This window comes from Peribacillus sp. NPDC056705, from assembly GCF_043656335.1.
Map to the genome: position 1 here is coordinate 57,107 of NZ_JBHTYI010000002.1, position 115,343 is coordinate 172,449.

The 115,343-nt window shown below is 42.1% G+C and carries 111 protein-coding genes, 2 pseudogenes and 4 riboswitches (2 of these 117 running past the window's edge); of the genes and pseudogenes, 82 read left to right on the top strand and 31 right to left on the bottom strand.

Translation table 11 applies throughout. From position 1 onward, the window contains the following. Nucleotides 1-319, top strand: partial view of a MerR family transcriptional regulator gene (locus ACFRAK_RS02695; RefSeq protein ID WP_260286727.1) — the 3' end only. 419 nt of this gene lie to the left of the window's left edge; 319 of the gene's 738 nt are visible here — the last part of the coding sequence; the start codon falls outside the window, past its left edge; it ends in the stop codon at nucleotides 317-319. Nucleotides 320-515: 196 nt separating this feature from the next. Continuing rightward, nucleotides 516-1,310, top strand: a complete 795-nt coding sequence (locus ACFRAK_RS02700; protein ID WP_394571365.1) for a putative protein N(5)-glutamine methyltransferase — start codon at nucleotides 516-518, stop codon at nucleotides 1,308-1,310. Nucleotides 1,311-1,506: 196 nt separating this feature from the next. On the opposite strand, the gene ACFRAK_RS02705 is transcribed toward ACFRAK_RS02700, so the two are convergent. Continuing rightward, entirely contained in the window at nucleotides 1,507-2,187 is a 681-nt protein-coding gene (locus ACFRAK_RS02705) for a copper homeostasis protein CutC (RefSeq protein WP_387600749.1), read from the bottom strand. Between the two features lie 322 nt (nucleotides 2,188-2,509). Here ACFRAK_RS02705 and ACFRAK_RS02710 point away from each other — a divergent pair, with 322 nt between their 5' ends. The 4 genes from ACFRAK_RS02710 to ACFRAK_RS02725 all read left to right on the top strand — a co-directional run bounded on the left by ACFRAK_RS02710 (nucleotide 2,510) and on the right by ACFRAK_RS02725 (nucleotide 4,561). Further along, nucleotides 2,510-2,725: a transporter suffix domain-containing protein gene (locus ACFRAK_RS02710; protein ID WP_387601032.1), complete on the top strand. Its 216-nt coding sequence runs from the start codon at nucleotides 2,510-2,512 to the stop codon at nucleotides 2,723-2,725. A gap of 20 nt (nucleotides 2,726-2,745) precedes the next feature. Further along, entirely contained in the window at nucleotides 2,746-2,913 is a 168-nt protein-coding gene (locus ACFRAK_RS02715) for a hypothetical protein (RefSeq protein ID WP_387600752.1), read from the top strand. Between the two features lie 658 nt (nucleotides 2,914-3,571). Next, entirely contained in the window at nucleotides 3,572-4,033 is a 462-nt protein-coding gene (locus tag ACFRAK_RS02720) for a DUF2690 domain-containing protein (protein WP_387600755.1), read from the top strand. Nucleotides 4,034-4,123: 90 nt separating this feature from the next. Continuing rightward, nucleotides 4,124-4,561: a DUF2690 domain-containing protein gene (locus tag ACFRAK_RS02725; RefSeq protein WP_387601034.1), complete on the top strand. Its 438-nt coding sequence runs from the start codon at nucleotides 4,124-4,126 to the stop codon at nucleotides 4,559-4,561. 58 nt (nucleotides 4,562-4,619) lie between these two features. Here ACFRAK_RS02725 and ACFRAK_RS02730 read toward each other — a convergent pair whose 3' ends face one another. After that, the gene (locus ACFRAK_RS02730; RefSeq protein WP_387600758.1) at nucleotides 4,620-5,144 is read right to left on the bottom strand and encodes a methylated-DNA--[protein]-cysteine S-methyltransferase; all 525 of its coding nucleotides are present in this window, start codon (nucleotides 5,142-5,144) and stop codon (nucleotides 4,620-4,622) included. Beyond that, nucleotides 5,131-5,730, bottom strand: a complete 600-nt coding sequence (locus ACFRAK_RS02735; RefSeq protein WP_387600761.1) for a bifunctional transcriptional activator/DNA repair enzyme AdaA — start codon at nucleotides 5,728-5,730, stop codon at nucleotides 5,131-5,133. Before ACFRAK_RS02735 ends, ACFRAK_RS02730 begins: the two co-directional genes overlap by 14 nt. Nucleotides 5,731-5,898: 168 nt before the next feature. Here ACFRAK_RS02735 and ACFRAK_RS02740 point away from each other — a divergent pair, with 168 nt between their 5' ends. The 19 genes and pseudogenes from ACFRAK_RS02740 (at nucleotide 5,899) to ACFRAK_RS02830 (ending at nucleotide 27,534) form a co-directional block, all read left to right on the top strand. After that, nucleotides 5,899-6,807 carry a DNA-3-methyladenine glycosylase family protein gene (locus ACFRAK_RS02740; RefSeq protein WP_394571262.1) on the top strand — a complete coding sequence of 303 codons (909 nt, stop codon included), beginning with the start codon at nucleotides 5,899-5,901 and terminating at the stop codon, nucleotides 6,805-6,807. A gap of 229 nt (nucleotides 6,808-7,036) precedes the next feature. Then, nucleotides 7,037-7,465: a collagen-like protein gene (locus tag ACFRAK_RS02745; RefSeq protein ID WP_394571263.1), complete on the top strand. Its 429-nt coding sequence runs from the start codon at nucleotides 7,037-7,039 to the stop codon at nucleotides 7,463-7,465. Nucleotides 7,466-7,829: 364 nt separating this feature from the next. Continuing rightward, entirely contained in the window at nucleotides 7,830-9,407 is a 1,578-nt protein-coding gene (locus tag ACFRAK_RS02750; protein WP_387600770.1) for an ATP-binding protein, read from the top strand. 11 nt (nucleotides 9,408-9,418) lie between these two features. After that, nucleotides 9,419-10,105: a response regulator gene (locus tag ACFRAK_RS02755; RefSeq protein WP_387600773.1), complete on the top strand. Its 687-nt coding sequence runs from the start codon at nucleotides 9,419-9,421 to the stop codon at nucleotides 10,103-10,105. 122 nt (nucleotides 10,106-10,227) lie between these two features. Then, nucleotides 10,228-10,573: pseudogene (locus ACFRAK_RS02760) on the top strand (AraC family transcriptional regulator); the annotation flags it as partial. A 241-nt stretch (nucleotides 10,574-10,814) separates the two neighbouring features. After that, entirely contained in the window at nucleotides 10,815-12,107 is a 1,293-nt protein-coding gene (locus ACFRAK_RS02765; RefSeq protein WP_260285588.1) for a CitMHS family transporter, read from the top strand. Between the two features lie 203 nt (nucleotides 12,108-12,310). After that, nucleotides 12,311-14,254, top strand: a complete 1,944-nt coding sequence (locus ACFRAK_RS02770) for a PTS mannitol transporter subunit IICBA (RefSeq protein WP_387600778.1) — start codon at nucleotides 12,311-12,313, stop codon at nucleotides 14,252-14,254. A gap of 86 nt (nucleotides 14,255-14,340) precedes the next feature. Then, on the top strand, nucleotides 14,341-16,431 hold the full coding sequence (locus ACFRAK_RS02775; RefSeq protein WP_387706238.1) for a BglG family transcription antiterminator: 2,091 nt from the start codon (nucleotides 14,341-14,343) through the stop codon (nucleotides 16,429-16,431). Between the two features lie 5 nt (nucleotides 16,432-16,436). Continuing rightward, on the top strand, nucleotides 16,437-17,579 hold the full coding sequence (locus ACFRAK_RS02780; protein ID WP_394571264.1) for a mannitol-1-phosphate 5-dehydrogenase: 1,143 nt from the start codon (nucleotides 16,437-16,439) through the stop codon (nucleotides 17,577-17,579). A gap of 765 nt (nucleotides 17,580-18,344) precedes the next feature. Continuing rightward, nucleotides 18,345-19,874, top strand: coding sequence for a nickel ABC transporter substrate-binding protein (gene nikA / locus ACFRAK_RS02785; RefSeq protein WP_394571265.1), 1,530 nt, complete (start codon nucleotides 18,345-18,347; stop codon nucleotides 19,872-19,874). After that, nucleotides 19,875-20,828, top strand: a complete 954-nt coding sequence (nikB, locus tag ACFRAK_RS02790; RefSeq protein ID WP_394571266.1) for a nickel ABC transporter permease — start codon at nucleotides 19,875-19,877, stop codon at nucleotides 20,826-20,828. After that, nucleotides 20,819-21,658 carry a nickel transporter permease gene (gene nikC, locus ACFRAK_RS02795; RefSeq protein WP_387600793.1) on the top strand — a complete coding sequence of 280 codons (840 nt, stop codon included), beginning with the start codon at nucleotides 20,819-20,821 and terminating at the stop codon, nucleotides 21,656-21,658. Before nikB ends, nikC begins: the two co-directional genes overlap by 10 nt. Next, a complete protein-coding gene (locus ACFRAK_RS02800) occupies nucleotides 21,655-22,452 on the top strand; it encodes an ABC transporter ATP-binding protein (RefSeq protein WP_387600797.1) in 798 nt (265 codons plus the stop codon). The genes nikC and ACFRAK_RS02800 overlap by 4 nt, the downstream gene beginning before the upstream one ends. Next, entirely contained in the window at nucleotides 22,449-23,213 is a 765-nt protein-coding gene (locus ACFRAK_RS02805; RefSeq protein ID WP_394571267.1) for an ABC transporter ATP-binding protein, read from the top strand. Before ACFRAK_RS02800 ends, ACFRAK_RS02805 begins: the two co-directional genes overlap by 4 nt. A 77-nt stretch (nucleotides 23,214-23,290) precedes the next feature. Beyond that, nucleotides 23,291-24,628, top strand: coding sequence for an MATE family efflux transporter (locus tag ACFRAK_RS02810; RefSeq protein ID WP_394571269.1), 1,338 nt, complete (start codon nucleotides 23,291-23,293; stop codon nucleotides 24,626-24,628). Beyond that, a complete protein-coding gene (locus ACFRAK_RS02815; protein ID WP_387600806.1) occupies nucleotides 24,606-25,424 on the top strand; it encodes a nicotianamine synthase family protein in 819 nt (272 codons plus the stop codon). The genes ACFRAK_RS02810 and ACFRAK_RS02815 overlap by 23 nt, the downstream gene beginning before the upstream one ends. Nucleotides 25,425-25,560: 136 nt before the next feature. Further along, a complete protein-coding gene (locus tag ACFRAK_RS02820) occupies nucleotides 25,561-25,965 on the top strand; it encodes a DoxX family protein (protein WP_387600810.1) in 405 nt (134 codons plus the stop codon). A 4-nt stretch (nucleotides 25,966-25,969) separates the two neighbouring features. Next, nucleotides 25,970-26,818 (top strand): VOC family protein, encoded by an 849-nt coding sequence (locus ACFRAK_RS02825; protein WP_387600813.1) that lies wholly within the window; start codon nucleotides 25,970-25,972, stop codon nucleotides 26,816-26,818. Nucleotides 26,819-26,847: 29 nt separating this feature from the next. Further along, nucleotides 26,848-27,534 (top strand): FMN-dependent NADH-azoreductase, encoded by a 687-nt coding sequence (locus ACFRAK_RS02830; protein WP_387706256.1) that lies wholly within the window; start codon nucleotides 26,848-26,850, stop codon nucleotides 27,532-27,534. Between the two features lie 76 nt (nucleotides 27,535-27,610). Here ACFRAK_RS02830 and ACFRAK_RS02835 read toward each other — a convergent pair whose 3' ends face one another. Next, nucleotides 27,611-29,023: a sigma-54 interaction domain-containing protein gene (locus ACFRAK_RS02835; protein ID WP_387600819.1), complete on the bottom strand. Its 1,413-nt coding sequence runs from the start codon at nucleotides 29,021-29,023 to the stop codon at nucleotides 27,611-27,613. Nucleotides 29,024-29,405: 382 nt separating this feature from the next. On the opposite strand from ACFRAK_RS02835, the gene pruA reads away from it, so the two are divergent. The 9 genes from pruA (at nucleotide 29,406) to ACFRAK_RS02880 (ending at nucleotide 41,216) form a co-directional block, all read left to right on the top strand. Continuing rightward, nucleotides 29,406-30,953, top strand: a complete 1,548-nt coding sequence (pruA, locus tag ACFRAK_RS02840; RefSeq protein ID WP_387600822.1) for an L-glutamate gamma-semialdehyde dehydrogenase — start codon at nucleotides 29,406-29,408, stop codon at nucleotides 30,951-30,953. An 18-nt stretch (nucleotides 30,954-30,971) separates the two neighbouring features. Continuing rightward, nucleotides 30,972-32,165, top strand: a complete 1,194-nt coding sequence (locus tag ACFRAK_RS02845; RefSeq protein ID WP_192206213.1) for an ornithine--oxo-acid transaminase — start codon at nucleotides 30,972-30,974, stop codon at nucleotides 32,163-32,165. A 22-nt stretch (nucleotides 32,166-32,187) separates the two neighbouring features. Next, a complete protein-coding gene (locus ACFRAK_RS02850; protein ID WP_387600826.1) occupies nucleotides 32,188-33,453 on the top strand; it encodes a Glu/Leu/Phe/Val family dehydrogenase in 1,266 nt (421 codons plus the stop codon). 37 nt (nucleotides 33,454-33,490) lie between these two features. Then, on the top strand, nucleotides 33,491-33,745 hold the full coding sequence (locus ACFRAK_RS02855) for a biotin/lipoyl attachment domain-containing protein (protein ID WP_076364404.1): 255 nt from the start codon (nucleotides 33,491-33,493) through the stop codon (nucleotides 33,743-33,745). A gap of 251 nt (nucleotides 33,746-33,996) precedes the next feature. Then, nucleotides 33,997-35,361 (top strand): sigma-54 interaction domain-containing protein, encoded by a 1,365-nt coding sequence (locus ACFRAK_RS02860; protein ID WP_387601037.1) that lies wholly within the window; start codon nucleotides 33,997-33,999, stop codon nucleotides 35,359-35,361. A 240-nt stretch (nucleotides 35,362-35,601) separates the two neighbouring features. Further along, entirely contained in the window at nucleotides 35,602-36,933 is a 1,332-nt protein-coding gene (gene brnQ / locus ACFRAK_RS02865; RefSeq protein ID WP_394571270.1) for a branched-chain amino acid transport system II carrier protein, read from the top strand. Nucleotides 36,934-37,023: 90 nt separating this feature from the next. Next, nucleotides 37,024-38,628, top strand: coding sequence for an amidohydrolase (locus tag ACFRAK_RS02870; RefSeq protein WP_394571271.1), 1,605 nt, complete (start codon nucleotides 37,024-37,026; stop codon nucleotides 38,626-38,628). Between the two features lie 296 nt (nucleotides 38,629-38,924). Further along, a complete protein-coding gene (locus ACFRAK_RS02875; protein WP_387600835.1) occupies nucleotides 38,925-40,100 on the top strand; it encodes a M20 family metallopeptidase in 1,176 nt (391 codons plus the stop codon). 435 nt (nucleotides 40,101-40,535) lie between these two features. Continuing rightward, nucleotides 40,536-41,216: a DUF975 family protein gene (locus tag ACFRAK_RS02880; protein ID WP_387706244.1), complete on the top strand. Its 681-nt coding sequence runs from the start codon at nucleotides 40,536-40,538 to the stop codon at nucleotides 41,214-41,216. Between the two features lie 168 nt (nucleotides 41,217-41,384). Here ACFRAK_RS02880 and ACFRAK_RS02885 read toward each other — a convergent pair whose 3' ends face one another. Further along, nucleotides 41,385-42,944, bottom strand: a complete 1,560-nt coding sequence (locus ACFRAK_RS02885; RefSeq protein WP_387600841.1) for a PucR family transcriptional regulator — start codon at nucleotides 42,942-42,944, stop codon at nucleotides 41,385-41,387. A 159-nt stretch (nucleotides 42,945-43,103) separates the two neighbouring features. Between ACFRAK_RS02885 and ACFRAK_RS02890 the strand changes: the two genes are divergently transcribed. The 18 genes from ACFRAK_RS02890 (at nucleotide 43,104) to ACFRAK_RS02975 (ending at nucleotide 63,797) form a co-directional block, all read left to right on the top strand. Further along, complete coding sequence (locus ACFRAK_RS02890) at nucleotides 43,104-44,471, top strand: aspartate aminotransferase family protein (protein WP_394571272.1); 1,368 nt, start codon at nucleotides 43,104-43,106, stop codon at nucleotides 44,469-44,471. Continuing rightward, on the top strand, nucleotides 44,452-45,150 hold the full coding sequence (locus ACFRAK_RS02895) for a CoA transferase subunit A (protein WP_387600847.1): 699 nt from the start codon (nucleotides 44,452-44,454) through the stop codon (nucleotides 45,148-45,150). The genes ACFRAK_RS02890 and ACFRAK_RS02895 overlap by 20 nt, the downstream gene beginning before the upstream one ends. Further along, nucleotides 45,135-45,794: a 3-oxoacid CoA-transferase subunit B gene (locus ACFRAK_RS02900; RefSeq protein WP_260285568.1), complete on the top strand. Its 660-nt coding sequence runs from the start codon at nucleotides 45,135-45,137 to the stop codon at nucleotides 45,792-45,794. The genes ACFRAK_RS02895 and ACFRAK_RS02900 overlap by 16 nt, the downstream gene beginning before the upstream one ends. Before the next feature lie 11 nt (nucleotides 45,795-45,805). Then, nucleotides 45,806-46,987: a thiolase family protein gene (locus ACFRAK_RS02905; protein ID WP_387600851.1), complete on the top strand. Its 1,182-nt coding sequence runs from the start codon at nucleotides 45,806-45,808 to the stop codon at nucleotides 46,985-46,987. A gap of 25 nt (nucleotides 46,988-47,012) precedes the next feature. Then, nucleotides 47,013-48,287, top strand: a complete 1,275-nt coding sequence (locus ACFRAK_RS02910) for a peptidase (RefSeq protein ID WP_394571273.1) — start codon at nucleotides 47,013-47,015, stop codon at nucleotides 48,285-48,287. 62 nt (nucleotides 48,288-48,349) lie between these two features. Next, a complete protein-coding gene (locus ACFRAK_RS02915) occupies nucleotides 48,350-49,789 on the top strand; it encodes an amino acid permease (protein ID WP_394571274.1) in 1,440 nt (479 codons plus the stop codon). A 291-nt stretch (nucleotides 49,790-50,080) separates the two neighbouring features. Then, the gene (locus ACFRAK_RS02920; protein WP_387600860.1) at nucleotides 50,081-50,263 is read left to right on the top strand and encodes a DUF4083 family protein; all 183 of its coding nucleotides are present in this window, start codon (nucleotides 50,081-50,083) and stop codon (nucleotides 50,261-50,263) included. Between the two features lie 804 nt (nucleotides 50,264-51,067). Further along, a complete protein-coding gene (locus ACFRAK_RS02925; protein ID WP_387601040.1) occupies nucleotides 51,068-52,306 on the top strand; it encodes a cytochrome P450 in 1,239 nt (412 codons plus the stop codon). A gap of 523 nt (nucleotides 52,307-52,829) precedes the next feature. Then, entirely contained in the window at nucleotides 52,830-53,480 is a 651-nt protein-coding gene (locus ACFRAK_RS02930) for a phosphatase PAP2 family protein (RefSeq protein WP_387600863.1), read from the top strand. A 79-nt stretch (nucleotides 53,481-53,559) separates the two neighbouring features. After that, the gene (locus tag ACFRAK_RS02935; RefSeq protein ID WP_260285562.1) at nucleotides 53,560-54,171 is read left to right on the top strand and encodes a DedA family protein; all 612 of its coding nucleotides are present in this window, start codon (nucleotides 53,560-53,562) and stop codon (nucleotides 54,169-54,171) included. 178 nt (nucleotides 54,172-54,349) lie between these two features. After that, entirely contained in the window at nucleotides 54,350-55,987 is a 1,638-nt protein-coding gene (locus ACFRAK_RS02940; protein ID WP_387600868.1) for a spore germination protein, read from the top strand. Further along, nucleotides 55,977-57,200, top strand: coding sequence for a Ger(x)C family spore germination protein (locus ACFRAK_RS02945; RefSeq protein WP_387600871.1), 1,224 nt, complete (start codon nucleotides 55,977-55,979; stop codon nucleotides 57,198-57,200). The genes ACFRAK_RS02940 and ACFRAK_RS02945 overlap by 11 nt, the downstream gene beginning before the upstream one ends. A gap of 21 nt (nucleotides 57,201-57,221) precedes the next feature. Continuing rightward, complete coding sequence (locus ACFRAK_RS02950) at nucleotides 57,222-58,340, top strand: GerAB/ArcD/ProY family transporter (RefSeq protein ID WP_387600874.1); 1,119 nt, start codon at nucleotides 57,222-57,224, stop codon at nucleotides 58,338-58,340. Between the two features lie 18 nt (nucleotides 58,341-58,358). After that, nucleotides 58,359-58,592 carry a YczF family membrane protein gene (locus ACFRAK_RS02955; RefSeq protein ID WP_387600877.1) on the top strand — a complete coding sequence of 78 codons (234 nt, stop codon included), beginning with the start codon at nucleotides 58,359-58,361 and terminating at the stop codon, nucleotides 58,590-58,592. A 189-nt stretch (nucleotides 58,593-58,781) separates the two neighbouring features. Next, nucleotides 58,782-61,991 carry a DEAD/DEAH box helicase gene (locus ACFRAK_RS02960; protein ID WP_394571275.1) on the top strand — a complete coding sequence of 1,070 codons (3,210 nt, stop codon included), beginning with the start codon at nucleotides 58,782-58,784 and terminating at the stop codon, nucleotides 61,989-61,991. 226 nt (nucleotides 61,992-62,217) lie between these two features. Continuing rightward, complete coding sequence (locus tag ACFRAK_RS02965; protein ID WP_342614346.1) at nucleotides 62,218-62,700, top strand: DUF2975 domain-containing protein; 483 nt, start codon at nucleotides 62,218-62,220, stop codon at nucleotides 62,698-62,700. Between the two features lie 10 nt (nucleotides 62,701-62,710). Continuing rightward, complete coding sequence (locus ACFRAK_RS02970; protein ID WP_387600886.1) at nucleotides 62,711-62,932, top strand: helix-turn-helix domain-containing protein; 222 nt, start codon at nucleotides 62,711-62,713, stop codon at nucleotides 62,930-62,932. Nucleotides 62,933-63,005: 73 nt separating this feature from the next. Next, complete coding sequence (locus ACFRAK_RS02975; protein ID WP_387600889.1) at nucleotides 63,006-63,797, top strand: DUF817 domain-containing protein; 792 nt, start codon at nucleotides 63,006-63,008, stop codon at nucleotides 63,795-63,797. Nucleotides 63,798-64,185: 388 nt separating this feature from the next. Here the strand turns inward: ACFRAK_RS02975 and ACFRAK_RS02980 are convergent, their stop codons facing one another. From ACFRAK_RS02980 to ACFRAK_RS02990, 3 genes are all read right to left on the bottom strand, one after another. Continuing rightward, nucleotides 64,186-64,500, bottom strand: coding sequence for a DMT family transporter (locus ACFRAK_RS02980; RefSeq protein ID WP_192206196.1), 315 nt, complete (start codon nucleotides 64,498-64,500; stop codon nucleotides 64,186-64,188). Continuing rightward, nucleotides 64,500-64,841, bottom strand: coding sequence for a DMT family transporter (locus ACFRAK_RS02985; RefSeq protein WP_063232562.1), 342 nt, complete (start codon nucleotides 64,839-64,841; stop codon nucleotides 64,500-64,502). The genes ACFRAK_RS02980 and ACFRAK_RS02985 overlap by 1 nt, the downstream gene beginning before the upstream one ends. Before the next feature lie 72 nt (nucleotides 64,842-64,913). Continuing rightward, nucleotides 64,914-65,013, bottom strand: a riboswitch (guanidine-I (ykkC/yxkD leader). Between the two features lie 143 nt (nucleotides 65,014-65,156). Then, entirely contained in the window at nucleotides 65,157-66,128 is a 972-nt protein-coding gene (locus ACFRAK_RS02990) for a DMT family transporter (RefSeq protein ID WP_387600892.1), read from the bottom strand. A 503-nt stretch (nucleotides 66,129-66,631) separates the two neighbouring features. Here ACFRAK_RS02990 and ACFRAK_RS02995 point away from each other — a divergent pair. Then, entirely contained in the window at nucleotides 66,632-66,916 is a 285-nt protein-coding gene (locus ACFRAK_RS02995) for a transition state genes transcriptional regulator AbrB (RefSeq protein WP_053536026.1), read from the top strand. A gap of 60 nt (nucleotides 66,917-66,976) precedes the next feature. Here the strand turns inward: ACFRAK_RS02995 and ACFRAK_RS03000 are convergent, their stop codons facing one another. Further along, complete coding sequence (locus ACFRAK_RS03000; RefSeq protein ID WP_387707601.1) at nucleotides 66,977-67,414, bottom strand: GNAT family N-acetyltransferase; 438 nt, start codon at nucleotides 67,412-67,414, stop codon at nucleotides 66,977-66,979. A gap of 171 nt (nucleotides 67,415-67,585) precedes the next feature. On the opposite strand from ACFRAK_RS03000, the gene ACFRAK_RS03005 reads away from it, so the two are divergent. Then, nucleotides 67,586-67,720: a hypothetical protein gene (locus ACFRAK_RS03005; RefSeq protein ID WP_387707603.1), complete on the top strand. Its 135-nt coding sequence runs from the start codon at nucleotides 67,586-67,588 to the stop codon at nucleotides 67,718-67,720. A 77-nt stretch (nucleotides 67,721-67,797) separates the two neighbouring features. Here the strand turns inward: ACFRAK_RS03005 and ACFRAK_RS03010 are convergent, their stop codons facing one another. Further along, the gene (locus ACFRAK_RS03010; protein ID WP_394571276.1) at nucleotides 67,798-68,943 is read right to left on the bottom strand and encodes a GerAB/ArcD/ProY family transporter; all 1,146 of its coding nucleotides are present in this window, start codon (nucleotides 68,941-68,943) and stop codon (nucleotides 67,798-67,800) included. Between the two features lie 184 nt (nucleotides 68,944-69,127). Here ACFRAK_RS03010 and ACFRAK_RS03015 point away from each other — a divergent pair, with 184 nt between their 5' ends. Genes ACFRAK_RS03015 through ACFRAK_RS03025 form a run of 3 tightly spaced genes read left to right on the top strand, consistent with a single transcriptional unit; the run spans nucleotide 69,128 to nucleotide 70,696 of the window. Then, complete coding sequence (locus ACFRAK_RS03015; RefSeq protein WP_387600905.1) at nucleotides 69,128-69,646, top strand: YfiT family bacillithiol transferase; 519 nt, start codon at nucleotides 69,128-69,130, stop codon at nucleotides 69,644-69,646. A gap of 40 nt (nucleotides 69,647-69,686) precedes the next feature. Beyond that, nucleotides 69,687-70,196 (top strand): GNAT family N-acetyltransferase, encoded by a 510-nt coding sequence (locus ACFRAK_RS03020; RefSeq protein WP_394571277.1) that lies wholly within the window; start codon nucleotides 69,687-69,689, stop codon nucleotides 70,194-70,196. A 14-nt stretch (nucleotides 70,197-70,210) separates the two neighbouring features. Beyond that, nucleotides 70,211-70,696, top strand: a complete 486-nt coding sequence (locus ACFRAK_RS03025) for an SRPBCC family protein (RefSeq protein ID WP_387600911.1) — start codon at nucleotides 70,211-70,213, stop codon at nucleotides 70,694-70,696. A 712-nt stretch (nucleotides 70,697-71,408) separates the two neighbouring features. On the opposite strand, the gene ACFRAK_RS03030 is transcribed toward ACFRAK_RS03025, so the two are convergent. After that, a complete protein-coding gene (locus tag ACFRAK_RS03030; RefSeq protein ID WP_387600914.1) occupies nucleotides 71,409-71,804 on the bottom strand; it encodes a winged helix-turn-helix transcriptional regulator in 396 nt (131 codons plus the stop codon). 136 nt (nucleotides 71,805-71,940) lie between these two features. Here ACFRAK_RS03030 and ACFRAK_RS03035 point away from each other — a divergent pair, with 136 nt between their 5' ends. Both ACFRAK_RS03035 and ACFRAK_RS03040 read left to right on the top strand, forming a co-directional pair. Continuing rightward, on the top strand, nucleotides 71,941-72,459 hold the full coding sequence (locus ACFRAK_RS03035; RefSeq protein ID WP_387600917.1) for a DJ-1/PfpI family protein: 519 nt from the start codon (nucleotides 71,941-71,943) through the stop codon (nucleotides 72,457-72,459). A gap of 330 nt (nucleotides 72,460-72,789) precedes the next feature. Beyond that, nucleotides 72,790-74,871, top strand: a complete 2,082-nt coding sequence (locus ACFRAK_RS03040; RefSeq protein ID WP_394571278.1) for a methyl-accepting chemotaxis protein — start codon at nucleotides 72,790-72,792, stop codon at nucleotides 74,869-74,871. Between the two features lie 430 nt (nucleotides 74,872-75,301). Here the strand turns inward: ACFRAK_RS03040 and ACFRAK_RS03045 are convergent, their stop codons facing one another. Beyond that, nucleotides 75,302-75,652, bottom strand: coding sequence for a HesB/IscA family protein (locus tag ACFRAK_RS03045; RefSeq protein ID WP_387600922.1), 351 nt, complete (start codon nucleotides 75,650-75,652; stop codon nucleotides 75,302-75,304). Nucleotides 75,653-75,974: 322 nt separating this feature from the next. Between ACFRAK_RS03045 and ACFRAK_RS03050 the strand changes: the two genes are divergently transcribed. Beyond that, nucleotides 75,975-77,177: a C40 family peptidase gene (locus ACFRAK_RS03050; RefSeq protein ID WP_394571279.1), complete on the top strand. Its 1,203-nt coding sequence runs from the start codon at nucleotides 75,975-75,977 to the stop codon at nucleotides 77,175-77,177. Nucleotides 77,178-77,182: 5 nt separating this feature from the next. On the opposite strand, the gene ACFRAK_RS03055 is transcribed toward ACFRAK_RS03050, so the two are convergent. From ACFRAK_RS03055 to ACFRAK_RS03090, 8 genes are all read right to left on the bottom strand, one after another. After that, nucleotides 77,183-77,812: a poly-gamma-glutamate hydrolase family protein gene (locus tag ACFRAK_RS03055; protein WP_394571280.1), complete on the bottom strand. Its 630-nt coding sequence runs from the start codon at nucleotides 77,810-77,812 to the stop codon at nucleotides 77,183-77,185. A gap of 86 nt (nucleotides 77,813-77,898) precedes the next feature. Further along, complete coding sequence (locus ACFRAK_RS03060) at nucleotides 77,899-78,048, bottom strand: CapE family protein (RefSeq protein ID WP_311202534.1); 150 nt, start codon at nucleotides 78,046-78,048, stop codon at nucleotides 77,899-77,901. A gap of 69 nt (nucleotides 78,049-78,117) precedes the next feature. Continuing rightward, nucleotides 78,118-79,701 carry a gamma-glutamyltransferase family protein gene (locus ACFRAK_RS03065; protein ID WP_394571281.1) on the bottom strand — a complete coding sequence of 528 codons (1,584 nt, stop codon included), beginning with the start codon at nucleotides 79,699-79,701 and terminating at the stop codon, nucleotides 78,118-78,120. 69 nt (nucleotides 79,702-79,770) lie between these two features. After that, nucleotides 79,771-81,063 (bottom strand): CapA family protein, encoded by a 1,293-nt coding sequence (locus ACFRAK_RS03070; protein WP_387600936.1) that lies wholly within the window; start codon nucleotides 81,061-81,063, stop codon nucleotides 79,771-79,773. Nucleotides 81,064-81,073: 10 nt separating this feature from the next. Beyond that, the gene (gene pgsC, locus ACFRAK_RS03075) at nucleotides 81,074-81,523 is read right to left on the bottom strand and encodes a poly-gamma-glutamate biosynthesis protein PgsC (protein WP_192206182.1); all 450 of its coding nucleotides are present in this window, start codon (nucleotides 81,521-81,523) and stop codon (nucleotides 81,074-81,076) included. 15 nt (nucleotides 81,524-81,538) lie between these two features. Further along, nucleotides 81,539-82,720, bottom strand: a complete 1,182-nt coding sequence (pgsB, locus tag ACFRAK_RS03080; RefSeq protein WP_349727760.1) for a poly-gamma-glutamate synthase PgsB — start codon at nucleotides 82,718-82,720, stop codon at nucleotides 81,539-81,541. 790 nt (nucleotides 82,721-83,510) lie between these two features. Continuing rightward, nucleotides 83,511-83,726 carry a hypothetical protein gene (locus tag ACFRAK_RS03085; protein WP_192206180.1) on the bottom strand — a complete coding sequence of 72 codons (216 nt, stop codon included), beginning with the start codon at nucleotides 83,724-83,726 and terminating at the stop codon, nucleotides 83,511-83,513. 451 nt (nucleotides 83,727-84,177) lie between these two features. Next, nucleotides 84,178-85,857: a methyl-accepting chemotaxis protein gene (locus ACFRAK_RS03090; RefSeq protein ID WP_394571282.1), complete on the bottom strand. Its 1,680-nt coding sequence runs from the start codon at nucleotides 85,855-85,857 to the stop codon at nucleotides 84,178-84,180. Nucleotides 85,858-86,042: 185 nt separating this feature from the next. After that, a riboswitch (PreQ1 riboswitch) is annotated at nucleotides 86,043-86,085 on the top strand. A gap of 55 nt (nucleotides 86,086-86,140) precedes the next feature. On the opposite strand from ACFRAK_RS03090, the gene queC reads away from it, so the two are divergent. Genes queC through queE form a run of 3 tightly spaced genes read left to right on the top strand, consistent with a single transcriptional unit; the run spans nucleotide 86,141 to nucleotide 87,997 of the window. Further along, nucleotides 86,141-86,806: a 7-cyano-7-deazaguanine synthase QueC gene (queC, locus tag ACFRAK_RS03095; protein WP_387600944.1), complete on the top strand. Its 666-nt coding sequence runs from the start codon at nucleotides 86,141-86,143 to the stop codon at nucleotides 86,804-86,806. Then, entirely contained in the window at nucleotides 86,806-87,276 is a 471-nt protein-coding gene (gene queD / locus ACFRAK_RS03100; RefSeq protein ID WP_192206177.1) for a 6-carboxytetrahydropterin synthase QueD, read from the top strand. The genes queC and queD overlap by 1 nt, the downstream gene beginning before the upstream one ends. Beyond that, nucleotides 87,269-87,997 (top strand): 7-carboxy-7-deazaguanine synthase QueE, encoded by a 729-nt coding sequence (queE, locus tag ACFRAK_RS03105; protein ID WP_387600947.1) that lies wholly within the window; start codon nucleotides 87,269-87,271, stop codon nucleotides 87,995-87,997. Before queD ends, queE begins: the two co-directional genes overlap by 8 nt. A 55-nt stretch (nucleotides 87,998-88,052) precedes the next feature. Here queE and ACFRAK_RS03110 read toward each other — a convergent pair whose 3' ends face one another. Further along, nucleotides 88,053-88,400: a DUF4260 domain-containing protein gene (locus tag ACFRAK_RS03110; protein WP_394571283.1), complete on the bottom strand. Its 348-nt coding sequence runs from the start codon at nucleotides 88,398-88,400 to the stop codon at nucleotides 88,053-88,055. Nucleotides 88,401-88,451: 51 nt separating this feature from the next. After that, a complete protein-coding gene (locus tag ACFRAK_RS03115) occupies nucleotides 88,452-89,021 on the bottom strand; it encodes a TetR/AcrR family transcriptional regulator (RefSeq protein ID WP_394571284.1) in 570 nt (189 codons plus the stop codon). A 301-nt stretch (nucleotides 89,022-89,322) separates the two neighbouring features. Here ACFRAK_RS03115 and ACFRAK_RS03120 point away from each other — a divergent pair, with 301 nt between their 5' ends. Both ACFRAK_RS03120 and ACFRAK_RS03125 read left to right on the top strand, forming a co-directional pair. Next, nucleotides 89,323-89,613 carry a hypothetical protein gene (locus tag ACFRAK_RS03120; RefSeq protein ID WP_387600955.1) on the top strand — a complete coding sequence of 97 codons (291 nt, stop codon included), beginning with the start codon at nucleotides 89,323-89,325 and terminating at the stop codon, nucleotides 89,611-89,613. Next, nucleotides 89,610-90,576 (top strand): annotated as a pseudogene (locus ACFRAK_RS03125) (HD domain-containing protein). Before ACFRAK_RS03120 ends, ACFRAK_RS03125 begins: the two are co-directional and overlap by 4 nt. A 220-nt stretch (nucleotides 90,577-90,796) precedes the next feature. On the opposite strand, the gene ACFRAK_RS03130 reads toward ACFRAK_RS03125, so the two are convergent. Both ACFRAK_RS03130 and ACFRAK_RS03135 read right to left on the bottom strand, forming a co-directional pair. Next, nucleotides 90,797-91,237, bottom strand: coding sequence for an SRPBCC family protein (locus ACFRAK_RS03130; RefSeq protein WP_387600961.1), 441 nt, complete (start codon nucleotides 91,235-91,237; stop codon nucleotides 90,797-90,799). Nucleotides 91,238-91,281: 44 nt separating this feature from the next. Then, complete coding sequence (locus ACFRAK_RS03135; protein WP_394571285.1) at nucleotides 91,282-91,656, bottom strand: SRPBCC domain-containing protein; 375 nt, start codon at nucleotides 91,654-91,656, stop codon at nucleotides 91,282-91,284. A gap of 318 nt (nucleotides 91,657-91,974) precedes the next feature. After that, nucleotides 91,975-92,017: riboswitch (PreQ1 riboswitch) on the top strand. Between the two features lie 50 nt (nucleotides 92,018-92,067). On the opposite strand from ACFRAK_RS03135, the gene ACFRAK_RS03140 reads away from it, so the two are divergent. Further along, entirely contained in the window at nucleotides 92,068-92,610 is a 543-nt protein-coding gene (locus ACFRAK_RS03140; protein WP_048687567.1) for a VUT family protein, read from the top strand. 20 nt (nucleotides 92,611-92,630) lie between these two features. Continuing rightward, nucleotides 92,631-92,780, top strand: coding sequence for a hypothetical protein (locus ACFRAK_RS03145; protein ID WP_387600966.1), 150 nt, complete (start codon nucleotides 92,631-92,633; stop codon nucleotides 92,778-92,780). Nucleotides 92,781-93,095: 315 nt separating this feature from the next. Here the strand turns inward: ACFRAK_RS03145 and ACFRAK_RS03150 are convergent, their stop codons facing one another. Next, the gene (locus ACFRAK_RS03150; RefSeq protein ID WP_260285526.1) at nucleotides 93,096-93,416 is read right to left on the bottom strand and encodes a PadR family transcriptional regulator; all 321 of its coding nucleotides are present in this window, start codon (nucleotides 93,414-93,416) and stop codon (nucleotides 93,096-93,098) included. A 308-nt stretch (nucleotides 93,417-93,724) separates the two neighbouring features. Between ACFRAK_RS03150 and ACFRAK_RS03155 the strand changes: the two genes are divergently transcribed. Further along, nucleotides 93,725-94,471, top strand: coding sequence for an alpha/beta hydrolase (locus ACFRAK_RS03155; protein WP_387600969.1), 747 nt, complete (start codon nucleotides 93,725-93,727; stop codon nucleotides 94,469-94,471). Nucleotides 94,472-94,554: 83 nt separating this feature from the next. Here the strand turns inward: ACFRAK_RS03155 and ACFRAK_RS03160 are convergent, their stop codons facing one another. Beyond that, on the bottom strand, nucleotides 94,555-95,268 hold the full coding sequence (locus ACFRAK_RS03160; protein WP_394571286.1) for a DUF421 domain-containing protein: 714 nt from the start codon (nucleotides 95,266-95,268) through the stop codon (nucleotides 94,555-94,557). A 193-nt stretch (nucleotides 95,269-95,461) separates the two neighbouring features. Next, a riboswitch (purine riboswitch) is annotated at nucleotides 95,462-95,562 on the top strand. A 166-nt stretch (nucleotides 95,563-95,728) separates the two neighbouring features. Here ACFRAK_RS03160 and ACFRAK_RS03165 point away from each other — a divergent pair. After that, a complete protein-coding gene (locus ACFRAK_RS03165; RefSeq protein ID WP_387600975.1) occupies nucleotides 95,729-96,922 on the top strand; it encodes a NupC/NupG family nucleoside CNT transporter in 1,194 nt (397 codons plus the stop codon). An 88-nt stretch (nucleotides 96,923-97,010) separates the two neighbouring features. Here ACFRAK_RS03165 and ACFRAK_RS03170 read toward each other — a convergent pair whose 3' ends face one another. The 3 genes from ACFRAK_RS03170 to ACFRAK_RS03180 form a co-directional block, all read right to left on the bottom strand. Next, on the bottom strand, nucleotides 97,011-98,153 hold the full coding sequence (locus tag ACFRAK_RS03170) for a CAP domain-containing protein (protein ID WP_394571287.1): 1,143 nt from the start codon (nucleotides 98,151-98,153) through the stop codon (nucleotides 97,011-97,013). A 39-nt stretch (nucleotides 98,154-98,192) separates the two neighbouring features. After that, the gene (locus ACFRAK_RS03175) at nucleotides 98,193-98,498 is read right to left on the bottom strand and encodes a hypothetical protein (protein ID WP_387600981.1); all 306 of its coding nucleotides are present in this window, start codon (nucleotides 98,496-98,498) and stop codon (nucleotides 98,193-98,195) included. A 417-nt stretch (nucleotides 98,499-98,915) separates the two neighbouring features. Then, entirely contained in the window at nucleotides 98,916-99,287 is a 372-nt protein-coding gene (locus tag ACFRAK_RS03180; RefSeq protein WP_192206160.1) for a winged helix-turn-helix transcriptional regulator, read from the bottom strand. Between the two features lie 187 nt (nucleotides 99,288-99,474). Here ACFRAK_RS03180 and ACFRAK_RS03185 point away from each other — a divergent pair, with 187 nt between their 5' ends. From ACFRAK_RS03185 to ACFRAK_RS03220, 8 genes are all read left to right on the top strand, one after another. Further along, the gene (locus tag ACFRAK_RS03185) at nucleotides 99,475-100,680 is read left to right on the top strand and encodes an MFS transporter (protein WP_387600985.1); all 1,206 of its coding nucleotides are present in this window, start codon (nucleotides 99,475-99,477) and stop codon (nucleotides 100,678-100,680) included. Between the two features lie 181 nt (nucleotides 100,681-100,861). Then, nucleotides 100,862-101,704: an aldo/keto reductase gene (locus ACFRAK_RS03190; protein WP_260285519.1), complete on the top strand. Its 843-nt coding sequence runs from the start codon at nucleotides 100,862-100,864 to the stop codon at nucleotides 101,702-101,704. A gap of 380 nt (nucleotides 101,705-102,084) precedes the next feature. Further along, complete coding sequence (locus ACFRAK_RS03195) at nucleotides 102,085-103,113, top strand: NADH:flavin oxidoreductase/NADH oxidase (protein WP_387600989.1); 1,029 nt, start codon at nucleotides 102,085-102,087, stop codon at nucleotides 103,111-103,113. A gap of 352 nt (nucleotides 103,114-103,465) precedes the next feature. Continuing rightward, on the top strand, nucleotides 103,466-106,000 hold the full coding sequence (locus tag ACFRAK_RS03200) for a PEP/pyruvate-binding domain-containing protein (RefSeq protein ID WP_387707795.1): 2,535 nt from the start codon (nucleotides 103,466-103,468) through the stop codon (nucleotides 105,998-106,000). 17 nt (nucleotides 106,001-106,017) lie between these two features. Further along, nucleotides 106,018-107,358 carry an MFS transporter gene (locus ACFRAK_RS03205; protein WP_387600995.1) on the top strand — a complete coding sequence of 447 codons (1,341 nt, stop codon included), beginning with the start codon at nucleotides 106,018-106,020 and terminating at the stop codon, nucleotides 107,356-107,358. A gap of 108 nt (nucleotides 107,359-107,466) precedes the next feature. Continuing rightward, entirely contained in the window at nucleotides 107,467-107,778 is a 312-nt protein-coding gene (locus tag ACFRAK_RS03210; RefSeq protein ID WP_034309364.1) for a rhodanese-like domain-containing protein, read from the top strand. A gap of 266 nt (nucleotides 107,779-108,044) precedes the next feature. Next, nucleotides 108,045-109,127 carry a tartrate dehydrogenase gene (locus ACFRAK_RS03215; protein WP_394571288.1) on the top strand — a complete coding sequence of 361 codons (1,083 nt, stop codon included), beginning with the start codon at nucleotides 108,045-108,047 and terminating at the stop codon, nucleotides 109,125-109,127. A gap of 63 nt (nucleotides 109,128-109,190) precedes the next feature. Then, nucleotides 109,191-109,376: a sporulation protein Cse60 gene (locus ACFRAK_RS03220; RefSeq protein WP_048682016.1), complete on the top strand. Its 186-nt coding sequence runs from the start codon at nucleotides 109,191-109,193 to the stop codon at nucleotides 109,374-109,376. A gap of 107 nt (nucleotides 109,377-109,483) precedes the next feature. Here ACFRAK_RS03220 and ACFRAK_RS03225 read toward each other — a convergent pair whose 3' ends face one another. Next, complete coding sequence (locus ACFRAK_RS03225) at nucleotides 109,484-110,413, bottom strand: SDR family oxidoreductase (RefSeq protein ID WP_394571289.1); 930 nt, start codon at nucleotides 110,411-110,413, stop codon at nucleotides 109,484-109,486. 147 nt (nucleotides 110,414-110,560) lie between these two features. On the opposite strand from ACFRAK_RS03225, the gene ACFRAK_RS03230 reads away from it, so the two are divergent. The 3 genes from ACFRAK_RS03230 (at nucleotide 110,561) to ACFRAK_RS03240 (ending at nucleotide 111,856) form a co-directional block, all read left to right on the top strand. Further along, a complete protein-coding gene (locus tag ACFRAK_RS03230) occupies nucleotides 110,561-110,731 on the top strand; it encodes a hypothetical protein (protein ID WP_260285513.1) in 171 nt (56 codons plus the stop codon). A gap of 235 nt (nucleotides 110,732-110,966) precedes the next feature. Continuing rightward, nucleotides 110,967-111,527 carry an MEDS domain-containing protein gene (locus ACFRAK_RS03235; protein WP_387602138.1) on the top strand — a complete coding sequence of 187 codons (561 nt, stop codon included), beginning with the start codon at nucleotides 110,967-110,969 and terminating at the stop codon, nucleotides 111,525-111,527. A gap of 14 nt (nucleotides 111,528-111,541) precedes the next feature. Then, nucleotides 111,542-111,856: an MGMT family protein gene (locus ACFRAK_RS03240; protein WP_387706042.1), complete on the top strand. Its 315-nt coding sequence runs from the start codon at nucleotides 111,542-111,544 to the stop codon at nucleotides 111,854-111,856. A gap of 116 nt (nucleotides 111,857-111,972) precedes the next feature. Here ACFRAK_RS03240 and ACFRAK_RS03245 read toward each other — a convergent pair whose 3' ends face one another. Beyond that, nucleotides 111,973-113,238 carry a BaiN/RdsA family NAD(P)/FAD-dependent oxidoreductase gene (locus ACFRAK_RS03245; protein WP_394571290.1) on the bottom strand — a complete coding sequence of 422 codons (1,266 nt, stop codon included), beginning with the start codon at nucleotides 113,236-113,238 and terminating at the stop codon, nucleotides 111,973-111,975. 205 nt (nucleotides 113,239-113,443) lie between these two features. Between ACFRAK_RS03245 and ACFRAK_RS03250 the strand changes: the two genes are divergently transcribed. Further along, nucleotides 113,444-115,045 carry a putative polysaccharide biosynthesis protein gene (locus ACFRAK_RS03250; protein ID WP_192206149.1) on the top strand — a complete coding sequence of 534 codons (1,602 nt, stop codon included), beginning with the start codon at nucleotides 113,444-113,446 and terminating at the stop codon, nucleotides 115,043-115,045. Nucleotides 115,046-115,168: 123 nt separating this feature from the next. Beyond that, nucleotides 115,169-115,343: the 5' portion of a pseudouridine synthase gene (locus ACFRAK_RS03255; RefSeq protein ID WP_387706047.1), read on the top strand. Its footprint extends 548 nt past the window's final position; the window shows 175 of its 723 coding nt (coding positions 1-175); its start codon is at nucleotides 115,169-115,171; its stop codon lies off the right edge, out of view.

A 115,343-nucleotide genomic window follows, 5' to 3' on the forward strand; every position in this document is an offset into this window, starting at 1 on the left:
TAAAGCTGTCGATGAGTCGAAGGCTAAAGTGGCGGGCATGTCGAAAGATGCACAGAAAATTGTATCGGATATCTATATAAAACTTGCGTCATTCCGAAATGACTCGCCCAAGTCGGAGGAGGTACAAGAGGCAATTAAAGAATGGTATGATTGTTTGAACAATAACTTCGGCACATACTCACTGGATGCTTTCAAGGGATTAGGTCAAATGTACGTGAATGATCAACGCTTCACTAAAAATATCGACAAATACGGTGATGGTTTAGCAAAATTCATGTGTGATGCGATGGGTCATTTTGCTGACGCTAACAAAAATTGAATCCCAGATTAGATGGAAGGTTGCTCCGGCAACCTTTTTATTTTATAGCTAAAGGGACGGTCAGTTTAAGAAGCTGTATACTGTAGTTATGGTAATGTTTTTAATATTCAGATTTATGGAGAATAGGGGGAAACTTATGGAATTTAGGAATGCCGCCTTTAACCTCGGGGAAATCAATGATGTCGATGGAAGTAAAGTGGCAGTTTTTAATGGAAAGGCCATTTATATAAGCATTGTCACTAAACTTCGGGCCGCAGGCTGTGTTTACGCCGAGGAAGAGGCCCGATTGCTCATCAGCGCGGCAGGGACAACGGCCGAATTGGCCGGGATGGTGGATAGACGGATAGCGGGTTTGCCCCTTGAACACGTCATCGGCTGGGCGGAATTCTGCGGTATCCGGATAGAAGTTGACCCCGGAGTCTTCGTACCCCGCAGACGGACCGAGTTTTTAGTCCGCCAAGCGGCAGCACTTGCTATGCCAGGAGCAGTAGTGGTGGACTTGTGCTGTGGTACGGGCGCGGTTGGCTCCGCTGTGGGCGATGTTCTCGAAGATATCGAATTGTACGCCGTCGACATTGACCCGGCCGCGGTGCGGTGCGCGCGTCGTAACGTCACTTCAGTCAATGGTCAGGTATACGAAGGGGACCTCTATGAACCACTTCCATCCAATTTACGGGGACGTGTTGACGTACTGGTCGCAAACGCACCATACGTCCCTACAGGGGGAATCGGTCTACTACCCCATGAAGCGCGCATGCATGAGGCGAGGGTGGCATTAGACGGCGGGGCGGACGGGCTTGATGTCCAGCGAAGGGTGGCAGCTTCGGCAACACTTTGGCTGGCACCGGGCTCCCATTTGTTAGTCGAGACCAGTGAGCGGCAAGCGATGCAGACCGTGGAAATCTTTGCTGGATACGGGGTGATGCCACGGGTGGTAAAGTGTGTTGAACGGGACGCCACTGTCGTAATTGGAACCAGGCCCGCACTGTAAAGAAATGTTTTTAATGGCGCTTTTTCTTTTAAGATTGGAACAAAGAAGTTATGTTTTTCTCTTTGCTGGCTGTATTCATTTATAATTCGGTGCTTACTTTTGACGGCACTATTTATTTGGTTTTGGGACTCGGTCTTATTATAAAAAAAGAGATCTGCATCATAAAAGGGACCAAAGAAGCGGTCCCTTTCCGACATTATTTCTTTAGCATGTTTACGATTTCCTTAGCTTTTTCTAATGTAACTCCTTCAATGATACTGTTGTTTTTTCGAACAGCCGTACCGAAATGATAGTGACCGGTATGCAGTTCGGAATGGATAGCAAGGATATTATCCTTATTTAAGCCGCTTCCAACCAGTATCGCTATGTCGCCGCAGACTCTTTTCATTTGTTGAATCGTTTTCATGCGGCTGGGGAAATCCCCATGCCCGCCTGACGTCAATATCGTTGTGATTTCTCGATATTGTGCCAGTGTTTCAGCTGAAATGACCGGGTCGTTTGTTTCATCTATGGCTCGGTGGAATGTAATCTCCAAACCTTCACATAACGTCAATAATTCTTCGAGGTAAGGTCGATTGATTTCATTTTTTTCATTTAATACACCCAAAACGACCCCGTTCGCTCCAAGTGAACGAATGATTTGGATATCTTTTTTCATGATTTCCAAATCTTTTTGCGTATAACAAAACGACTGGCTATGGGGCCTCACCATCACGTTGACTGGTATCTTTACTGAATGGACGACAGCTTCTATCAGGGCGTGGCTTGGAGTTAATCCCCCTTCGGCCAAAGAACTGACAAGCTCGATTCGGTCTGCGCCCGATTCTTCGATTGTAATGGCATCTTCTATCGTTGTGGCAATGAATTCAATGTACATTGGATTTTCCTTTCCTGCATGCAAGAGTTATAAGAATAGCTTGTATAAGATTATTAAATCCATTAAGAATAGTAAAGTCAATTCATTAATAGATCCCATGACCTCTCATCAAATACCTTCATTAGTTTTCCTCAAATGGATTTTATTTATTTCTCATATTTATGAAACGAAATGAACATTCGAACGTATAAAAAAAGAATCTATTACTATTTGAAAGTGGAATGTCTGGCGGGATAATTAAATGAAAATCATCATGACGGAGGTTTTTTAATTGGATAAAGAAGGTAAGGAAGTAAAGAAATCGAGGTTTTACAAAGTAGGGATGGGATTTCTGATCATTTCCCTTCTCACTTGGATCATTCCTGTCATAGCTCCTTTTACGCCATTTTCGACTGCGGCTAAAGCAGGGGTCATAACAGGTGCGATCGTCTTTGCGGAAGTCATGTTTTGGGCAGGCGCGCTATTGGTCGGGAAAGAAGTAGCTGCTAAATATAAAGGTTATTTAAACCCGAAAAATTGGAGAAAAGAAAAAGGGTGAAGCAATGGGAGTGGAGCTCCATGGAAACTGAGTTGCTGAAAGCTTTCGATTCAAATCGCATTCAAACAGGCGTAGCTTCACGTGTGGAAGTACATAGATTTGGGGCATTGGCCTGCTGGTTCGGAAGCGGGCGTGGATTACCTATATCTTCAGCATCGTTGTGCGATGAAAAAAGATTATCCGATTAGGGATCATTGAATACCATCAAACGAAAGAAAATTTCATCGACAAAGTACTGACAAACGTCCTTCTATATGAAAGTGCACATCGATTTCACCCTGCCCAGAAGAGTGCTGAATGACTTCGAAAAGCTTTGGACCGGAGCGGAGGGCCAAGTGGATATTAAGGGAGTTGAAATGAATCACGAAGGCCGTAGGATGATGATCGATCGCTTTGTCGGAAGGGATGAGTCGTTCCGCATGAACTTTCCTATTATGCAGGCATCATTAGATTGATCAGGGAAAACCCCACTAAATGAAAATGAAGCCCCGACAAAACGATTCGAGTTTTGTCGGGGCTTTTCTTTTTTCTGAAAAACATTAAGTACATCGACCTGTGTCTTTCCCGGTCAACGGCAGCCTATTGGCTCGTTTTGTCTCAACGCGACATTCATATGTCCTTAGATGTTCCCGTATTTGTCCTGAATTGCTCATAGGCATAATGACTTTGTCCTGTGGTGATTGGGTTGATGAAGCGAGGCATACCAGACTGTAATAGTGATGGCAGGCTGCCTTTTAAAGGCGGGGATGCAGTTTTTCATGAACTAGGGAATTTATCACTTGTAAGAATATGACAAAATCGTAAGATGAACAGTGTACAAATTTTGTTAAGGGGATGAGTGAAATAATGAAGAAAATGGTTTTATGTATTTCATTTTTTGTAGCTTCTTTAGTCCTTTTTGGCTCCCTTGATCTTTTTGCAAGCAAAGCATCAGCAGAAACACACACCTACGATGGAAAAAGTCCTTACTATAACAATTGTGCGGACAGTGCAGTAACGAAGAAGAATGTGAAAATTAATTTAAACGGTGCTTCTGCAAATTTAGAGTTGAAATTCAGTACAACTTGCAAAACAGCTTGGGCAAAGCTCACTCTAAGCAGACCGGCTAAAGCAGACGGGGAAGCGACGGCATTGGTTGTCCGAAATACTGATAATAAACAATTTAGCTGTGCATCTCCTGGAGGAAATGGTGAAATAAATAAAGGTCAAAAGTCGTGCTATACACCAATGGTATATGATCTAGATCCGCGAAAAGCCCAAGCGGTTGCATACTGGCCATATACGGCAGGCGAAACTGGCTGGTATTAATCATAAAGCAAAATCCTTCATCTACTTTTATGCAAAGAAAGGATGAATGACGTGAATAATAAGCTGAAAATGATAGGTTTATCCGTGGTGATGACCTTGTCGATGTTTCTTGTCGATTTTGGATTTGGAAAAAATCAGGCTCTGGCCGAAACGCATTCTTATGATGGGAAAAGTCCATTCTATAATAGTTGTGCAAGTTCGGCGGTAACGAAGGATAAAAAATGGATCGATTCCAATTCGTACGTAGAATTGAAATTCAGCACTGTCTGTAAAACCGCCTGGGCAAAAGTGACCGTGACACGTCCCGCCGTATACAATCATGAAGCGGATGCCAGGATCGTCCGAAGCACTGATGGTAAAGCCTATACATGCGCCAGTTCCGGGGGCAATGGTGTCGTGAACAAAGGGCAGACCTCGTGCTATACACCAATGGTATATGGTTTGGACCCGCGCAAAGCACAGGCTCAAGGGATACATGCAATACCTAATAGTGATGCATATAATAAAGCGGTGACCATTTGGTACTAAAAAACTAAGGAAAAAAAGCATCCGGATGGTCGGATGCTTTTTTTTGGTCAGATTGTGCTCATACCTTCATTTCCGCTTCCAAATGAAGTAGATATTGTTTCATATCCGTACCTCCACGGTAACCGGTAATGTTCCCGTTTTTTCCGATAACCCGATGACATGGCACTGTGATCAGAACAGGATTGGCACCAATGGCCGTACCGACCGCCCGAACAGCTGCAGGTCTTTGGATGATTTGGGCAATATCGGAATAGGAACAGGTTTTTCCGTAAGGTATTTGATTCAGCGCTGCCCAAATTTCTTGTTGAAAGGGCGTGCCTTTTACATCTGTCGGAAGTGAGAAGGTCTGCCTGGTCCCTCCGAAATATTCTTGGAGTTCTTTTAGATAGGGTGTTAATGCTTTTTCATTTTCAATAAGTCTCGCATTTGGAAAGCGTTTTTGTAGCCAAGACTTCAGTTCTTCATATGTTTGACCAGGAGAGCCTACATAGCAAAGCCCTTTTTCCGTTTTGGCCACATATAACTGCCATCTATCATAATGCAATATGGCCCAATCGATGGTTTGTTCTTTACCATTCTTCATTTTCTTCACGCTCCAAAACTTGAGTTTTGAGATAAGCTTTCCGATATCCTGAAGGGGTAATCCCCATTTTCCTTTTGAATAGCGTCATGAAATAGGGTGTACTAGAGAACCCGACAGCCAGGCCTATTTCAGTTATTGGCCGTTCGGACTTTTCCAGCAGCCACGTTGCTTTTTCAAGGCGTAGCCGTTGAATGTATTCAGTGGGCGAGATTCCCTTCACCCGCTTGAATGATCGTTGTAAATGATAGGGGCTCCCGTGGGAAATATCCGCCAATTTGTTCAATGTGAGGGGTTCGCTGTAATGGGTGTCGATCCATTCGGCTATTTGTTCAACCCATTCTTCTATCGGCAAATTCATTCCTTCCGGCTTACATCGTTTACAGGGCCGGAAATCTTCTTCCAAAGCCATCATGGCATTTTTGAAAATCTTCACGTTTTCCCTATTCGGCACCCTGGATTTACAGGAGGGCCTGCAAAAGATGCCCGTCGTAATTACACCGTATAAAAAATGATCATCATATGCTGCATCACAATCTATAATAGCTTTCCAATATTCATTCGGGAAATCAGCCTTTTTTGGATTCAACACATTCACCTCTGCTTTTAGTATACAAGAAAGGGTTGATATACAAACATATTGATAATATAAAAGCAAGATAACGTAATGTTAAAATAAGGGGGTTAAATGAAAGCGCAAGATAACGAATCCATTTTTCATTAGTATAAAGAGAATGGGACAAAGGAGGACATATCAATGGATGAAGGCATGTCTGAATTGAGGATTCATGCACCAAAGGAGTTTAGCTTTTCGGAAAATCTTACATACTTATCAAGATCGGCCAATGAATGTCTGTTCGACATTGTTGATCAAAAAATTTATCAAGCACTTGTTATCGAGAACGAGACACTCTTAGTGGAAATCAGTGCGGTGGATGAAACGGAGCTGACCGTTCGGTTTCCAGGACGAACTGCACCGATGGATAATCAGGTAAAGGATGCTGTTTCCCAATACGTACGTCATTGGTTCGATCTTGAGACAAACCTGCTTCCTTTTTATGAGATGGCCCAAAACGACCCTTTATTGCACAAGCCGGTAAGCCAATTCTTCGGTTTGAGAAATATGGGCATCCCGGATTTATTCGAAGCGATTGCCTGGGGAATACTGGGGCAGCAGATTAACTTGACCTATGCCTATACCTTGAAACGGAGGCTTGTGGAGGGATTTGGTGATTTTGTTGAATTCGAAGGAAAGCAATATTGGCTGTTTCCAAAGCCTGATGTGATCGCAAAATTGACGGTCGAAGATTTTGCCGATTTGAGGATGACGGTGAAGAAGTGTGAATATTTAATAGGCGTTGCTCAACTGATTGCAGGAGGGGAACTTACTAAAGAAAAGCTGTTGAATGCAAAGGATGTAAAAGAGGCCGAAAAAATGCTGACCAAAATACGGGGAATCGGTCCGTGGACAGCGAACTATGTCTTGATGCGCTGTTTGCGTTTTCCAGCAGCCTTTCCCATCGATGACGTCGGGCTGCATAATTCCATGAAACTGGTCATGGAAACGGAAGCAAAACCAACGAAAGCAGAAATCCTGAAACTATCGGAAGCGTGGGCCGATTGGGAATCCTATGCGACCTTCTATTTATGGAGATTGCTATATTGACCTCGTGTATATCTCTAAAATCGGAGATAAAACAGTAGATTGCGTCGATATATCTCTAAAATCGGAGATAAAACAGTAGAATTCGTCGATATATCTCTAAATTCGGAGATAAAACTATAGATTGCGTCGATATATCTCTAAATCCGGAGACAAACTGCATATCCAGCCCAAACATCTTTAGTCCATATAACATACATTATTCCATTCCATCATATAGAGGTGAATGACCATGTATATGTACCCGACGTATCATTATGAAGATCAAGTTTTTCTTGAACGGCAGTTTCCCGGTCTATCCAGCTTTCCAGGCTTTCCAGGGCAGCCAGGCTTTCCAGGGCAGCCAGGCTTTCCAGGCCAACCCGGTTTTCCCGGTGCGCCTCAATTTCCAGGGCCACCGTCGGGATCGCAAGCACCAACAGCTCCCCCGCCAGCGTTCATCCCCCAACAGCAATCGGCTTCAACATTTGCCGTAGATCCAGGTGCCATTTCGTTTTGTCTGTTTAGGAATACTTTTATATGGCTAAATAATGGTGCGAGTTTCTGGTATTATCCCGTTTTTGTCGGTCCGCGATCTGTTGCAGGCTTCAGGTGGAATGGAAGGTTCTGGACGATTTTTGGCATTGATACAAGACAAATCAATTCTTTTACCTGTTTTTGAAAATGCTCAAAGGAGATGTTTCCTTTGAGCATTTTAGGTTTCAGTCTGTTTTGCTTTCTTCCAGTAAGAAACGATATGGTAGCAAGAAAGAAGCAGCACTATCCAAAGAAAGGATAGGACACTGAGAAATAAACCGATCATAACCCCAAGAAGCACCTCGGATGAAACGATATGAGATAGTAAACGGACTGGAAAAAAATCATTAATAAGCAAAAGGGTGATGATGAGCATTAAGTCATTTGAAACATTTTTGAATGTGGTGAAATAAACGGCCAACAATGTTCAATATTTAATAGAAATGGTAAAATCATTATGCTTCTATAAAATTAGTGAATGAAAATGAAAATAGAGGATGCTGCTGAAAATGAGGAAAGTATCGCTAGAAACAAAGATTCTTGGGTTAGTCTTATCGTTGAGCCTGTTTTTGATCCTCTTATTGACGACTTCTTTTTCCTATATGGAAGGAAGGCAAATAGCGAAGGATAAAAGTCAATTGGCTTTGGAACTTTCAAAGACGATTAGTTTCATGCCTACGGTTACAGAGGCCTTTGAAACGGATGATCCCGCAGGCACAATCCAGCCGATTGTCGAAAAGATCCGCAGGGAAACGGGAGCTGAGTTCATCGTTGTCGGGAATAAAGAGGGCATTCGCTATTCCCATCCGCTGGCTTCCGAAATTGGGAAGCGGATGGAAGGCGGGGATAATGCCAGGGCCATTCAGGAAGGCGAATATTATGTCTCCGAAGCGGCAGGGTCGCTCGGTCTTTCCATTCGGGGGAAGTCACCGGTATTCGATGCGAATGGAAAAATAATTGGAATCGTCTCCGTCGGTTTTTTAGTGGACGATGTCCGCGCCCAAATATTCAAGGATTTGTCCAAAGAGATGATTGTATCTTTAGTGGCCATCATGATATCGATCATTGGCAGTTATATGCTGGCAAGGAGCATACGTAAAGATACATTGGGGCTGGAACCATTTGAAATCGCCAATTTATATAAAGAAAAAAATGCAGTGCTTCAATCGGTGAAAGAAGGGATTCTGGCCATTGACCAAAATGGGTTGATTACTTCGATGAATCAGCCGGCAAAAAAATTGCTCGATATTCAAGAGTCCGTTCGCCATTTGAATGTGGATGGCCTATTCCCTTCGAAATATTTATTCGAAGTGCTGAAGTCCGGTGAACCGCAGGTGGATAAGGAGATTTCATGGAAAGACAAATCCGTTATCGTCAATTGTACACCAATCTTCGATAGTGAAGGGGTAAGCGGTGTTGTCGCTTCGTTCCGTGATCGAACGGAAATTGAGGAAATGGTCAACACATTATCGGAAGTGAAGATGCATTCAGAGGATTTGAGGGCACAAACCCATGAGTTCACCAATAAACTATACGTCCTTTCAGGTTTGATACAATTAGGCGAATATGATGAAGCGATAGATATGATTCAAAGCGAAACATCCGAATTGCATTCCCTGAACCGTGTCGTGTTCGAACAGATCAAGGATACAAAGGTACAAGCCCTTTTACTTGGAAAGATAGGGAAGGCATCGGAGAAGAAGATCATCTTTGAAATAGATGCCCAAAGTTACCTAGAGAAACTGCCGGATCATATAAAATTGTCACAACTAACATTGATTCTGGGCAACATTATCGATAATGCACTTGAAGCGGTTTCAAGCATGGAAGAGCCGCTCGTGAAATTTTTCGCCACAGATATCGGAAATGATATGGTATTTGAAGTAAGTGATAACGGAAAAGGAATACCTGAGGATGCCGTCGCCCATATTTTCGATCGGGGTTTCACTTCGAAAAACAACGGAAGTCCGAGTGGTTATGGACTTGCGAATGCTGATCATGTCGTCAAAGAGCTGGGCGGCATCATCGAAGTTCACAGCGAGGATGGAAACACCATATTCACCGTGTATCTTCCTAAAGAACAGTGAGGAGGGAAAGAATGCTGAAGATAAGAGCAGTCATCGCGGAAGATGATTTTCGTATAGCGGATATCCATGAAAAATTCTTAAAAAACTTTGATGAAATAGAAGTGGTCGGAAAAGCTGTCAACGCAAAAAAAACGCTTCGGATCTTGGAGCAAAAAAGCCCGGATCTGCTTTTGCTTGATGTTTATATGCCGGATCAACTTGGTACAGACCTTCTTCCGGACGTAAGGAAAAAGTTTCCGAATGTGGATATCATCATGATTACCGCGGCAACGGATAAAGACCAACTAGAAAAGGCGCTTCACTATGGTGTTGAGAATTATTTAATTAAACCAGTGGAAATGAAGCGTTTCAACCAAGTTATCGAAGAGTATCTGAAGAAGGTCCATCTGATGAAGTCCAAACAAGAGATAGATCAGGATTTTGTTGATCTCATTTTGAATAAGGGATCTGCGGTTTCGGAAACGAACGATGGGCCGGCCTTACCGAAAGGGGTCGACGAAATCACTTTGGCGAAAGTCATCGAGGTACTCAAAGCAAGCGATATCGGTTTGTCGGCTGAGCAAGTGAGCGGACAGATCGGCGCTTCCAGGACAACCGCGAGACGCTATCTGGAATATTTGATATCCGTAAAGAAATGTAAAGCGGAAGTCGTATACGGGGTAGTGGGAAGACCTGAGCGAAGATATTATAAAATTTAGAATGAAGTGTGAAACACCTTCAAGATTGGAGGTGTTTTTTTTATGCGATTTCAAAAAAAAAACGATGTTTTAATCTGTTATCTTATTCTTAAGAAGGTTCGGAAATGAGATACAGTCCCATCATCAGTAAAAGAATGAAACTGTCGGGTTTTATAAAATCAAAAGATGTTGATGGATTTTGTGGTTTATGGATGAGGGTGGATAATGTCCTTCATGATGTTTTGCAATTCGACAATGTGGGGGTACCGGCCCATCGTTAACGATACGGAATGGAACCATTATTATATTGTCTTGGATGTACCCGACAACAGTGCCATCATTTCATTCGGGGTCCTTCTATCAGGGCGTGGAAAGGTATGGATCGATGAACTGGAATTCGAGGAAGTCAGTAAAGATACACCTACGACCAATATAGATTACGGCTGTGACCTTTTGGATGGACCGGCAAATCTATCTTTTGAAGAATGAATGCGCAGCAGCATGCCTTTGCAAAAATATAGTCAAAGTTTTCTTAATAATTGCAATCATCCGCTTAAGGAACCCGCCATTCAACCCATGAGTGGCGCCGGCTCAGCCTCGAAAAATCGCTTCCGTGAACACAATGAACATAATTAACAAAATAGTTTTAAAACACAATAAATTGAGAACGCTTACAAATGAAGCGGTTTCATATACAATTTACCTTATTAGAAGATAAGGAGTGATTGATATGCTCGCTTTATTAGGATACTTGATGATAGCGGCGTTTATGATTTTAATTATGACAAGGCGACTTTCAGCCATGATAGCTTTGATTGCAGTGCCAAGTGCCTTTGCACTTATTGGCGGGTTTGGCGGTAAAATGGGTGAGATGGCGCTGGAAGGGATCAAAAGTGTTGCGCCAACGGGAATCATGATTTTATTTGCGATCCTTTTCTTTGGCATTTTGATCGATGCCGGCGTTTTTGATCCGATCATCAATACGATACTTAAGGTTGTAAAAGGAGATCCAGTGAAAATCGCCATCGGCACGGCCGTCCTGGCTTTGCTGATTTCCTTGGATGGAGATGGTACAACCACATATATGATAACGATTTCAGCCATGCTTCCGCTATATAAACGGATTGGCATGAGGCCGCTTGTATTGGCCGGTATTGCCGTTTCGTCATCCGGAGTCATGAACCTTCTTCCTTGGGGAGGCCCTACAGCACGGGTGATGACCGCTTTAAAACTTGAAATGTCCGATGTTTTCACTCCTGTCATCCCAGCGATGATCGGCGGAGTCCTGTTCGTCCTTTTCATGGCATATTGCCTGGGTAAAAAAGAAAGAAAAAGAATCGGGATCATTGAAGTAGATTATCATGTTATGGCACAGCAAGCGGCTGCAACGGAAGATGCTTATCTTAAGCGTCCTAAATTGATAATATTCAATTACGCATTGACTCTTACATTGCTGGTGGCGCTGATCATGGAACTTATGCCTTCAGCGGTTCTGTTCATGATAGGTTTCGCGATTGCCATTACGGTCAATTATCCGAAACTCAGTGATCAAAAAGAGCGTGTGGCAAACTATGCAGACAATGCTTTATCTGTAATTTCGATGATTTTTGCAGCAGGTGTCTTCACTGGAATCCTTGCCGGAACGGAAATGGTCGATGCCATGGCAAACTCTTTGATTCAGCATATTCCAGATCAAATGGGCACACATTTTGCCGTCATTACAGCCGTCATCTCAGCACCTTTTACGTTCTTCATGTCTAATGATGCATTTTATTATGGTGTGCTCCCATTGCTTGCTAAAGCGGGAGCTGCTTATGGAATTGACCCTGCCCTGATCGGCAGAGCTTCACTATTAGGGTTGCCCGTCCATCTATTAAGCCCGCTTGTTCCATCTACCTATCTATTGGTTGGAATGGTAGGCGAAGATTTCGGTGCATTGCAGCGTACCTTCCTGAAATGGGCATGCGGATCGACGCTTGTCATGATAGTGGTATGTGTCCTATTGGGAATCATCCCACTATAAAGCTTTAAAGAGTCCCGTTCGTCAAGATGCGAACGGGACTCTTTTCTGTCTGCATCAAGCGCTGAATAAATCTAGAAAAAGTGAGATACATTATGTTTGTCTTCTCTTTCGCGACAAAGTTAGCTTTTACTTTTATTGAATGAGGAAGGTACGTACCTTAAGATTAAAGGAAACTATATTAATTATGAAGGGGAGAGAGTAAAATGGCTCACTTTAATATAAAAGTTGCAGTTCAAAAGTTCGGTAACTTTCTAAGTTCAATGGTCATGCCGAATATATCAGCTTTCATAGCATGGGGGCTAATCACTGCCCTATTCATCCCATCTGGTTTCCTGCCAAATGAAAGCCTTGCCAAAATGGTTACACCGATGGTTACGTTTTTGCTGCCGCTTTTAATTGGGTATACAGGTGGTAAGTTAATCCATGACCACCGTGGCGGCGTAGTCGGTGCCATTGCGACAATGGGTGTCATCGTGGGATCTGATATCCCGATGTTCCTTGGCGCCATGATAATGGGACCGTTCGGCGGTTATGTCATCAAGAAATTCGATCAATTGATTGAAGGGAAAATAAAAGCCGGTTTTGAAATGCTTGTTAATAATTTCTCAGCGGGGATAATTGGCGGCTTATTGTCCATTCTATCCTTCTTGGCCATCGGGCCTGCTGTAGACGTATTTACAGGCTGGCTTGTAGCCGGAGTCGATTGGCTTGTCGGTACAGGTTTACTGCCGTTGACAAGTATCCTGATCGAGCCTGCCAAGGTATTGTTCTTGAACAATGCCATCAATCATGGTGTACTATCACCAATCGGTGTAGAGCAAGTTAAACAAACAGGGGCTTCCATCCTGTTCCTTTTGGAATCCAATCCTGGACCGGGTATCGGCGTTTTGCTTGCTTATTGCTTTTTTGGAAAGGGAACGGCGAAGAAATCGGCTCCAGGAGCGGCCATCATTCATTTCTTCGGCGGGATTCATGAAATATATTTCCCTTATATCCTAATGAAGCCGATGTTATTCTTAGCCGTCATTCTTGGAGGCATGAGTGGAGTATTCACATTGGTCCTACTGGGCGGAGGGTTGTTCGCTCCTGCTTCTCCAGGCAGCATACTTGCCATTACAGCAGTAACTCCGCATAATGCAGGCGCATATATTGCTAACTTTGCTGGCGTGATCGTAGCGGCCCTTGTTTCATTCATCATCGGTGCATTCATCCTGAAAACAGGAAAGCAATCTGAAGAGAATATTGAAGATGCCGCGAAAAAAATGCAAGAAATGAAAGGCAAGAAAAGCTCTGTTGCCGATGTATTCGCTTCAGATCCGGGAACGATGCCATCAGGCGTCAGCAAAATAATATTTGCCTGCGATGCTGGAATGGGGTCAAGTGCGATGGGAGCTTCGCTGCTTCGCAAGAAGGTGAAGGAAGCCGGTTTGAATATCACCGTGACCAATACGGCGATCTCGAACATTCCTGCTGATGCACAAATCGTCATAACACAGGAAGAGTTAACTCCAAGGGCACAGAATAAAGTGCCGAATGCTTATCATGTATCGGTCGATAATTTCCTATCGAGCCCTGAATACGATTCATTGCTTGCACGGCTTCAGGACGATGGCACCGATGAGCTGCATGAAATCGTCGAAGATGCTGAAGAGAAGGTTCCCGGTGTTCGTGAACATTCAATTGAGCCTGGCATCAACGATGATGAGCAGGATGATAATGAATTGCTTCGCGAAGAAAACGTCTTCCTTAATCAACAATTCGCCAATAAGGAAGAAGCGATCCGCTTTGCAGGAAGAGCTTTAGTCAATGCAGGTTACGTTAAGGAAAACTATATTGAAGCAATGATTGCCCGTGATGAATTGACTTCAACCTATATGGGGAATGATGTAGCCATTCCGCACGGAACCGAAGAAGCTAAGAAAGATGTCCTTAAATCCGGATTTACCGTTCTGCAAATTCCTGATGGTGTCGACTTTGACGGCCAAAAGGCACGATTGATATTCGGCATCGCCGGCAAGGACGGGACACATCTTGAAATTCTATCCGGCATTGCAGTTACCTGCTCCGAAATGGAGAATATCGAAAAGATGGTTAAAGCCACATCAGCCAGGGAATTGATGGATATTATAAATGTCGGAAATAATTAAATACACTTAACCTAGAATAGAAAAGCGTTTGACGCTTTTCTATTCAGTATTTTCTCGTGTTACTCCACCAGAAATGAGTTGGTAGCATGTATATTACTTCAAGGGAAAAATCAATCATAGAATTGATCATAAAAACTTCTGGAAAACATACAGCCTTATCCATTGCGACACAATTGAATGTTAGTGTCCGGACTGTTCAACGTGATCTGAAGTCCATAGAAAAAATCCTGCAATCATTTGAGTTGCATTTAACACGCAATACACATGAGGGACTGACCATCGACGGGAAGAATGAACAAGTCTTTCGGCTTGTACAGCACCTGATGGGCAATCATCCAATCGATCAAACGCCTCAAGAAAGAAAGTTGCACCTCCTTTTAGCTTTACTGCAAGAAGAATCTTATAAAACTCAAGTTCTTGCGGGGGATCTCGGTATAAGCATAACGACTCTTACAACCTATTTGGACGAACTGACTGAATGGTTAAAGAATTTTAATATCGTGATTACGAGAAAAAGGGGAGTCGGAATAGAGCTTGCCGGTACTGAAGAAAATAAACGGAAAGCCCAGGCCGCCTATTTCCTGCACTTTTTTAATGAAGAGCTGATTGAAAGTTTATTTTTGTTGCAAGAAGGGAAATTCCCAGAGGCGAAAATCCTCGACTATTTCGATCCCGAATATCTTCTGGCTATCGACGGGGTGCTGTTTTCCACGTTTAACAGTGTCCATTCCCGTTTGGCGGATAGCGGGTATATAGGGTTAATTGTACATATTTATGTAACCCTGCAAAGGAATGAAAGCCAATTTTTTTTGGAGAAGGACTTCAAGAAAATAAGCGAACTTTCCGATGAGAATAATCTCATGAATAAAATAGGCAAGGAACTAAGCGCCCTGCTGGAAGTCTCTTTTACCATCGATGATATAAGCTACCTGGCTGCCATCCTGAAAGGTTCCAAGCTTCATGCAGCGGATGCCGTTCCATATGACAGTGTGTTGCTTGGCCAACTGATAAGAAGCCTGATAAAAGATGTTTCGGCACAATTGCAAATCGATTTGACCAAGGATTTCCCCTTGTATCAAGGTCTCCTTGCCCATATGGAACCATCGCTTTTCCGGATCAAACAGGAAATGGGATTGTACAACCCCTTAACCGAAGATATTAAAAGAAAGTATCCGGTTCTCTTTTTGGCAGTAAAGACCAGTCTGGAAAAGGGATTCAAAGAAATAAAAGAATTTCCTGAAGATGAAATAGCCTTCATCGTCCTGCATTTCGGATCTGCATTAGTGCTGCGGGAGGAAGAAATATCAATAAGGGCACTCATCGTTTGCCCGACAGGTATCGGCACGTCGAAAATGCTTGCAAGCCGGATCAAAAAAGAAATCATCGAAATCGAGACTGTAGAAATCAAGACGATCAAAGACATCCAGCAGCAGGGCAGCCTGAAAAACTATGATGTGATCATTTCTACCGTCCGGCTTCCGTATATCGATAGTGATTATATTCTTGTATCCCCTCTTTTGAGTGAAGAGAATATATTGAACATCAGGAATTATTTAAGGAAGAATATTGAAAACTTCACGAAGAATAAGCGTTATGTCAGTCATTCAGCCCCTAAGGAAACCCTGGCCAAAAAAGAGGATGGCGAATTGAAAGAAGTGCTGCAGGAATTGAAAGATGCCCAGCAGAGCATCGAGTCGATCATGGATAATTTCCGGTTTTATCGGCTGCCGCATCTGAAAGGACATCCAGAAATCATCGAAGAAATGGTCAGGATGGCTGAAAATGAATCACTGCTAATCGGTGCGGATGATGTGGTCGGATCCTTGAACGAACGGGAAAAAAAAGGTGGTTTAGGCATTCCTGGCACTGGAATGGGCCTTTTCCATACGAGACACAAGAATGTGAAAAAACTGATATTCCAATTGGCCCACCTGGAGGAATATCATCTGGTCAAAGGTATGGATGGAAATGACGTCCATATGAAAAATTTACTGCTGATGCTGGCACCTGAGGAATTGAGTGTGAAGCAGCAGGAAATCGTCAGCTTAATAAGCTCAAGCTTAATTGAAAACAATGAATCCATCATGATTTTTTCATCTTCGGACGAGAAAATGATTAACAGAAGGCTGGAAGCCATATTTTTGGACTATTTATATACTAACTTGATAAAGGGATGATTGTAATGAAACAAGCAGTACATTTCGGTGCAGGAAACATTGGAAGAGGATTTATCGGCGCACTCTTTTCACAGTCTGGATATCATGTGACTTTTGTGGACATAGCCGATCAAATCATCGATCAATTAAATGATAAAAAGCAATATCAAGTCAAACTGGCTACTGATCAACAAGAATCCGTAACCGTAGAAAATGTTTCGGGTTTAAACAGCTTAAAGCAGGAAGAGGAAATCATTAAAGCAATTTCCGAAGCAACCTACCTCACCACTGCTATCGGTCCTAATATTTTGCCTCATATCGCTCCTTTAATTGCAAAAGGATTAGCCTCAAGGGTGAAGGAAACCGATGAAAAACTATATGTGATCGCTTGTGAAAACCAAATATCGGCAACAGACCTTTTAGAAGGCTACATTCTAGAAAACTTGGATCAAGATACAAAAGAAAAACTAGCCGGAAAAGTATACTTCTTTAACTCAGCAGTCGATCGCATCGTTCCTATCCAAAATAACGAAGGATCACTCGATGTTTTGGTGGAACCTTATTATGAATGGGTCGTTGAAACGAATGAAAGCATTCCTGCCGTTGAAGGGATGACCATTGTAAAAGAACTCGCCCCGTTCATTGAGAGAAAACTGTTCACCGTTAATACTGGACATGCCGTCATAGCTTACCTCGGTTATCTCAAAAATAAAAAATCGACGATTGACCAATCATTGGAGGACGCAGGCATTGTAGAGCAAGTCAAGAATACCCTAGGGGAAACGGGCGCCTATTTAATAAAGCAATACGGTTTGGATGCAGATGAGCATCAGCAGTATATCGAGAAAATCATTAATCGATTTAAAAACTCCTACCTGAATGACTCGGTGAATAGAGTCGGCCGTTCACCGCTGCGCAAGCTCGGACCAAACGACCGCCTCGTCCGTCCTGCCGTAGAAGCTAAAAAAGCGGGACTTTCCTATACTAATCTGGCGAAAGCGATAGCCGCCGCTTTACTCTTTGATTTTAACGAAGATGAAGAAGCCCTTAAACTGCAAGCGATGATCAAAGAACACGGTATAGCTACCGCACTTAAAGAAGTTAGCGGATTGGACGAAAAAAGCGAAATAACCAAAGAAGTTATCAACCACTACAACAACTTGAAATAAAAGCCGAAAAACTCCTGAAAAATTTTTTCAGGAGTTTTTCTTAATCAAAAAGCGGATTATATATCCGCTGAACATTAAAACTCAAAAAAAACTTGTAAACAGTAATCATTACGTTTTATAATGAAAGGCAGTTTAAAGTATAAATCGTAATCATTTTGATTTGTTTGAAAGGAGCTTTTTAATGAGATTAGGTTTTACAAAATGTGGATTAGTGCAGTAAATCGAGAGTTGGGGGCAATTTTGGGTGCTATTACACGAAATTTAGAGATGTTACTCACGGGTTTAGGGCAATACTCGTGAAATTGGCGCAGTTACTGGAGTGATTACTCGTGAGTTTGGAGTGATTACTCGTGAGTTTAGCACAAATACTCGTGAATTCGGAGCAAATACTCGTGAATTGGTGTTCAAACACGAGTAGGTTGATTTTACACAAGATTTTGCGGCTATTGCACGAGATTTAGAGCCGTTTCTCACGGGTTTAGGGCAATACTCGTGAGTTTGGGTCATTTACTCGTGAGTTTGGAGCAAATACTCGTGAGTTTAGCACAAATACTCGTGAATTCGGAGCAAATACTCGTGAATTAGCACAAATACTCGTGAATTAAGTTTAATCCCGAGGCATTACATAGTTTTGATTTCGGATAAGCATTCGGAAATGCATTGCCTGATTTGTCATGATAGTAAAGCAAAGCTGTAATATAAATCGTAATCAATACGATTTTAGGCAGCCGATGAAAATAGTTGAGGTAATGGAGGAATTCTATCGTGTTCAGAAAAAGTAAATCGATTCTTATAGTATGTTTTTCATTTTTTCTTTTGGCTGCTTGTTCCACAGAGTCTGCGAATGATGAAGTGCGAGGGGAGAAGGAAGTGAACTTGCTTTTTAATTTTGCTACTGGCTCGCTTGATCCGCATGTTGATACTAGTTATGTGTCACTAAGGGCTGGAATCACTGAGACATTGGTGCATCTCAATGATGAGGATTTGACCATCGAACCTTGGCTGGCGGAAAGTTGGGATAGCAAGGATGGTCAGTTATGGAATTTTGAGTTAAGGGAGGGTGTGACTTTTCAGAATGGAAAGAAAATGGATGGCAAAGCGGTGAAGGCTTCCTTGGAGAGGGCGATGAAGGATAGTCCGGCGATCAAGAATGCTTTGCGGATTGAATCGATTGAAGCGGACGGGAATGCGCTGTCCATCAAGACGGAGGTTCCCTTTCCTGAGTTTCCTTCTGAATTGGTCCATCCTAATACATCGATTATTGACGTGAAGGAAAGTGACTATATAAACAAACCGATAGGAACAGGGCCATTTGCCGTTTCGAAATTCATGCCTGGTGCGGCTGTTGATTTAATACGGTATGAGTCTTACTGGGATGGAGCCGCAAAGCTTGAGAGAGCCAGGTTTTCGTTTAATGAAGATGCCAATGCACGGTCCCTCGCCCTTGAATCGGGAGATGCCGATATTGTTTTCCGTCCAGAAGTGGAAAGCCTGGAAAATTTGGAGGCGATAGATGGTGTGAAGGTTGAATCGACATCCACTTTCCGCGTACATCAAATGACGATGAATTTGGAACGTGAAGCACTGCAGGACATACACGTCCGAAAGGCGATAGATGCCTTGATCGACCGTTCTTCCATTGCTGATACGATTTTACATGGTCATGCAGAAGTGGCAACAGGACCATTTCCGTCCACTTTCTCTTTTGCTCCGGACTATCCGAAAAAAGAGAATGGAATGGAAGCTGCTAAAGGGTTCCTTGATCAGGCGGGATATAAAAAAGTGGATGGTGTCATGCAAAAGGACGGTAAACCGTTAACGTTTACACTTCTTACATACAGTTCACGTGCCGACCTGCCGTTAATTGCCCAAGTTTTTCAATCGGATGCGGGCCAGTTGGGGATTGATGTGAAAATCAAGCAAATAGAAATCCCTGAAGAGTATATGGCGGCCAATCGCGATTGGGATTTAACGACCTACAGCAATTTAACGGCTCCGCGCGGGGATGCCGGCTATTATTTAAATGCTACTTATCATCCAAAGGGAGCCTTGAACTTCAGTGGGACCGATGATGATCACCTGACGTCCCTGATTGATAAGCTGAATGTAACGGTCGAGCAGGATAAGCGTTCGGATTTAGCTGAGGATATTGCGATGTATGTAGATGGACATGTGTATAATTCTTTCATTTTACATCCGAATACACTTGTTGCTTATGATGCCGATAGAGTTAAAAACTGGATCACTTCGAGAAGCGAATACTACATGCTGACAAATGAACTGGATGTGAAGTGAATGTTCCGCATCTTAGTCCGTCGATTCATTGAGGTCGTGATTTTTGTCCTTGTGATTACATTCATCTCTTTCCTTTTTGTTCGGCTTGCTCCAGGGGACCCGGTCCTCTCGATACTTCAAGTGGATGATGTGTCGATCACAAACGAGCAAGTCAATAAGCTTCGCGAAGAATTGGGATTCAATGATCCGCTGTTAGTGCAGTATGGCGATTGGTTTGCGGATTTTATCCAATTGGATTTCGGTAATTCCTATCTGACGAATCAGCCTGTGATGGAGATGATCATGAGCGGTCTGCCTGCAACACTTGAGCTGGCGGTCGGCGCATTGCTTGTGATGTTTGGTATAGCCATTCCATTAGGTTCGCTTGCTGCCTTGTACAGGGGAAGCTGGATTGATCAGATTAGCCGCGCCGTTTCTTTGTTGGGCGCAGCCATTCCTAGCTTTTGGTTGGGGCTGCTCTTGATGGATTTATTTGCGGTACGGTGGGGGGCCCTTCCAACAATGGGCAGGGACGGATTTCGTTCTTTGATTCTGCCGTCAGTCACGTTGGGGCTTGCCATCACAAGTGTGTACGTCCGTTTGCTGCGTTCGAGTTTGATGGATTCCCTCAGTCATGATTTCATCAGGGCTGCCCGATCAAGGGGGATTTCAGAAATGCGGATATTCTTTGCACATGCATTTCGTTATAGCCTGCCCCCGGTCATTACCGTATTCGGTGTCAGCCTCGGCAGCCTGATCGGCGGTGTAGTGGTGATCGAAGTGATTTTTGCCTATCCAGGCATAGGTAAGTTGGTCGTGGACTCGATTCGGTCACGGGATTATCCAGTCATTCAAGGGTACTTGTTGGTCATGGCCATCATTGTATTCATGGTTAATAGTGCCGTGGATTTATCTTATCGCTATTTAAATCCGGAGCTAAGGCTGAAGGAAAGGAAGCATGGAAAATGGAGTTAGTTATCAAAAAAAAATCCAAAAAGCGCTGGAGAATGACCGTCCTTTTTACGTTGATGGCTACAGTCCTTGCCGTTGCGGCATACACCTTTCTTGTTCTGAAACATGATCCGGAACTGGTCAATCTGGGAGAAAGGCTTTGGCCGGCGAGCCTGGAACATCCGCTAGGGACGGATCATCTAGGGCGTGATGTATTGACACGTCTTCTGCTTGGCGCACAGCTGACGGTTGGCTACGGTCTCTTATCTCTGTTTGCCGCCGTTATCATCGGCGTCCCGTTCGGGGTGATTGCCGGTTTTAAAGGAGGTCTGATCGATCGGATCTTCATGCGCATTGCAGATACATTTCTTGCATTCCCTGATACGATCGTTGCCATTGTGCTTAGTGGCTTATTAGGACCAGGAATCGAAAATCTCCTGTTGGCGATCGTTCTAGTGAAATGGGTGAATTATGCCCGGCTTGTGCGAAGTACGGTGATCACCGAACGTCGGAAGGATTATGTCACAGCTGCTACAATCAATGGATTACGTTCATTTGGGATTATGCGGAAGCATTTATTTCCGCACCTTATCGGGAACGTGCTTGTATTGGCTAGCCTTGATTTAGGAAAAATCATTTTGCTCATATCTTCTTTATCGTATATCGGGCTCGGGGCGCAGCCGCCGGCACCAGAATGGGGAGCCATGCTGAATGATGCCCGTCCATACTTCCAGTCCAATATGTTGCTGATGATTTACCCGGGGCTCGCCATCGTATTTGTCGTCCTTCTATCCAACATACTCGGTGATTATTTACGCGATGCATTCGATGTGAAAAAGGAGGTGGAATCATGAGCATTTTATCCTTGAGGCAGCTAAATATCATGGGAAAGCAACGTCATATCGTCAAGGATCTTTCGTTAGATGTGCAGGAAGGTGAGTGGTCCGCACTTGTCGGACAAAGCGGGAGCGGTAAAAGCATGACGGCCATGGCCATATGTCAGCTGCTTGCACCCAATCTCCAAGCGAAGGGGGAAATATGGTACGGGGAAAAAAATCTTTTAACGCTATCTTCCTCTGAAATCAGGAAGATTCGCGGAAAGCGCCTGGCCTATATTTTTCAAGATTACCAGGGTTCATTTACACCGTTCCTTACTATCGGCCAACATTTCGACGAATATCAGCGAACACATTTGAACCTTTCCAAAAAGGCAAGGAGACAGCAAGCGGTAAAGGCGCTCATATCGGTGGGCTTGAATGAAGATATCTACATCAGATACCCTTTTCAATTAAGCGGTGGGCAGCTTCAGCGTGTATCCATTTCGTTAGCTCTGCTGCTTGAACCGGATATTTTGATAGCGGATGAACCGACCACAGCCTTGGACAGTGTATCTTCCTTTAAGGTCTTACAGCTGTTATCGAGGCTCCAAAAAGAAACCGGATGTGCGGTCTTGTTCATCACCCATGATTTACGTCATGTCAAGAAGTATGCGGATCGCATTGCGGTCATGAAAGACGGGGCCATCATTGAGGCCGGTGATAAAAATCAGGTATTGAATCATCCGCAGCATGCATATACGAATAAACTGATTCAATCATCGCCATCATTGAGCAGAATTCCATTTGAACTTAAAGGGGTGTCAGGATGACGTTATTAGAAGTGCGAAATGTCCATAAAAGCTATGATAACGGAGTGGAAATACTAAGGAACGTGAATTTCAGCATCGAAAGGAAGGAATGCCTCGGGTTAGTGGGCGAGAGCGGCTGCGGAAAAAGCACACTGGCAAGGCTCATCCTTCAGATAGAATCTTTTGACCAGGGCAGCATCCTATTTGAAGGAACCGCGCTGCAAAACAAAAGCGAACGCAGTTTAAAACCGTATCGCAAGTACATCCAAGCCGTTTTGCAAAATCCTGCATCGGCCTTGAATCCAAAACTAAGGATAAAAGATTCACTGATGGATCCATATCTTCAATTTGGCAGCCAGGTCAATATGAAACATTTTACGTATATAAGTGAAGCGAACTATATCGGACAGCTGCTGGAAACTGTGGAGCTCCCAAAGAGTCTTGCTGAACGTTATCCGCATGAGCTAAGCGGCGGACAAAAGCAGCGGGTGACCATTGCACGCGCAATCAGCATTGAACCGGCCCTCATTATATTGGATGAACCGACTTCAAGCCTGGACGTTCTGTCACAAGCAGCGGTGCTGAAATTGTTAAGGAAGCTGCAGGAGACTTTGGACATTTCCTACCTTTTCATTTCTCATGATCTTTCAGCTGTACAGGAGATGAGCCAACGGATCATAGTGATGAAAGGGGGTGCTATTGTGGATTCTTTCGAAAACGAACAGCTTTTTTGCAGCGATCGCCATTCATACACAAAAGAACTGATTTCGATGTTTGAATAATGAGGTTGAGTTTATTTGAGATTTAAATCGTAATGGTTTCGATTAAAGTGAAGTTTGACTCTTAAGGAGGAAGTAAGGTGAACCATCGATCATATTTGGCCTTGGCCATGCCTCTGACCATATCGACGATAACGACGCCATTGATCGGTGCTGTGGACACCGCTGTTGTGGGTCAGTTACCAAACCCCGTTTATTTGGGCGGCGTAGCTATAGGTACGGTCATTTTCAATACCTTGTATTGGCTGTTTGGTTTTTTGCGGGTGAGCACTTCGGGATTCGCTGCACAAGCACTTGGGGCAAACGATTGGAAGCAAGGCATTTTAGCCTTTTTAAGGCCGTTTATACTGGCGATTGTTGCAGGGGGAGGTTTCATCCTGCTTCAGGGGCCAATTGAACATGTTTCCTTAACACTGATGAATCCCGATGCTGACGTCCGAAGATATGCGGCTGAATACTTCAACATTCGAATATGGGGGATCCCATTCACTTTGATGAATTACGTCATATTGGGATGGCTGATGGGGATGTCCAAGATCAAGGTTTCGCTAGTTTTACAGGTGCTCATGAACCTGATGAACATTGCACTGGATTTGCTATTTGTTCATGGATTCGCATGGGGTGTGCAAGGGGTGGCGATAGCGACACTTTTTTCGGAAGTGACGGCCTTCTTCATTGGACTGATCATTATTGTGAAAGCGTCGCCTCATCGACTGGAAATGCCACCTTTGAAAGAGATGTTCGATCCATCATCCATTAAGAAAATGATGTCGGTGAATCGGGATTTATTCATCAGGACGCTTTGCCTGTTGGCCGTTTTTAATATTTTCACGGCAAAGGGTGCCTCATATGGAACGGAGATATTGGCGGCGAATGCCGTACTCATCCAAATTCACTATCTGATGGCTTACTTCTTTGACGGGCTCGCAAATGCTTCAAGCATTCTTGTGGGAAAAGCGATTGGTGCGGGAGATAAGCCCTTATATAAGAAGACCCTGATCCTTTCGTTGCAGTGGGGTGTTCTGTTCTCCCTGATGATTGCCGTCAGTTACTATTTATGCGGTGATATCATCCTATCGCTTTTCACACGGATGCCAAGTGTCATTGAGCTGGCAAACATTTATGGGATCTGGCTTATTTTATTCCCTCTATCTGCTAGTGTAGGCATCGTTTTCTACGGGGTTTTTACTGGGGCAACAGAAGCTGCCCCTATTCGTAACTCGATGATCTATTCCTTGGTGGCCTTCTTGATAACACTTTATATTTTTGTGCCGGCATATCAAAACCATGCATTATGGCTGGCCTTTACTATATTCAGCCTAGGACGCTCGGTATTTTTGGCTTTGTATATACCACGGTTAAGCAAAAAATTATTTCCTAATAGGAGTGTGCGCCTTGAAAACGATCAAATGGTCTAGAAACAAGGAAAAAATCATTCATACATATCTGGATACTTATAAAATTTTACTAAAAGAAGATGATTTATCACCAAATAACGAAATCATCAATCGCGTTTTAACCGAACTGGTTTCGATGATTTCGAAACCGTTGGATCAGCATGTGGCAGAAGAAATTCTCAATTATGATGAAATCCGGTCGATTCGGGGTACCATGCTTGAAAAGCTGACGATTGCTGAATCATTGATGGAGAATCATTATGCAAAATTATTTGTTGGCAGTGTGAACACCTTGGATGACTTCCGTTCTTTCATTTATTGGGATAACTACAAAGAACTGATTCAAACGGAGATCAGTGAATTGAAAAAGGTGAAAAATGATATTCAATCATTCGCATTTGTAGGGACGGGTCCTCTGCCACTAAGTCCATTGCTGCTTCAACGGGAGTTGGGTGCGAAAATGACATGTCTCGATATAGATGAACAAGCCCATTCACTTGGCAGGCGCATTGTCCACGAACTGGATGTCGAAGGGAATTCAGACTATATCCTGAATGATGGCGCCCTTCATGACTACACGGAGTTCGATCTTGTATGGATTGCCAGCCTGGTTCCCAATAAAGAAGAAATACTGGAACGGATATTTCGGACGAACCCTGGCGCAACCGTCGCAATAAGGTCGGTTGACGGCATTCATCGACTATTATATGAGCCCGTTGATGCGACAAAGTTCAGTAAAGTGGCATGTGAGGAAGTCGGAAGAACGATCGCGGATTCTTTCATCATCAATTCAACCATTTATTACACATTTAAATAGTGACACCATGGAACGAGTTGCTACGGCAATTCGTTTTCTTTTGGGAAAAAGATATTCCTATAAACTTACTTGACATTACAAACTTATTAAAATATAATAACTTACATAAAGTAACTAACAAAAGGAGAATTCATACATGAATAAAAATGATGCAGGTCAAGTTTTTTTAAGGGTGATTTTAGGTCTTACTTTTTTCATTCACGGCGTTTCAAAGTTTCAAGGGGGCATAGGGAATACGGCTGGATTTTTCGATAGTCTTGGCATTCCTGGCTTCATGGCATACATCGTTGCAATAATCGAATTGATCGGTGGAATTGCGGTTATACTGGGTTTGGGAACACGAATCGTTGCCGTCCTATTTGCGGTAATTATGGCGGGGGCGATCTTTACGGCAAAATTACCTGCCGGCTTTCTTGGAAACGGGCAAGCGGCGGGCTATGAACTGGACTTGGCGCTGCTGGCCATGTCTGTCTATCTAGTGTGTGCAAACCGTACGGTTCTTTCTTTGGATCATGTGATTTTCAATAAAAAAGGGAAGTGATAATATGGATAAAAACTTTCATCAAAAACCAATTACTTTTGTTGGCGAAGTCAGTATAAATGTTTTGGATTTGAATAAGGCCATTTTGTTTTATCAAGAAATCATCGGTCTTCAAGTATTGAAGAAAACCGACCGGCTGGCTGTTTTAACGACAGACGGAAAAACCCCGTTGCTGACACTTGAGCAGCCTGCGGATGTGATTCCGAAAGAAGGGCGGACTACGGGCTTATATCACTTTGCCCTTTTGCTGCCAAGCCGTGCCGACTTATCGATTTTTTTACGCCATTTACTTCAAACGAAATATCCATTTGGAGCGGCGGATCATGAAGTGAGTGAAGCGCTGTACATTACCGATCCGGATGGCAATGGCATTGAAGTATACACTGACCGGCCATCCACTGTTTGGAGATGGGCCGGTGGGGAAGTCGCAATGGGCACGGATCCGTTGGATGGGAATGACCTTCTGGAAGAAAGCGATGGTGAGTGGAGCAAACTCCCAGCAGGTACTTTAATGGGGCATATACATTTGCATGTAGCGGATTTACGTAAAACGGAGGAGTTTTACATGCAGGGTCTTGGGTTTACCGTTGTGAATCGATATGGAGGAGCGCTCTTTACTTCAACCGGCGGATATCATCATCATATCGGGCTGAACACTTGGAATGGCGTGGGCGCTCCTGCTCCAAAGGAAAAAAGTGTGGGACTGAACTGGTATACTCTTGTTTTTGCGGATGAAGATGCGAGAAACAAAGTAACGGAGCAACTGCAAGGAATCGGGGCTGCCGTAACGGAAAAAGAAGGATTTTTCGCTGTAACAGATCCATCTGGCAATGAGATTCATTTAGTCGTCTAATTTAAAAGCAGAAAGTAAGGGTGAGGATAATGGGATTCTTAAGTAAATTATTTGGAAATAAAGAAATCGCGGCAGGGGAGAATGGAGAAATGACAAAAGTATTATTCGTTAAAGTGAATGATCGTCCAGCAGATCAGGCAATCAGCTCGAAAATGTATGACACCTTCTTAAAAGCATATAAAGAGACACACCTGACAGATGAAGTGACCGAGCTGGATTTATTTAAAGAAGAACTTCCGTACTATGGAAATACGGCGATAACCGGGTTGTATAAACGCAGCCAGGGTCTTGAACTGACAGCTGAAGAGGAAAAGGCGGCAGAACTGGTTGACCAATATTTAAATCAATTCCTGGCCATGGATAAAGTGGTATTCGCTTTCCCTCTATGGAACTCAACGGTTCCTGCACCGCTAATCACCTACCTTTCCTATTTGGCACAAGCCGGTAAAATGTTCAATTATACGGCGGAAGGTCCTGTCGGGTATGCTGGTGATAAGAAAGTCATGCTATTGAATGCCCGCGGTTCTGATTATGCATTGGAAGGAATGGCTTCTGCTGAAATGGCCGTGAATTTAGTGAAAAATATAATTGGCCTATGGGGAATCAACAATCCTGAGGTCGTGGTCATTGAAGGCCATAATCAGTATCCGGACCGGACACAAGAAATCATCGCGGATGGTTTGGAAAACGTTGCAAAAGCGGCTGAAACATTCTGATTGCGAGTGGAATGAATAGCAGGCAAAGAAGGCCCTCCATATTAATGGGGGCCTTTTTTGTGCGGGAATGATGTTATTATTTGACCTGATACTTTTTCAAGCGGTATTGAAGGCTTTGGCGGCTTATATTCAAGGCCTTGGCAGCTTGGGAAATATTCATGCCATGTTCTTTCAAGATTTTCTCCAAATATTGCTTTTCAGTATTGGCAATATAATCATCAAGTGATAAGGTCGACTCCTGTATATCTCCATTTGCATGATTCTCTTTACTTTCGGGATGAATGTCTTCCAAATGGGCTTTCTTCCTAAATAGAGTCGGAAGGTGGGTGATGGCAATCTTTGTATCGCCAGGTTCCATTAAATTCATGGCCCCCTCAATGATATGTTCGAGTTCCCTTACGTTCCCGGGCCAGTCGTAATCATAAAAAAGCGAGTAGACTTCTTCACTGATCCCTTCAATATTCAATTCGAACAGCGCATTGAATTTCTCGATGAAGGATTGCGCCAGCAAGGGAATATCCTCTTTCCGTTCACGAAGAGGAGGGATGAATAACGAAACGACACTTAATCGATAATATAAATCCTTTCGTAAATGATCATTTGCAATGGCATCTATTGGATCTTCATTTATCGTTGCTATGACCCGTACGTCAATTTTTTTATCTTTTGTATCCCCAACGCGGCGAATCGTCCTTTCTTGAAGGGCCCTTAATAATTTCGCCTGCATATTCGGATTTAAGGAATTGATTTCATCAAGAAGGATGGTCCCCCCTTGTGCCTGTTCGAATAAACCTGGCCTTTCAATCGATCCGGTGAAGGCCCCTTTCTTCGTCCCAAAAAGAATTCCTTCAATAAGACTATCTGGCAGGGCAGCACAGTTTTGGCTGATGAAAGGATGTGTCGAACGGCTGCTGCCATTATGGATGCTTTGGGCAAAGAGTTCTTTTCCCGTTCCCGTCTCCCCGACAATGAGGATGGAGGATGCCGTCCTGGTCGAACGCTTGCTTTTTTCAATGACTTCCAAGAAATTCTCACTCGTTCCGATGATACTGTCAAACGTATATTTCGTATCGCCTTTATTCAGGATATTATCTTTAATGATTCTTTCAAGATTCGTTATATCCTTTGCCACTTCAATGGCTCCGATGATATTTTGATTCTGGTCCAAAATCGGAAATGTATTATTGATTGTTGTAATTTCCTGTCCGAGATTATTGAAGTAGGTCTGCTTCGAGTTTTCGGTTTTCCTTCCAGAATGAAGCGCCCGTATTAATGTGCTCTCCGTTTCTTCCTTGAATTTAAAGATCTCGTGAATCTTTTTCCCTAATACCTCTTCCGAATCCATGCCTTCTATTTCAGCCATTTTCTTGTTATATATAATGGTCCGCCCTTTTATATCGATTATATGTAACCCGATATCGATTACGTCCACCAGTGAGTGGAGGATGGTTTGGAAACCTTCTATTTTAATGATTTGATCTAAATGCATGAATGCCTCCCGTTTTTCTTCTTTTCTTAGAGCTATTGTAGAGGAATTGAAGCAAAGGCGCAAATAAAATTTGCACAGCAAGAATATTTTGCATTGAAGTGCAAAAATATTTTGCGGAAAAAGTGAAAAAACGCTGTTTTTTATGGTTTTTCTAGTTGGCATGAATTTTGCATTAATAAAAAGTGTAAGGTTTAAGCGACAAAATTAGGGTTTAGAGCAAAAAATAATGGCATACTATGTCAGTTTTGCCCTAAAAGTGCTGAATTTCATTGCATTTTTAAAGAAAAAACATTATTTTTTCAAAAAAATTAAAAGTTGGCACGGAACTTGCTTAATTAATAAGCGAGAAGTAAAAACATAAACTTTAGGGAGATGAGACATAATGGTCCAACCATATAAACACGAACCATTTACTAATTTTAAAATCGAAGAAAACAATAAAGCTTTTCAAGCGGCATTGAATGATGTAGCTAATGATTTAGGGAAGAAATATCCGCTGATCATTAATGGTGAAAAAGTGTTTACTGATGAAGTCATTACCTCTGTAAACCCGGCAAATAAAGAAGAAGTTATCGGAACCGTATCCAAGGCGAATAAGGATCTTGCCGAGCAAGCGATGCAAGCGGCAGATAAGACATTCCAAACTTGGAGAAAAACGAACGCGGAAGTGCGTGCGAATATTTTATTCAGGGCTGCAGCCACCGTTCGGAGAAGAAAACACTATTTCTCGGCACTATTGGTTAAAGAAGCAGGGAAGCCTTGGAATGAGGCGGATGCAGATACAGCGGAAGCAATCGACTTCATGGAATACTATGCACGTCAAATGCTGAAGCTTAAAGACGGCATGCCAGTGGAAAGCCGTCCGATTGAACATAATGCTTTCAATTATATTCCACTTGGTGTCGGTGTCATCATCTCACCTTGGAACTTCCCGTTTGCGATCATGGCAGGCATGACGACGGCTGCTCTTGTTTCAGGAAATACAGTCTTATTGAAACCGGCCAGTACAACACCGGTCATTGCAGCTAAATTCATCGAAGTATTGGAAGAAGCGGGCTTGCCTGCTGGAGTCGTGAACTTCATTCCAGGAAGCGGTGCCGAAGTGGGCGATTATTTGGTAGATCATCCTCGTACACGTTTCATCAGCTTTACTGGATCTCGTGATGTTGGAATCCGCATTTATGAGCGTGCTGCAAAAGTTCAGGAAGGCCAAATCTGGTTAAAACGTGTCATCGCTGAAATGGGCGGTAAAGATACGATCGTTGTTGATAAAGAGGCAGACCTGGAATTGGCGGCACAATCAATCGTCGCTTCTGCATTCGGATTCTCCGGTCAAAAATGTTCTGCTTGTTCACGTGCCGTAATAGTGGAAGATGTATATGACCAAGTCTTGAATCGTGCCATTGAATTAACGAAAGAAAAAACAATTGGGGAACCAACGGATGTAAGCAACTTCATGGGTCCGGTCATCGATCAAGCCGCTTACGACAAAGTCATGAGCTACGTTGAAATCGGTAAAGAAGAAGGGAAAATTGTTGCAGGGGGAGAAGGAGACAATTCAAAAGGTTTCTTCATCCAGCCAACTATCATTGCCGATGTGGATGAAAACGCACGTGTCATGAAAGAAGAGATTTTCGGACCGGTGGTTGCATTCTGTAAGGCAAAAGATTTCAATCATGCAATCGAGATTGCCAATAACACGGATTATGGATTAACGGGTGCTGTCATCTCGAACAACATCGAACATATCGAACAAGCGCGTGAGGATTTCCACGTAGGTAACTTGTACTTCAATCGCGGCTGTACTGGTGCCATTGTAGGATACCAGCCATTTGGCGGATTCAATATGTCAGGTACAGATTCAAAAGCGGGCGGTCCTGATTATTTAGCTCTTCACCTTCAAGGAAAAACAACATCTGAAACGCTATAAATTTTAGGGGGAATCAACATGACAACAGTAACGGAAAAATTAATCGAGCAAACAGAACAATATGGTGCAAACAATTATAATCCACTTCCAATCGTCATCGCGAAGGCAGAAGGAGTTTGGGTGGAAGATCCTGAAGGCAACAAATATATGGATATGCTAAGTGCCTATTCAGCAGTGAACCAAGGCCACAGGCATCCGAAAATCATCGACGAATTAAAAAAGCAAGCTGATCGCGTAACATTAACGTCCCGTGCATTCCATAGTGATAAATTGGGCCCATGGTATGAAATGGTTTCCCGCATTACGCAAAAAGACATGGCACTGCCTATGAATACGGGTGCTGAAGCCGTTGAAACAGCAATCAAAGCTGTTAGACGCTGGGGTTATGATGTAAAGGGAATCGCAGAAAACCAAGCTGAAATCATTGCTTGTGTCGGTAACTTCCATGGCCGTACAATGGCAGCGGTGTCCTTATCATCAGATGAGGAATATAGAAGGGGCTTCGGACCGATGCTGCCAGGGATCAAGCTTATCCCTTACGGTGATCTTGAAGCATTGAAAGAAGCGATTACACCGCAAACCGCTGGATTCTTAATCGAACCGATTCAAGGTGAAGCGGGAATCATCATACCGCCACAAGGTTTCTTAAAAGAAGCTTACGACCTATGTAAAGAAAATAATGTCCTTTTCGTTTCTGATGAAATTCAGTCAGGACTTGGACGTTCAGGAAAAATGTTCGCCTCAGACTGGGATGGAGTAGTTCCGGACATGTACATTTTAGGTAAAGCGCTGGGCGGCGGGGTTTTCCCAATCTCTTGCGTAGCTGCAAACCGTGAAATCCTTGGCGTATTCAATCCTGGTTCACATGGTTCTACATTCGGAGGCAATCCATTGGCATGTGCGGTTTCCATCGCTTCATTGGAAGTTCTTGAAGAAGAGAAGCTTGCAGAACGTTCGTTGGAGCTTGGACAATACTTTATGGATAGTTTAAAAGAAATCAAGAATCCAATGATTAAAGATATCCGCGGCAGAGGCTTATTCATCGGAGTCGAATTAACAGAAGCCGCAAGACCTTATTGTGAGCAGCTTAAAGAAGAAAAACTGCTATGTAAAGAAACACATGATACAGTTATCCGTTTTGCTCCGCCATTAGTTATTACAAAAGAAGACTTGGATTGGGCAATCGAACGCATTAAAAGAGTTTTATCCTAATATACCTATGAGGTGAATTCCATTGAGTACAACGATCAAAGAAGAAAAAGAAACTGCCAGCTTGCTTGATTCAACACAGGTCGTAATCAAGGAGGCGCTTGATAAGCTTGGCTATTCTGAAGAAGTGTTCGAGCTTTTGAAGGAACCTCTCCGGATGCTGACCGTCCGGATTCCGATTAAGATGGATGACAATACGACGAAGATTTTCACTGGATACCGTGCCCAGCACAATGATGCTGTCGGTCCGACGAAAGGCGGAATCCGTTTTCATCCCGAAGTCGATGAGGAAGAAGTCAAAGCACTTTCAATGTGGATGAGTTTGAAATGCGGAATCGTGAATCTGCCATATGGCGGAGGAAAAGGCGGCATCATCTGTGATCCGCGCCAAATGTCCATCGGTGAATTGGAAAGGCTTAGCCGTGGATACGTTCGGGCAATCAGCCAAATAGTGGGGCCGACAAAAGATATTCCGGCCCCGGATGTTTATACGAATTCACAAATCATGGCATGGATGATGGACGAGTACAGTAGAATAAGAGAACACGATTCTCCTGGTTTCATTACAGGTAAGCCACTGGTACTGGGCGGTTCACATGGTAGGGAAAAGGCGACTGCACAAGGTGTCACGATCTGTATCGAGGAAGCTGCAAAGCGTAAGGGCATAGAATTGAAAGGTGCACGCATCATCGTCCAAGGATTTGGGAATGCAGGAAGCTTTTTGGCCAAATTCATGCATGATGCAGGTGCGAAAGTGATTGGCATATCGGACGCATATGGTGCCATTTATAACCAGGATGGTCTGGATATCGATTACTTACTTGATAAAAGGGATAGCTTTGGAACGGTAACGACACTATTCGATAATACAATCACCAATAAGGAACTTCTGGAACAAGATTGTGATATTTTAGTGCCTGCTGCCATCTCCAATCAAATCACCAAAGAAAATGCCCATCTTATCAAAGCCCAAATTGTCGTGGAGGCAGCGAATGGACCGACTACATTGGAGGCAACCAAGATCTTGACGGAACGCAATGTTCTTCTCGTACCTGATGTATTGGCAAGTTCAGGCGGTGTGACTGTTTCTTACTTTGAATGGGTTCAAAATAATCAAGGTTATTATTGGGAAGATGCTGAAGTCCAAACCAAATTAAAAGAGTTATTGGTCAATTCATTTAATCAAGTATATGAAATGTCCGCGACAAGAAAAGTGGATATGAGGCTGGCAGCGTATATGGTCGGTGTCAGAAAAATGGCAGAAGCCTCAATATTCCGTGGCTGGGTATAAGCTTTAGTCAAATAATGGAGAGTGGAGGAGTGATTCCGTGTTAAAACCGATTCATACCATCGAGTGTGCTCAGGATGGGACCGTCGAACAAGTTTACGTTCAAAAGAATTCCTATGTTTATGAATGGGAGAGGCTCTTTTTAGTGAAAACGGAGGATGGGAAATTGATTGATGTTTCAATAGGTGCCAGTGGTCACATTACTGAAATTAATGTTTCGGCAGGGGATCCTATTAATAGAAAGCTTCCTTTAGCTTTGCTCCAAGACGATTTTGTTATAACTGGCTCTGATTGATTATAGGAAAGAGGGTGTTCCAAAGGCGGAAGCGATTTCTGCTTTGGGATGCTCTTTTTTGCTGTGATCATTTAAATGGTAATCATAAAGCCAGGAAAAAGTTTGAAAAGAAAAAACGCCCTGTTTCATGGTAAAATATCAGAATGATTGGACAATGCACAAAGCAGTTTCAACCCATGAAGCTACAACAGATCTGCGGGGATTGTCAGGGTTTGAATATGTAAAGTTGAGAGGAGGCGGGAAGGGTGAATATGGATGTGGATATATTCAGGCGATTATCCGACTTTGATAATGTTTTGGTCGTAGATGATAAAGGGATGATCATTTTTTATGATATGGCAGATTTAAATGTCCTTAAAGAGCTTGGGATAAGGCCGGAAGAATTCATGGGGAAGAGTGTCACTTCCTTTTATAAAAACATCACGAACGAAAATAGTACGCTCATGAATGTGTTAAGGACGGGAAAACCGTTATGTAATATAAAACAAGAGATGATCACCAAAACGGGAGAGGTCATCGAAACGATCAATTCCACATTTCCGATAGCCGAAAACGGTAAAATCATTGGGGCCGTGGAATTCTCTAAGCGTTTCTTTTCCAAGGATGCCATCCAACATTTGGACAAATATTCGAGCCATAAAATTTTCAGGAGAAATAATACCGTTTATACGATCGATGATATCATCACGGTTAACCCTAAAATGGAAAGAATTAAAGATAAACTTGGAAGAATTGCGCTAACGACCTCAAATGTGTTGATCGTTGGGGAAACGGGCACAGGAAAAGAACTTATCGCCCAGGCGATCCATAATTTAAGCGATCGATTTGGAAAGCCCTTCATTTCACTTAACTGCAGTGCAGTTCCTGCTAGTTTATGGGAAAGCACTTTGTTTGGTACGAATAAAGGGAGCTTCACCGGGTCGGAAGATATGCCGGGTCTATTCGAACAGGCCGAAGGGGGAACTTTATTTCTGGATGAAATCAATTCCTTGGATATTGATCTTCAGGTGAAGCTTCTGAAAGCGATTGAAGAGAAAACGATCAGGAGACTGGGTGGAAAGAAAAATATCCGCTTGGACATTAGGGTGATTTCAGCAACGAATGAGGTACCGGATATTTTACTGGCGGAGAAACGGCTGCGGGAAGATTTATTCTATAGAATTGGTGTCGTGCAGATTGACTTGCCAAGCTTGATGGAAAGAAAAGAAGATATAGAAGTCCTTGTTGACTATTATCTGAATTTTTACAACAATACGATGAATATTTATATAGACGGTGTTCAGGATGAAGTGCTCCAATGCTTCAAAAGATATCCATGGCCAGGGAATATCAGGGAATTGAAAAACGCGGTCGAGACGGCATATAATCATGTCCAGTCAAGTAGAATCACCCTTGATGATATTCCCGGAAGAATCAGAGATTATACGGAAACTCCAATGGCCAAAGACAACAATCTTAATGTGGATTCCTTAAAGGATGCGGTTCAGCAATATGAAAAAGAGATCATTGTTCGTCAATTGAAAAACACGAATGGGAAAATTGCGGAATCTGCCAGACAGCTTGGCATCTCTAAACAATTATTGAAATATAAAATGGAGAAACATAAATTGCGGTAAAATTTTTTTTACGCTAGGGGGAAAAATTTCACCCCTTCATAATGGATTTTGATAATCGAAGGGCCACGATTCTATACGCTAAATAGAATCGTGGCCCTTTTTGCCTTGTATGTAGCGTCCTAGGTTAGTATGGATAAAAACTATTCAAATATTATTAAGGTTGGCACGGTATTTGCTTATTACTAGGATAGGCGTATGAAAAGAGGCTTCATCGAGTGATAAAAAAATAGAGGTGAATGGATGAATACAAACAAGATAGTACGTGACAGCCTTATTTTTGGTTTTGCTTTATTTGCTGTATTTTTTGGGGCTGGCAACCTGATTTTCCCACCGTCGATCGGACTTGCATCAGGGTCGGATTGGCTTGTGGCGCTAGTTGGCTTCATTCTTACGGGAATCGTACTCCCCATACTGGGAGTTGTGGCGGTCCTGAATTCAAAAGGGAAATTTGAAGAACTGACAAGGCCGATAAGCCCCTGGTTTTATAAGGTATTCAATCTGGTCGTCATGATAGGGATCGCGATGCTCGTCACTGTACCCCGGACGGCCGCTACGACCCATGAGATGGGGGTTCATACATTATTCCCGAATGTGCCATCTTTCGTGACGATGATCATTTTCTTTGGATTGAATTTTTATTTTGCCAGCGATCGATCTAATCTCATTGATAAAGTCGGACAAGTGCTAACGCCTGCCCTGTTCGCGATTCTTCTTTTTATCGTCATCAAAGGCACATTCGATCCATTGGGGGCGCCTGTAAATACGGGTATTCAAAATCCGTTCGGCCACTCCTTTTTTAGTGCTTATCAGACGGGTGACGTGTTCACGGGCCTTCTTTGTGCCTCGGTTTTCATTGGCTCGATTGCGGCAAAAGGATATGCCGAACCTTCCAAAATGAAGAAAGTGGTCATGAATGGAACCATAGTGGCTGGTTTGGGATTGCTCATCATATACGGGGGGCTTCTGTATATCGGTGCTACAGGAAGCGGGTTATTCCCTAATGACATGGAGAATGCGCAGCTGGTGACGGGCCTGGTCTATAATCTGCTTGGAGATTACGGGACGATTGCATTGGCCATAGCGGTTTCATTAGCGTGCCTTACCACCTCGATTGGAATAACCGCTTCGATAGCGGACTTCCTTAGCGGGTTGACGAAGCAAAAAGTGAGCTATCGTAATTGGGTGATCGTCGTTTGCGCCACGGGAGTGTTGATGGGTCTAATGGGTGTCGAAAAGATCATCGACTACTCCGTACCATTATTCATGGGAATTTACCCTGTTTCGATTGTGGTTGTCATACTTGGCGTTTTCCGCAAATACATACCAAACGCGGGAGCCTATAAGGGGTCGGTCCTGGCCACGTTCATCATCAGTTTATGCGAAACATTGGAAAGCATCGGCCTCCATGTGGGATTCATGAATGATTTCATTTCCATCATTCCGTTCAGTTCGTATGGGTTTGCATGGCTCATTCCGGCGGTACTGGGATTCGTGGCAGGAACGTTCATCCACGGAAAACAGGCCCAGGAAATTCCTTCAAGCCCCATGAATGGCGAAAACCATTCATCTTAAATGCCGAGAAAGGTCATAAGTTTGAATAGGAAAATAAATAGGTGATTAAGATTTCATCATTTAGATTTTACTTACTAAGGAGAGGGAAATATGAAATGTATTTATATAAACGGAAAAATATTTACAGCGAATCCGAAACAACCTTATGCGAGTGCCATGGTTGTTCATAATGGGCGCATCGAGTGGGTTGGAGAACAGTCAGAGACAGATGGAATGAATGGGGAACGGATCGATCTTCTAGGGCGGCGGGTACTTCCCGGGCTAATTGATGCACATCTGCATCCGCTGTTTTTAGCTAAGGCAGCCAAGCAAATTCCATGTATGCCCCCTGTCGTTGAATCGATTGAGGATTTGATCAAGGCCGTTCGTGAACAGTGTGAATCCCATAATTCAGGGGATTGGATTGAAAGCTGGGGATATGATGAAGGGAAATTGACGGAAGGAAGGTCCCCTTCACGCTACGATTTGGATAGGGCGACAACGGACATCCCTGTTGTCATAACCCGGACCTGCGGCCATATTATCGCCGTCAACAGCAAGGCATTGGAATTGGCCGGGATCACGAAGGACACGCCAAATCCAGCAGGGGGGGAGATTGACAGGGATTCAGAAGGGGAGCCGACAGGGATATTACGGGAAAATGCAAAAGAATTGGTCAATAAAGTGATGCCGGTTCAAACATTTGAAGAAGAAACGGATACTCTTGCCGAACTGAGTCCCAAATTATTATCACACGGGATCACGGCAATCACTGAACTCCTGGCAAGGACCAAGCCGATCGATTACTTGGATCTGTATAGGGCAGCAAGCGAAAAGGGCCTGAAGCAACGTACAGTTTTATACTACATTTGGGAAGATATGAAGAATGATATGATCCTGGATAAAGGTAAAACAAACAGAGAAAGCCAGAATCATATAGGTGGGGTTAAGTTATTCTCGGATGGCAGCGTGTCAGGTCAAACGGCGTGGGTCGATCCGCCATTTTTAGGGGAAGAAAAGAACCATGGCATACAGATGACATCAGAGGCAGAGTTGTTAAGTGCAGCTGAGGCAGCCAGGAAAAACAATATTCAATTGGTCATACATGCAATGGGGGAGCAAGCGATCGATTTGATCGTGAATACCTTTTACGGAAAAACGGGATGGATCGCGGATGGTCCATCGATAAGGATCGAACATGCAGCCATGCCTACAAAGCAAGCACTTCAGCGGGCAGCTGAAACGGGTATCGCTTTTGTTCCCCAACCAATCTTCTTATATGCCGAAATCGAAAGCTACCTTAATAATCTGGGTGCAGATCGCACAAGGCGAGCCTACCCCATCCAATCCATGTTAGAAGCAGGCATTAAACTGGCATTCTCTTCCGATGCACCTGCAACGGCATGGGTCGATCCGGTCAATCCGTTCGTTGGAATCAAGGCAGCCGTAACCCGCGTTGCCTATGACGGTACTGACACAGGTCAGGATCAGCGTGTAGATGTGCCTACAGCGATTACACTATATACAAGGGCCGCTCAGGAGATAACGAGAATCCCGGATATCGGGCAGCTCACTCCGGGCTATCATGCAGATTTCATTGTGCTCGACCAAGATATTTTGGCGATCAGGCCGGAGGAAATCGATAGGATTACAGTGGAAGAAACCTATATGGGCGGTTCTTTGGTTTATCAAAAAGAAACGACGATAACTAAATAGAAAAATGGGGACGAAAAGGGGGCAGGTTTCCTTTTCGTCCCTTTCCCTTTCTTGGTACGGATGTTCAATAGTAGTAAAAAAAGTTTTACGCTAAAGGGTAAAAAATTTTACACTTCCATGCGAGGGAGCCTTGAAAGCGATGTTGCCGTTTGAGTGTCTAAGGCTCATAGGGCCTGCTGAAATCCAATTTTTCAAGAAGCCGGATGGTTAAATGCAGAAGATCAATAATTGGCACACAACTTGCTGATTTACTGGATGGATAGATTTTATTGTTCATATTTGAGGAGGAAATGGTCATGCAAAGTTTGAAGTTATATCCGGAAATAAAAAGTGTAAGAGAAGATGTGATTGCTTGGCGACGTCATCTTCACCAGCATCCGGAATTATCCTATCAAGAAGAGAAGACATCGCAATTCGTATACGACACCCTGTTGTCATTTGGAAACCTGGAAGTTACACGTCCGACAAAATACAGTGTGATGGCCCGCTTGATTGGTACACAGACTGGAAAAACATTAGGCATCCGTGCAGATATGGATGCACTGCCGATCGAGGAAGAGAACTCTTTCGACTTTAAATCCAAAACACCAGGTGTCATGCATGCTTGCGGTCATGATGGTCATACAGCGATGCTTCTTGGTACGGCGAAAATCCTTTCCGGAATGAAAGATAGCCTGAAAGGTGAAGTCCGCTTCTTTTTTCAGCATGCCGAAGAGTATTTTCCTGGGGGAGCGCAGGAAATGGTAGATGCAGGCGTTATGGAAGATGTGGATATCGTGATTGGTGCCCACCTCATGTCCACCTTTGAAGTCGGGAAAGTTGGCATCGTGTATGGACCGATGATGGCTGCGCCGGATGGTTTCTTTCTGACCATCAATGGAAAGGGAGGGCATGGTTCTGCACCTCATGAAACGATTGACAGCATCGCAATCGGTGCCCAGGTCGTTACGAACCTTCAATATATCGTGTCCCGCAATACAGATCCGTTGGACAACTTGGTTCTCTCCATCGGAAAGTTCGTTGGCGGGGAAGCGGCTAATGTCATTGCGAACTCCGTTGAGATCAGCGGGACGGTTCGAAGTTTTGATTTGAAATTCCGGGAATCCATGCCAATTCTTATGGAAAGGGTAATCAAAGGCATTACGGAAGCACATGGCGCCTCTTATGAATTCAACTATCTAACTGGATATCGGCCGGTCATAAATGACAATGAGGTCACCAGGCTCATTGAAGAAACTGTCCGTGAAGTTTATGGAGAACATTCTGTCGACCACCAAAAACCGACGATGGGGGCTGAGGACTTTTCGGCTTTCCAACAGGAGGCACCTAGCAATTATTTCTTGATAGGAGCTGGGAATAAGGAAAAGGGAATCGCCTATCCCCACCATCATCCGCGTTTTACTTTTGACGAAGATGCCATGGAGTACGGTGTTAACATTTTTATCCATGCTGTTCGAAAGATCTTAGGATAGTATTAAATGAGCGGCCCGGCCTATCTGGGAGAAGGAAAAAAGAACTAGATTAACGAAAGGACTTTTTACCAATATAAATCCAAGCGCCTTCGCTGACCGTTCACCCTCTAAACAGGGTAGGGTTTCGCGAAGGTATTTTAATTTAGAAGCGCATAATGCCTTATTCCCCTTCATAAACTGTTATGGAACAAACAAGCCAGTAGACCAAGGGGATGAAAGGAGTTGATCATGGCAGCCCGAAACCGGTTCAACCGCTTGCCTTTATCCATGTGTGCTTTCTAGGAATTTAAGCCCACGACCAGAAATATTATGTTAAAATACAACGTGAGATTTAAACATCAAATAAATAGTGGTTTTTCTGAATCCATCCATATTTACAATAAAAAAGGAACATTCAGAATTCCGCCATTTAAAAAAGGGGAGTTAAAACAGAGTATGAGAATCTCAGAATTAAAGAGGAAAGCCCTTCAGTCGTTGGGAGGTAAATGGGGAGTAACTATTTCGCTTATGTTGCTCTTGTTCTTGATCAACCTCATTTTACCTTTAATTGTCGATGTGATCGGAAGCGGTGGGTTTTCACAATGGCTCATGCAGGAAGAAACACCATTATGGTCGGATATCTTCAGCATGGTCTTTTCCATTGCCTTAATCCCGCTTACCATTTCGACCACTTGGTTCTACCTGAATTTGGTTAGGGAAGGAAACCCTGATATTCCAGAAGTATTCGCCATCTATAAAGATGGAAAAACCTCTTTCAAACTTATTGGGGCATCCATCTTACAAGCAATTTTCATTTTTTTATGGTCATTATTATTAATCATTCCAGGTATCATCAAAGCTATCGCCTATTCGCAGCAGTTTTTCTTATTGAAGGATCATCCTGAATACACGGTGCTTGAAGCCATTACAGAAAGCAGAAAAAGAATGAAGGGCTTGAAATGGAAGTATTTCCTTATGCACCTAAGCTTCATCGGGTGGGGCATCCTTTGCATGTTCACGGTTGGAATTGGTTTACTATGGTTGATTCCTTATGCGGGAACAACAATGGCTGCATTCTATAACGAATTAATCGTGCCTCAAGGAGATATTGACGACGATCAACAAATAGAGGGATAAAAGATCAACCGATAGCCCATGGCTATCGGTTTGAATTTGTAGACAAAAGGGGCATTACCTAAAATTTCAAATGTTGATTGGAACGTAAGGTGCGAGACTCCTGCGGGAAAAGCGTGAATCAAATGCATATTCTCCAAGGAGGTGAAGGGTTGTTAAATCCGTTTCACCTTACTGAATTTGAATGTATTTCAATAATTTATATGCCAAAATAGCTAAGTATAACTTTATGCCATTATCATAATTGTTTAGGTCTAATCCAGTTTTTTTCTGTATCTGTTCTAACCTGTACTTCAGTGTATGGCGATGAATATATAGCTCGCTTGCTGTTTCTTTGATACTTTGATTGAAAAAAAGATAAGCTTCAAGTGTAGTAATGAGGTCTATACCTTTTGAATCAAGTAGATTTCCAATGTATTTTTGGTAAAACTCTTCTAAATCTACCCCTGATTCTTTCATTTCAATGAGTAATTGATATACGCCAAAATCGTTATAATGGACTATGGATTTTGGTTTAAATAGAATTTGGGAAAATCGCGCTGCTTGCTCAGATTCAGCAGCACTTTTGTGTAATTGATAAACGTCGGCAGTTGTTTTACCAATACCTATAGCTATTTGTTCATTTGATAATGTCGAATTCCAATTATTCAAGAGGTTCTCAGCTAACTCTAAAATATTTAATCCAGGTTTTGCTTCCACCAAAATAATGACACTATCGGATTTTGTCCTCATGAGGTAGGGGATTTTTGACTTTCCCATGGTGTATTGAATAGTTTCGGTTAACTCATTGTATTTTTCCTTGATTTTCTCCTCTTTCAATAATGGAAAATAAATGTATATGATACTTTGTGGATTCGTTAGGTCTACTCCCAGTTTACGTCCTCTCTCGATCATATCTTTATTATTTGGGATTATAGGATTTAATACTTCTTCCAGGAAGTCACTAGTGAGCCTCAATTGTGTCTCCTCCACTGCTTTCCTCCGCAAAAATTCAATCGCAAATACAGTAGTGGCATGCTCAATTGCAATTGAATCCAATTCATCCGATAACCTTTTTTCCTTTATAATGAGTAGACTTCCATAGGTATTTTTATTAGCTATAATAGGTTGACTATTAATTTTGTAGTTATCCATTTGTTTTTCATTTAGATTTTTTAAATTGTTAATATCAATGAAGTCATGTTTTATGTAGGAACTTATTATTTCATCTTTTGCTATAAGGATTACACTTGCATCAATTATTTCATGAAGGGTTTTTGTAATGGGGTCAAATCCGTGTTGTTCTAATACAAGCCGTGTAAAATCCTGATGGATTCGTAGTGAATATTCAAATGTTTGGCTTTGTTTGTTAACAATTTGTACCAGTAGTTCTTTTGTAATCATAGAAAAGTTTATGTTCGCTGGAATTTCAATTAAAGGTAAGGCATATTCATCTGCGATGGTAATAAATGATTTTGGAATTTCCTTTAAATAAAATCCTGTATATATAGCTATTCCAGATAGTTTTCCGATGGATAAAAGCTTTTCGAATTCCTTGCGTTTCTTCGTATTTTCTCCTAATCCGAATCCTGTTGTGATCAAAAACTCTCCATCTTGTAAACGATAGATATCTTCAATTACCTCCACAATAGTTACCCATTTGATCCAATTTTGTAACCCCTTTTTTCCAGCCTTTAATTTTGTTTGTTTCATGATAGGCAGTTGCAAAGCTTCTGAAATCCGAATAGCCATAGATAGCCCCCTAGTGATTAAACTTAGTTTATCCTATCATCCATTATACGCGGTGTATAATGGAACATCTATTTTTTCATACGTTTGTCAAATTGTTATCTGTCAGAAATTTTAATAAAGTTTTCATATACTCTTATAATTCCAAAGGAGATGTAATGGATGAAGGAACGAGATTATTTAATTAAACCGGTATTAGGACAGCAATATCCAATAGCTGCATCTGCAAAAGGCATATATATATATGATCAGGGCGGTAAGAAATATATGGATGGGTCGTCTGGAGCTGTAACGGTAAGTATTGGACACGGTGTACAGGAGATTATTAAAGAAACCCTTGCACAGGCAGAAAAAATTTCATTTTCTTATAGATCACAATTTACCAATGAACCGGCTGAAAAACTAGCAGAGAAATTGAGTCAATTGGCTCCGGGAGATCTTAATTGGTCATTCTTTGTAAATAGTGGTTCAGAAGCGACCGAGACAGCGATGAAGATTGCTATACAATATTGGCAAGAAAAAGGACAACCACAAAAGGATCGCATTATATCTAGGTGGACTAGTTATCATGGCATTACAATGGGAGCATTATCCATGTCAGGACATATATTAAGAAGACAGAGGTTTGCAGCGATGTTAGCTGATTATCCTTCAGTAGCTGCCCCTTACACTTATCGTCGACCTGATCATTTAACTGAAGAAGAATTTGGTCTTCTTTGTGCTCAAGAACTTGAAATGGAAATTAGGCGTATTGGGGAAGAACGTGTTGCTGCATTTATTGCCGAGCCAATTATAGGTGCTTCTGGGGGGGCCATCACTCCACCGGCTAATTACTATCAAAAAATCAAGGAGATTTGTGAGCGTTATAACGTCCTATTTATTGCAGATGAGGTAATGACAGGAATAGGCCGTACTGGGAAGATGTTTGCAATAGAACATTGGAATGTTACTCCAGACCTCATTACTCTAGGAAAAGGAATGAGCTCAGGGTATACCCCAATGGCAGCTACTCTAGTCAGTGATAAAGTTATGGAACCTATATTAAATGGATCTAAGTCCATTATGGGAGGCCATACTTATAGTGCCAATCCTCAATCTGCAGCAGTTGCGCTAAAGGTTATTAAATACGTGGAGAAACATCAATTGGTAGAAAAGGCAGAAGAACAAGGGATATATCTTATGAGTAAATTGAAAGCGCTTTTAAAGTCTTGCGAAATGATTGGGGACGTACGAGGAAAGGGCCTTTTAATTGGAATGGAGTTTGTAGCCGACCGTGAAAAGAAAAACCCTTATCCACCTGAATTAAATGTAACAAATAGGGTAATTAAACAAGCCTTTGAAAAAGGGTTACTTGTTTACCCAGCGTCAGGAGCCATTAATGGAATGGGGGATGCTATTATCATTTCGCCACCTTTGGTTATTACAAAAGATGAAATTGATAGTTTAGTAGATATTTTAGAAGAAGCAATTTCTGAAGTGCAATGTGAACTCAACATGGAGGGCAAGATCAATGCTACTGTCCAAGTCTAAACAAGGAAAGGTAAGTACTTTAGAGGCTGCCCTTCAAAGAATTTCCGACGGATGCTCCTTAATGTACGGAGGATTTGGCGGCATTGGCACTCCCCCTACCATTGTAGAAGGGATATTGAATAAAGGATGTAAACATTTAAGTTTAATAGGTAATGACGCAGGTTTCCCGGACGTTGGGGTTGGGAGATTGATTAGTTCAGGAAGGGTGAAGAAACTAATTACTTCTCATATTGGCTCCAACCCAATAGCCGGTCAATTAATGAACAAGGGGGAAATGGACGTAACATTTTCTCCACAAGGAACGTTGATTGAACGTATTCGAGCCGGTGGTATGGGATTAGGTGGTATTTTATCCGATGTGGGATTAGCCACGGTTGTAGAGGAAGGAAAGACACATATTACTGTAAATGGACAGGTATTTTTGATTGAAACAGCATTAACTGCTGAAGTATCTATAATCCATGCTTCAAAGGCTGATTATCTTGGAAATCTCGTATTTGATAAAAGCGCACGTAATTTTAACCCTTTAGTTGCCATGGCGGGGGATTTTACGATAGTTGAAGCAGATGAGATTGTTCAAGTTGGTGAACTTGATCCAGAATCGATTATAACCCCTGGAATCTTTGTGGATATGGTAATTCCAAGTGAAGGAGTGAATTGGAAATGGGTTTGGGAGTAGAAGAACGCCATCGTATCGCTAAGCGCGCTGCCCAAGAAATAGAAAATGGAATGATTGTTAATCTAGGAATAGGCATTCCTACATTAATTGCTGATTATATCCCATCGGATATTTCTGTCCAATTCCATGCCGAAAATGGAGTGTTGGGCACTGGTCCGACACCAAACAGGAGTGATATTAATCCTAATTTATGTAATGCCGGTGGTTATCCCTGTTCGGTGGTTCAAGGAGCCTCCTTTTTTGACAGTGCTACTGCATTTGGCATGATCCGGCGAGGCCGTTTAGATGTTACCATTTTAGGAGCCCTTGAAGTAAGCGAAGAAGGCGACCTGGCAAATTGGATAGTTCCTGGAAAACTTGTCCCTGGTATGGGTGGGGCGATGGAGTTGGCTCAAAAGTCTAAAAAGGTAATTGTATTGATGAACCATACAAACAAACAAGGTAAATCGAAAATACTGAAGGAATGTACACTACCACTTACCGCTAAAGGTTGTGTTAGTTTGATCATCACTGAAATGGCTGTGATCGAGGTAACGCCACAAGGATTAGAGTTAAAAGAAGTTATGGAGCCTTACACAGTGGAAGATGTAATTAAACATACAGATGCACAATTGAAAGTATTAAAAACCACAGGAAAAGTTTAGGAGTGAATGAAATGGAAGATGCCGTCATCGTATCAGGAGTTCGTACTGGAGTGGGTGCATTTGGAAAGTCCCTTAAAAGTGTTTCCGCCACTGAAATGGGAAGACAAATATTGGAGGGTTTAATGGATAAGACCACTCTTACCAAAGCGGATGTAAATGAAGTGATATTTGGACATGGATATGTACATGGGGGAGGATTGAATTCAGCTAGAATATCATCGCAATTAGCTGGATTCCCAACGAGTGTTCCAGGACATGTAGTGATCAAGGCATGTGGTTCTAGTTTAAAAGCGATTACTAACGCGGCCTTAACGATTAAGGCCGGTCAAGAAGAGGTGGTAATTGCTGGTGGGGTAGAGAATATGAGTCAGGTCCCATATATAGTTAAAAATAGATGGGGGACAAAGTTTGGGAACGTAGAAATGGAAGATGCCCTATTAACTGATGGTTTAATTTGTTCGTTGGAAAATGAACATATGGGAATGACGGCCGAACGCTTAACGCAAATTTACGGTATCTCCCGAGAGGAACAAGATAAATTTGCCTTTGATAGCCATAAAAAGGCAGTTCAGGCTATTGAAAATCATTATTTTAAAGATGAAATTTTACCAGTTCAGGTCACCGATACGAAAAGAGCTTACCTATTCAGGGCAGATGAGTCTGTACGCTCGGATATTCAGCTAGAAAAATTAATCAATCTTCCACCTGTTTTTAAATCGGATGGGTCAATCACTGCTGGGAATGCGTGCCCTATGAACGATGGAGCAGCAGCAGTTTTAATGATGTCAAAAAAGAAAGCTATACAAAAAGGTATTAAACCTTTGTTAAAAGTGAAAGCATTTTCCAGTGCTGGTGTTGAGCCAGGCATTATGGGGATTGGACCTGTTCCAGCAACAAAAAAAGCACTGGAATTAGCCGGATTAACTTTAGATGATATTGGTTTGATTGAGCTTAATGAAGCCTTTGCAGCACAGGCATTAGCTGTTATTAAAGAACTAGAGTTAGACTATTCAAAAGTAAATGTTAATGGTGGAGCTATTGCATTGGGGCATCCAGTTGGAGCAACTGGTGCTAAGCTAACTGTTAGTCTAATGAATGAAATGTTACGTACCAAAACAAAGTATGGAATGGTGACGCTATGTATGGCCGGAGGAATGGGGCTTACCGTCATATATGAAAACCTAACATTATAACCACATAAAAGCGAGGTGAACTGTATTGCAATTAATCAAAGAACAAATTCAAACATGGTTAACAGAGCATTATGAAGAAGGTACAGAATTATTACAACGACTTGTACAATCTCCTAGTATTTCTAAAAATGAGGCAAAAGCGCAATCAATAATCACTGAAGTATTATCGAATATGGGGTTAAAGGTGGATGCCTGGGAGCCATGTGGAAAAGAATTAACCGAAAGTCCCTACTTTTGCTCGTCAAGGGATGATTTTACAGGAAGTCCTAATGTTGTAGGTGTTCTACCCGGGACAGGCGGTGGCCGTTCCATAATCTTAAACGGACATATTGATGTTGTCCCTGAAGGTGATCATGAACAATGGACAGATGTTCCCTATAGTGGAGCGATTAAGGAAGGAAAAATGTATGGTCGTGGTGTTACGGATATGAAAGGTGGGCTCGTTTCATTTCTTTTAGCCTTACAAGCCATTCTGCAACTCGATATTAAGCTTAGAGGCGACGTTATTTTTCAGAGTGTTATAGAAGAAGAGAGTGGTGGAACAGGGACTTTATCTGCTATTCTAAAAGGCTATAAAGCTGATGCTGCACTAATCACTGAACCTACAAATATGAGAGTTTTCCCTAAACAGCAAGGATCCATGTGGTTTAGGATCTTTGTCAAAGGACGGTCAGCCCACGGGGGAACACGATATGAGGGAGTAAGCGCTTTTGATAAAGCAATGGTACTAGCGGAGCAAATCAGGGCTTTGGAGTTTAAACGGAATCAACGTATTAATGATCCTTTATACGAGCAGACACCTATCCCCATTCCTATTAATATCGGAGTAGTTTCAGGAGGAAACTGGCCATCTTCAGTACCTGATTTGCTGAAAATAGAGGGAAGAATGGGTGTAGCACCTAACGAGAAGATAGAAGCTGCACAACATGAAATGGAGGAATGTCTACAACAACTTTCAGTCCTGGACCCATGGTTTAAGGAAAATCCACCTGTCTTAGAATGGTTTGGTGCTCGATGGCTACCAGGGGAAATCGATCTTGAACATGATTTGATGAATACGTTAGTTCACCAATATAGAGAAACTACTGGTGAAGAACCCGTGATAGAGGCTTCTCCTTGGGGAACTGACGGGGGATTGCTTACAGAAGTAGGGAAAATTCCAACGGTGGTTTTTGGACCAGGGACAACGGAAATGGCACACTTCCCGGATGAGTATATTGAATTGGATAAAGTTTTTAAATCTGCAGAAATTATTGCATTAACTATAATTCAGTGGTGTAGTATCAAGGACAATATCTGAATTAAATGAAAATGAAATAATTAGTTCAGCATAAAACGGCTGATTTAATTTAGGAGGGTATTATGGCTGAATTAGATAATGAACAAGGTCTCAAAAGGGTAATGAAAAGTCGCCATTTATTTATGATTGCTTTAGGTGGTGTAATCGGTGCAGGGTTTTTCAACGCTTCAGGTTTTACGATTAGTCAGGCAGGCCCTATAGGCGCAGTTTTAGCCTATATGATGGGCGGACTTATTATGTATTTAGTTATGTTGTGCTTAGGGGAATTGACAGTGGAAATGCCAGTATCCGGATCTTTCCAAGCTTATGCGACTAAATACATTCATCCATCGACAGGCTTTACAGTTGGGTGGATTTATTGGATTGGGTGGTCTTCTACCGTAGCCTATGAAATTATCATTATAGGTTCGCTGATGCAAAGATGGTTCCCTGATATTTCTCCATGGATCTGGTCGTTAATTGCAGGAATTGTACTATTTTCTGTAAATGCCCTTTCTGCACGCAGTTTTGCTGAAACGGAATTCTGGTTTGCGAGTATCAAGGTAATCGCTATAATCTCTTTTATCTTTATTGGGTTAGCCGTCATTTTTGGTATTGTACCAATTGAGGGTGAACCAGCGGCTCCTTATTTTACACACTTAACAGAATTTGGCTTCTTTCCTAATGGAATGTTTGCAGTAGTTATTGCTATGATGGCTGTTAATTATTCATTAGGCGGTACGGAACTTATAGGAATTGCTTCTGGTGAAAGTGAAAATCCCGAGAAGACGATCCCTAAGGCCATAAACCAAACTGCTTACCGAATAATATTATTCTTTGTTTTGTCAATAATCATCGTTGTTTCTATAGTTCCTTGGCAACAAATCCAGCCAGCTGCCAGCCCGTTTGTCACAGCACTAGATAACATCGGTATACCATTTGCAGCCGATATTATGAATTTTGTCATTATTACCTCATTACTATCTGTTGCTAACTCTGGTCTTTATACTACAACCAGGATGTTATACTCTCTTTCTAGTTCTAAGATGGCACCGAGATCCTTTCAAAAGTTAACCAAACAAGGTGTGCCTTTACTTGCTTTAACGGCTAGTATGGGAATCTCCTGTGTGTCCATTCTGGTTTCAAAAGTAGCGGCTGAAACGATTTATACCTGGATCCTTTCTGTAGCAGGAATGGCATCCATGTTGGCTTGGATGAGTATTGCGGCATCACAGTATTTTTTCCGCAGACGATATGTAGCTGAAGGAGGAAAAGTTAGTGATCTAAAATTTCGGACCCCACTTTACCCTTTAGTTCCTATCTTGGCATTTGTCTTTAATCTAGTTGTATTAATAAGTTTAGTATTTGACGAAGGAACTAAATTGACTATTTATATTGGTGTTCCAGTAGCCATTGCTTTTCATTTGATATATATTTTATTTTTGCAAAAACGCGGAAAGAAAGATGTTGGGTCATCAGTTCATGAGGAGTATGAAAAGGTGCGATTAATCAATAAAAGTTAAAAGTGAACGATAAATAACAGATAATATGGCTCAAGTGCAAACAAGTTTCTTCATATATAAACGGCAAAATTGAAGATCATTGAACCGTACTGCTCAAGAACTGTTGGGTTTGTTTGGCATAAAGGCTGGTCATGAAATGATATTGTAAAGAGCTACATTCAATATACGATGGAATTTTTGGAACATAAAAAAAGTGACAGTTAATTCTCTATTCCCCTTAAAAAGGTTAAATTGTTCATTTTTCCTGGTGTATAATAGAATATTGAGAATGCCATTTAGGGGGATTACATAGTGAGTAGTGGTTTTAATATTGCGGATATGATATACCAATTGTTTTGCCTTGTATTTCTAATCCTGATCATCGTTGGGACCATATCTCTTTTCCGTTCCATGAAGCAACGTAAAACCAGACTGGATATCATGGAAAAGAAAATGGATGATTTACAGGAACTGATTAAAAGAGGTAAAAATTGACGGCGGCATCGTTCATACTGCAGGAAAACTCGAAGAAAAGCGAGTTTTCCTGCAGTTTTTTAATTCGAAAAAATTCCAGTTGATTGGAACGGAAGGTACGAGACTCCTGCGGGAAAAGCGTGTCCAAGGGAGACCCCGCAGACGAGCGTCGAGGAGGCTCCCGGACCGCCCGCGGAAAGCGAGTGCCTGGAGTGGAAATCTCGGATCAGATTTACAAACCCCCAAAAAAGTTCCAGTTGATTTCAGAAAGCCGCTTCCTTTCCGCTGACTGCCTGCCAAGCCTCACCAAAGCAAGCATCTAGCAGGTCTCGGCTAGCCAGTTATTCGGCAGGAGTGTCACAAATTTCTTCAATTCAGTAAGGGTTTAACAAACTGGACAGCTGCATGTTGCAGCTGTTTTTTCTATGCAGTGGAGGCATTCTGGTTCAAACTCCGGCAATTATAAAAAATCTATAGTGAAATAACTTAGTGAAAAGCACTGTCTCAGAATTTGAAAAAGAGGATTGGATTTTGAGCATCAATGGAGAGACATAAAAAAATAGAAAAAGAAAGTGAATTGTAAAAAATAAGCAGTTTTACATAGGGGTGTTGGGATCGTGGTGCAAATTTCATGTACGGCTGCTGGTATGGAAGATGCATGGTTTGTTGCGGTGTTTTACCCTATAATGGAATAGATGTGTATTTAAGGATTCGGTGAAAAAGTCTACCAGGAATGCTCGACCCTATAACAAATCGGCGGAGATGGAGAAAGCTGAACATCCGATCCTTTTGTTAGGTAACTTTTGAGAAGTGGGAGGAGTCGGTATCATGAAAGAAGTTATTGCAGTAAAAGAAATTACTAGGTTTAAAACACGGACGGAGGAATTTAGTCCGTACGCTTGGTGTAAACAGATGCTAGAAAATGACCCCGTAAGTTATCACCAAGGAACGGATACGTGGAATGTTTTTAAATATGAAGATGTGAAGCGGGTTCTCAGTGATTATAAACATTTTTCAAGTGTTCGGAAACGGACTACCATTTCGGTTGGAGCGGATAGTGATGAAGGTTCCATTCCTGAAAAGATCCAAATCACTGAAGCTGATCCACCTGAGCATAGAAAACGCCGTTCACTGCTTGCCGCAGCATTCACACCTAGAAGTCTTCAAAACTGGGAACCTCGCATTCAGGAGATTGCTGATGAATTGATCGGAGAAATGGATGAGGAAACGGAGATTGATATTGTGCAATCATTGGCGAGTCCTCTTCCAATCATTGTCATGTCGGATTTGATGGGCGTTCCCTCGAAAGATCGTTTATTGTTTAAGAAATGGGTGGATATCTTATTCCTTCCGTTTGATAAAGAAAAACAAGAAGAAGTAAATGAATTGAAGCAAGTGGCAGCAAAAGAATACTATCAGTATTTGTATCCGATTGTTGTGCAAAAACGATTGAACCCGGCGGATGATATCATTTCAGATCTATTGAAGTCTGAAGTGGATGGGGAAATGTTTACGGATGATGAGGTTGTCCGGACGACCATGCTGATTTTAGGAGCGGGGGTCGAGACAACAAGTCATTTACTGGCCAATAGCTTTTATTCGCTGCTATACGATGACAAAGAGGTTTATCGAGAGTTACATGAAAACCTGGATCTGGTTCCGCAGGCGGTCGAAGAAATGCTCCGTTTCCGATTCAATCTTATTAAATTGGATCGCACCGTAAAGGAAGATAACGATCTATTGGGAGTGGAATTGAAAGAAGGGGATAACGTTGTTGTTTGGATGAGTGCAGCCAATTTGGACGAAGAGATGTTTGAAGATCCTTTCACCCTTAATATCCACCGCCCTAATAATAAGAAACATCTTACCTTCGGAAATGGCCCTCATTTCTGCCTGGGAGCGCCGTTGGCCAGACTCGAAGCAAAGATTGCGCTTACTGCATTCCTGAAGAAATTCAAGCATATTGAAGCGGTGCCATCATTCCAGCTGGAAGAGAAACTTACCGATTCAGCAACCGGGCAAACTTTGACATCACTGCCGCTTAGGGCGTTCCCTACAGTTTAAAAAACGAAAAAACCTTGTGCACTAACCTGCATAAGGTTTTTTTCTTTGGCTCTTTTCGTAAAGATTGTTGTTTTTAAAAAACTAAACGATTTAAGGTTGATTGGAGCGCAAGTGCGAGACTCCTGCGGGAGCAGCGGGACAGGTGAGATCCCACAGGCGTTTACGCCGAGGAGGCTCACCGCCCGCCCCGCGGAAAGCGAGCATCTGGTGGGGAAATCAACCAACCGCTTTACAATAGCAACAAAGTATGCGAAAACAGCCTTTTCTTTTTAGTAGGGACGCATGGCATACAGGTTCCTGTCACTTCCTGAAACGGTCGGCATGAAATGTTATAGTAACCTGAAGTTGAGGTGACAATGACGAATAGGGTAGTATGATAAAGTAACGAATTTTGTGCCCAGGCATGTACCGCGAATTAGGTTGACTGGCGATCAAGCATTTACGTTAAACCATGCAATGATGAAGATATGGTAAAATGGAAATTTCCAAATGAAACGGTTTTAAAAAGTGAAAGGATGTTATTATGAAATTAAAGCAGCAATTAACCATTGCCTTTATAATAAGTGTACTTTCTTTGATCGGGTTCAGTTTCATGGCATTTACCATAAGTGCAAATGAATACCTGAAATTTGATCAAGATGTGATTTCCTTGGTGCAAGGAATGGAATCTCCCCTTCTGACGGACATCATGAAGTTCTTTACCTACATAGGTTCAACCGTTTCCATACTCATCCTTTCCTTGGTCATTTTGTTTTTCTTATATAGGGTTTTGAAGCATCGTTTGGAACTAGTCCTATTCACTGCAGTCATGATTGGTTCACCTCTTCTCAATTTGATTGTTAAGCTATTCTTTCAACGCGCCCGGCCCGATTTACATCGGCTCATCGAAATAGGGGGGTACAGTTTCCCCAGTGGACATGCCATGAATGCATTCTCTTTATACGGTATTCTCACGTTTCTGCTTTGGCGTCACATTACGGCTAGGTGGGCGAGGATTCTATTGATTCTGTTCAGCATGATGATGATCCTCTCGATCGGTATAAGCCGAATATATTTAGGGGTCCATTATCCTAGTGATATCATTGCCGGATATTTGGCAGGTGGTTGTTGGATTGCGATTTCCATTTGGTTTTTCCAAAGGTATCAAGACCGGCGGAAGAACAAAGATCGTTAATAAAGGAAGCAAGGTTATACAAGATAAGCAGCCGGCAGGTAAGTCAGCTGTTGATTCAAGAAAGTTAGGAGCGTATTAATTGGAAAACTGGATTACGGAATTCATGAATGATTTTGGATATATGGGTATCTTTCTATTGATAGCATTGGAAAATATTTTTCCGCCGATCCCGTCTGAGGTCATTCTTACTTTTGGCGGTTTCATGACGACTACAGCGAACATGACGATCATGGGTGTCGTGATCGCATCGACTATAGGGTCAGTGGCAGGGGCAGTCGTCCTTTATGGAATTGGTTTACTTCTAGATGTGAAGGTCATTGAAAAGTTCGTGGAAAGATGGGGCCATATTCTTAGATTAACGGTATCGGACGTCCATAAGGCGAATTCATGGTTTGACAAGTACGGGTCATGGACCGTGTTTTTCTGCAGATTGGTTCCGCTGATCAGAAGCCTGATTTCGATTCCGGCTGGCATGTCCCATATGAGTTTTTGGCTCTTTCTGCTTTACACAACAGCCGGAACACTGATTTGGAACATCATTTTAGTGAATATCGGTGCAGCTGTTGGATCTTCGTGGGAAGATATTGTAGGGTATATGGACATTTATTCAAATATCGTTTATGCGATATTGGCCTTGTTATTCATTATTTTCGTTGTTTTGATTTTAAGAAGGAATAAAGGCAAAGTATAATTTCAGTTTAGTTGATTGGGCCGTTAGAGTCGGCACCTTCATTACATAACCGAAAATGAAAACCAAAGGCTGTCATTGCGACAGCCTTTTTCTTATGGAGAAGGCGGCTGAACTCAGAATAAAGGGGAAGTGCTTTGGACAAAATGAGTGAAACGAAAAAGGAATGAGGTTCGGTGCTATGGCTTCTTTTTTCAAACAAAAGAGACAAGTGAAGCAACGTGAAAAGAAAAAGGAAGATGACAATCAATCCAAAAGCAAAACGCCTGATTATATTGAAAGTTCCATTTCTGCCAATCTGGAAATTGTGAAGAAAAGGACGGGAAACAGTCCGGACATCATCATCCGTACGTTGAAAATCGGTCAAAATCCGGAGATGAAAACAACAATCTTGTATGTGCAAGGCCTGGTTGATAATCCAAGCGTCACGGACTTTTTAATTGAGTCAATCATGAAAAATCCTCATCTATCAGAAAAAATGCTTCCACAAGAAGCATTGGATATAATCTCTGAAGACGTGGTTTCCCTCGGTGGTGTAGAAACTGTCAAGGATTGGGAAAAATTGTTTTTGTCCTTATTATCAGGGGACAGCATCATTTTGGTTGATGGAATAAACATCGCCCTGGTTGCCAGTACAAGAGGAGGAGAACAGCGCTCGATTCAGGAGCCAAGCACGCATTTGACTGTCCGGGGATCAAGAGAAGGGTTTACGGAATCGAATGGAACGAACATCGCCATGTTACGCCGGATCATCAATACCCCGGATTTATGGGTAGAGTCGATGAAAATTGGGACGGTGACAAAAACGGATGTTTCCATCATGTATATAAATGGAATTGTCATAGAAGGGATTGTTGAGGAGGTCAAGAAGCGCTTAAATCGAATTAACATCGATAGCATTCTTGAATCAGGATATATTGAACAATTGATAGAAGACCAGGTCATGACCCCATTCCCAACCCTTAATCATACAGAACGGCCGGATATGGTCGCAGGGAACCTACTGGAAGGAAGAGTGGCTATATTCGTTAATGGAACGCCTTTTGTCTTGGTGGCACCGGCCTTATTCGTCCAGTTTTTCCAATCTGTCGAAGATTACTATAATCGCTTCGATATTGCTTCAGCCACACGCTTTTTACGGATCATCGTTTTCATTATTTCCATAGTCGGACCGGCTGTCTATGTTGCAGCCACGACTTTTCATCAGGAAATGATCCCAACGAAGCTGCTGATCATCGTTGCGGCCCAAAGGGAAACGGTACCATTGCCGGCCGTCGTTGAAGCGCTTCTCATGGAAATGACCTTTGAAATATTAAGGGAAGCAAGCCTTCGGATGCCAAAGGCTGTTGGTTCGACCATGTCCATTGTCGGAGCATTGGTGATTGGGCAGGCGGCAGTCCAGGCTGGCGTCGTATCGCCGGCAATGGTCATCATCGTTTCGATCACGGCGATTGCCAGTTTTGCTACCCCATCTTATGCAATAGCCATTTCCGCCCGTATAGTGCGGTTTGGATTTATCATTTGTGCCGGTGTTTTAGGTTTTTATGGCATGATTTTAGCCTTTATTGTCCTTATTGTCCATTTATGCAGCCTTCGTTCACTTGGAGTTCCTTATATGACACCGCTGGCCCCTCTGAATCCGGCAGGGTTAGGCGACACATTCTTCAGAAGACCGATGTGGGCGTTTAAAGAGAGGCCAAAGTTATTAACCAACAAAAATAATCTGATAAGGGAAGGCGATAATCAAAGACCTCTGCCTCCTGAATCGCGTGGAATGAAAACTTCTGACCAGAAAAAAGGTGAAGGCAATGAATCGTAAAAGATTAGTCCTGCTCTTGATGTTGATCGGCACTACATTCACCTCCGGCTGTTGGGATAAAAAAGAGTTAAACGAAATGGCCATCGTTGCGGCAGTGGGAATCGATAAAAATAAAGAAGGGAAATTAGTGGCAACGTTTCAAACCATTAATCCAAGCAATGTTGCGGGAGCTCTTCAAGGAGGCGGCGGAACAAATCCACCCATCTCCATTTATAGGGCCAGCGGAGATAATATATTGGAAATGGATAGTAATGCTTCAAACGAAATTTCAAGGGATATGTATTTTGCCCATGCAAACCTGATTGTCATAGGTGAGGAAATAGCAAAAGAAGAGGGCATCAACGCGATTTTTGATGCCTTTGAACGTTCCCCTGAATTTAGGGCGACTACGAGGATCGTGATTGCCCGTGGTGTAAAAGCAAGGGAAATAGTCGAAACGCTGACGGCAATCGATAAAGTAACAGCGGAAAAAATCATCAGGACAATTGAATCTACGGAAAAACAGCAAGGTGGAAGTGTCAATATGAATCTTCAAGAAGTGATCAAGAATCTTGTAAGTACCGGAAAAGAACCGGTAATAAGTGGTTTTACCGTGAAGGGCCAGAAAGGGAAAGCAGACACAATGGAGAACACTCAGTCTTCGGATATTAAGGCAAACCCAAAGGCAGCTGGTATAGGTGTTTTTAAAGATGGAAAATTGATTGACTGGTTGGATGGTGACATGGCAATAGGCTCAATGTGGGTAATGGATAGGATTGAAAATACAAACCTGAACATTGATTGGAAGGGCAAAAAAGACGCAATAACCTATAAAGTGATTCGCCAAAAAACCAATGTTTCGGTAAAAATGGAAAATGGTAAACCAAAGGTATTTATAAAAGTCTATGCAGAAGGAGATATTCGCGAAGCGAATGTTCCTGTGAACCTTGGAAGTCCGCACGTTCTGATAGACATTGAAAAGGAATTGGCAAAAGATTTAAAAAAGGAGATGGAAAGTGCAATCGGTCGTGCTCAAAAAAATAAATCCGATATTTTTGGAATTGGTGAAATCATGCATGAATCCCATCCAAAAGTATGGAAGAAGTTAGAAAAGGATTGGGATGATGCTACTTTTTCTAAGCTGGAGGCACAGGTACAGGTAAAGACTTTCGTTCGCCGCACAGGATTACGTAATAAGCCGTATCTTTCAAATATTAAAAAGGGTGATCAATAATGGGAAGGAAGTGGCATCCTCATGGAAAAGGCAAAAATTAGCGGCTATCAGCTGTTCGTCCTTATTTTCCTGTTTGAAATGGGCAGTGCTCTATTGGTTCCTCTTGCAGGAGATGCTAAACAGGATGCTTGGCTAGTCATTCTTATTGCGATGATAGGCGGTTTTTTATTATTTTCCGTTTATTATGGCCTTTTTCAATACTACCCTGATCAGCTGTTAACTGATTTTGTAAGAAGTATATTGGGGAACTTCTTAGGAAGGATAGTAGCCTTTTTATACATTCTTTATTTTGTATATCTCGCTGCAAGGGTGCTGAGGGATTTCGGGGAGACGCTGCTTACTTTTGCCTATCCTCATGTTCCATTATTTTTTGCTAATGCAACATTCATTTTGGTAACGGTATTTACGGTTCGTAAAGGGATAGAGGTAATGGCAAGGACGGGTGAAATATTTTTTGTCTTGGAGAATTTACTTTTCCTGACATTCGTTTTTCTGGTAGTCGTTTCAGGCATGATCCATTTAAACAACTTAAAGCCCGTTTTCGAAATCAGTGGGGCGGAGATGATGAAAATGGCCTTTACTGAAACCATATACTTTCCATTTGGCGAAATCATTGTCTTTTTAATGATTTTTCCTTATTTGAAAGAACCTCAGCGACTGAAAAAAATTGGGAGCGGGGGTTTGGTTGCAGGCGGTATTTTTCTCGCGTTTACAATGGCTATGAACGTAGCGGTACTTGGAGTGGATCTTACAACTCGTTCGCAATATCCTCTGCTTTCACAAATTCAGTCCATTGAGATCGCTGGCTTTCTCGAACGCCTCGATGTTTATTTTTTAGTGAAGCTGATGATTGGCGGGTTCATCAAGGTAAGTATATTTACCTATGCAGCGGTAACGGGTACGGCGAATGTTTTCAATGTTAAACAGCCCTCCAGACTTGCTTACCCCGTAGGCATTGTCATTTTACTGATTTCCATTGTAATCGCAAGCAACTATTCGGAACATATCCAAGAAGGATTAGACGCCGTTCCGATCTATATCCACCTCCCATTTCAAGTGATCATCCCGATGCTTCTCTTGATCATTGCCTTTTTTAAGAATCGAAAAAGAAGCAAGGCCAGCACCAAAATAAGTTCCTAAAAGGGGAATAGATGAAAAATGAAAATCTTCGGTATTACGGTTTTGATGCTCATTCCATTAGTGGCCTTTTCTTTAGGTATGGATATTCTTTTAGGATTTGATTTGGATAATTCAATAAAGCATGCCTTGAACCCTTTTTTGGTGAAAGACCCGGCTGAACTAATCCTATTTCTTGTTCTTCTTGTGGCTTTATTGTTCAGCTTCATTTATCGAAAAAAAAAGAAAGGCAACAAAGTCAAAGGGCAACAATAAAGTTGCAATTCGTTGCTGAACTAAAGATAAATTCCCTCATTCAAATATTGAATTGAATGAGAGAGTTTGTCTTTTTGCTTTTTTGCAACCTCGTATACCCATTTCATAGTATGATGATTAAATGAGCTTTATTTTTTAGCGGAATGTAAAATCAATTAACAAAAAAACCTCAGGAGGGAGGACGGCAATTTGGATATCAAATTAAATCAAAAAATCATAAAAGACATGTGCGGGGCCGTCTCCTTCAAAAGAGGGGAAGCTTTTTATCGAGCCAATAAAGTGACATTTGAAAGTTTCCGTCCTGATGGTTGTGAAGCAACGGTTAAAGGAATGGAAGATTTCCATGTCTCGATTGAAGTGGATTCTGTCGGTGGTTTTCGGACTAAATGCAGTTGTCCATCGTTAGCTTCCTACCAAAAGGATTGTCAGCATATTGCAGCTGTTCTGCTGTCGGTTTGCGATCACCAGCGAGATGGAACGATCCCTGATGGCCTTAATGTATCTCGTTCTGATATTTCAGCCAATAAGAAGTTGTCTGAGGGTTTGCTGACCCTTTTCAATAATCAGCCTGTACGCAAAAGCGGTCATCAGCGCCACTTTGAAAAAAGAAAGATGCTTGAAGCGGAATTTACATGTAAACCGGTATGGATGGGAACGGATCAATATATGTTAGGACTGGAAATGAAAATCGGTTCTTTCAATGTGGCGAATGTCCGGGATTTCCTGAAGCGAGTTAAAGAAGGAGAGCCTGCCCAAGTGTCCCTTTCATTTATATATGACCCGGTGCTGCATTGTTTTCAGAATGAAAATGATTCCGTGCTTCAGGAGCTTATTACAGTGATATCGGATGAAAAAGTCTATGTTGACGCCCTGACTGATAAATCTGAATACACATTGGACAATCACTTATTACTTTTGCCTCCATCTTCTTTTCGAAGGCTTGTCCCCATCCTTGAAGTGGCGCCAGCGGTGAAGCTTGCCTATGGCGGCCTTACATTCAATGGCTTTCGTGTATCAAACGGACCGCTTCCTTTACAGTTTGACTTTACTGAAAGCGAGGTCAAAGGCTATCAACTGAATATTAAAAGGCTGCACGAGATGATTGTCATGAATGCATACACATTGGTTCTATTTGAAGGGAAATTGGTTCAGCTCGAAAATGAGGATTTGCAACGCCTTTCAGAGTTAAAGCAAATGATGGAGGATTCGGGGATGAATCAAATTCCAATCCATCATGACCAGCTGGAATTATTCATGGACAAAGTGGTACCAGGTTTGAAAAGACTCGGTAAAGTCCATATAGCAAGATCCATCACTGAATTGTTCTTGAAGATACCGCTGGTTGCGAAGCTATACTTGGATCGTGTGAAAAACAGGCTGCTTGCGGGACTGGAATTCCAATATGGGAATATCGTGATCAACCCTTTGGAAAAACAAGAATCCAAGGTGATAAGGGATGTAGAGAAGGAGGCGGAGATACTAAAGCTGATGGAGGATAGCCAGTTTGCCAAGACGGACGGCGGCTATTTCTTGCATAACGAAGCGTTGGAGTATGAGTTTTTGTACCACATCGTTCCGAAACTCCAGAAGCTGGTGCAAATCTATGCCACGACCGCTGTAAGAAACCGAATTTCCCGAGGGAATGCAGCACCGCGCATTAGGGTGAAAATGAAAAAGGAACGTACTAATTGGCTCGAATTCAAATTTGAAATGGATGATATCCCAGATAAACAAATACGTGAGGTCTTAGCAGCGCTTGAAGAAAAGAGGAAATACTATCGTTTAAGGAATGGATCGCTGCTTTCCCTAGAAACAAGAGAATACGAGGAAATCAATCGGTTTCTTCATGCACTCCCCGTACAGGATGAAGACTGGGAAAGCAGGCTGAACATGCCAATCGTAAAAGGGCTGCAGCTCCTTGATTCAGTTAATGACAGCCAGACATTCACAATGGAAGAATCCTTCCGGCAGTTTTTGGATAACATCAGGTATCCGGGCGCTTTGGAGTTCGAGGTGCCAAATAGTCTGGACCCGATTTTGCGCGAGTATCAAAAAAACGGCTACAAATGGATGAAAATACTTGCCCAATACGGTTTTGGCGGGATTCTTGCTGATGATATGGGTTTGGGAAAAACATTGCAAAGCATCGCGTTCATTTTATCCGAGCTTCCTGATATCCGTAAGAAAAGGGTTCCGGCGCTTATTGTCTGCCCATCATCATTGACCTACAATTGGCTGAGTGAATTCACAAAATTCGCTCCTGATATCCAAGCCGTCATCGTGGATGGCGACAAGACGGAAAGGACGAAGCTGCTTAAGGAAGTAGGTGACGTGGATGTTGTGATCACCTCTTATCCATTGCTCCGGAAAGACATCGCATCGTTTGAAAAAGAGGACTTCCATACGGTGTTCTTTGATGAAGCACAGGCCTTTAAGAACCCAGTGACACAAACGGCACGAGCGGCCAAGAAGATAAAAGCGGCACATCGCTTCGCATTGACTGGTACGCCCATCGAGAATTCACTAGAAGAGCTCTGGTCCCTTTTCCACGTCGTATTCCCTGAACTATTCATGGGGTTAAAGGAGTACAGCAACCTCTCAAGGAAGCAGATTTCCCGCAGGATCCGCCCATTTTTGCTGCGGAGAATGAAAGAGGACGTACTGGCGGAACTACCGGAAAAAATCGAGTCCTTGGAATCGATGGAACTGCTCCCTGATCAGAAGAAACTGTACGGCGCCTACCTGGCGAAGCTGCGGCATGATACGCTGAAACACCTGGACAAGGACACCCTCCGGAAAAATCGGATCAGGATCCTCGCAGGTTTGACCCGGCTCCGGCAAATATGCTGTCACCCCGCCTTGTTTGTGGACGGATATAAAGGTGGTTCAGCAAAATATGAGCAACTGATGCAAATTGTCGAGGAATCGAAGCTTTCTGGAAGACGGGTGCTGATTTTCTCGCAATTTACAAAAATGCTTCAAATGATCGGCAGGGATCTGGCCATGAAAGGACAACCCTTTTTCTACCTGGATGGGCAAACTCCATCAAAGGAACGTGTGGAAATCTGCTATCGGTTTAATGCGGGAGAACGGGATATATTCCTCATTTCATTGAAAGCGGGCGGTACGGGTCTCAATCTGACGGGTGCCGATACAGTCATTCTATATGACCTTTGGTGGAATCCGGCAGTTGAAGAACAAGCTGCGGACCGTGCTCATCGAATGGGGCAGAAGAATGAGGTTCAAGTCATCAAACTTATTGCCCGCGGCACAATTGAAGAAAAAATGAATGAACTTCAAGAGAAGAAGAGAAACCTTATTGAAGAAATCATCGACCCTGGGGACAAGTCGCCGTCTGCCCTTACAGAAGAGGATATCAGGGAAATCCTGATGATATAAGGAGGGGAATGCGGTTACACAGCTTTTTAACAGACAGGAACAATTTATGAATTGAATAGTTTAGTCATGAGCATTTCTTTATAATGAGGAATGCTTTTTTTCTTTTTTAAAAAGAAAAGGATATTTAGGTAACGATAATAATATAATATAAAACAACAATGTTTTATTGTAAAACGATAAATCGTATGATAAATTAAATGGACAATAAATAAGTGGGGTGCTTTTTATGAAACTAGGAACAACACTCTTTTTAAAGATAGCTGTCATTCTTATTGGACTGCCTGTTCTTGCTTTGTGCATCTTTTTTGTGCCTGAGATAGCGAACTTTGCAGCAGAATTATATCCGGATATGACTTATTTGAAATATCTCGTTTTAATCGATTTGTATGCATCGGCGATACCTTTTTACTTTGCTCTATATCAAGCCTTTAAACTTTTAAGTTATATTGACAAGAACAAAGCTTTCTCGGAATTATCTGTAAGAGCTTTAAAGACAATAAAAAATTGTGCAATCACAATCAGTGGCTTGTATGTGGTAGGCATGCCGCTCTTTTATCTCATAGCGGAAATGGACGACGCCCCAGGTATCATATTGATCGGAATGGTCGTTATTTTTGCTTCAATGGTGATTGCAGTCTTTGCTGCTGTCCTTCAAAGGCTTTTACAAGAAGCCATCGATATAAAATCAGAAAATGACTTAATAGTCTGAGGTGAATAACTTGGCGATAATAATCAATATTGATGTGATGCTGGCTAAAAGGAAAATGAGTGTTACAGAACTTTCCGAGAGGGTTGGAATAACGATGGCCAATCTTTCCATATTGAAAAACGGTAAGGCAAAAGCGATTCGATTAACAACTTTAGAGGCGATTTGTAAAGCTTTAGAATGTCAACCCGGAGATATATTAGAATACCGAAATGATGAAGGAACTCAAGATTGAAAAAGTGGAAGAACAAGAAAGACTTCAGCAAAGGGGAGTCACTTAACCATTAAAAAAAATGGAGGCACCAATCATGAGAGCACTGAAACAACTCGTTCGTTTTGGTTGGGAGCAGGTTTTATCATGCTTGTTCCCTGCCGTTATTTTTGCCTCTTTGGCTATTACAAAATTCATACCGCTTCCCTTCCTGCCGCGGTATGACTGGCTGCTCATCATCTGCCTTCTGATGCAGTGGTGGATGGTGCGTTCCGGGCTTGAAACAAAGGATGAACTGAAGGTCATCACACTGTTCCACCTTATTGGACTTGCTCTTGAACTTTTCAAGGTACATATGGGCTCCTGGACTTATCCAGAGGAAGGCTATTTCAAAATTTTTGGTGTGCCGCTGTATAGCGGATTCATGTACGCAAGTGTAGCGAGTTATCTTTGCCAAGCGTGGAGGAGGTTAAAGGTTGAACTGGTCAAGTGGCCGCCGTTTTTGGCCGTTGTATCCCTTGCTGCTGCGATTTATTTGAATTTTTTCACCCACCATTATTGGATTGATGTTCGTTGGTGGTTATCTGGACTTGTCATCATCGTCTTTTGGCGATCATGGGTCACATACGAGGTTGGCGGAACTCATTATCGTATGCCAATCGCACTTTCATTCGTTCTCATCGGATTTTTTATATGGATAGCCGAAAATATCGCAACGTTCTTTGGAGCTTGGGAATATCCAAACCAAACCGATGCATGGAGTCTCGTTCATTTAGGGAAGGTAAGTTCATGGCTCTTATTAGTGATTGTTAGCTTTCTTATAGTAGCGACGCTAAAACAAGTTAAGGGGAAAAGTTCCACTAAGATGGATGCAAGTCAATTTTTATAAAAGGCTGTTTTCGCTACTTTGTTGCTATTTACCAAGTAAAGGGGTGTGGTTGATTTCCCCTCCAGATGCCCGCTTTCCGCGGGGCGGGCGGTAGCCTCCTCGGCGTAAACGCCTGTGGGGTCTCACCTGTCCCGCTGCTCCCGCAGGAGTCTCGCACTTGCGTTCCAATCAACCTTAAATCGTTTCGTTTTTAAAAACAACAATCTTTCCGAAAAGAGCCATATAAAAAGAAATTCGGCCTTCGCGTGAAAAACAAATTAGGTGAAAAGAGGCACATAATGAACATATATGTGCCGTCTCTGATTTTCTAAATCTTTTATAAAGAATTGTGATGACCTATTCCTTTTTTTTCTTCAGAGTTTCCACGAAAAACGACCATTACTCATTCCTATGAAACAAGTTTTAATCCCACTGCTGCGCCAAGGACCATGGCTATAAAAATGACCCTTCGCCAATCTTTGGATTCCCCGTAGAGGAGCATCCCGATTATCGCTCCGCCCGATGCGCCAATCCCTGTCCAGATAGCATAAGCCGTCCCCATCGGCAAGGTTTTCATGGCAAAAGCAAGGAATAGGAAACTTGCTCCGAATCCGATGAATAACAGCAGCAAGGATTGCCAATTACGGTCTTTGTGCAATTTATTTATCATCGCAACCCCAAACATTTCAAATAGCCCCGCTAAGATTAAAGAGACCCAAGCCATTAAGATTCATCCCCTTTCTCAGCTTTATCATCAGTCACTAATTTCAAGCCGATCACTCCTGATAACAAGAGGAGGATCAATAGCGTTTTGCTCAGCTTGAAGGATTCCCCAAAGAAAATGATTTCGGAAAAAACGGTCCCGGCCGTCCCCATACCGACAAAAACGGCATATACCGTTCCGACAGGAAGCTTCCTGCCAGCCATTATCATCAAATAAAAACTGATGATAATCGAAATGACCGTTCCAGACCAAGTCCAAAAGTCATCCGCATGTTTTAAGCCAATCACCCAAAATACTTCAAAAAAAGCTGCAATGAATACTTTAATCCAGTTTGTGCTCATGAAATACCGCACCTCCGTTTTTATTCTTTACCAAAAAAACAAAAAAAGCCCAAGAGATAACCGTTAAACAGTTTCTCCCAGGCTTTTATCCTTCCGTGGCACAGCATGCTGTGAGTTTTCTCTCGGACCAGACCAGCACTAGACGCACTGCGGAACCCTAGAAAACCTTTGACATATGCAATTACCTTTCATTATACATACTTCTTGAACTAACTCAAGGTTAAAGTTTAATGAAAAAAATGGATGGTGAGCTTTTTGCGCAATAAAAAGTTGAAAAAGCCCCGATAAGGTTCGGGGCTTTTTTTGACTTGCTATTTAGGCACTCACTATCCGTTTCCGTGATGCACCTTCTTTTTTATGTGATACATAGCTATGCAGGATCATTCCTATGATGACGATAAGGATGCCGAACCACGATAACGGAGAAGGAATCGGTAAAGATAGGAATAGTAATTCGCCAGCCAGTGCAAAAAGGACCTCCATCGATTGTGTAGCTTCTACGGAAGCTAATTTCTGCATATTTCCGCTTACCAAATCGGTCGCCTTGAAAAAAAGGACTGTGGCGATGACTCCAGAAAATAGTGCCACCAATAGGGATTGGAAACTTTGCATCTTCGTCGGTGCCCCTACTGTAAAGAAACCGTACAATGAAAGCAGAAACCAGAATGGCAGACTCGCCAAAGTCATTCCCAATACCCGCTGATAGGCATCCAGGCGTCCTTCGGAAACTTCCATCATTTTGCGATTTCCCAAAGGGTATGCAAACGAGGCGATGACGATCGGAATCACTCCCAGCCAAAGATTGGCCATTGAAATGTGCTTGGTATGTTCCAGCTGCATCAGGATGATTCCAAGCAGGATGATCATGGACATGAGGAGGCCTTTCACAGAAACCTTTCCTCTTTGCCTTTCGAGCCCATCTTTCGTTTGGACATTCTCAAAAAACAGAGGCGCAAGTAATGCACCCGAAATGATCGTGATTTGCCAAGTGCCGGCAATTAGCCAGCCTGGTGAGTAGGCGGATGCAAAGCATAAGGGAGCATAAAATAACCCAAAACCGACAAAACTCCATAGCAGCCAAGGACCCGGCTTTTCTCTCATCACTCGTAAAAGCGGAAGCAGATTTTTTCTGCTTAACACGATGCATAACAGAAAAGGCACCATAAAGATATAACGCAGCGAAGCACTCCATATCCAACTTCCGCCAGATAACTCCATTGCCTGATTTAAAACAAACGTAAATGCAAAAAAGAAAGCGGAACAAATACCTAATATAATCGGACGCAATTGACTCACCTCAATCTGTTTTATGAGTCAGAAAGACTCTGGAAGCATGGCAATCGTTTCGTCTTTCTAAACGACTTTCAAGAAATATCCACTGCGTCAAAAGTGGAATGTGAATTTTCGGAATATTATAAGCGATCAAGTTAAATTGTCCTTCAAAAGCAATAGAAAATCAACAGGATTCTTTGAAACTAGTGAAATTCCTTCTCCATGATTCGACACGGAACGAAAGAAATGGCTTTTGGAGTTAAATGAAGACGTTTCCATTTTAATATTTAAATTAACAAAATGTACCATCTGAACAAGCGAGAAACGTTGTTATGACGCGGATCATGAAGGGATTACTAATATTTTATATAAAAATCATATAGAGGCAGATAATATATGAAGATACGAGAATTGACGAATATGGTAGGGAGTGGTATCTTTATAAAAGTGCAAATAATGTCGAATGGTGACGAAATATTAAATGCAACATTCGCAAGAAAGTTAGTGGGGTAAATTAAATGAAATCTACAGGTATTGTACGTAAAGTTGACGAATTAGGACGGGTAGTCATTCCAATTGAACTGCGCCGAACATTAGGAATTAATGAGAAAGACGCTCTGGAGATTTATGTAGAACAAGAGCGCATCATCCTTCAAAAATATAAACCAAACATGACTTGCCAGGTTACAGGTGAGGTTTCCGATGACAATATGAAACTTGCTGATGGTAAATTAATACTTAGTCCTGAAGGTGCCGAACTTCTTATTAAAGAAATTCAAGCCAGCATGGAAACTGCTAAATAATTAATATACTGGATATATAGCATCCAAGTGTAGGGAAGGTTTTCCCTACACTTTTTTATATTAAATGGTGAAATAATAAAAATGGTTCGTTTCACGGACGAAACCAGTTTTTTCATAAAGTCTTTGTGCGTTTACATTATCCTTGCCTGTCTCCAGTGAAACCCCTTTGGCACCTGCTTCGCGTGCAAAAGTGATGGCCGCGTTCAACAACTCCTCGCCAAAACCCTTTTTGCGGGCGGACTCCTTCACGAATAAATCATTCAATACCCATGACCGCATCATACTCACAGATGAAAAAGAAGGATATAATTGTACAAAACCAATAGGATTTCCTTCATCATAGGACATAAAAATCACAGACTCCCCATTCGTCAGCCTTTCCCTTAAAAACTCCCTTGCCCGACCAGGATCGGATGCTTGCTCATAAAACACTCTGTATAAATCAAAAAGTTCGGTCAGTGATTCCAGCTCATGCAATGTAGCCTTCTGTATGCTCATAATGGACCTCCAATTGTTAGAATACTCTAAATTTATCATTTAATCATGCTTCCCGCCAAATTCAAAGCCACATTTTCCGGCGCCAAAAATCAGGATGGAGCCCAAAAAGGCACCATCCTGATTTCATTTCATCATGAAGCGGGCAATATACCAAAGTTGAGCAGTAAACTCATGGATGATAAGCGTTTATTCGTGAAATTAGAGCAAATACTCGTGAGATTGGTCGATTTACTCGTGAAATTAGAGCAAATACTCGTGAGATTGGTCGATTTACTCGTGAGTTTAGATCAGATACTCGTGAATTAAGCCGATTTACTCGTAAATGTAACATTATCAAATTTCATTGTGCACTAAAAATCACAAACCAACTCCTCTTTCCTTCATTATTCGAGTGGTTTAGCTTCTAAACCGCCTGTATTAAGGATGTGGACCTTAACGTTTATATCATGTAGTGAATCTTTATCTAAGAAATCCTTCGGCTCAATTATATGATTCTTTTGCCAATATTTTGTCTCTTTGAAATTACTGAATGGTACGATGGAGATAACAACCATGAGAAAGCCGACAGCGAAAAGAATTCCGACCTTCATTTTTTCCGTTTTCCTATTAAAGATTTCCGTTATTAAGAATAATCCCAGTGAAACACGGATATAGGCACCAGCAAGCCATTGATAAATGGAAAAGAAATCTGTATGTTCAATATATTTTCCAATAGTCAGCAGCCACTGTTCATAGGCAGGGTACCTCATGGCTTCGGCTAAGGTCGGGCTGAATTCGGCGAGTGCTGCTGTTAATGGGCCCATCAGTAGAAACAATAAACCGAGATATGTGAAAACCAATACCTTCCAACTGGTCTTATCCGTAAGCTTTTCCTGGAAAAAAGCGATTAAAATCAGTTCGGCAAGACCATAACCAGAATACTGCAAGGACTTAACACCATGAAAATAGCCATTCTCGAAAAGGGGAAGGAGGTGGCTATAGTCTTTAGTCGGTATATTTCCGGTCGCAACGAAAATGCCAAGTATGATGACTATTGGCAATAATACAGAAGAACAAATGGCGATGGAGTGCATACCTGAGTGGGCAAGAAAGATGCATAGCAGCGTAAACGGAATGATAATCGCTAAACTTGGGGTTTCAAAAAGAAAGGTTGTCGTGATCCAATCAATCGTTTCCTTGGTTGTTGCCAATACAAGACTGATCAGATAAATCACGATAAAGAATAAAACGATGTTTTTAATAGGTTTCCCAAATCTATTATCAAGCCAATTTGTCAGGGACCGATTATTCATATTCTTGATTATCCTCGATAATATATAGACCCAAACCGGTATCAATCCAATAATAAGGAGAGAAAAAAACCAAGAATCCCTTCCGCCGGTGGATAGAAGGAAAGGGATCAAAATAACATGATTAAGAAGGCCGATTGATAAAAAGAAGATGCTAAGAGTTTGTATCGAACTGATTTTCTTCAAGATGATCCTATCCCCATTTCCATTGTTTAAAGTTTGGGATGATGCAAATGCCATTCCTTTGTTATGGTTGCTAAATGTGGATACGGGATAATGGGTGGATTAATACTCCTGCGGGAATGGAAGCATGAACAGGCTTGCAAAACAAAGAATGGCCGGTAAAAAGGATTTGTCTCAATAAATAAAGAATATAGAATATATACTGGATGCTATTTATATTGAACATCAAGGGGGAAGGAAGATGGATTTAAGATACCCGGTTGGAACGTTTCAGTTTGACGGGGAAATTACTAGTGATGTGGCCGAGGGGTGGATCAACGAGATTGAAGCTTTGCCTCGGATGCTGCGGGAAGCGGTAGGTAACATGGATGATGAAAGGCTTGATACAGCTTATCGGCCTGGAGGATGGACGGTCCGCCAGGTGGTGCATCATGTTGCCGATAGTCATATGAATGCGTATATTCGCTTCAAATGGGCCCTTACGGAAGAACGTCCGGTCATTAAACCGTACGAAGAGGCGAAATGGGCAGAACTGCCTGATTATGATTTGCCGATTGAAGTTTCTCTAACACTAATCGAAAGTATACATATCCGGATGTGCAACCTTTTATCGGGTCTTCATGCAGACGACATGGGCCGAACATTCATCCATCCTGATTCAGGAGAGGTGACGGTCGGTGAAAATATAGGCATTTATGCTTGGCACGGACGCCATCATCTGGCCCATATTACTTCTTTATCAAAGCGCCAGGGATGGTGAATATGATCATGATCGTTTCGCCTGAAAGGTTGTGGTTACTGTGAATGCTGAGTTGAAAATCGAACAATTAACATCACTCCGCGGCCACCTTAATGAACTTTCGGTTCTTTTGATGCAGGTTGTGGAAGATGGCGCGTCCATTGGTTTTTTACCTCCCATGAAACGGTCTGAGGCCATTGATTACTGGAGTGGCGCCTTAAATCCTGATGTGATTCTGTTTGTCGCTAAAATACAGGGTGAGATTGTCGGGAGCGTACAGTTAGATGTATGTTCAAAGCAAAACGGCAGCCATCGTGCGGAAATCGCAAAATTAATGACACATACTGGTTATAGGCGAAATGGAATAGGACGTTCACTTATGCTGGAGGCTGAGAAGAAGGCCAAGCAGGAGGGACGGACATTATTGGTCCTGGATACAAGGGAGGGAGATCCTTCTAACGCCCTGTATACTTCATTGGGATATATTCAGGCAGGCAGGATCCCTGATTATGCGAAATCTGCAAATGGTGAATGCCATCCAACCATTTTTTATTATAAAAAAACGAATTGAATGGGGTGAATTATATGCAAGCTGTAATCGAAAAACAGGGTAAGGGGATTATTGCAAGATTCGATCGCCTGCTCAATCATTCGGTGGAAAAGGTATGGAGTGCTTTAACGGAGAATGATAAGGTGGAAAAGTGGATGTCCAACCTGGAAGTGAAGGATCTTCGAAAAGGCGGTACCATCAAATTCAATTTCAATGATGGGTCAGGGGAATCTTTTGATATGAAAATTAGGGATTTTCGGGAATCTGCCGTTTTAGATTTTGATTGGGGTGACGGCTGGGTTCGTTTCGAGGTATCCCCTGAAAAGGATGGATGCTCATTGGTATTGAAAGAATCGATCACGCCGGTTAATGATCATACATCAAAGGATTTGGCAGGCTGGCATGTTTGCCTCGAAATGTTGAGTGATTTACTGGATGGTCATCATCAGGACTTCCCGATGGACGAATGGGAAAAATGGCATAAGGAATATACGGCCGCCGTCGAACGACTTGATGGATGAATGGAATGCAGGTGAATAAATAAAACCGAAGTGATGTTATGACTGTAACTTTTTGGAAATTGGTTTTGCCATCCAGTTGACTTTAAAATAGAAGGGAAATACATTACCTATCCAAGGAGGTCAGAGGGTTGGTTCTCCATTATATTGACCAACCCGAAGACCAGTGGGAGGTAATATCCTATACTTTTAGATAGGTTCTGATCCATTTACGCTAAACACAGGCAGATAGCCTGTGTTTTTTTAGGGCAGTAAGAAAAAAATATTGAAATAGAATAAGGTGTTTGAGAGATGAAATCATTAAACAAGTAAAGGACAATTGGAAAAAGAATATCACACTTTTTCTAGGCAGTCAGACCATATAGATTATCCTTAAGGTTTTTTACTGAAACCCCCAATGGATTTCTGAAATCAACTGGGGTTCGAATTGTCTAAAAACTGAGGCCGTCATATTCGGTCTACAGTATGTAAGGGGGAATCGTGTTCTATCAAATCTTAAAATAAGGCTCTTTTTGTTAAGATTGTTGTGTTGTTTTTAAAACGGGACTATTTAAGGTTGATTGGAGTGGAAGTGCGAGACTCCTGCGGGAGCAGCGGAACAGGTGAGACCCCACAGGCGTTTACGCCGAGGAGGCTCACCGCCCGCCCCGCGGAAAGCTAGAGCCCTTTGTTCCATAAAATTGTAAAACTGACTTTTTTTCGGGACACGAATGCATTATTTTTTCGTATCATTTTCACTGGCATGCATTTCTTGTTTAATTTCATTCATTCTGTTTTTTCCCCACTCATACATCATTTCAACGATTGGCAGTAAGGTCATTCCAAGGTCAGTCATGGAATATTCGACTTTGGGAGGGATCTCGGGATATACCTCCCGATGGACGACTCCGTCTTCCATAAGTTCACGTAATTGATTCGTTAAGATTTTATGGGATATTTTTGGGAAAAGCCTTTGAAGATCACTGAATCGGTGTGGGCCTTCTACACCTAAATGCCATAGAATGACGATTTTCCATTTACCGCTGAATATGGATAAAGTAAGTTCTTTTTCGCAATTATAATAGCCGTTTAAGATCTTTTCTTTGATTTCATCTCTTAATGTTTCTGACATGGACAATAACTCCTTTTTAATTTTACCAGTAACCTTTAGGTAACCTCCGCACATAAAAGTGCATTCTTCACATCGTCGATTACCAGCGTTACAATTTGAGTAGTCATCAGACAATTCAATTCAGGAGGCAATATATATGAGTAAAAAAGCATTACTAATTATACCACCAGAACGTTTTAATGAAGATGAATTATTTCAGCCGAAAGAAGTTTTGGAAAATGCAGGAGTGGCAGTAACGATAGCCAGTACGAAAACAGGTGAAATAAATGGGGACTATCAAGGCAAGGCGGTAGCTGAGGTGATCTTTTCTGATGTTTCGGCCAGTGATTATGATGCAGTTGCAGTAATTGGGGGATCAGGTACGAACGATCATCTATGGGGCAACCAAGAATTGCAAAGTTTTTTGAAACAAGCGCATGAGAAAAAAGTTCTTGTAACGGGAATTTGTGCAGGTTCTGTTACTGTAGCGAAAACGGGCTTACTTTCTGGCCGCAAAGCTGCTTGTTACCCAGTTGATGTTCAAATTGACGAATTGAAAGCCAATTCCGTTGAATATGCAAAACAGCATGTCGTTGCGCATGATGATATCATCACAGGTGATGGTCCGGATGGTGCAAAAGAATTCGGAGAAAGCTTAGCCGCAGCGTTACGCTAACTCTATTATAACCCTTATGAAACCCTTGGATTCTATTCAATCCAAGGGTTTTTTGATTTTTTCGTACATATCCAGTGACGGAAATTGTGGGTTTTTAGACAGATTAAAGCGAAAGGTTTATTTTTTAATAGCAATTATGTATTTAGACCTACTATTTTATTCTTTATTGGCAATTGACAAGGATTGGTTAGGTATATAGTATGTTTATGTGGAAAAATAAAGTAAGTGATCGTAAATAAGGAAGGGCCCATTTTGAGCATAGATTGAATCTTTGTTTTCACACAGGTAAGCAAGCGCATTTGCAGGTCAAATAAAAGGGGGAAATTATTAATGGGAAGTTCATCGGTTGATAAGAAAGAAAAAGTAAAGAGAAGGATATCGCTCCGGATAAAATGGTTATTATTTATATGTACATCCGTTTTTCTCGCTATAGTCGTATCCGTTTCGATAATGGGGGTGAAAGTGACCTCCATTTTTAAAGAAGATAGTATATCCATAAACAAAAGCTCGGCACAAAATGCAACGTCACAAATCAATTTAAGCATGGCCACATATGAAAAATCGCTAGAGCAGTTATCACAGCTGGTTTCGAATCAGATCAAGGATGGTGATTCAATCAAGGATATCCAAAAAACGATAGAGGCATTTCAAAAGAATAATGAAGATCTAATTTCCGTTTATTATATGGATGGAACGGATGGTTCCTTGTATGCCTCGCCCCAAATGGATTTCAATCAGGATGCAAGGGAAACTAAGACTTATACGCAGCTGACAGAAAGACCAGAAACGAAATGGATGGATGTATATAAGGATAAAGTTTCAGGGATGATCATGACTTCCGTTGTCACGCCCGTTTTATCGGACGGAAAAATGGCAGGTGCCCTTGGTTATGATATCGACCTTACGACAATCGGGAAAATGAGGTCAACCATCGAAAAAGATTCTACTAGCAATCTGGTGATCTTGGATTCACAAGGTTTTATCGTGAGTTCATTCATGAAGGGGATGGACGGGAAGAATATGAATCCTGAAAAAAGCGGCATGGAAGAAGGGGTGGAAGATTTCATTGCGGATACTGACCGATTCAATTCAGAGTTCAAGTGGGTGGCCGACATGTATAATGGGGGCATCAAGGCGAATCAAGCCTTGACGTTGGATGGTGAAGATTATACAGGTGAATGGAGTACGGTCCCTGAAGTGAACTGGAAGGTGCTGGCGCTCACTCCAGACAGAATACTGCAATCAAAGCTGGATGACATTAATAGAATCATAGTGATTTCAGGTATTCTAGGTCTTTTACTAGGGATGGTATGTGCTCTTTATCTAGCAGGAAAGTTAACGAAAATCATGGCCGAATTCCAAAGAATCATAGAAAAGACGGCTAGCGGGGATTTAGTGACCGAATTTGCCGTTAAGTCCAATGATGAGATCGCGGACTTAAGCAAAAGCTATAACTCGATGCTGGGGAAATTAAGAGGCTTGGTTGCCAAGGTAAACGGCAATGCGGAATCGGTGACAAATGCCAATGCAGGCTTAAGCCAAATAGCTGCTGAAAATAGTGCGGCCATTACAGATGTTTCACGTGCGATAGAAGAGATTGCAGCGGGTGCATCGAATCAATCTGAACAGGTGGAGCATGGTGCGAGCACGATCCAGGTACTTGGTGGAGAAATCGATGGGTTATCAAAAAAATCGAGGGAGACCCAATCTGTATTGGAGCTTGCATCTGAAAATATAGAGTCAGGGAAACAACAGGTAAGTGGTTTGGAAACATCCTACCTTAAACTTGAAATGGCGTTCGCTGCAGTCACCAGCATGAGCTTAAGACTTGTGGAAAAATCAAAAACCATTTCCGATGTCACGAATGCCATTTCGAAAATATCGGAACAAACCAATTTGTTATCATTGAATGCATCGATAGAAGCTGCAAGGGCAGGTGAGTCCGGCAAAGGGTTTGCTGTTGTGGCGAATGAAGTACGGAGTTTGGCTGATGATTCAAAAGAAGCTACAAAAAACATTCAAGCCATCATTCAAAGCATTCTGTCAGATACAGAGGAACTGCTGAAAACGACCAATGAAACGAATCAAATCAGCAAGGATCAAAAAAATGCCGTAAACACGGTAAGTGAAGCCATGAAAGAGCTGGAGGATTCCATCGTGAGGATATCCAATTCGATTCGGGAAGAAACAAGATCCATTGAAAGCATCAATCAACAAAAAGAAATGGTAATTAAAGTGATAGAAGAAATCACAGCCGTATCTCAGCAAACGACGGCTTCATCAGAAGAAATTGCCTCTTCGATGGAAGAACAAGCCGCTGCATCAAATGAACTCGCTCAATATACACAGCAGCTTACCCAGTTAATAACTGATTTGGAGCACACGCTCGGGGAATTCCAGATAAAGAATTAGAGGAATGGAAAACATAAGCATTGCAAAAGGGGAGGCCGCTAAGTGGTCTCCCCTTTTTGGTTGTATTGCAATATCATTCTGCAGGGACTGAACACTGATTCGTTGTACGGGCCCATTCTAAGTGCAAAATGACAATTTAGAAGGGCGGGTCAAGTATCCACGCTTTTTTTTCAAAGGGGAATAATATATAGGAATCGGACAAGTAGTAGGTCTTTGTTGTTGTCATGCCAATAACGACGATAGTGACATTGCCCCACCTAGTCATGCAGCCGCATCACTCATTACCATCTCCCCATATTATTAAAAATCCTGGAGCCTCCCAAGATGATGTAAAACATGGTGTCCATAAAGGGCGGAAAAACAGTGTACATTTCATAGTTTCATAGAAACGAGGGGAAGGCCATTTAAGCTTTCTCCTTATTTTCTTCTGCTAGATGATAGGTGATACCAACGGATTCGGGTTCCTGATCCAAAATCCATCGCCTTCGTAATCAATTTCCGTTTGATCTGTAAAAGGGGAGTCCGATGGGTCGAGCAACATTTTTATATCATGTAAAACGAGTATTTCCTCGTGATCCTTTTTAGAGATTGCCAAGCTTAATGTATAGTTCATCTGGTTACAGCAAGGTCTGTTTATGCCAAACCTTAAATACGTTTCCCCTCCCAAACTATGCTGCATATCTTTAATTGCCTGTCGGGCCTTCTCTGTCATTCTTATCAAAATATTCACTCCTATATCGTTAGCCACTTCATAAATAAGGCAGGCCGTTATGCACGTCATGACCGGTATTCCTTCCTTTCATCTAACATTACCCATTCTGCATAAAAAAATAAAATCCTCTAGGAATTCTTCGATTTCTCACTTATCTCGGGTGGGGTGAAATTTTACAGTGCTGATTTATTCTTAAGGTATTTTATAGAATACGCCTGATGATTTTTTGTGAAAATAGGCTAAAAGTTTTACTTGTCTCGCCGATATTATCGTTATGATAGGTATTAAGGCGTATCTTATTGGGTGAATTATAGGATAAAAGATTCATATGATGGGATTTGCTTGAACATCGTAAATTAAAAAATATTTCAGGTATAAAGGAAGGGTTAAAATGTTTAATGGAAAAATAAGCTGTATGATACTTACATTGGTATTCATGGTTAGTTTCACTTTTTTACCTGGCTTAAAGGCCGAGGCGGCAGAACCTGTGCATACTGTAATCTCTGGCGAAACGGTAGAATCGATTGCCAGGACATATGATATATCGGCTGAGCAATTAATGAAAACGAATGGTTTACCGGATGAAAAGTTATTTGCGGGCCAAAAGTTGACAATCATTAAAACGGCGTATACTCCTTCCATCTATCAATGGTCGGAGAGAGGACAAAAAATTGCGAGATATGCGAAATCTTTTATAGGGTTTAAAAAGTCAGCTGGTGAGGAGACGCCTGAAAAAGGCTTTGATTCAAGCGGGTTGATTCATTGGGTTCTTTCCCAGCAAAATGTGCCGGTTGACCGTTTGACAGTGGATGGTTTTTATAAGCAAGGGATGGATACAGCCACTCCAAAAACCGGGGATATCATATTCTTTCTGGAAAAAGACACCTTAAAGGTCGTGACTGCGGGTATTTATGTCGGCAAAAACCAATTTGTCAATTCTGGATATGGCGCAGAAACGGTTCAGGTGAGATCCACTACAGAAGCTTACTTTGCCAAATACCAAGTGGCATACAAAACATACACGTCAAAAGGAGAGCATATCGTCCAAACGGGAGAAACGCTTAAAAGTATATCGGAGAATTACAGCATTTCCATGAAATCGATCAAAAGCCGTAACGCGTTAAGTACTGATGAGTTGATGCAAGGGCAGTATCTTCAACTATACAGCAACCCGTTATATCCGTTTTATGTAGACCAGGAGGCTGCATATGATAAAGCATATGATGTCATCAAGTATGCATACACTTTACGCGGATTCCCCTATGTTTTCGGGGGAGACGACCCAATGACCGGAATGGATTGCAGCGGCTTCATTTATTGGGTCATGAAGGAGCAGGGTCTTACAGTAAAACGGGGCTCCGCAGAGGATTACTTCTCATTGCTGCCCAAAATCGAAAATCCAAAGGCAGGGGATTTAGTGTTTTTCAGCAACACAGGAACAAGGCTAGGTGTGACCCATGTAGGCATATATCTAGGTGATGGCCGTTTTCTCCATACAACGGAAAACGCAGGCGTTCATATCTCCAACCTTTCGTCAGGTTATTTTGCACAGAAATTCGAAAGCTTCGGTCAAGTTGCAAGCCTGATGGACTAAGAAAGTCATTCAACCTGTTTATATTCAAGAGTCGCTTTTTCAATGGCAGTAACGAACTGTTTAAAAAGATCACATGGATTGACCCTGTTCTTACTGGTAAAGTCATTACCTTTGAAAAAGCTTTTTCTAAGCTTTGTGGAAAGTTCCAATTGCACGCCTGCACCCATCTTGGATGAGTTGGTGATGTTGTTTCCTTTCATGCCTGAAAGGTGCTGCGGTGCATGATCAGTTTGAAATCCAGCTTTGCTGAGGTATTGCTGAATGAGGTTCTTATAGGGTTCGTTCCTTCCGCCGATATAAACCAGCGCATTATGTTCGTCGTTGTGGCCATGGATCGAAAGGGTGGTCTGAGCGTTCGCTGCCATTGAAACGCCGAACGGTTCATTGAACAAGCAGGATGTTATATGGAGGACCTGGTTACCCCTTAGTTTAAGGCCTTCGAAAAGATAGGTGCTTGCATAAAGGCTCTCTCCAAGTGCGGCTGCAATCTCGCTGGTTCCAGGTTCGATGTTCCCGCCGTGTATGGCCAGAATTGCGATATCAGGATTCCTGTGATGAACGATGATGCGGTAATCGAGTTCTTCTTGTTCATTTTGCTGCAGTTCAATATAATCGGTATAGCTATTTCCATTCATGGTTATCCTCCGTATCTTGTAAGTAATTAATCTTTCATATCCGTTGAAGGCAAAAATAAAAAAAGCGGGGATGCCCCAGCTTTTTTTTATTTTTCGATAGTCGTATATTGTTCTATTTTCTGTTGCTCTTCGGGTGTTAACGTTTCTGTCCGTTTAAATGTATTCATGGTCACAAGAAGGGCAGCTATTAGAAAAACGGGTATAACCCAGCTTGTTATTTTTTTTACGATATTCATATTCTAAGTCCCCTTATACATCGCTAAAATTCATATGATATTTAGAAAAGGAGGGACTGGATTGCCCTTTTATTGCTGGGCTTTCCAGCTTCCATTCCTTCTTTTATCTCCAGCTCCGGATACTTGTCCATTTTTCTCGTTTTTAACGAGTACTTGAACCCCGCCGTAATACATGGGGGAGATCTTCTGGATGACTTCATATCCGGAATCTTCCAAGTCTGTTGTTATTTCATTCGAAAGCCTGGATTCCGTATAAATCTTATTTCCATCGTAGACGAACCGATTACGGTCGATGATATCCTGAAATGAGCCTTCATTCTCTGTATATGAATAAAGGACCTGCATCAATACTTGAGGAATTCTATCGCCGCCTGGTGAGCCGATCCCGATCGATTCTTGCCCTGGTTTCTTGAGAATGGTAGGAGCGGTGAAAGTTCTTGACCGTTTATATGCCTCTTGAGCGTTCAAACCGGACCGGAAATTTTTCAATTGATCGTTAATGAAAAATCCATTCGTATAATCACCAGATCCGAAAAAGTTACTGAGCGTATTTGTGGCGGAAACGACAGTGCCATACTTGTCCATGATCACAAAATGTGTCGTACTTTCATGTTCTTCGGAACCATTCGATTCTTTATTTTTCCATTTTTCACTTTTGATCATATTTTTTAGATTGTCCAAGTGAATGGGGGAGAGCAATTTTTCCGCCTTAGAGTGACTTATTCCATCCCCAATATTGGCGGATCGGTCTTGATAAGCAGTATCTGTGATGCCCCCCAATACCTTCATATAATTTGATTTGCTAGGAGAATCACTGAGGTCCATCTCCTCGGCGAGCTTGAGCATTTCAAGAACGGTAATCCCGGAAAAGGGCGGAGGGGCGGTAAAAGCATCATAACCGGCAAATGTTCCATGGACCGGCTTACGTTCTTTCACCTCATAGCGCTTTAAATCCATCAAGTCGATATCTGTTTCTCTTTTAATATCCCGTGCGATTTCCCCTTTATAAAAACCATCAGGACCTTTCTTTTGAATCTGCTTCAATGTTTTAGCAAGTCTTTCTTGAACGAGGGTTTTGCCTGGTTCAATGGCATCGCCATCAGGATAAAAAAGTGAAGTCGCATCGGAAGATATCCTTGGCTGAGCTGCTTCTAAGCGTGATGATAACATTTCGTCGACTTCAAATCCGCCTTCAGCCAAATCTATCGCCGGCTGGAGAAGGTCTGCCATTGGTACGCTCCCATACTTATCACTTATAACCTGCATGCCGGCCACTAAGCCAGGAATCCCTGCATTGTGTCTTGAACTTGGGTCTTCCGGAGAGGATTCACGATAATCGATAAAATTGGGATCGCCGGATTTCGGTGCAATCAGCATACCGCCGCCGCCACCCACGCCAGATCCAAAAGGTTCAACTACACCTAATACATAGGATACCGCAATGGCGGCATCTGCCGCCGTTCCACCATTTTTCAATATATCCATCCCGACATCTATTGCGATTGGATTTGAAGAACTGACCCCATATGATTGTTCCGTTTTACTATCTATCGGATCATTCGTGTCAGAAATAGGGGGGGTCTTCGAACATCCAGCTAAATATATGAGCAGGCAAAGTGAAATGCATATTTTCCAAGTCGCACGGTTAATCATCGATTACTCCCCCTTCTAGTTGAGACTCCAAGTTGTTTCTCATTTCACATAATAGTATTCAATCGATCCTTACTGAATGGGCTGTATGTCCTGTTGTATAGGTTGTGCTGCCTTTTTCTCTTGTGCAGCTTTCTTTTCTTTCGCTTCTTTCGCTTCTTTTGCTGCCCTCGCAGCTTTTTCTTCTTGCTCACGTTGAGCCTTATGCTCGATTACCTTCTTGTGATCCAATGTAATCTCGATGTGATCCTCTTTTTTCGACCATTGGGTTTTTTCACTCGTTTCCTTCGTCAACTGACGGTAAACACGTGATTTGTCGATTGAAGAGGTAGCTGGCCTTGGTGTTGCTTCTTCAATTTGCAGTGGAACGACATCGACTGTAGCTTTTCCGTCTTCCGCTAAATGGTATTGAACCATGGCTGAATCTTTTGTGCGTGTCCAGCCTTGATCGAAAACGAAGTTTCCTAAGCTATAGAAAATGATTCCATCTTTATAAACATCAAACGATTGAAGCACATGGGGGTGATGGCCGATGATGACATCAGCTCCCGCATCGATTATCGCTTTAGCCAAGTCTGTTTGACGAGCGGTTGTAGATGTTGAATATTCTATTCCCCAGTGAACATTCACCACTACCAAGTCTGCGTTGCCTTGCTTTGCATCCTTTGCTTTTTCAATCATTTCAAATAATAAATCAGGGTTGGTGTTCAATATCCCGGCTTTATTACTTTTTGACACGGCATCCTTACCGTAAACATCTGTGAAGCCAAGTGTTGCGACACGCACGCCATTAATATCCGTATAGTCGATGCTATTTTTAGCTTCGGTAGTGTTCGATCCAGCACCAACATAGTGCATATCCTCAGTTTTGAATTCATCAATCGTGTCAAGCAGTCCTCGTTCTTCATAGTCCATCATATGGTTATTGGCCAAATTCATCACAGTGAAGCCAGCATCTTTAACGGCCTTCACACCATTATTATTGGAGTTTAACCTGATGGCTGTGTCTGCTTCCTTGTAGTTGGATACCTCTTCTTTTAAAACGGGATGTTCATAATTCCCACTGACATAGTCTGAATCGGTAAAATAGGGCTTCATATAACGGAAGAGGTAATCATACCCGTGCTTTTCCGTTACTTCTTCAACATAACGTCCCATCATCACATCACCGACCATCGTCATCGTCAATGGTTGATCAGTTTTTGAAGCGGTTGTTTTCACTTCTTGAGCCCGTCCCACCCAAGTGGTAATGACTAAAGCGATTAGTAATATAGGTAGTATGATTCCAGTGTATTTAAGATTCTTTTTCTTCGTGCGTTTAATAAAGATAAGTGTTTTTTCTTTTGCATTTAAATTCCGTTTCATTTTTTGCACCTCAGAATAGGTAGTACACGTTCATTAAACCGAAAGTCAAGCCGGATAATAAAAGCGTGCTGCCAAGTGTCAATGGCATTCCTTGTCTTTGTATGGTATTCGCTATCAATCCGGGTACGATTATACCGATTCCCCGAAACTCGAATATTTCAAATGGCATGACGGGGTAGACTAAATCCAATAGGAGTTTCAAGCAAATCCCGGTCACCATCATGGCTGCGAATTTTCTTCTTCCATATAAAATCACCCATCTTGAAAGGCCGTGGGCGACGATCAAATAAGTTACTATACTAATGGACAAGATGACCAGCATGATTTCCCATTGGTCAAATACTAATGCCAAATAACCAGGCACGATAAGTCCTGCGGGTACGACACCCGTCTTTTCTGAAAATATAAGGCTAAGCGTTACTCCCAGTACTAGGGCTACATATAAATCCGATCCAAACATTAAGGTTCCTCCTACTTAACTTGCTTTTTGCTTTGTTTTAGATTTCATGAATGCTTCAATTAAAGGTTCCGCTGCACCGTGAATATTCCCGACACCGTAGACGATGCGATTCTTCATCAATGGGCGGAGGCGGGCAACGATTTCTTCAGTTGACCAGTTTTCTAAATCCCAATATTCTTTTGTATCCAATTGACCTTGCTCGAATGCCCGAGTGATCGGTGATGTGGTTTCACCAATGGAAATGACGATTTCAGATTTTATGTAAGGCAATACATCTCTAGCAAACTGCTCTGTACGGTCCACACGGTCGGGACGGCAATTCATGATGACGATAGGAGGTTCTGTGCTGTATCCGAACGTATTGACACGTTCCCAGATGTTCAGTGTCGATGACGCGTCATTTGCAGCAAAGCCATTGACAAAGAAAGTTGGCTGGATGGAATCCCCGAATTTGGTGATCCGCATGGCACCTGGATCGGGATGCGCATTCAACATTCCGCGAAAAGCTGTTTTTTCATCGATGCCCAAAGCTTCCGCAACGGCCAATGCCAGTGATGCATTATCAGGAAATACCATATAGTCGAATTCGCGTAGAAAATCTTCCGAAATTCTCGAATTGTCTGCAACGATTACTTTTGTGTTGCGTTCTTTGGCAATTTGCTTGAAAAAGTCCAAATATTCACTTTCGATGGTTATTAAGTGACCATTATAGGGAATGGTAGCAGTGAAAGCTTCAGCAACCTCATCCAAAGTCGGTCCCATTACATCCATATGATCTTCCAATACATTCACGATTACGCCAATGTTTGCTTGGATCATTTTGTTTTGGAAGATTAATTGATAGTCAGGCTGTACGGCCATGCACTCACAAACCAGTGCTTCTGTGCCTAAATCGGCAACTTCTTTAACTACACGCCGCTGTTCTCCTATGTTGGGTCCTTCTGGGCGACGTACAATCGGTTTTTCCTTATCGGTAAACCAATAGATCATTCTTGCTGATGTTCCGGTTGTTTTGCCTACTGTTTTGTACTTAGCTTCTTGGATCACACCTGTAATTAGACGCGTTACAGTCGATTTCCCTCGAATCCCATTCACATTCACACGCACTGGGATGGAGTCGAGACGCTTCTGATGGCGTTTTTGTTCGAAAATGCCATAGCCAAGCAAAAAGATCGCACAAATAAATATCGGTGCCATTTTTTAACCTCTCTTTTTTTCAAATATTTGAATTACTGAATACACACTACATGATTTTAAACTTAATAGGCAAGAGCTAATTATTTTATTGTAATATAGTTTTTTTCAAGTTTTTCAAATAAATGTATATTAGGGTGTAATAGTATCTAATGGGATGAATTGTTTTATGAGTACAAAGTTATGTCTGGAAATCGATGGAATACTAGTTGATTTACACTAAATTATGGAAAGTTTAATAAAGATACCATTTTGGTAATAATCAAAGTAGTTTTGTGAGCATTTGAACCTGATTCCTAATGGCTATATTTGAATAATAATTGGTTATTAAAAGTGACGTTTATTACAGTTTGGTAATTGTTTATACCCATTGTTTGACATAAACGTAACAATATTTATGCATTTGTTATTCAATGTAAGATATTGCAACTAACGACTCAATTAGTTGAACTCTTTTGAATTTGATTAAAGATGAGTAAAAGAACACATCTCTTTTTTTTTGTATTTTCCGGTTTTTTCCTCAGAGAATACCCCGCGGACTATAATGGAACTTTTACCTTAAACATGAAATAAACTAAAGTTAACCCATTTTTTTAAAAAATACCTAGTTTCTTCTATAGATATAGTGTTTATAGAAGAATGAAATAGAAAAAAAGCTCAGAAGCATATCTGAGCTTTCGGCTTATATATTGTAAATGAATGGAATGGTCACGAATTTCCATTTTTCATGGAGATTTACCGTTTGTGGGTCTTGAGCTACAGCTTTTGGTAGCTGATTAAGGAAGGAATCAGGTTAACTTGATTTCTTTCTGTCAGAAATCTCAAGGTTGGAGTCCTTTTTACCGCCATCAATCACATAAAGTCTAGGAGCTAATCTCCTTCTTTTTCCTTGATTGTCAGGATTCATCTTCATATAATTTTCATGTTCTTTGCGAAAGAATTCTTCGGTTTCCCGTTCCAGTGCTTTTCTTTCGTTAAAATCTGTTATGAATTTGAAAAAACGTTTCATATGAATTCCTCCTTGTGGGGTTAAAAGGTCTTAGTTTAATAGTAACATATAAAGTGTGTAATTTAACCTTTTTTTACAAATTTGGAGTAAAAAACGTGTTTTTGTGTGAAAAAAGTCGTGTACGGTTTGATTCGAGAGAAAGGTGCAATGGATCCTTACTGAGTATAAGTGCCCGTGCATGGTGTTGAAAGGGAATGTCGGGATGTGCAGTAGCGGTTATTGGAAAGTGATGGTTATTTAAGTTAAAATATTCCTTTAATCAATTATACACTAAATATTCTGAAAATAAAGGAAAATATTCACTTCCAGCCGCCGCTTTTGATAGATTTGCTTTTTAATGATTTATTATTGGTTATAGTTATTTATTCCCCGAATTTACGAAAATGAAACAATCTATATAATGGAAGGGAAAAGCAATTTCCCGCATTCATGTGCCGGGAAATTGCTAGTGTCATAATTGGAACTTCCCAACCTGTTCAGTCAGCAGTTCTGCCGAAGATGCAAGTTCACTGGCATGACTCGTGACTTCATCCATCGAAGAGCTGGATTGCTGAGCAGAGGCGGAGACTTGTTCGATTCCAGCTGCGGACTCTTCAGAAACCGCGGCGATATCTTCGATAGCCTGATTGATATTTTTGCTATTTGTGGAGATATAGTTCAATTCGTCTGTTATATGCTGTATTTTCATTTCCATATTCCCGACAGAGTGATTGATTGTTTCAAAGGTTTGGCCTGTGAGCGTGATCTGTTTCGTGCCTTCATCCACTTGTGCATAACCATCTTCCAGGGAGTGGACGACTGTTTTTGAATCCGTTTGAATGGCGGAGACAATATTGGTGATATCCCCAACGGAGTGTGTGACCTCTTCAGCGAGTTTCCGCACTTCATCGGCGACGACGGCAAAGCCCTTGCCATGTTCACCGGCACGAGCGGCTTCTATGGCAGCATTCAGTGCCAATAGATTGGTTTGATTGGATATATTCTTGATGACCTGTACAAGCTGCGAAATTTGCTGCGATTGGGAATCGAGCCCTTTCACTTGCTCTACGGCATTTTTTACAATCCCATCAATACATTGCATCTGTTGGATCGAACTGCGCATTAAAGTGGTGCCCTCCTTGGTCAAGAAAAGGATTTCGGTTGAACTTTTAGCAACATCCACTCCTTCTAGGCGGGCCAACTCGATTCTGCCGGTGAAATCATCCATCATGCGAACCACTTCAGCTGCCCGGTTGGCCTGTGACTCCGAACCTTCCGAAAGTTCATGCATGGTAGTCGCTATTTGTTTGCTGCCCTGCTGGACTTCATTTGCTGATTGAGTCAGATTCTCACTTTGGTTGGAAACGGATTCGGATACAACGAGCATTTTTTCGATCGTATCACGAAGGTTTTTCTGCATTTGGTTGGCGGATACCGTTAATTCGCCCATTTCATCATATGACTTTTGCTTCAGGGGCTCATGATTCAGCTTTCCGTCAGCCACCATTTTCATCCTGTCCCTGATTTTAAGGAGGGGGGTGGTAATGAGGTTGGCAGTCACAAGCGCCAGCAGAAGGCCGATAAGGACTGCCGCAATGGATATGATGATACTTGTCGTCTTTACCGATTTCCCGCTTGCGATGACGGTTTCACCTGAAGAGACAATCAATTCCTCGCGTTCCGAAGCAAGCTCCTTGAAACCCTCCATTACTTCATTGCTGATTGGCGCCACTTCATTTTTGAGTATCTCTTTCGCTCGTTCTTCATTTCCCTTTTCATATTGTGGAAATACCCGGTCTACAATCATCATCCTCCAATCCCGGCTTTTCTCGATCAATGCCTTCACTTTATCAGAATCGCTCAAAGCCAGGAGATCTTCCTGGATGACCTTGCTGTCTTCAGTATATTGTAAGAACCTTTCTTTATAACTCTCGTCACCATATAGAATATAGGCTCGGGCGAATGCGGTTCTTTGTGCTAGATTATATAGCAGCTTTTCATCTTGGATAAGAAGCGGAAGTTCCTTTTCGATGATATCCTGGGAATAAACCAGTGACTTGTTGCTGCTGTAAATGTTGAATGCTCCTAAGATGACACATAAAGATATGATGAGTGAAAATGCCACCAATACCTTTCCTTTAATGCTTTTCAAATTAATGGACCCCTTTATCGATATTTTATTCACACTATTTTATCGGAAGGATAATGGGATATTTAAGCAATGAAAAGATAACCAAATTTTCCATCAGCTCTACTATTCACTAAATATAATCATCTTGATTTATGATCGTTTTCAAGTTACTATTGACTTGGAAAAATATAATATTCCGCGTTAAGGCGGAAGAGGTTCTAGCTACCCTCTCAAAAAAACTAAGGAGAAACAGTGCTCTATTCTTAGGGTGCTGTTTTTTTCCGTAAAAAGGAGTTTTATAGAAATGAAGAAGAAAGAAAAGGCAGTGGTTGTGTTTAGCGGAGGTCAGGACAGTACGACGTGCCTGTTCTGGGCATTGGAGAGATTTGAGGAAGTGGAAGCGGTGACGTTCGATTATAATCAGCGGCATAGCTTGGAAATCGAATGCGCTCAAAACATCGCCAAGGAATTGGGCGTGAACCATCATATCCTTGACATGTCGCTGCTGAACCAACTGGCACCGAATGCATTGACGAGAAGTGATATTGCAGTTGCGGACGGAGAAGAAGGGGAATTGCCGTCGACGTTCGTACCAGGGAGGAATTTGCTGTTCCTTTCGTTTGCCGGAGTGCTGGCGAGTCAGATTGGCGCTAAACATATTGTCACCGGTGTCTGTGAAACGGATTTCAGCGGATATCCTGACTGCCGCGATGTATTCATTAAATCGTTGAATGTGACCTTGAACTTGTCGATGGACCAGTCATTCGTGATTGATACGCCGCTAATGTGGCTTAATAAAGAAGAAACATGGGAGCTTGCGGATCAGCTTGGCGCCTTCGACTTTGTCCGCGAAAAGACCCTGACTTGCTATAACGGAATCATCTCCGACGGCTGTGGAGAATGTCCGGCATGTAATCTGCGGAAAAAAGGACTGGATGACTATGTAAGCAGACGGGTGGTGCTTTCATGATGTACGGTTTTACAATAGTGGATAAACTCCAAAAAATAGATGAAGACATTCAGCGCAGCCAATTGAAGTATACAACCAAGAGGGTTCTCGTGAGTAAGGAATTCACCTTTGACGCGGCGCACCATCTGCATGACTATGAAGGAAAATGCAAGAACCTGCATGGCCACACATATAAGGTCATATTCGGATTGAGCGGATATACGGATTCACGCGGTTTGATGATAGATTTCGGGGACATCAAGGATATATGGAAAAATGAAATTGAAATCCACCTGGATCATCGTTATTTGAATGAAACCCTGCCGCTCATGAATACAACAGCTGAAAATATGGTTGTCTGGATTTATGAAAAAATGGCCGAAGCCCTTTCATTAAAAGAATATGAGGGTGCTAGAGTCGAATTTGTTCGACTATACGAAACGCCGACAAGCTATGCCGAAGCCAGACGGGAGTGGATGGAAAGTGAGTAAACTCCCGGTTATGGAAATCTTCGGACCGACCATCCAAGGTGAGGGAATGGTCATTGGTCAAAAAACCATGTTCGTTCGGACGGCCGGCTGCGATTATTCATGTGCCTGGTGTGATTCCGCATTTACTTGGGATGGCACCGGTAAGGAAGATACCGTCCAAATGACTGCTAGAGAAATATGGGATGAGCTGAAGCGAATTGGGGGTTCCGGTTTTTCCTTCGTGACGATATCAGGCGGAAACCCGGCTCTGCTGAAAAACCTAAACGGGTTGATAGCGATCTTGCATGAAAATAAAATGAAGATAGGTGTCGAAACACAAGGGAGCCGATGGCAGGATTGGTTTCTCGATATTGATGAACTGACGATTTCACCTAAGCCGCCGAGCTCTAAAATGAACACGGACTTTACGGTGCTCGATCAAATCCTCTTGAACCTTGCCAATCGAAATCCTGAAAACCATGTCTCATTGAAGATTGTCGTCTTTAATGAGGAAGATTATCAATATGCCAAACATGTACATGGCCGTTACCCGGATATTCCTTTTTATTTGCAGGTCGGCAATGACGATAGCAGGACGGCGGATGATCGTCAATTGATCAGCGGTCTTTTGAAGAAGTACGAAGAGTTAATAGACAAAGTGATAGCAGATGATGAATTGAATGATGTGAAAGTGCTCCCCCAGCTGCATACCTATATATGGGGCAACAAGCGGGGCGTATAAAGAAAAGTGAGCAAAAGGCAGTGTGATGGAGTAATCACACTGCCTTTTAAGCTTTTTACAGCCTTTGAATATGTGTAGCTTTGAAGGAAGTTGTGTATTTAAGGCCATACCCAAATAAGCGATCCATTCCAATATGTGCGGTCCAAATTAAACCAATCATCAACAATGCATCGAACTTTAGAAAAATGGCAAGCAAAATCATGAAGATGGACAGGGTATAAGTGTGAAATAGGTTATAAACCTTTGCTCCAATTCGATCATTGATCAGGTAGGCCAGCATGGAAACATCAGGAGACAAAATCAATAACAGGAATATCAACCAGCTGAATTCATATAACGAATAGATGTAAATCACAGCTAAAAGAACCATGAGTCCTTCAATATGAAGGAATTTCTTTACCATTTTAAAACCCCCAATGTTTATTTGACCGATGGTCAATGATGTTCGGAAAAATTATATGATGTTTCCGATGATATTTTTTACATGAAAATCAGCTAAGCCTTTAACATCTTCATAAGATAGTTCAGAATTAATATAAAAAGTGATGAATCCGTGAAGAGAAAGTAAAATCGACCATATGGATGCAGGATTCAATTTGTTGTCCGTTAGGTCCGTCAGGGACTGGATTAGCTTTTCATATGTTTTATTGGAATCGAATTGAAGTAACTGCTGAATTTCTTTTTCCTTCGATAAAAACATGATGGAATAATGATTCTGTTGGGTTAAACCGAACTCCAAGAAGCACAATAAAATCTTTTCCATTTTTACAGAAGGGTCATTTTCCGACATGATGATATCATCGATTAAAGTATTTAAAACGGAAAAATCCGTTTTCACCAAACTATAAAATATTTCTGCCTTATTTTTAAAATGATAATATATGGCTCCATGGCTGCATTCCAATGATTTAGCCAATTGCCTCATTGAGACATTCGAATACCCTAACGTTGCAAAAAGGTTTCTGGCTTCATTCAAGACCATGTCCCTGGACAGTTCTTTACCTGCCGATTTCCTTGGCGACATCTTGAGACCCCCTTATTTATTGACCACTGGTTAATAAAAAGGATACCTCACTGATTTTTAAATGTCAACTATTGGATCATATTATAAAGTACTGTTTTTTCAGGGGGACTTTACCATTTAGTAAACTGGAATTTCGCCTATGTTGCAAAGGAGAGGATGCAGGACATTGCCTAGGGAATATTACATGTCATGTAACAGAAAAAAGGAACCAACTAAATATGGGCTGTGCTTATTTAAATACCATTAATTACCTTTTGTGGTATTATGGAGGTATTGATAGAGCGTTGGAGGGGATGAATAAATGAAAAAGAAATTCGGTATTTTCGGTTCAATTATCATAGTCTTGACCGGCTATTTTTTATTCACTAAACCGTATAAAGATAAAACGAAACCTGTAGAAGACATTTTTAAAGTGAATCAACCAGATCAGGTAATAATAATAGAAGGAATTGATGAGGTCAATCCAGGGGATATCGATTTGAATGATGAAGAAGAAATAATAAAATTGGCAAAAAGGCAATATGAGCAAAATGAAAAGGGGGAAATAATTTTTACAGAACCACCTACTAATGGGGGAGGCGGCAGTTATTGATAGTTTTGGATAGTATCTATGGGAAACACATTGTAGAGGGAGTTATTGAAGAGCTGATTCTAAGCAAACCCGTCCAAAGATTAAAGGGGATACATCAAGTCGGGGCAAGTTATTTAGTTAATGAGAAGTGGGACGTTACACGATTTGACCATTCACTTGGTGTGATGATTTTAATTAAAGCGCTTGGAGGTTCATTGGAGGAACAAATCGCGGGCTTGCTGCATGACGTATCCCATACTGCATTCTCACATGTTATTGATTTTGTTTTGTAAGGATGAAGATTATCATGAAAAGATATATGCTCATGTCATTATGGAATCAGAAATCCCATTTATACTGAAGAAGTATGGATTTGATTGTGAAGTCATAGTTCAATCAAAATGGGAATTGCTTGAACAGCCAGCACCTGAGTTATGCGCCGATCGGGTAGATTATACTCTCCGGGATATGTATCAATATGGACATATCACACTGGAATCCGTTCAAGACTTCTTAGACCATGTAATCATAATAAATGGAAGGATGTATCTGGATAATATTGAATCGGCGGAATGGTTTGTGAAAACGTATTACAGTGAAGTTATTGATTTTTTCATGAACCCACTTAATATATATGGCTATGATGTATTGGCAAAGACCTTAAAATTGGCTTTGGCTAAAAATCTGATCAGCCTTGATGACTTACTCGGTACAGATGAAGAAGTTATGTCCTTGTTAAGCTCCACTGAAGACCATGAGGTGAAAAATCTGTTAAAACGGATCCATGGTAACGTAAACGTGATAGAAAATCAATTGGAATACGATTTACATCGGAAAAATAAAGTGCGCCTTATTGATCCTTCCGTTATTGAAGGAACCCAATTATTAAGAGCATCCAGTTTATCAGAAAGAGTCAAGAAAATGGGGATGGAAGCCTATGAAAAAGCTTCGAAGGGCATATATCTAAAAGTGATTTCCGATTGAATGTCATGTCCAACCATACGGAAAGTAAAACTCAAGTGTGATATTCATCCTTGAGTTTTTTCTCCTCCCGTATGCTTTCTTTGACCTTGATTAAGGAAAGAAGGTAAGACTCAATAGGACCCAACATGCTTAAAAAACTTAAGTATCATTGTGCCGGGAGTCAGGACGCCCAACTGCATTTTTAGTGATCTATCTAATCTGAACCAGCACCCTTTACGAATTAAAAAATTATGGATGCTCTCAAAGTATTAACCCCATTTTCTAAGTAACCCTTTAAACAAGTTAATGTATAAACCCAACCTTCCTTTTGACCTATCATTTTATTTATCAATTCGGGATCGTCCTCTTCCAAACCTGATTCGTTCACTTCAATAATTGTACTCATTTTATCCGACTCTTTTAGGGTAATTGTAACAATCGTTTCTTGATCAATTCCTCCCCATGAGAATACGATTTTCCTATTTTCCTCTACTTCCAATACATGAATGGCCACTTCAGCATCGTATTCGTTATATCTCAATGTAAGCGTCCTGCCTTGTTCCCATCTTTCAGAACTCGATGAGAACCAGAAATTCCCGATTCTTTCTGGGTCCACTATGGCTTCAAACACTTCATTGGTTGGTTTGGCTATTTTAAACTTCGTGATTATTTGCGTATCCATCACTATCAACTCTCTTTCAATTTTTTTAAGTTTTCCACTACCACTTAATTATCCCGATCTACTGTTATCGGCGGCAGGGTCCGTCCCGTTTCAAGCAAGCTCTTCAGGTTACTTAGAATTGCTGGCCATCCATTATACAAGCCTTCAAAGGTATGATCATCATATACGAAATCCGTCTCCAGAAGCTCTTCATGCCTAAGCGTTAATTTCAAAGTCGAATCATCCATGGGCTGCAGTATAAAAGTGACCCGAGTAGGCTGCTCGCGAGGTGTTTCGTCTCCTGTCATGTTCCAAGTGAACGAGAGCAGGTGCAGCGGCTCACACTTGAGTACTTTACCATGATCAGTAATACGCCCATCTTCCAGCATAAATGTAACGCTTTTAGCCTTCTTGCCAGTCAGACTGGACTTGGCATCCAAAATGGTACCTCTTCGTGACTTCACCGCTCGTCAGGGCTTCCCAAAGCTTCTCTGGTGTGGTTGCGATATAAATAGCATGAACAAACGATGGTTTTTTTATCATCTTTTTTCTCCTCGCGTTTATACCTCATATCAAGATCGTAACATTATTCTATCAATCATTTTCGGCTTTTCATATACAGCTGGTCTAGCAGTTTTCTGCGACAAAAATCGCCAGAGTCATTGAATTGACCATTGTCCGTGCAAGCCATATGGAAACTTCTTGATTTCCAATCGCTTTCAAGCTACGATAAATAAGGAAAATGATAATCCGCTCGGGCGGAAGAGGTTCTAGCTACCCTCTCAAAAAAACTAAGGGGAACAGTGCTCTTTCTTAGGGTGCTGTTTTTTCTGTATAAGGAGAATTAAGAAATGTTAAGAATTTTATTGTATTTAGTATCCATCATCACGGCGAATGTGGTTACAGCAGCTTTTGCGCCATTGCATTTTGGCATGTTCATCATTCCGATGGGTACATTGCTCATCGGGGGAACCTTCATCTTTCGAGATCTCGTCCAGAATAAATTCGGCCGCGCAAAGACCTATATATGTATCGTCACTGCACTTATTTTATCTGCGTGTGTATCATTTTTATTAGGAGATACGTTATTGATTGTATTTGCTTCCGCATTATCGTTCGTTGTCGCAGAAACAGCGGATACGGAAATATATACCCGTTTAAAACTCCCGATGAGTTGGAGAGTGTTTTACAGCGGAATCGTTGGAGGGTTTTTCGATTCGGTGATATTTGTCGTGATTGGCCTAAGTCCATTAGGTGCCAATATATTGCCATGGGAAGCAGTACCCGCTGCGGTCATCGGCCAAATCATCGTTAAAACGATCATTCAGTCAATTGGTGCCGTACTGTTGGGACGAATTAACGTAGAGCTGGAGAAACGTGTAGTCTCCAGTTAAAGCTAGGAGGGATGCACTCGATGGATGGAACCAAAAAAGAAAAAGATAAATGCTATTGCCTCGAGGCTTTTCGTGAAAAATATGGCCCGCATGTTCAAGGGGATTGTATGAAGCTCTCTTGCGCCAATTATCGCAAGCATAAAGGAATAGACAAAAAAAGACCTAATTAGGTCTTTTTTTTGCGTGAACGGAGTAACTCACGAGTAAACGGTGCGAAATCATGAGTGTAGTATGAATTCACGAGTAAGCGGTGCGAAATCATGAGTGTAGTATAAATTCACGAGTAAAACAGCAAAATTCACGAGTAAAAGTGCGAAACTCACGAGTAAAAGTGCGAAACTCACGAGTAAAAGTGCAAAACTCACGAGTAAACGGTGTGAAATCATGAGTGCAGTATGGATTCACGAGTAAACAGCCCAAAACTCAGCAAAAAAAAGCTTCCTGCGCCTTTCCAAGTAATGGGTGCAGGGAGCTTTTTATTTTGTTTAGAATTGCTCTGCGCTTTTCCGGACTAATTTTTCAAGGAAGTAAAAGCATTCTCGTTTCCTTTCAAGTTCGGTTTGTCCATTTTCGGTGACGTGATAATATTTCCTGCGGCCTGAATCTGACTCTTTCCAATGGCCTGTTATGAATTCCTTTTTTTCTAATCGTTTAAGGGCGGAGTAGAGGGTGCCTTCACTTATTTGATATTTTCCCATGCTCATTTCCTTCAAGATCTTCGTGATTTCATAGCCGTATAGCCTTTTTTGTGAGAGAAGTGAAAGTAAAAGGAGGTCAATGCTTCCCTTCATTAATTCTTTATCCAAATAAATTCTCCTCCTTTTCATTTTTAGTGTAATATGGTGTACATCGTATCACAAGGTGCATTTTACTTTTCTTAAAAAAAATGGTTAAATGACGATTGCTAAATAATTTTAATCATAGTAAAATGTGCTTCGGAACGGATGAGTTGTTAAGAGTGTGGTAAGGATACAATATACATGATTTAATTGTTTTAATGAAAATTCGGAATAGGATAGAAGAATCACTACTCAAGGGGTATTAATTGATTTTTTTTCGAAAATCATTTAGATTCTATTTATCAACATGAGCAAAGAAAGAAGGTCCTAGATAGATGAAAGTGAAAGCACCTGAGTCATTCACATACAGAGGTGGAAAAAGAGCTGTTCTTTTACTTCACGGGTTTACCGGAAGTACAGGAGATATGAAGAAATTAGGAAAGTACTTGAATGATCTCGACTATACTTGCCACGGACCTCTTTATAGTGGGCACGGAGTATCAGCCGAGGAACTTGTTAAAACAGGTCCAAAGGAATGGTGGAAAGATGTAGTTGATGGTTATAATTTCCTTAAGGATGAAGGCTATGAGGAAATTGCTGTTGTGGGAATTTCTTTAGGAGGAGTTTTCTCATTAAAAGTGGGAATTGAATTGCCTGTAACAGGGGTGGTTTCAATGTGTGCTCCGACGAAAGGAAAAAGTATCGATCGACAAAAGAACCGCTTGCTCAATTATGCACAGGCTTATAAGAAGTTTGAGGGCAAAGATGCAGACCAAATTGCTGCAGAAGTGAAGCTGCTGGCAGAAGAGCCTATGCCTCAACTAAAAGATGTGTTGAATATTATAAATGAGACAGGTGAAGATTTAGATTTGATCACATCACCAACTCTTGTTTTACAAGGGCGTTTGGATGATCCCGACTATACGGAGAGTGCTACAGCGATTTTCAATGAAGTCGATACGCAGCATAAACACTTGATATGGTATGAAAAATCAGGTCATATCATCACATTGGGTAAGGAACGTAATCAAGTGTATGAAGATGTTTATAAGTTCTTGAATACACTGAATTGGTCGGAGTAATAAGCGAGTTAATAAATCCCCTTTACGTTGACGTGTTATAAGCCTACATGCATACGTAGGCTTTACACAATGTTTAGGGGTTTTTATTTTGGCTCTTTGTAGAAAAAAACCTTTAAGTTATCGTTATTATCAAGAGTTGCCAATAAAATATCGTTCACGTCGGCATTATAGGTTGTTTTGATTTCTTTTTTCAGCCATTCTTCGTCTTTACCGCCCCTATTTAATTCTTTAGAATCAATCATCCCTTCCTTAATAATCGTTTTAGGAAAATTGAAGTCAGTTGTTGCTAGGTGCATATCTGCTGGAGTTACCGCTTCATATTGAGGGTATAAAAACAATGAAATGGTACCGCCCGGTTCCCATAGTGCAAGGGATACCTTTTGAATATCTTCGACCTTTTCTTTTCTTAACTCCGATAATAAATCATCGATGGAGATTCGGGCCCTTGATAGGCTTTTGTAAATGATTTGTCCATTTTCGATAAGCGGAAAAGGGGCGGAGTCAAAAAAACTACGGAGTTTCCCCCACTTAAGGCTCATAAACAAACTGATTATATATAAGATGACCAATGCAAAGGCCGTGATCATTGAGCCCTTCAAGCCTGACTGTTCATCAGACAAAGGGCGGGCAAGAATGTTCCCAATAGTTAACGCCATTATGAAATCAAGTAATCTTAACTGGGAAATGGACCGTTGCCCCATCAATTTAACCAAAAAAATTAGGAAGAAAAAGGATATGATGGCTCTTAAAGTCCACTCAAATGCAGTAAGAGTTTCCTGGCTATGAAAAAAATCCACAAAAATTCACGTCCTTATTTCCTGTGTTAGTAAGGTGCATTGAAACATCTGGGAGGGTTTAAGCATTAGTATTACCCAACATTGGCACTTGGAGACTCCCTTGACTGTTTTCGAAAAATTTATATTAATATAACAACTTTGAAACGTATTGTAATTAAAAATAAACTGATTTAAAATGATATCTTTCCTGAGAAATTCATTAAAAAAATATCCTTGTATAATATCAGTGATGATGGTCTGATAGTTTCTACCTGGCAGCCGTAATGCCGGACTACAAGGAAGTATGAAAATAGAAGAGATGAACAGGTTTTGGTTGGCTTGAAGAGGCTTGATCCACAAAACATTTCAAGAAGGCTCTTACTTTTTCACACTTTCTTCCTGCGGCTGAAAGTGTAAAAAGGTGAGGGCTTTTTATATAAAAAAATGAATGGGAAATAATATATCCAAAGGGGATGAAATCATGTATTTCTTATTGAATATACTAGGTGTTTTGGTTGTAATGGGCATCGTTTACCTTTGTTCACCTAATAAAAGGAACGTTAAGTGGAAAGCCATTCTTACCTTGCTGGTTCTCGAATTACTTATCACATGGTTCATGTTATCCACTAAAGTTGGGGCATGGGTCATCAATCTGATCGCTTCATTCTTCACCTGGTTGATTGAATGTGCGAATGAAGGAATTTCTTTTGTCTTTCCTTCACTTATGGCAAATGAACATGTGGATTTCTTTTTCAGCGCATTGATGCCAATTATCTTCATTATCACGTTTTTTGATGTTTTATCGTATTTCGGTATACTTACCTGGATCATTGATAAAGTGGGATGGCTCATCTCAAAAGTATCCGGTTTGCCAAAACTTGAGAGTTTCTTTTCGATTCAAATGATGTTCCTAGGGAATACCGAGGCGCTTGCCGTTCTCCGCATGCAGCTCAGTGCGATTAAGGATCAACGTCTTTTGACATTTGGAATCATGAGCATGAGCAGCATTAGTGGTTCAATCATTGGAGCCTACCTCTCCATGGTACCGGCAACCTATGTTTTTGTAGCGATACCTTTGAACTGCTTAAATGCCTTGCTGATAGCAAACATGCTGAATCCCGTCGACGTCACTAAAGAGGAAGACGTTGTTTATGTACCTTCTAAAGAGGAACGGAAAGATTTCTTTTCCACCATTTCCAACAGTATGCTTGTCGGGGCCAAAATGGTCTTCGTCATCATGGCAATGGTTATCGGCTATGTGGCCTTAACGGCCAGTGTAAACGGCATTTTCGGTTTCTTTGTGGATGGCTTGACCATTCAAAAGATTTTCTCTGTCATTTTTAGTCCATTTGCATTCCTGCTTGGACTATCTGGACATGATGCCATGTACGTCGCTCAATTGATGGGAATCAAGCTTGCCACGAATGAGTTCGTTGCCTTGCTCGATTTAAAAGATAAAGTCAGTACATTGTCTCCGCATACAGTTGCTGTGGCTGTCACTTATCTGACGTCATTTGCCAACTTCAGTACAGTGGGCATGATTTATGGAACGTTCAATTCCATCCTCAACGATGAGAAATCGAACATCATCGGAAGGAATGTTTGGAAATTGCTGGTTAGCGGGATGGCTGTTTCCTTGCTGAGTGCCATGGTCGTTGGGTTATTCGTTTGGTGATCTAAAACAAGGGCATCCATTTTTTTTAATGGATGCCCTTTCTTGTGTGAAAAAGCTGTGCTGGATTTTCCCATGCACAGCTTTTTATTCATTTCGTCAAATAGTTCTCCGTATAATATGGTTTATTTTCCTCGTCGAAGGCAACTCCGACACCGAGCGATTCAAAATCCTTCTGCAATTTATTTTCCCTGTGGCCAATGGAATTCATTAGGCCCTCATGGGCAAAAATACTGCTATTCTGACCGGCAGCCAGGTTTTCCCCCGCCATTCGAAAAGTGATTTTGTCATCTTCCATCCGGTCGAACGGGGATTCTCCTTCAAGGTTTGTATGATTGAAGTATTGATTAACGGCCATATCTTTACTATGATCCTGTGCCGTGACCTTCACCCGTTTATCCCATGAAAGCACTGAGAGATCATGATTGACCCGTGATGCATTGGTCAAATCGAATAATTGATATTCAAAGCCCTTCTTTAATTCGGGGCCGGCTTCTGCAAAATAGCCGCTCTTTTGCTTTTCGAGTTTTGCGTCGATGATTTGGATTGCCGTGACTGTATTTTTTTCATGTTTGTCATAAAAAATGGTCACATAGCTATTATCCATTTCAAACATATCGTATTCGCTGCTGTCACTTCGAATCTGGTAATAGACGTTTCCTTTAAGCAGTTTTGTTACAGGCTCCCCCATTTTCCCGGTCACGGTTTCTTTGGGAGTGCCGCGTTTAATGCCTTCCTTCGAGGAAATCAAATCTTGATTCGTATATAGACCGACAACTTTATTGTTGTCATCGTAGGCAACCATGAAGAAATTTTGATAATTTTCGTGATAGGCGAACCAGTCCACGCCATATTCATTACGCGTATTCCGCTTAGCTTCACCAGCCAATTTTTCTACATCATCCTTCGTGTCGCCAATTTCAATATTATGGACCGAGAAGGAAGCATCAGCAGGTGCTTCCAGTGCTGGTTTTTTCACTTTTTCTGTTTCCTGCGATTCTTTTTCAGAAGCGGAATCCAATGTTTCCGTCACCGAGCCGATGATACTGCTGACCCCAGTACTCAGTTTTTCCAAGGCAGTCGTAACCTCGGGCCCGGTTATAAAGGAGCGGACATCCGTTGCAAAGGCACTGGCCCCCGCTTTGAATCCAGACTCCTGAATATCTTTACCATATCCATACCATAATCCAGAGAGTAGGAGTATGAGGACCACAATATTAAACAATTTCCGCAAATCGTTCACTCCTGCTCTATCCAGGATATATAATCCCGATTAATGAAAGATCATCTGCAGCACACTTAAAACAGGCGGGGTACATAGCAAAAATACTGAACACAGAATGAGGATTTGTGAGGCAATTTTGGGGAGCTTTTCCTTCCCTTTTCCCGAATACCAGCCACTGAACTGAAGTTTATTTCTGTACCAGACGAATAATAAAAGCAGAATGGCAATCGAGCCTTGCCAGCCATACTGATTCACTCCGATGTTTGTATATATGCCGTTTACAATGGTCGAAATGATTGTTCCGGCTATCCCGAATATTAGTATGATGCGTATCAATTCTAATAAGACCCTCATATGTCACCCCTTGGTTTCATCATTATACTTCTTCGTTTACAAAATAAAAAATTTTAAGTTGTTCATTACATATTATACCAAAAAGGAGAGGGGGTAAAACGGTGTGAAGTTTATTGTTAGGAAGTTAAACCAGGAACATTCAATTTATACAAAAGGCTCTTTTCGTAAAGATTGTTGTTTTTAAAACGAAACGATTTAAGGTTGATTGGAGCGGAAGTGCGAGACTCCTGCGGGAGCAGCGGGACAGGTGAGACCCACAGGCGTTCACGCCGAGGAGGCTCACCGCCCGCCCCGCGGAAAGCGAGCATTGGAGGGGAAATCAACCACACCGAATTACTTGGTGAATAGCAACAAAGTATGCGAAAACAGCCATACAAAAAAAGATTAGCCGCTTCGAGCTAATCTTTTTGTTTGGAATTATTTCAATGGATCATTCAATACACTTTCCTCGAGTACGGAAAACTTATCTCCATACACTCTGGTTATGTGATTTTCCCCCCACGTACATAGTGAGGATAGGATACTTTCCAGGCTTTGCCCATATTCACTAAGTTCATATTCCACTTTAGGGGGGACTTGGTTGTAAACGATACGATTGATGACTTCGTCTTTTTCCAACTCCCTCAATTGTTGGGTCAACATTTTTTGGGTGATGTTCGGCATAAGGCGCTTCAATTCACTGGTCCGCTTTTTTCCGTGGGTCAGATGGCAGAGGATTACGCATTTCCACTTTCCGCCCATTACTTCCAGTGTCGCCTCAACTGATATATTGTATTTCTTTTTTTGCATGATTGGCATACTCTCCTTATTCTATAGGTACTAAAAGGTTCCTATATCACTTTAAAGTACGTACTGTTTTTTATTTGCATTATATCTCATAATAACATTTGCACGCCGAATTCCACTGTACCATTTATAAAAAAGTTGCTAAGGCAATTTCAATGATAGTACAAAATGACAAGAAGGAGAAGAGGATATGATTTCAAATAAAAATAAAAGTACATGGGCATTGCTGGCTTTAGCGATCAGTGCCTTTGCAATTGGAACAACAGAGTTCATCAGCGTGGGATTATTGCCGCTCATTTCTAAAGATTTACACATTACAGTTACGACGGCGGGATTGACGGTATCCTTATACGCCTTGGGGGTCATGTTCGGGGCACCTATCCTGACATCCCTGACATCGAATATGTCGCGAAAGACTTTATTGCTTTGGATAATGGTCGTGTTCATTGCCGGAAATGCATTAGCGGCTTCTGCAACCACTGTCGGTGTATTATTGATCGCACGTGTTATTTCAGCGCTTGCACATGGTATCTTCATGTCGATCGGCGCTACGATTGCGGCTGATTTGGTCCCTGAAAACCGCAGGGCTAGTGCCATCGCCATCATGTTTACAGGTCTGACGGTGGCAACGGTGACCGGAGTTCCTTTTGGAACCTTCATCGGTCAGCAATTCGGCTGGAGATTCGCTTTCATCATCATTGTGGCAATCGGCTTTATTGCTTTCATCGGAAACGGCATCCTGGTTCCATCCAATTTAAGAAAGGCTGCACGGACCACATTCCGTGATCAAATCAAATTGGTGACGAATGGCCGCTTGCTGCTAGTATTCATCATTACGGCATTGGGGTATGGAGGTACATTCGTTGTCTTCACGTACCTGTCGCCATTACTTCAGGAAGTGACAGGGTTTAAAGAAGGAACTGTGGCCTTGATTTTGCTAATATATGGAGTAGCAATAGCGATAGGAAATACCCTTGGCGGGAAATTCGCCAATCGCAATCCTATTAATGCCCTATTCTATATGTTTCTTATACAAGCCATTGTACTAGTGGCTTTGTCTTTCACGGCACCGTTTAAGATTGCCGGTTTAATTACGATCATTTTAATGGGATTGTTTGCATTCATGAACGTTCCGGGGCTTCAAGTGTATGTCGTCATGTTAGCGGAGCGTTTCGTACCGAGTGCAGTGGACGTGGCATCGGCCATCAATATTGCCGCCTTCAATGCGGGAATCGCCATTGGTGCCTACTTGGGAGGGGTGATTACGGATTCGATCGGACTGATCCATACAGCGTGGATAGGTGGAGTCATGGTGTTTGCAGCAGTGATTTTAACAGCATGGAGCCGTGCTCTGGAAAGTAAAGATCGTTCCAAGGGAACTGACAAAATAGCATAGGATTGAAAAAGTGATGCATGTTAGAAAAAGCATGCTATACGTTTAGAGTATCAATAACCAAGTATCATTGCATCCCTTCAGGGAATGATGGAAGGTTCCTTGAAGGGATGTAATGATACTGATACTTAAGCGCATTACGATCCTAAAAAACAATGAAGAAAAAATTTGGAGGTAGAGTATAATGGTGAAAAATTTACAAGATACAACAACGTTGCATAATGGCGTTAAAATGCCTTGGTTCGGATTGGGCGTATTTAAGGTGGAAGAAGGGCCGGAGCTGGTAAATGCAGTTAAAGTGGCCATTAAACATGGTTATCGCAGTATCGATACGGCTGCCATTTATGAAAATGAAGAAGGAGTCGGACAAGGGATTCGTGAGGGCATTAAAGAAGCCGGAATCTCCAGGGAAGACTTATTCGTAACTTCAAAAGTCTGGAATGCCGATTTAGGATATGAATCAGCAATTGCGGCATACGAAAAAAGCTTAAAGAAACTTGGCTTGGATTACTTGGATTTATATCTTATCCATTGGCCAGTGGAAGGAAAATATAAAGAAGCCTGGAGAGCGTTGGAAACTCTTTATAAAGAAGGAAAAGTAAAAGCGATCGGTGTGAGCAATTTCCAGATTCACCATCTTAAAGATTTAATGGAGGATGCAGAAGTGAAGCCGATGGTCAATCAAGTGGAATGCCATCCGCGTTTAACTCAAAAAGAAGTTCAGGCATTCTGTAAGGAACAAGGGATACAGCTTGAAGCGTGGTCACCATTGATGCAAGGTGAACTTCTGGATAATGACGTTTTACAAGCAATTGCGACCAAGCATGGCAAATCAGTTGCACAAGTCATTTTGCGCTGGGACATTCAAAACGGGATTGTAACGATTCCAAAATCCACTAAAGAACATCGTATTGTAGAAAACTCATCTATATTCGATTTCGAATTGACGGAAGAGGAAATGAATCAAATTGATGGATTGAACCAAAATCACCGTGTTGGTCCAGATCCTGATAATTTCGACTTTTAATCAAGTATGAAGGAGAGGGACGGGATATCCGTCATTCTCTTTTTTTAGGCTCTTTTCGTAAAGATTGTTGTTTTAAAACAAAACGATTTAAGGTTGATTGGAGCGCAAGTGCGAGACTCCTGCGGGAGCACCGCCCGCCCCGCGGAAAGCGAGCATCTGGAGGGGAAATCAACCACACCGCTTTACTTGGTAAATAGCAACAAAGTATGCGAAAACAGCTTTTTTTATTGGATCTCCGCATTGGTGGGGATGGAAATGCTGTTCCAACAAGATGATGTCGTTTACAATGAAAGATTCGGAAATCTGATTAGTTGACACAGAATAAATCAGATGATATAAATGCATGTGCATGCATTATATGAAAAAGGAGATAAAAAATTATGAATGATTTATTTTCACCTTATCGCATAAAAGAACTTGAACTTAAAAATAGGATCGTCATGCCGCCGATGTGCCAATACTCCGTCGAAGCGGAAGATGGTATACCAACAAACTGGCACCAGCAACATTATGTAAGCAGGGCAGTTGGAGGCACGGGATTGATTATCGTGGAAATGACCGATGTGGAGCCTGATGGGCGCATTTCGAATCGTGATCTTGGATTATGGTCCGACGACCAAATTGGAGCTTTCTCCAACATCATTAAGGAAGTTCATCAATACGGTGCAAAAATCGGGATACAAATTGCCCATGCAGGCCGTAAAGCGGAGGATGCCGAAACTCCGGTGGCACCATCAGCCATTGCGTTTGATGAAACGTACAAAACACCAAGAGCTTTAGCAACGGAAGAAGTGAAGGGAATGGTCGATAAATTCCGGGCATCGGCCAGAAGGGCTGTTCAAGCAGGATTTGACGTAATCGAATTACATGGTGCACACGGGTATTTAATCCACCAATTCACATCACCGCTTACGAATAAACGTGATGACGAATATGGAAAAGACCTGACTAAATTCGGAGTGGAAGTCATTAAAGCAGTGAAAAGCGAAATGCCTGCCGACATGCCTTTAATCATGCGCATTTCTGCAAAAGAGTACGTTGAAGGCGGATATGGCATTGAGGAAAGCATTGCCTTTTCACAAGTCTTTAAAGAAGCAGGAGTCGATATGTTCCATGTAAGTTCTGGAGGAGAAGGTCCGATTGGAGCAGACGGAAGACCGGGTACGCATGCTAGCTATCAAACTCCGTTGGCGAGGGAAATCAAAAAAGCTTTGGATATCCCCGTGATTGCTGTAGGTCGATTAGATGATCCGATTCTAGCGAATTCAATCATTGGCAATGAAGAAGCCGATTTGGTTGCCGTCGGCAGAGGAATGCTGCGAAACCCTTATTGGGCACTTGAAGCATCTAAATCTTTGAATATAAAAACGGAGATCCCTAAACAATATCAACTGGGATTCAAGCATTAATATCGATCTTTAAAACGCCGGCGAAAATTATATTCGCCGGCGTTTTTTTCATTCAGGCCCCATTGTGACTATTGTAGGGATTATTCGTTGTGATTGGATTTGGTGTATTTACTTAATAAATGTAAATAAATATAAAATTGAATAGTTTGTTGCATTTTTGCGATCGATCATTCGGGAAAATGGCAATAAAGCCCTAATAATCATTGCGAAAGCAATGCCCGTCATGGAATTTAGTGTAAGCCTTTTCAAATGCAATGTAACAGGATTTCCTTTATGGTTAAGAGTGGGATTTATACCTATAAATGGGTATTTCTCGATCTTGGATATTCAACGTGATGGAAGGGGAGCGAATATGTATACAGAGCGATTTGAAAATGCTGCTGAGTCCAATGAAATCGTAGGGGGAAAAGCTTTACATTTAATTAAAATGACGAAGTTGGGCATGCCCGTGCCTAATGGGTTTGTCATTAACAATGATTCATTCATGCATTTCGTAGAAAGAAATGAACTGGATTTACAAAGTGAAGCCATCCAGGCCGAGATTATGGAGGCGAGCATCCCGGATGACTTGTCAAGCACCCTGTTGAGCTCTTTTCATGAGCTGCGGGAAGACTATGCATCCGTGGCAGTCCGTTCCTCTTCGGGTGCAGAAGACCTGGAAGGGGCATCCTTTGCCGGTCAGTATGAAACATACCTGAATGTTAAAACGGATGAAGAATTCCTATCAAGGGTAAAAGGCTGCTGGGCTTCCTGTTTCGAGAACCGGGTTCGGCAATATACCGAAACCATTCATGAAAGTGCTGAAAAAATATCAATGGGCGTTGTGGTCCAAGGTATGATACATTCAGATGTTTCAGGAGTGATTTTCAGCCAGGACCCCGTTACGTACAATCCAGATCATATTGTGATAAATGCCAGTTATGGGCTCGGGGAGGCGGTGGTATCTGGTATCGTGACACCTGATACCTATTTGGCTAAACGTGATTGTACAAAGATCGAGAAAATCAAGGGCCGCAAAGAGCTGAAAATCATCTCCGGCTCCAAAGGCACGTTAGAAGCGGAAACCACAAAAGCGGAACAGGAGGCATATTGCCTCAATGATGCGCTGCTTACACAATTGACCGAATTGACACTGGAGGTGGAGAAGCATTATGGGCATCCTGTCGATTTGGAATTCGCCATTCAAGATCAAAAGGTATATCTCTTGCAAGCCCGCCCGATTACAACAGTGATCGAAGACGCTGAAGTCATTCCAGAAGCAAGGAAAGAATTTATTTTGGATCGGACTGATATGGAGGACTTTTGGGTTTTGATCGATTCAAGATTTCCTGATCCAATTTCCCCATTATTCGCATCCATAGTCACCCAACCATTTTATCAAGGAATGGCTAAAGCGGCAGAGGAACTCAGGGAACCGTCGGGATACATCCAAATGAAAGTCCATAACGGGTATTATTACGGAAAGCAAATCCACCTAGAAACGGACCCCAAGCAATTATTCATGGAAAACGAAAAGCTTATGGAGACCTTGTATCCAGATATGACGAACAGGATGCATGATATTATCCATGATCATTTATTGCCCATTTATCGATATATGGATGAAGAAACTTCGAAGGAATTCACGGCAGCCAAAGCGATAAGAGGGTTGGGTGAGTTAGAAGGGTTTTTCAAAGAGGTCTATTACTGGCATTTCATGATCGTCCTTCCGCTTGCGAGTATTACTATTAAACTTGAACGGCTATTCAAAAGCTTGCTGGGGACCGAACCGCCCCATGAACTCTACCAATCCATGGCTGGAGTGATGAATAAGTCACTGGAGTCCGATCGAATACTGTGGCAATTATCTTTGAAAGCGAAGAATGAACCTCAGTTGCTCAAGGTGATCATGGATGCCGATGAAGGAAATTTATCCAGGGATCTGAGCGCGTTTGGGAAAGGGAAGGATCTTCTGGAACGTGTGGATAATTTCGTCAATGTATACGGGTACAGATGTCTTAAGGCACATGATTTCGTTGGGGAAACCTGGATTGAAAATCCTGAGCATGTACTGCAAATCATTAAGAATTTCATCATCAATGGGTATGATTTCGATAAAGAATTCGAAACGGCATTAGCTGACGGGAAACGGATATACCAAAGGTTTTTAAATGGAATTGAAGACTCCGCTGAGCGGGACGAATTTAAAAAATATTATCAAATGGTCTTGGATGCTGCTGTAATCACGGATGATCATCATTTTTATATTGATGCCATGTTCGATGCAAAGGCACGTTTATACTTATTGAAAGTAAGTGAGCTTTTAGTTGAACAGAACGTGCTGGATGACGCAGAAGATATTTGGTTTTTATATAAAGATGAGGTCATATCCGCTTTGGATGCCCCCCACACTTTAAAGGAAACGGTATTGGAACGGAAAAGGCAATATGATTTACAGAGTAAAATGAAAACGCCATCATTTTTTGGGGAACCTACGGATGAAGAGCGTGCTTTCGTGGAAATGGTGTTTGGCTCATTGGAAGAAAACAAGGAAAATACGGCGAGTACGATTAAAGGAATTTCAGCATCCGGAGGAGTATGCGAAGGAAAAGTCAAGGTGATATCCGGTTTGCATGAAGCCTCTCATTTTAAAAAAGGAGATATTCTGGTCTGCAGGACCACGACACCAGTCTGGACGTCCTTTTTCCAGGATGCAAAAGCAATCATTACCGATACAGGCGGCATGCTGTCCCATTCTGCGATCATTGCCAGGGAATATCGGATTCCGGCAGTGTTAGGGACAAAAATAGGAACGGATCGCTTAAAAGATGGAGATCGTGTCATTGTCGATGGGAATACGGGAACCGTTACGATTATCGATGAGCAAGTCGAACAAAGTGCTGTTTGAAGGATTGAGGTGAAAGAATGGGCAGACAGAAAGAATTCCTGATGATTATTTTTACTTTAATGGCGGCGTTTCTCGTACCGATCAATTCAACAATGATTTCGATAGCACTGGGCTCGATTTCAGACTTTTACGGTTTGGATATCCACAGTGTCACTTTGGTCGTCACCATCTATCTCATTGTAATGGCTGTTACCCAGCCGATTGCGGGTAAACTTGGGGATTTATATGGCAATCGTAAAATCTATATAATTGGCATATTACTATTCCTTGCTGCCTCGATTGGATGCGGGCTTTCGCTAAATATAGGCATGCTTGTCGCTTTTCGATCACTGCAGGCCATAGGGGGCGGATTGCTGATCCCGAATGTCGTTGCCCTTATCCGGCAGACCGTTTCACGTGAGCGGCTCCCGGGGGTGTTGGGATTTTTCGGGTTGGGAATGGGTCTGGGGGCAGCGGTAGGTCCATTGATAGGATCGCTTTTGATTGCTGTAGCCAGTTGGAAAGCGATATTCCTGGTTAATGTCCCTTTTTTATTGGGGGCACTTGCTGGAGGCCTTTTTCTTTTACCAAAACTGCAGAAAAAGCATTCCCGACAGCCATTGGACATTATCGGTTCCATTTATTTAGCCGTTACGATCACTTTATTGATTACTTTAACTCATGCAAAATCAACGGCGATGTACATCGTACTCGGTATGGGGAGCCTTCTTTTCCTGGGATTATTCGTACGGAAAGAACGGTCTGTCCCGTCCCCGATTATAGACTTTAGCTTATTTAAGAGTCCTATATTCGTGAATGCCAATTTATCTGTACTGATCAATAATTTCACGATGTATGCGATTTTGTTGGTCATGCCGCTGATCATGACCACAAAAATGGATATTTCGGCTTCCATGAGCGGTGTCATGTTATCACTGTTCTCCATTTCAATGGCTATTAGCAATATGATAGGCGGACAGCTTAATCGGAAATACCCTTCGGAAAAGGTCATATTCCTTTCATTCGCCATCACGGTGATAACGAATCTATTATTCTTATTCGTCATCCAATTCCAGTCTCTTTTTTATCTAGCCGTCACACTTATCGTGAATGGGTTGGCTATCGGTTTAGGGCTTACAAGCATGCAGGTCGCTTCCCTGGAAGCCGTGGAGGAATCCGCATCGGGCTCGGCATCGGGAATCTTTTCGACCTTTCGATATTTCGGGAGCATCATCTCATCTACGTTGATAGGGATCATCGCCAATTATTCGATCCTTTTCGGTATCCTGATAGTGGCGGCAGTGTTAGGAGCCATTTTAACCAGGATGGTTTTTAGAAGCAATAAAAATTTGAGTGTTGAAGATAATTTCTGGAAATAAATACATGGCATGAAGGAATTTTCATCAACGATTCCATTACGTGATGTTGAACTGGAAATTTTGCTATAATGAAAAAGATAAATCAAACGATAATTCGAGGTGCTAATTATGGAAGAAATCAAAATCATTACAACTGAAGAAGTGGAAGCTAAGCTTGAGGCAGGCGAAGCGATGGAACTTGTCGATGTTCGGGAAGACGAAGAAGTGCAAGAGGGAATGATCGAAGGCGCGAAACATATCCGCATGAATGACATCCCGGCGAACCTTGACTATTTTGATAAAGAAAAAGAATATATTTTTATCTGCCGTTCAGGACGCCGCAGTGAAAATGTATGCCATTATCTTCAGGAACAAGGATATAAAGTGGCAAACATGGTTGGCGGAATGCTTGAATGGGACGGCGAAGTCATCGTTAAGTGAAGTTCTTCAAAAAGACCTGTCACTTTTGTAAGCGTAAATCCAAGAATGTGATGGCTTATTTGAATGAAGAGAGAAAAAAGATCATGGTTTGTTCACAATGCCGTGAATATGCGGAAAGACGCGCATATTTGAAAGCGTGAAAAAAAGAGCCCTTTCATCATGAAAGGACTCTTTTTTTCTGTATACACCCCTTGACGGGAATGCAAAAATGATATGTTAAAATAGGGTGCTGAAATCAGAAAATATAGAAAAAGGAGAGTGGAAGAATGAATGTTCATAAAATAGCGGTTATTGCGGGTGATGGGATTGGCCCTGAGGTAATTAATGAGGGGGTAAAGGTACTTAAGGAAGTGGCTGAAATTGCCGGGGATTTTTCTTTCGAGTTCACCTATTTTCCATGGGGCTGTGAATATTACCTGGAGCACGGCAAAATGCTGCCCGACGACGGACTGGATCAACTGATGAAGTTTGACGCCGTGTATCTTGGGGCTGTAGGTTATCCTGGTGTCCCGGATCATATTTCCTTACGTGAACTTCTGCTGAAAATCAGAAAGGGATTTGACCAATATGTGAATGTCCGACCAGTTAAATTGCTTCAAGGTGCACCCTGTCCATTAAAAGACGTGACTCGTGACCAAATCGATATGGTTGTCATCCGTGAAAACAGTGAAGGGGAATATTCAGGCGCCGGTGATTGGCTTTTTAGAGGCAAGCCGGAAGAAGTGGTACTGCAGACGGGTGTCTTTTCCCGAAAAGGAACGGAGAGGATCATCCGTTATGCGTATGAACTGGCGCGTAAGACGGGCAGGACGCTAACGAGCATAAGCAAGGCGAACGCATTGAATTATTCAATGGTTTTTTGGGATCAGGTTTTTGAAGAAATTGGACAGGAGTATCCGGAAGTAGAAACGAATTCCTATCTGGTCGACGCGGCAAGCATGTATTTTGTCAAACAGCCCGAACGCTTTCAAATCGTCGTCACCTCCAATTTATTCGGTGACATCATCACGGATTTAGGTGCTGCCATTGCCGGCGGGATGGGACTGGCGGCTGGTGCCAATTTAAACCCGGAACGGATTTATCCCTCGATGTTCGAACCGATTCATGGTTCAGCCCCGGATATAGCACATCAAGGCATCGCGAATCCACTTGCGGCCATATGGTCCGCCAGCCAGATTCTTGATTTCTTTGGGCATGAGATTTGGGGTGCGAAAATTTTGGACGTGATCGAACGGGTGATGGTCGATAAAAAGGCGCTGACTCCTGATATGGGCGGGGCAGCTTCTACAGAAGAAGTCGGGGATGAAGTTGTTGCCGTATTATCCGCGTTACAAACAAATCAAGTATAAACATCATGAAAAATGGGCATCCTGCACAATAACTATCATTATAGTAAAAGGGCGGGAGAGCCGATGATACAAGTCAAATTATTTGATTATGAGCATGAAAAGGATCTAGAGGACGAAATGAACTTTTTCCTTGAAGACATTCGCGATAATCAAATCGTCGATATCAAATATAATGTCGCCACTACAGGTGAGGAGGAAGAGGAACAGATTTACTGTTTCAGTGCGATGATCATCTATAAGAAAAAATAAAGGCCGGCCGGCAACTCCATCATTCAAATCAGACTACCTATTGCTGCAAGGCGGGCAATTCAAGGTAGTCTTTTTTCGTGTCGGGGGAGTATATTCGATGTGGGAAATTACGACGATGTCACTTCCCCGCCGTTAACATGAAGTGTATGTCCTGTCACAAAACGGGAATCATCAGAAGCGAGATAGACAAAGGTGGGAGCCAGTTCAAATGGCTGTCCTTGACGTTCCATCGGGTTATCGACTTGTGTCACTTCGTCTGCCGAGAAACTTGCCGGGATAAGCGGTGTCCAAAACCTTCCGGGCGCAACGGCGTTCACCCGGATGCCTTGATCGACAAGACTGTTTGCCAAGGCACGTGTGAAACCGATATTGGCCCCTTTAGTCGCCGTGTAATCAATTAATTGCTTATTCCCATTAAACGTCACGACAGAAGATGTATTAATGATGGAGGACCCAGCTTTTAAATGGGGAAGGGCAGCACGGGTCGTGTAGAAATGGGAATAGATATTGACTTTAAAGGTATCATCGAATTGCTCATCCGTAATATCAAGCAAGCTTAATTGCTGAAATTGAATACCCACGTGGTTACAGAGAATATCGAGCTTTCCAAATGTTTCGATGGTGTCTTCCACGATATGGATGCATTGCTGCTTATCCCTTAAGTCACCAGGCACCAGTAAGCAACGTTGTCCAAGCTCTTCAATTCTCGTTTTAGTCCGATTGGCATCCTCATGTTCATCCAGATAAGCGATGGAAACATCTGCCCCTTCTTTAGCAAAAGCGATGGCAGCCACAGCGCCAATCCCACTGTCTCCGCCAGTTATCAATGCGACCTTTCCGGTTAGTTTCCCGCTGCCCCTGTAATTGGGATTTTCGATGATGGGCCAGGGCACCATTAATTTTTCTACACCTGGCTGGCGGAATTGGCGTTGCTCAGGAACCGTGATGGGAACGTATTGATAACGGGTGATCTTTCCATAATTCGGATGCATGGGATAGCTTTCACCGGATGATTTCTTTTTCTTATCTTCTGCCATGAGGGGCGCTCCTAAAAAAGAATTTAGTCCGGATACTTTATGATGATCAGGTATATGCCGTGCATGAAGAACATGTATGGGGACGGGCTCGTTGCCGTGCAGCGCGAATATGCTGAAGGGTAGAAAAAAGTTTTTGGAGGCCTCGATATGCCCTATTATTATAGCGAAGAAGTAAAGATGTTATTGGTCGAACAATCGGATGAAAAAGTGGAGTTGTTATATGATTCCAACCCAAATACCTTCGAATTGCCGCTTATCGGACCAAGACCGCCCTATTATTATAACCCGCGATATGTGCCGTATTATCCCGTGATTTAAAGGTTACCATCGAAAGGGAAAATGGATGAAGAACGGAGTCCGCTGAATTGGGCTGCCTTTGTCTTTCAAGTGGACTAAATGCAGCCTCCATTCGACTCAAAAATTCCCGATCATAACAGATGACATTAGGAAAAACTGACTATATCCTTCTATGAATTTTACAAATACAGAGATAATGGTTAAAGTTATACATAATACACAGTGCGGAATGGTGTATTTGAAGGAGAGTGCCATTTTGGATAATAAAATGTTACAACTACTAGAAGATATACAGCAATCGGATGGTAGCCATATTTTATACTGTTTTAATGAATTGGAAGCCTACATTGAAAATGAGGCAACTTTCATCAAAGCCGGTGTTGAACAGGGAGACCATATCCTGGTCGTCGAAAATGACCGTATCTTTCCTTTCGTGTATAAGAAATTGCAGCTTCATTTAAACGAGGAGCAATTGGAGCAAGTGCATCTTATCAATAATTTTGATTTTTATTGTTTTCATGGAGACTTCCATCCTTCGACTATGGTTAATTATTTCTTGGAAAATATCGATATATACACTAAACGCAATCAGTACGTGCGGACTTGGGGCCATGTTGAATGGGGCCACGACGATCAAGCCAGCTTAGCGATAGGCGAATATGAAAAAGGAATCGACAAACTGATTGAGGAACGTGGATTGATTTCCGTTTGTGCATACGATGACTGCAGAATGCCTGCCGAGCTTAAAACAAACTTGATCAAGCATCATGGGGTCCTGATAACCGATGAAAAAATCACGATGTTAGCAAACGGATAAAAGGGGAGAGCCATTTGGAAAGTTTTACTGAACGGGTAATTACTATCATTAAACATATCCCTTCCGGTAAAGTGATGACATATGGTCAAATCGGACAGCTCGCCGGTAGTCCGCGCGGTGCAAGGCAGGTCGTAAGGATCCTTCATTCAAGCAGCAAAAAACATGACCTTCCTTGGCACCGGGTAATCAATGCCAAGGGAGAAATCGGCATAAAAGCGGAGGGCGCCGCAGAACACCAGAAAGCGATGCTCGAGAGTGAAGGCATCACAGTCACGGAACGGAATACCATTGACCTCGAAGCTTTTCGCTATCATCCAGAAATATTTTAAATGGGAAAGCCAGATAAAAGAGGAGGCGCGGGTGCGGACGAAAAAACCCAAGTAACGGACTTACGAAATCGAATTAAAAAGAGGCTGATCCAAGCGGATCAGCCTCTTTTTAGGTATTATGAACGGGCATGCATGGCAGCATTCATACCGGCTAGTCTTCCGGTTACTAATGCCGATGTGATATTATAGCCGCCTGTGTATCCGTGTATATCCAGAATTTCACCGCAGAAATACAGTCCGGCCATCAGTTTGGATGCCATTTCTTTTGGGTGTATTTCTTTGACGGATACGCCGCCGCCCGTGACGAAGGCCTTTTCTAGAGGCTGGGTGCCGTGTACTCCGAATTGGAAGTCCTTACATAGTTCTGCAAGGCGGCGGATTTTTTCATTTGATATCGTCGCTCCTTGTTCTTGAAGGTCGATGCCGCTTCGCTCAAGCAGAAAGTGAAGGTATCGTTCAGGAACTAAACCTTTTAAAGTATTTTTAATGGCTTTTTTCGGTTCTGCCTTGATTTCCTTCATAATGCCTTGAAAGACCTCTTCCTTGTTTCGGTCCGGCAGGGCATCGAGTTTCATTGTCACTTCCGACAGGTTCCATTTTTTCATCGCTTTCACGACGAATTGGCTGCATCTTAGAACAGCTGGGCCGGAGACGCCAAAATGGGTGAAGAGCATATCCATTTGGTGTGTGATCAGGGCCTTGCCCTTTGGGTTAAGGACACTCAATGAAACATCGCGAAGTGCGAGACCTTGGAGTGTTCGATCTTTAATGAATGTTTCCTGGCTAAGTACGGGAACTTCAGTTGGGAACAGTTCGGTAATCGTATGCCCCGCCTTTTTAGCCCATGCGTAGCCGTCTCCGGTCGAACCGGTGTGGGGAACTGATTTCCCGCCGACTGCAATCACGACTGCATCCGTATCGATGGTCTGTCCATCTTTTAACCGGACACCGCTTGTTTTTCCATGTTCATAGAGAACTTCCGCTACTGGAGAGTTCTTATAGATCGTTACTTTTAAATTAGACAGGCGCGTCAGAAGGGCATCCACGACACTTTGAGCTTTATCGTTGACGGGGAACATCCGGCCATGGTCCTCTTCTTTTAGGGCCACGCCCAATTTTTCAAAGAATTGAATAATGTCTTCATTATTGAACTCTGAGAAAGCACTGTATAGAAATCGCCCGTTTCCAGGGATATGCTGAATGATTTCATCGATTGAGAGCCTGTTCGTCACGTTGCAGCGTCCGCCGCCCGAGATGGCTAGCTTCCTGCCGAGCCTCTCGCCCTTATCCACTAACAGGACATGTGCCCCTTTTTCCCCGGCAGCTATTGCTGCCATCAATCCGGAAGGGCCGCCGCCAATTACCACTACATCATATTTCAAATTGATCACCACTTTATCATTTTCAGTCCCTTCATTATATAGCAAGAGCCCGTCAGATTGCGAATGTTGAAAAAAAGGAATTATTTGTTTGTGTATTATCTTCGAAAACGATAAACTTGAGTGTAGTTTTCTATAGAAAAAATACTTTATTATGATAAGATAAAGAGCGTGTGAAACGTAACTGACAGAGGCAGGAAGGGATTAGATGTCATCTAAGTTTTTAAAAGGGGCTTTTATATTAACGCTGGGAGCGATCATTTCCAAGGTACTTGGTTTATTTTACGTCATCCCATTTGAACATATGGTTGGGAATAAAGGGGCTACCCTCTATCAATATGGGTACGTTCCATATACCATTTTCATTAGCTTTGCGACGGCAGGCATGCCGCTTGCTGTTTCTAAATTCATTTCGAAGTATAATGCGCTCGAGGAGTACGCCGTCGGTGAGAAGTTATTTAAATCGAGCCTGAAATTAATGCTTGTCACCGGTTTTCTCGCTTTTTTGATTCTCTATACGATGGCACCGATGTTCACTGGGGTCTTTGGGGTCAGGCAGGAAGATGTCAAAGATGTCACGGAGATCATACGGGCAGTCAGCTTCGCCTTGATTTTTGTACCGTTCATGAGCATCATCCGCGGCTTCTTTCAAGGTCATGAGGCGATGGAGCCAACGGCCATATCTCAGGTAATCGAACAAATTGTCCGCATCGTGTTCCTTTTGGCCGGTGTGTATGTTGTTTTGAATGTCCTTGATGGAGAGTTAGTGAGAGCAATCCAAATCGCTACCTTCGCGGCGACTGTCGGGGCTGTCGGCGGTTTAGTGGTGTTATTTTGGTATTGGAAAAAACAAAAACCATATTTGGACAGCTTGATGAAGAAAGACCGGGGGACGATGGAAATTTCCCTGAAGGAAATCTATAAAGAAATATTTCTATCATCGATTCCTTTCATATTCGTCGGAATCGCGATGCCAATGTTTCAGTTTGCGGACTTATTGTCTTTCAATAAGGCGATGTCGTCCATCGGGTTGCAGCATGTCGCAGAAGATGCCCTTGGGGTGTTGAATGTATATGCCCAGAAGCTTGTCTTGATTCCGATGACGCTTGCAACCGGGTTTTCAATGGCGCTTCTCCCTTCGGTGACGAAGGCATATGTAAGCGAGGATTCAGAAGAGTTAAACCGCCAGCTGAACCAAGCTTTTCAAATTTTGTTGTTCATTACGATTCCGGCGGTCGTTGGCATGTCGGTGCTGGCCGATCCGATCTATAGTGCCTTTTACAGCCATGATCCACTTGGAATCAGTGTCTTGAAGGCATATGCGCCCGTTTCCATCTTGTTTGCGCTTTTCTCCGTTTCGGCGGCGATTTTACAAGGGATCAATCAGCAAAAATATACGGTACTCAGCCTGCTTTTGGGCTTTTTAATCAAATTGAGCTTGAATATCCCGTTAATCAAGATGTTTGAAACGGAAGGATCCGTTTATGCTACGGCATTCGGCTATTTGGCTGCTGTGCTGCTGAATTTATATGTCATTACCTACTTTACTGGATATCGTTACAGCCTTACCATCAGACGATCTGTTTTGATTTCCGTTTTTTCAGTGATAATGGGACTGGCTGCATGGGGCATGAATAGTTTATTATCGCTGTGGCTTACAACGGAAGGGCGATTCCAGGCGATTTTGATCGTGGCCGTTTGTGCAATTCTTGGAGCGCTCATTTATGCGGCGCTTTCCCTGAAAAGCAAACTTGCCCACCGTTTGTTCGGTGCCCGGATCGATCGGTTAAAAGCTAAGTTAGGATTATAAGCTGGAAGTTTGATGTGTAAAAAAAAGGGTATTGAATGGTGAATCCCCAAATTAAAATATCGTGGCCTTGCCTGTCATTAAAGTGGGCAAGGCTTTTTATGGAAAAGGCTTTAGGAGGAAATGATGAGAATTGATAAGATTTTATCCAATATTGGTTATGGCAGCAGGAAAGAAGTGAAAAAGCTCCTGAAATCCGGCGCCGTCAAGGTCAATGACAGGCTGGTCAAGGACCCGAAGGAACAAGTGGACCCTGATAGGGAAATCGTGACGGTTCATGGTGAACGGGTTGAATACAGGG

Coding starts and splice junctions, on each gene's coding strand:
- nikC (WP_387600793.1), top strand. CDS start 20,819: ATGGAGTTAGTTATCAAAAAAAAATCCAAAAAGCGCTGGAGAATGACC.
- ACFRAK_RS03035 (WP_387600917.1), top strand. CDS start 71,941: ATGAGTAAAAAAGCATTACTAATTATACCACCAGAACGTTTTAATGAA.
- ACFRAK_RS03040 (WP_394571278.1), top strand. CDS start 72,790: ATGGGAAGTTCATCGGTTGATAAGAAAGAAAAAGTAAAGAGAAGGATA.
- ACFRAK_RS02945 (WP_387600871.1), top strand. CDS start 55,977: ATGAATCGTAAAAGATTAGTCCTGCTCTTGATGTTGATCGGCACTACA.
- ACFRAK_RS03060 (WP_311202534.1), bottom strand. CDS start 78,048: ATGAATATCGTAAAAAAAATAACAAGCTGGGTTATACCCGTTTTTCTA.
- ACFRAK_RS02715 (WP_387600752.1), top strand. CDS start 2,746: ATGGAAACTGAGTTGCTGAAAGCTTTCGATTCAAATCGCATTCAAACA.
- nikB (WP_394571266.1), top strand. CDS start 19,875: ATGTTCCGCATCTTAGTCCGTCGATTCATTGAGGTCGTGATTTTTGTC.
- ACFRAK_RS03070 (WP_387600936.1), bottom strand. CDS start 81,063: ATGAAACGGAATTTAAATGCAAAAGAAAAAACACTTATCTTTATTAAA.
- ACFRAK_RS02965 (WP_342614346.1), top strand. CDS start 62,218: ATGAAACTAGGAACAACACTCTTTTTAAAGATAGCTGTCATTCTTATT.
- ACFRAK_RS03130 (WP_387600961.1), bottom strand. CDS start 91,237: ATGGATACGCAAATAATCACGAAGTTTAAAATAGCCAAACCAACCAAT.
- brnQ (WP_394571270.1), top strand. CDS start 35,602: ATGAATACAAACAAGATAGTACGTGACAGCCTTATTTTTGGTTTTGCT.
- ACFRAK_RS03220 (WP_048682016.1), top strand. CDS start 109,191: ATGATACAAGTCAAATTATTTGATTATGAGCATGAAAAGGATCTAGAG.
- ACFRAK_RS03230 (WP_260285513.1), top strand. CDS start 110,561: ATGCCCTATTATTATAGCGAAGAAGTAAAGATGTTATTGGTCGAACAA.
- ACFRAK_RS02830 (WP_387706256.1), top strand. CDS start 26,848: ATGGGATTCTTAAGTAAATTATTTGGAAATAAAGAAATCGCGGCAGGG.
- ACFRAK_RS02845 (WP_192206213.1), top strand. CDS start 30,972: ATGACAACAGTAACGGAAAAATTAATCGAGCAAACAGAACAATATGGT.
- ACFRAK_RS03110 (WP_394571283.1), bottom strand. CDS start 88,400: ATGGTAAAGAAATTCCTTCATATTGAAGGACTCATGGTTCTTTTAGCT.
- queC (WP_387600944.1), top strand. CDS start 86,141: ATGAAGAAGAAAGAAAAGGCAGTGGTTGTGTTTAGCGGAGGTCAGGAC.
- ACFRAK_RS03140 (WP_048687567.1), top strand. CDS start 92,068: ATGTTAAGAATTTTATTGTATTTAGTATCCATCATCACGGCGAATGTG.
- ACFRAK_RS02875 (WP_387600835.1), top strand. CDS start 38,925: ATGCAAAGTTTGAAGTTATATCCGGAAATAAAAAGTGTAAGAGAAGAT.
- ACFRAK_RS03200 (WP_387707795.1), top strand. CDS start 103,466: ATGTATACAGAGCGATTTGAAAATGCTGCTGAGTCCAATGAAATCGTA.
- pgsC (WP_192206182.1), bottom strand. CDS start 81,523: ATGTTTGGATCGGATTTATATGTAGCCCTAGTACTGGGAGTAACGCTT.
- ACFRAK_RS02750 (WP_387600770.1), top strand. CDS start 7,830: ATGAGGAAAGTATCGCTAGAAACAAAGATTCTTGGGTTAGTCTTATCG.
- ACFRAK_RS02900 (WP_260285568.1), top strand. CDS start 45,135: ATGGGTTTGGGAGTAGAAGAACGCCATCGTATCGCTAAGCGCGCTGCC.
- ACFRAK_RS02745 (WP_394571263.1), top strand. CDS start 7,037: ATGTATATGTACCCGACGTATCATTATGAAGATCAAGTTTTTCTTGAA.
- ACFRAK_RS03010 (WP_394571276.1), bottom strand. CDS start 68,943: ATGGCATTTGCATCATCCCAAACTTTAAACAATGGAAATGGGGATAGG.
- ACFRAK_RS02825 (WP_387600813.1), top strand. CDS start 25,970: ATGGATAAAAACTTTCATCAAAAACCAATTACTTTTGTTGGCGAAGTC.
- ACFRAK_RS02730 (WP_387600758.1), bottom strand. CDS start 5,144: ATGAAGAATGGTAAAGAACAAACCATCGATTGGGCCATATTGCATTAT.
- ACFRAK_RS02950 (WP_387600874.1), top strand. CDS start 57,222: ATGGAAAAGGCAAAAATTAGCGGCTATCAGCTGTTCGTCCTTATTTTC.
- ACFRAK_RS02835 (WP_387600819.1), bottom strand. CDS start 29,023: ATGCATTTAGATCAAATCATTAAAATAGAAGGTTTCCAAACCATCCTC.
- ACFRAK_RS02955 (WP_387600877.1), top strand. CDS start 58,359: ATGAAAATCTTCGGTATTACGGTTTTGATGCTCATTCCATTAGTGGCC.
- ACFRAK_RS02805 (WP_394571267.1), top strand. CDS start 22,449: ATGACGTTATTAGAAGTGCGAAATGTCCATAAAAGCTATGATAACGGA.
- ACFRAK_RS03180 (WP_192206160.1), bottom strand. CDS start 99,287: ATGCAAAAAAAGAAATACAATATATCAGTTGAGGCGACACTGGAAGTA.
- ACFRAK_RS02885 (WP_387600841.1), bottom strand. CDS start 42,944: ATGGCTATTCGGATTTCAGAAGCTTTGCAACTGCCTATCATGAAACAA.
- ACFRAK_RS03175 (WP_387600981.1), bottom strand. CDS start 98,498: ATGAGGGTCTTATTAGAATTGATACGCATCATACTAATATTCGGGATA.
- ACFRAK_RS03185 (WP_387600985.1), top strand. CDS start 99,475: ATGATTTCAAATAAAAATAAAAGTACATGGGCATTGCTGGCTTTAGCG.
- ACFRAK_RS03030 (WP_387600914.1), bottom strand. CDS start 71,804: ATGTCAGAAACATTAAGAGATGAAATCAAAGAAAAGATCTTAAACGGC.
- ACFRAK_RS02890 (WP_394571272.1), top strand. CDS start 43,104: ATGAAGGAACGAGATTATTTAATTAAACCGGTATTAGGACAGCAATAT.
- ACFRAK_RS03025 (WP_387600911.1), top strand. CDS start 70,211: ATGCAAGCTGTAATCGAAAAACAGGGTAAGGGGATTATTGCAAGATTC.
- ACFRAK_RS02940 (WP_387600868.1), top strand. CDS start 54,350: ATGGCTTCTTTTTTCAAACAAAAGAGACAAGTGAAGCAACGTGAAAAG.
- ACFRAK_RS03190 (WP_260285519.1), top strand. CDS start 100,862: ATGGTGAAAAATTTACAAGATACAACAACGTTGCATAATGGCGTTAAA.
- ACFRAK_RS03145 (WP_387600966.1), top strand. CDS start 92,631: ATGGATGGAACCAAAAAAGAAAAAGATAAATGCTATTGCCTCGAGGCT.
- ACFRAK_RS02930 (WP_387600863.1), top strand. CDS start 52,830: ATGAAATTAAAGCAGCAATTAACCATTGCCTTTATAATAAGTGTACTT.
- ACFRAK_RS03005 (WP_387707603.1), top strand. CDS start 67,586: ATGGATGATAAGCGTTTATTCGTGAAATTAGAGCAAATACTCGTGAGA.
- ACFRAK_RS02765 (WP_260285588.1), top strand. CDS start 10,815: ATGCTCGCTTTATTAGGATACTTGATGATAGCGGCGTTTATGATTTTA.
- ACFRAK_RS02860 (WP_387601037.1), top strand. CDS start 33,997: ATGGATGTGGATATATTCAGGCGATTATCCGACTTTGATAATGTTTTG.
- ACFRAK_RS02995 (WP_053536026.1), top strand. CDS start 66,632: ATGAAATCTACAGGTATTGTACGTAAAGTTGACGAATTAGGACGGGTA.
- ACFRAK_RS02980 (WP_192206196.1), bottom strand. CDS start 64,500: ATGGCTTGGGTCTCTTTAATCTTAGCGGGGCTATTTGAAATGTTTGGG.
- ACFRAK_RS03000 (WP_387707601.1), bottom strand. CDS start 67,414: ATGAGCATACAGAAGGCTACATTGCATGAGCTGGAATCACTGACCGAA.
- ACFRAK_RS03045 (WP_387600922.1), bottom strand. CDS start 75,652: ATGACGTGCATAACGGCCTGCCTTATTTATGAAGTGGCTAACGATATA.
- ACFRAK_RS02755 (WP_387600773.1), top strand. CDS start 9,419: ATGCTGAAGATAAGAGCAGTCATCGCGGAAGATGATTTTCGTATAGCG.
- ACFRAK_RS02770 (WP_387600778.1), top strand. CDS start 12,311: ATGGCTCACTTTAATATAAAAGTTGCAGTTCAAAAGTTCGGTAACTTT.
- ACFRAK_RS03055 (WP_394571280.1), bottom strand. CDS start 77,812: ATGAATGGAAATAGCTATACCGATTATATTGAACTGCAGCAAAATGAA.
- ACFRAK_RS02710 (WP_387601032.1), top strand. CDS start 2,510: ATGGGATTTCTGATCATTTCCCTTCTCACTTGGATCATTCCTGTCATA.
- ACFRAK_RS03155 (WP_387600969.1), top strand. CDS start 93,725: ATGAAAGTGAAAGCACCTGAGTCATTCACATACAGAGGTGGAAAAAGA.
- ACFRAK_RS02775 (WP_387706238.1), top strand. CDS start 14,341: ATGTATATTACTTCAAGGGAAAAATCAATCATAGAATTGATCATAAAA.
- ACFRAK_RS03050 (WP_394571279.1), top strand. CDS start 75,975: ATGTTTAATGGAAAAATAAGCTGTATGATACTTACATTGGTATTCATG.
- ACFRAK_RS03250 (WP_192206149.1), top strand. CDS start 113,444: ATGTCATCTAAGTTTTTAAAAGGGGCTTTTATATTAACGCTGGGAGCG.
- ACFRAK_RS02870 (WP_394571271.1), top strand. CDS start 37,024: ATGAAATGTATTTATATAAACGGAAAAATATTTACAGCGAATCCGAAA.
- ACFRAK_RS02780 (WP_394571264.1), top strand. CDS start 16,437: ATGAAACAAGCAGTACATTTCGGTGCAGGAAACATTGGAAGAGGATTT.
- ACFRAK_RS02915 (WP_394571274.1), top strand. CDS start 48,350: ATGGCTGAATTAGATAATGAACAAGGTCTCAAAAGGGTAATGAAAAGT.
- ACFRAK_RS02895 (WP_387600847.1), top strand. CDS start 44,452: ATGCTACTGTCCAAGTCTAAACAAGGAAAGGTAAGTACTTTAGAGGCT.
- ACFRAK_RS03225 (WP_394571289.1), bottom strand. CDS start 110,413: ATGGCAGAAGATAAGAAAAAGAAATCATCCGGTGAAAGCTATCCCATG.
- ACFRAK_RS03210 (WP_034309364.1), top strand. CDS start 107,467: ATGGAAGAAATCAAAATCATTACAACTGAAGAAGTGGAAGCTAAGCTT.
- ACFRAK_RS03065 (WP_394571281.1), bottom strand. CDS start 79,701: ATGATTAACCGTGCGACTTGGAAAATATGCATTTCACTTTGCCTGCTC.
- ACFRAK_RS02985 (WP_063232562.1), bottom strand. CDS start 64,841: ATGAGCACAAACTGGATTAAAGTATTCATTGCAGCTTTTTTTGAAGTA.
- ACFRAK_RS02820 (WP_387600810.1), top strand. CDS start 25,561: ATGAATAAAAATGATGCAGGTCAAGTTTTTTTAAGGGTGATTTTAGGT.
- ACFRAK_RS03115 (WP_394571284.1), bottom strand. CDS start 89,021: ATGTCGCCAAGGAAATCGGCAGGTAAAGAACTGTCCAGGGACATGGTC.
- ACFRAK_RS02905 (WP_387600851.1), top strand. CDS start 45,806: ATGGAAGATGCCGTCATCGTATCAGGAGTTCGTACTGGAGTGGGTGCA.
- ACFRAK_RS02800 (WP_387600797.1), top strand. CDS start 21,655: ATGAGCATTTTATCCTTGAGGCAGCTAAATATCATGGGAAAGCAACGT.
- queD (WP_192206177.1), top strand. CDS start 86,806: ATGTACGGTTTTACAATAGTGGATAAACTCCAAAAAATAGATGAAGAC.
- ACFRAK_RS02725 (WP_387601034.1), top strand. CDS start 4,124: ATGACCTTGTCGATGTTTCTTGTCGATTTTGGATTTGGAAAAAATCAG.
- ACFRAK_RS02740 (WP_394571262.1), top strand. CDS start 5,899: ATGGATGAAGGCATGTCTGAATTGAGGATTCATGCACCAAAGGAGTTT.
- ACFRAK_RS02705 (WP_387600749.1), bottom strand. CDS start 2,187: ATGTACATTGAATTCATTGCCACAACGATAGAAGATGCCATTACAATC.
- ACFRAK_RS03085 (WP_192206180.1), bottom strand. CDS start 83,726: ATGAAACGTTTTTTCAAATTCATAACAGATTTTAACGAAAGAAAAGCA.
- ACFRAK_RS03120 (WP_387600955.1), top strand. CDS start 89,323: ATGAAAAAGAAATTCGGTATTTTCGGTTCAATTATCATAGTCTTGACC.
- ACFRAK_RS03215 (WP_394571288.1), top strand. CDS start 108,045: ATGAATGTTCATAAAATAGCGGTTATTGCGGGTGATGGGATTGGCCCT.
- ACFRAK_RS02720 (WP_387600755.1), top strand. CDS start 3,572: ATGAAGAAAATGGTTTTATGTATTTCATTTTTTGTAGCTTCTTTAGTC.
- ACFRAK_RS03165 (WP_387600975.1), top strand. CDS start 95,729: ATGTATTTCTTATTGAATATACTAGGTGTTTTGGTTGTAATGGGCATC.
- pruA (WP_387600822.1), top strand. CDS start 29,406: ATGGTCCAACCATATAAACACGAACCATTTACTAATTTTAAAATCGAA.
- pgsB (WP_349727760.1), bottom strand. CDS start 82,720: ATGGCACCGATATTTATTTGTGCGATCTTTTTGCTTGGCTATGGCATT.
- ACFRAK_RS02975 (WP_387600889.1), top strand. CDS start 63,006: ATGAGAGCACTGAAACAACTCGTTCGTTTTGGTTGGGAGCAGGTTTTA.
- ACFRAK_RS03015 (WP_387600905.1), top strand. CDS start 69,128: ATGGATTTAAGATACCCGGTTGGAACGTTTCAGTTTGACGGGGAAATT.
- ACFRAK_RS03205 (WP_387600995.1), top strand. CDS start 106,018: ATGGGCAGACAGAAAGAATTCCTGATGATTATTTTTACTTTAATGGCG.
- ACFRAK_RS03195 (WP_387600989.1), top strand. CDS start 102,085: ATGAATGATTTATTTTCACCTTATCGCATAAAAGAACTTGAACTTAAA.
- ACFRAK_RS02880 (WP_387706244.1), top strand. CDS start 40,536: ATGAGAATCTCAGAATTAAAGAGGAAAGCCCTTCAGTCGTTGGGAGGT.